Genomic DNA, 115,343 nt, shown 5'->3' with positions numbered 1-115,343 from the left:
CTCCAGCGTCAGCGACACCGCGCGGACCGTCTGCAGCAGCACCTTCTTCATCTGCGCCGTCGCCTGCAGGCGCTCGCGCTCGATGGCCTTGCGCTCGATGGCGTAAAGGATGGTGCGCCCGATCAATTGCGCGTCGCACGACCCCTTGATCAGGTAATCCTGGCAGCCATGCTTGACCGCCTTCATGCCGACCTCTTCATCGTTCAGGCCGGTATTGACGATCAGCGGAACGTCGGGGGCAGCGGCGCGCATCGAATCGACGGTCGCCATGCCGGTACCGTCGGGCAAGGACAGGTCCAGCAGTACGACATCGACGCCGTTTTCCGCCAGCCATGTCTTCGCCGACGCCAAGGAATTGCGCCAGGTAATGTCGAAGCCGCCATATTCGGCCAGCAGCGTTTCAATCAATCGGGCGTCGCCGGGATTGTCTTCTACCAGCAACAGCCTGATCGGGGGCGCGTGGGGGTCGCGCATGATGGTCGCCTACACCTAATAAGTTAATACTAAAGTGTAACACTTCAGCGCACAGGCAGGCAAATCTGATGCGGAAGGGCAGCCATGCGATCGGCGCAGGGGGTGTGTTATGCTGTCGGGGCAACTGGAAGGCCCGTTCGCCCGTGACCCCAAAGACACGCCTGCTGATCGGCGGATTGAGCGCCTGCGCCGTGGCCCTGGGGCTGGGGCGCTTCGCCTTCACCCCGATCCTGCCCTTGATGCAGGCCGCCCACGGGCTGGACACCCAGTCGGCCGGCTGGCTGGCGGCATCCAACAATCTGGGCTATCTGGCCGGTGCGGTATGGGCCGGGCTGATCGCCACCGACCGCGGACGCCATCTGGCCTTCACCGCCTGCCTGGTGGTGGTGGCGGCATCGCTGGCGGCCATGTCCCTGACCTCGGTCGAATGGGTGTGGAACCTGATCCGGCTGGTGGCCGGCATCGCCTCGGCCCTGGTGTTCGTGCTGGGTGCGGCGCTAGTGGTCCCGGCCTTGGCCGGCCTGGGGGCTGCCCGGCTGACCGGAGTGCATTTCTCGGGCGTCGGGCTGGGCATCATCTTGTCCGGTTCGGTGATCGCCTGGGCCGGCGGATGGGGCGGCGACAATGCCGCCTGGCTGACCGCAGCCGCCTTGTGCGGCGTGCTGTCGGCGGCCTCGGCCTGGGGCTTGCGCCATGTCCACGGCAGCGGCGCCGCCGGGGTCAGCCATCCGGCGCCGGCCCCTTTCTCGCTGGGGTGGTTGTCGGCGGCCTATTTCTGCGCCGGGCTGGCCTATATCGTGACCGGCACCTTCCTGGTGGTGGTGGTCCGCGCCACCCCGGGACTGGAACCCATCGCCAACCTGTCCTGGATCGTGGTCGGACTGGCGGCGATGCCGTCTTCCGCCGCCTGGGCGCTGTTCGCCGCCCGATTCGGCTTCCGCCTGGCCCTGATCTTCGCCCATCTGCTGATGGCGGCCGGGGCCGGCCTGCTGGCCATCACCGACAGCGCCATCGGCGCCATGGTCTCGGCCTTGTTGTATGGCGGCACCTTCTTGGGGATCGCCGGCATGGCCATGGCCTTCGGCCGGGCCATCGCGCCGGCGCACCCGGCCCGGGCGATGGGCATGCTGACGGCGGCTTTTTCGGTCGGACAGATGATCGGCCCGGTCGCCGCCGCCTTCCTGGCCGATTGGGGCGGCTGGATGCCGGCGCTGCTGATGGCCGCCCTGGTCACCCTGGCCGGCGTGCCGATGCTGATGGCGGGAAAGCGCTGACCCTTCCCGAACCGATATCGCTTGCGGTATATTCTTACCAGATGTCGATCGATGGAATGCCGGTCATGAGCAACCGCGATACCGCGACCTTGTCGTCCAAGTACCAGATTTCCATTCCCAAGGCGGTCCGCGTGGCGAAGCACTGGAATGCGGGTCAGCGATTCGCCTTCATTCCCAAGGGCGACGGCGTGCTGCTGGTGCCGGTCCCCGACCGCGACACTCTGGCCGGTCTGGCCGAGGGCGCCCGGGCGGAAGATTTCCGCGACCGGCAAGACCGCACCTGATGCGGCTGATCGACACGTCGGCGTGGATCGAGTGGCTGATCGGGTCGCCGACCGGTACCGAGGTGGCAGGCCTTCTGCCCGACAGCGCGTCGTGGCTGGTGCCGACCATCGTTCAACTGGAATTGATGAAGTGGCTGACTCGGGAAGTGGGCGAAGACAAGGCCGATCAGGTGATCGCCTTCACCCACACCTGCCAAGTCGCCGCCCTGGACACCGCCCTGGCCCTTGCCGCCGCCGAAATGGCCCGCACGCATAAGCTGGCGACCGCCGATGCGATCGTCTATGCCACGTCATTGGCCTTCGACGCCGAATTGGTGACCTGCGACCAGCATTTCGCCGGGCTGCCCGGCGTGACGCTGGTGCGAAAAAGGCCCTGATCAGCCCTTCTTCTGGCCGATCCTAGGTTCCTCGCCCTTCAGCAGGCGGCGGATATTGGCATGGTGGCGGATGAAGCCCAGCACCGCCAGACCGGCGGCCATGGCCGCATGTTCCGGCCCCGACAGGAAATACGCCATCACCGGCGCGGCGGCCAAGGCCACCAACGCCGACAGCGACGAAATCTTGAAGATGCGCGCGACCACCAGCCACACCAGACAGGCGCCCAACCCGGCGAACGGCGAGGCGGCGATCAAGGTGCCCAGCGTGGTCGCTACGCCCTTGCCGCCCTTGAAGCCCAGCCAGATCGGGAAATTGTGGCCCAGCACGGCCGCGAAGCCGGCCACCAGCAGGGCCTGCTCGCCGGCCAGATACAGGGCCGCCAGGGCGGCGATGGCGCCCTTGCCGCCGTCCAGCAGCAAGGTGGCCAGGGCCAGCCCCTTGCGGCCGGTGCGCAAGACGTTGGTGGCGCCGATATTGCCCGAGCCGATGGCGCGGATGTCGCCCAATCCGGCGGCCATGGTCAGCACCAGCCCGAACGGGATGGAACCCAGCAGATAGCCGCCCAGCGCGGCGAGGGCGAGATCAAACGTCACGGCGAAACACCGTGCGGCCATCGACGATGGTCCTGAGCACCAATCCCTGCACCGGACGGGCGTCGAACGGCGAGTTCTTCGATTTCGAGCGGAAGCGATCGGGTTCGATCTTCCAGCCGCGCGCGGGATCGAACAGCACCAGATCGGCGGCGGCGCCGACCTTCAGGCGGCCGCCGGCCAGCCCCAGGATGTCGGCCGGCCCCGAGGTCACCCGGCGCAAGGCGTCCAGCAGGCCCAGATGGCCGTCATGCACCAGTTCCAGGGTGATGGGCAGCAGGGTTTCCAGCCCGACGCCCCCGAACTCGGCCTGGGCGAAGGGCTGGCGCTTGGAATCGGCGTCCTGCGGCGCGTGGTCCGAGGCGATGGCGTCGATGGTGCCGTCCTTCAGGCCGTCGACCACGGCGCGGCGGTCTTCCTCGGCGCGCAAGGGCGGCGAAAGCTTGGCGAAGGTGCGGTAATCCTTCACCGCCAGCTCGTTCAGGGCGAAATAAGGCGGCGCGGTGTCGCAGGTCACCGGCAGGCCGGCCTGCTTGGCCTTGCGGATGATGGCGACGCCGTCGGCGGTCGAGACGTGGGCGGCGTGATAGCGCCCGCCGGTCATCGCCACCAGGCGCATGTCGCGTTCCAGCATGATCGCCTCGGCGGCGGCCGGGATGCCCGACAGGCCCATGCGGGTGGCCAGTTCGCCGGCATTCATCGCGCCGCCCGAGGCCAGCGACGGATCTTCCGGGTGCTGGACGATCAGGGCGCCGAAGGTCGCGGCATAGGACAGCGCCCGACGCATGGTCTGGGAATCGCCGATGGCCTTGACGCCGTCGGTGAAGGCCAGGGCGCCGGCTTCCATCAGGAAGCCCATCTCGGCCAGTTCCTTGCCTTCCAGCCCCTTGGTGGCGGCGGCATAGGGATAGACCTTGGCCAGGCCGATCTTGCGGGCGCGGCGCGCCACGAATTCCACCGTCGCCACCTCGTCGATGACCGGGTCGGTGTTGGGCAGGCACACCATGGCGGTCACGCCGCCGGCCACCGCCGCCTCGCCGGCCGAGCGCAGGGTTTCCTTGTGTTCCTCGCCGGGCTCGCGCAATTGCACCCGCATGTCGATCAGGCCGGGGGCCAGGCAATGGCCGGAGCAATCGACCACCTCGATACCCGACGGAACGCCGCCCTGGAACAGGCCGGGTCCGACGTCGGCGATGGTCTCGCCATTGGTCAGAAGGGCGCCGGGCCGGTCCAGGCCCGAGGCGGGATCAAGCAGGCGGGCGTTGACATAGGCCACCAGGCCGGCAGGCGCAGGCTTCGACATCACACGGCCACCTGATTGGGAATGTTGCGGGTCAACAGGTCGAGGCAGGCCATGCGCACCGCCACGCCCATTTCGACCTGCTCGCGGATCAGCGAGCGCTCGACATCGTCGGCGACGTCGGAATCGATCTCGACGCCGCGATTCATCGGGCCGGGATGCATGATCACCGCGTCGGGCTTGGCCATGGCCAGCTTCTCGCGGTCCAGACCGAAGAAGTGGAAATATTCGCGAATCGACGGAATGAAGTTGCCCTTCATCCGCTCGTTCTGGATGCGCAGCATCATCACCACATCGACGCCGTCCAGGCCCTTGCGCATGTCGTGATAGACATCGACACCCATGCGATCGACCGCTGTCGGCATCAGGGTCTTCGGCCCGATCAGACGGACCTGGGCGCCCATGGTGTTCAACAGATAGATGTTCGAACGCGCCACCCGCGAATGCACCACGTCGCCGCAGATGGCCACCGTCAGCCCGGCCAGCCGGCCCTTGTGGCGGCGGATGGTCAGCGCGTCCAGCAGCGCCTGGGTCGGGTGCTCGTGGCTGCCGTCGCCGCCGTTGATCACCGCGCAATTGACCTTTTCCGACAACAGCTTGACCGCGCCGGAATCAGGGTGACGGACCACCAGAGCGTCCAGGTGCATGGCGTTCAGGGTCATCGCCGTGTCGATCAGCGTCTCGCCCTTGGCGACCGAACTGGCCTGGGTCTGCATGTTGATGACGTCGGCCCCCAAGCGCTTGCCGGCCAGTTCGAAGCTGGTCCGCGTCCGGGTCGAGTTCTCGAAGAACAGGTTGACCAGGGTGCGGCCGCGCAACAGGCTCTTGCGCTTGTCGATGGACCGGTTCTGATCGACATAGCCGTCGGCCAGATCCAGGATGGCGGTGATCTCCTGCGGCCCCAAGCCCTGGATGCCGAGGAGATGGCGATGCGGAAAGCGTTGGTCGGTCATGGGGCCGAACTATAGGGCGGCTCGCGTGGGGCTGCAAGCGCACCCATCATATCTGCCATGGCTTTTGGTCTGGTGACGGGAGGTGTGCGCTTCGGGTATGTTTTGACGGAAATCAAGACTGGACGCCCCAAGATTGTCTCAATCCTTCGAGAATGTCCGACTGGTCCTGGCGGAGCCCAATCCCGACATCCGCATTGGCCTGCGTGCGGCGCTGACGGCTGCGGGGTTTCGTGCCATCACCGAAACCGCAAGCTATGTCAGGGTTCACGATCTGCTGGCCCATGACAGCGTCGATCTTCTGATCTCGGCCGCCGAACTGGAAGGTAACGACGTCGGCTTCCTGATCTCGGAAAACCGCAATCAGCGCCTTGGCCCCAATCCGTTCCCGCTAGCCATCACATTGCTGGGCAACCGAGGCCCCGCCCGCGTGCGCCAGGTCATCGATTCCGGCACCGACGACCTGCTGCTGACGCCGGTGGCCGCCGACCAGTTGCTGGGGCGCATTCGCCGGCTGTATCACCGCCGCAAGCCGTTCGTGGTCACCCACGATTATACCGGCCCCGACCGCCGCAACCAGGCCCGCGCCTTCGGGACCCACCAGGCCCCGATGATCGAGGTTCCCAACCCATTGCGCCTGCGCGCCGAGAACGGGATCGACGGCACGCGGATGGAATTGCTGATTCGCGAGCAGGCGACCTTGTTGAACCGCATCAAGATCGAGCGCCATGCGGTGCAGATCAACTGGCTGGCTGACCATGTCCACGCCACCATTCGCGACGGAATGTCCAGCCACGCGGTCAACCTGATGCCGTTCACCAACAAGTTGCTGTCGGTGGCCGAGGATCTGATCCGGCGCATGAAGAACACTCCGGCCGAGGCTCATGTCGCCCCGGTGGCCGAACTGCGCGAGCTGGCCCACCGCCTGGACGGCGCGCCCGATTCCATCCCCTATAGCGAGCTCGAGCGGCTGAACGGCCTGGCCAAGGCGATCGGCCGCAGCCTGGCAGCCGTCAGCCCGCCGGCTCAGGTTGCCTGACCGCTGCGGCGGGCAGCGTGAAGAGGAAAGTGCTGCCCTGACCGGGCGTCGATTCGATCCAGATCCTGCCGCCATGGTGCTGGACGATCTTGCGGCAGACCGCCAGCCCAATGCCGGTTCCCTCGACAGAGTCCTTTTGCACCAGACGCTGGAAGATCCCAAACGCCCGATCAAAGTCGTCGGCGGCGATGCCCGTGCCGTTATCGGCGACACTGACCTGCCAGAAGCCGTCCCCGACGTCTTGCCACGCCACATCGATGACCGGAGCCCGATCGGGTGAGCGATACTTGATGGCGTTGCCGATCAAATTCTGGAACAACCGCGTCAGCTCGATATGGTCGCCCGCCACTTCGGCAGGCCGATCGGGGATCGTGATCCGCGCCTGGCCTTCGTTGATGGCCGGCGCCAGATTTTCCATAGCGTCGGCCAAGGGCGCTGCCAGATCGATCGGCAACAGCGTGCCTTCGCCGCGACCGACGCGGGAATATTCCAACAGGCCCAGGATCAGCGCATCCATTCGCTTGGCGCCGCCGACGGCGAAATTCAGGAAATCCCTGATTTCGGCGGGCAGGTCGGGGCCCAACTTGCGTTCGACCAGGGCCAGATAGCTGCTGATCATCCGCAAGGGCTGGCGCAGGTCGTGGCTGGCGACATAGGCGAATTGTTCAAGCTCGGCATTGGACCGGGCCAGGTCGTCCATGGCCTTCTCGATGGCACGGACAGCCGAACGTTGTTCGGTGATATCGCGGGAAAACACCGCGACCTGGCGGACCTTGCCGTTATCGTCGGCGACCGGATGGATCCGATTGTCGAAGATTCTTCCCTGCCGCTCGTCAATGTCGTGCTGCGGCTGCCCGCTGGTCCACACCTGTTCCAGTAGCTGCCGTCGCGACTCCGCCAGGGATGGCGGCAACAGCGCGAAGAAGTTGGTTCCGACCAGGTCCTTTGGTTCCTTGCCGAATCTGGCGGCCAGGGATTCGTTGACCGCCAGCAGGTTGCCGTCACGGTCGAACAGCATGGCGGCGTCGATGGTGGCGTTCATCAGGGCCTTGGCCAGGGCCTCGCTTTCCTGCAAGGTCTGCTCGGCCCGCTTGCGCATGATAATGCCGGCCAGGGTGTCGGCGAACATCTCGAGGAAACGCTGTTCCTTGGCATCTTGGCGATGTCCGGGGGCGACATAGGTGTTCAACACCCCCAGCACCTCGCCTTCGGCGTGAATCGGCACGCAATAATGGCCGTGATCGCCCATGCCGTCGAAACCGAAGGTGTGCCGATGGTCGAGGTGATCGGCGAACACCACCGTTCCGGTCGCCGCCGTGCCGCACAGACATTGGCCGATGGCGACGCGTTGGCACCCTTGGCAGATTTGATCGGGCAGATTGCGTTGCGCGACCATCGTCAGCGAGGCGCCGTCACGGACGAACACCGCACCGCGCGCCTCAAGCGACAGCCAGGGCAAATCCAGCAGTTCGGCCAGCGCCGCGTCCAGCACCTGGGCCAAGGACTGTCCGCCCAGGGAATGGCGCAAGCAATTGGCCAACGCTTCGGTGGTGGCAAGGTTCCATTCCATCATCGCCTGGGCGGCGCGGCGTTCGCTGATGTCGCGGAAAATGTTGACCGCGCCGACGACTCGGCCCCGCTCGATCAACGGCGCAGTGGAATATTCGACGGGAAAATTGCTGCCGTCGGCGCGCCAATAGACCTCGTCCTCGACGCGCAGCACCAGACTGCCGCCCTTGTTGTCCATCACCTGTCGGATAGGACAGGTCTCGATCGGGTAAGGAGTGCCGTCGGCGTGGTGATGGTGGGTCTGCTCGTGCAGGACCTCGCCGATCCCGAAATCGTCGGCCCAGCCCAGCATCCGCCGGGCGCCGGCGTTGATGAAGGTCACCTTGCCGTCCAGATCGATCCCGCAAATGCCTTCGCCCACCGAGGCCAGCACCAGGTCGCTGCGACGCCGGGCTTGCTCGGCGTCGATGCGCAAACGCACCAGCTCCATCATGGTCCGATGGATGATCAGGCTGGCCCCCACCGACGCCACCAGGAAGACGAACGCCAGGCCAAACAGATAGTTGGCCTCGCGGTTCCAGCCCGCCAGATAATCCTTGGACGAAACGCCGACGACCAGGTGAAGCGGCCAATGGGCCACCTTGCGGTAGAAGAAAAGGCGCGTCAGGCCGTCGACCCCCGACACCGTCTCGTAATATTGCGGCCGGGCGTTGGTCGCGATCAGATCGCGCAGGGCCTGAGACGGCGTGTTGATCCCGCTGGTCGGCCCGCTCAGCGGCGAGTGCCGCGCCACCAGGGTCAGCCGGTCGTTCCACAGCCCGACGCTGCCATTTTCGCCGATGTCGATCGACGCGAACATCCGAGACAGCGATTCGACGGTCAAAGCCACGTGGACGGTGCCGGCGAACTTGCCGTTCACCGGCAGTCGTGGCGGGCCAGGATGATCATCGGCGCCGAGACCAGCCGCCCGACGATGGGCGACGAGATGTAAAGGCCTTGTTCCGGATGGTCGCGGGGGGTGATGAAATGCTCGCGGTCGGCGATGCTGACGCGGGCGCTGGAACCGGCATTGGTCACCGCATGGACGACGATGCCGTCGGCATCGATGACCCTCAGGCCCAAGGCCTCGGGCAGACGGGCATCGTGGCGGGCGAGAAAGAGGTCGAGCGTGGCACGGTCGATGCCACCGGCCACTTCCTGGCGGTGAATCTCGTCGATCACCGCCAGCAAGGTCAGATCGACCTTTTCGATGAAGCGGGCCATGTTCTCTTCGAGAACCCGGCCGTAATTGTCGGCAATCATGATCGCCTTGGCGCGTTCATGCTGATGGTTCCAGCTCAGAACCATGCCGACAAGGCCGAACACCAGCAGATTGAGCACCACGACGACGCCGAGAAGCCGGGCAAACCCCGGCAACACGCCGTTCCTGTCCATTGACACGACCATTCGCGCCCCTGTGAGCTAGGCTGGCCCCGACACCCTTTGGTATAATAGACCAAGGTATCGGGACCGACAAGGCACTGGGGCTAGGCCTTGGCGGACTTCTTGGCCGGGGCCTTCTTGGCGGCGGTCTTTTTCGCGGCTGCTTTCTTGGCCGGGGCTTTCTTGGCGGGGGAAGACGTCTCGGCCTTGGGTGCGGCGGCCTTGGCCTTGCGGCCCGTCTTCTTGGCCGGTGCCTTGGCAGCCTTGGCGGCGATCAGCGGCAGGGCCGCTTCCAGCGTCACCGTCAGCGGGTCGGTGCCCTTGGGCAGGGTGGCATGGATGCCGTCGCGGCTGACATAGGGGCCATAACGCCCCTCATGCACCGTCACCGGCTTGCCGTCATGCTCGCCCAGGGTGCGCAACGGGCCGGCGGCCTTGCCGCGCGCCTGGGACAGCAGTTCCATGGCGCGGTTCATGCCGATGGTCAGCACGTCGTCGTCCTTGGTCAACGACTTGTAGACGCCGTCATGCAGCAGATAGGGACCGAAACGGCCGACACCGGCGGCGATGTTCTTGCCGGTCTCGGGGTGGGTGCCGACCGGACGCGGCAGATCCAGAAGCTTCAGGCCGATCTCGAGGCCGACATCGGCCGGTTCCAGCCCCTTATACAGCGACACCCTCTTGGGCTTGGGGCCGTCGCCGCGCTGGACGTACCAGCCATAGGGCCCCTTGCGCAGGGAGATGAGCTCGCCGGTGGCCGGGTCGGTCCCCAGTTCGCGGGTGGTGTCGCCGCCCTCGGGCGCGCCGTCGCCGTCGGTGCCCACCGTCAGCGGCCGGGTGAAGCGGCATTCGGGATAGCTGGAACAGCCGATGAAGGCGCCGAACTTGCCCAGCTTCAACGACAGCCGGCCGGAATTGCAGCCCGGGCACAGGCGCGGGTCGTGACCGCCCGGCTGTTCGGGGAAGAAATGCGGCCCCAGTTCGCGGTCCAGCGTCTCGATGACTTCCGAGACGCGCAGTTCCTTGGTGCCCTCGACGGCCCCCAGGAAGTCGCGCCAGAACGCCTCGAGCACCTTGCGCCAGTCGATCTTGCCGTCGGACACCTCGTCCAACTGATTTTCCAGATCGGCGGTGAAATTATATTCGACGTAGCGGCCGAAATAGCTTTCCAGGAAGGCGGTGACCAGGCGGCCGCGATCTTCCGGGATGAACCGACGCTGGTCCAGACGGACGTAATTGCGTTCCTGCAGCACCGTCAGGATCGAGGCATAGGTCGAGGGCCGGCCGATGCCCAGCTCTTCCAGACGCTTGACCAGGCTGGCTTCGGAATAGCGCGGCGGCGGCTGGGTGAAATGCTGTTCGGGGGTGACCTTCTGGCGGCTCATCGCCTCGCCTTCGGTGACGTCGGGCAGCAGCCGTTCGGATTCGTCCTCGTCGGGGCTGGCCGGCGCGTCGTCGCGATCCTCGCGATAGACCTTCAAGAAACCCTCGAACACCACCACCGAGCCGGTGGCGCGAAGCACGGTCTTCTTGCCCTCGCCGGCGATGTCCACCGCCACCTGATCCAGCTCGGCCGCGGCCATCTGGCTGGCCACGGTGCGCTTCCAGATCAGCTCGTACAGGCGCAGCTGGTCACGATCGAGATACTTGGCCACCTGATCGGGCCGCCGGAACATGTCGGTCGGGCGGATACATTCGTGCGCTTCCTGGGCGTTCTTGGCCTTGGCCTTGTAAAGCCGGGGCGAGGCCGGCACATAGGCCTTGCCGAAATCCTTGCCGATCAGGTCGCGGGCCGCCGCGATCGCCTCGGCGGCCATCTGCACGCCATCGGTACGCATATAGGTGATCAGACCGACCGTCTCGCCGCCGATATCGACGCCTTCGTACAGGCGCTGGGCCAATTGCATGGTGCGGCTGGCGCCCAGATGCAGCTTGCGGCTGGCTTCCTGCTGCAGGGTCGAGGTGGTGAAGGGCGCATAGGGGTTGCGCTTGGCCTTCTTGCGCTCGACCTTGTCGATATGGAACCGGTCGGACTCGATGGCCAGCTTGGCCGACTGGGCCGCCGCCTCGTCGCCCAGCGAGAACTTGTCGAGCTTGATCCCATTCAGATGGGTCAGGTTGGCGGTCAGCGCCTGGCCCTTGGCGGTCAGGAAATCCACCGCCACCGACCAATATTCCTGGGTCTTGAAGCGCTCGATCTCGGTCTCGCGCTCGCAGATCAGCCTGAGCGCCACCGACTGCACGCGACCCGCAGAACGCGAGCCCGGCAGCTTGCGCCACAGAACCGGCGACAAGGTGAAACCGACCAGATAATCCAGGGCGCGGCGCGCCAGATAGGCATCGACCAGATCCTGATGGATGTCCCTGGGATTCTTCATGGCGTCCAGGACGGCACTCTTGGTGATCTCGTTGAACACCACGCGCTTGACGTCCTTGCCCTTCAGGGCGCCCTTTTCCTCGAGCACCTGGCGGACATGCCACGAAATCGCCTCGCCCTCGCGATCCGGATCGGTGGCCAGGAACAGTTTGTCGGCCTTCTTGACGGCGGCGGCGATTTCCTTGATCTGGCGTTCCGACTTGCCGTCGGCCACCCAATCCATGGCGAAGCCGTCATCGGGGCGCACGCTGCCGTCCTTGGCCGGCAGGTCACGGATATGGCCGTACGAGGCCAGGACCTGGAAATCAGGGCCAAGATACTTGTTGATGGTCTTGGCCTTGGCAGGCGATTCGACGACGACGACCTTCATCCGGCCCCGATCAGGTACGAGAAAATGCTTCAGATGCCAGCCAGCAGCGCCACCTGATTTCCAGGCAGCCGCTCCAGGCGACCGGCCAGCTCGAGCTCGAGCAGGACCAGGGACACCACGGAAGCAGACAATTGGCATTCGCGGATCAGCAAGTCAACCGTCACCGGAGCAGGACCCAAGCTTTCCAGCAAAAGAGTCCGGGCGTGCGCCAGCTCGGATTCATCGACAATCGCTTGGGGAGCGGCGGCGAACACAGCCTTGCGACCCTCGGCCAACGGCCGGCGCAGCATGTCGTTCAAGACCGCCAGGACGTCGGCGGTCCCTTCGGTCAGAGTGGCGCCATGGCGGATCAGGTCGTTGGGCCCCTGGGCGCGCGGGTCCATGGGATGCCCCGGAACGGCGAACACCTCGCGGCCCTGGTCGGCAGCCATGCGCGCCGTGATCAGCGACCCCGACTTCAACGAGGCCTCGACCACCACCACGCCTAAGGACAGGCCCGAGACGATGCGGTTGCGCCTGGGAAAATGGCTGGCTTGCGGCTGGGTGCCGGGCGGCATTTCCGACACCGCGCAGCCCATGGCGACGATGTCGTCGTAAAGCCGGGCGTTTTCCGGCGGATAGACCACGTCGATCCCGCCCGCCATCACCGCCACGGTGCCGCCCGACAGCGCACCTTCATGGGCGGCGGTGTCGATGCCGCGCGCCAGCCCCGACGCCACCACCAGCCCGTCGCCGGCCAGTTCGGCCGCCATGCGCCGGGTCAAGCTGCGGCCGTTGACCGAGGCGTTGCGCGCGCCGACCATCGCCACCATCGGCCGGGTCAGAAGCGAGGCGTTGCCCCGGGCATAAAGGATCGGCGGGCCATCGTCGATGGCGGCCAGATAGCGCGGATAGCCCGGCTCGCACGCCGCCAGCACGGTGCAGCCCAGATCCAGCGCCGCCGCCATTTCGCGTTCGGCGGTTTCCTTGGGGCAGATGACGATCGGCCTGGCCCGGCCGCCGCGCTTGGCCAGTTCGGGCAGGGCCGCCAGCGCGGCCGAAGCCGAGCCGAACCGTTCCAGCAGGCGAATGAAGGTGCGCGGCCCGACATTCTCGCTGCGGATCAGGCGCAGCCAGTCAAGACGCTCTTGCGGCGAAAGGGTTCGTGTCGCCTCGCTCATGGCGCGCAGAGTGGGCCATTGCATGCAAGGCGTCAATGGGAAGCAGCACGCCCCTACTCTACGGCCACGTTCCAGATCTCGCGGGCATATTCGGCCACCGTACGGTCCGACGAGAACTTGCCCATGCGGGCGACGTTCAAGATCGCCCGGCGGTTCCATTCGTCGGGATCGCGGTACAGTTGGTCGACCCGTTCCTGCGCCGCCAGATAAAGCGGGAAGTCGGCGGTCAGCAGGTAATGGTCGCCGTGGGTCAGCACATCGGCGATCCCCTGGAAGCGATCGGTCTGGTCGGGCGAGAAATAGCCGGTGGAAATCAGCTCGATCGCCTTCTTCAGGCATTCGTCGGAATTGATCGCCCGGGCCGGGTCATAGCCATCGACGCGAATGCGGGCCACTTCCTGGGCGGTCAGGCCGAACAGGAACATGTTTTCCTCGCCCACTTCCTCGCAGATCTCGACATTGGCACCGTCCCAGGTGCCGATGGTCAGGGCGCCGTTCATGCTCATTTTCATGTTGCCGGTGCCCGAGGCCTCGGTGCCGGCGGTCGAGATCTGCTCCGACAATTCCGCCGCCGGCATCACCAGTTCGGCGGTCGAGACGTTGTAGTTGGGGACGAACACCACCTTCAGCTTGTCGCCGACCAGGGGGTCGTTGTTGACCACGTCGGCGACGTCGTTGACCAGCTTGATGATCAGCTTGGCCAGCGCATAGCCCGGCGCCGCCTTGCCGCCGATGATGATGGTGCGCGGCACCAGATCGATCATCGGGTTCGAGCGGATGCGGTTGTAACGGCTGATGACGTGCAACAGGTTCAGCAATTGGCGCTTGTATTCATGGATACGCTTGATCTGCACGTCGAACAGCGAATCGGCGGTCAGGTCGATGCCCAGACGCTGGCCGATGACGTCGGTCAGATGTTCCTTGTTGGCGCGTTTGACGGCGGCGAATTCGGCCCTGAACCCCTTGTCGGCGGCGAAGGGTTCAAGCTTCTTCAACTCGTGCAGGTGGGTGACCCAGCTGTCGCCGATGGCGCCGCTGATCAGCTTGGCCAGGCCGGGATTGGCGCCCAAAAGCCAGCGCCTGGGGGTGACGCCGTTGGTCTTGTTGGTGATCTTGCCCGGGCTTAAATGGTCGAAATCGGAAAAGATCGTGCTTTTCATCAGGCCGGTATGGATGGCGGCGACGCCGTTGACCTTGTGGCTGCCGACCACCGCCAGATGGGCCATGCGGATGCGGCGCTCGTCGCCTTCGGCTACCACCGAGACCCGCCGCAGCAACTCGGAATCGCCCGGATGGCGATGGCGAACTTCCTGCAGGAACTCGTGGTTGATCTGATAGACGATTTCCAGGTGCCGGGGCAGGATGCGGCCGAACAGATCGACCGGCCAGGTCTCCAAGGCTTCCGACATGAGCGTGTGATTGGTATAGGCGCAGCAGCGCCGGGTCAGGCTCCAGGCGCGGTGCCAATCCAGCTGGTGCTCGTCCACCAGCACGCGCTGCAGTTCGGCCACCACCATGGCCGGATGGGTGTCGTTCAACTGGATGGCGACCCGCTCGGGCAGCATGTCCCAGTTGTCGTGCGACTTGCGGAAACGGGCCAGGATGTCCTGGATCGAGGCGGCGACGAAGAAATATTCCTGCTTGAAGCGCAGTTCCTTGCCCCGCTCGGTCATGTCGGACGGATAGAGCACCTTGGACAGGGTCTCGGACTCGTTCTTGTCGCGCACCGCCTCGATGTAATTGCCGGCATTGAAATATTTCAGATCGAATTCGCGGGTCGATTTGGCCGACCACAGGCGCAGATTGTTGACGGTCCGCCCACCATGGCCGGGGATCGGCACGTCATAGGCCATGGCCATGACCTCTTCGGCGTCCATCCACTGGGCGCGGGTGTGGCCCATCACGTCCTTGTAATGGATGACCCGGCCGCCGAAACGGACCGGATAGATCACGCCGGGCCGGGCGAATTCCCACGGATTGCCATAGCGCAGCCAGTTTTCCGGGCTTTCCACCTGCCAGCCATGTTCGACATGCTGGGTGAACATGCCGTAATCGTAGCGGATGCCATAGCCGAAGCCGGCGATGTTCAGGGCCGCCATGGAATCCAGCAGGCAGGCGGCCAGACGGCCCAGGCCGCCATTGCCCAGCGCCGCTTCCACTTCCCAGCCGACCACTTCGTCGAAATCCAGGCCCAATTGGCCGACCGCTTCCCGCACCTGATCGTAGATGCCCAGATTGATCATGGCGTTGGTCAGCGTGCGGCCGATCAGGAATTCCATGCTCATGTAATAGACGCGCTTCTGATCCTGCTCGTAATAGCGGTTCAGCGTCGGCATCCAGCGTTCGGTGACGCGGTCGCGCACGGCATAGGCGGCCGCCATGAACCAATCGCGCGCGGTGGCGTTGATCGGCTCTTTGCCCACCGAATAAAGCAGGTGGCTGGCAAGCGAGTACTTGATGCTCTCGACGTCGTCGTCGAGCAACTTGACGACCGGTGGCCCAACTCGGCGCATGACCTGCCCTTCCCGCCTGAAGCAATCCCAAAGAAATGGAGTGGCCTGCCCCTACCCTGCTGTCAAGGAACTTTCGGTGATGACCGCAAATTCCGTAGGGCTTTCATCCGGGCGTCACCGTCCAGCCCGGCGACGTCCAAAGCGAAGCGCCGGCGCCAGTTGGGATGCTGATCGACGGTCCCCGGCAGGTTCATCTGGCTGTCCTCGGCCAGGACGTCCTCGATCTGGACCATCATCAGGGCGGCGCTGGACCGGGCCAGATAGTGGTGGCCGGCGGCGGTCAGCGCCTGGCCCTGGGCGGCGTCCAACGGCCCGGAGGTGGGGAAGTCGGCCGGCAACAAACCTTCTGCCGCCAGGGCCTCGACCATCAGGCGGCGGTCGGTGGCGCGGGACTCTTGTTCCTCGGCCGCCATGCCGTCGCGGGGATAGAGGTTCAGGCGGGCGCGCGCCTTGATGTCGGCCTCGTTCCACCAGCCCAGGATGCTGGGCAGGTCGTGGGTGGCGAAGATCGCCAGGGCCTGGGGCGAGAATTCGTCGGGGCGCTTGAAGCGGCCGTCGGTCTTTTCGAACACCATCACCCGATAGGCGAACAAGGACGCGCAATCCATGCGCTCGCGGAAACCGTCGGGAACGGTGCCCAGATCCTCGCCGATCACCAGGCAGCGATTGCGCGCCGATTCCAGCGCCACCAGCCGGAACAGGTCATCGACCGGATAGCGGACATAGGCGCCCTGATCGGCGTCCACCCCCGGCGGCACCCAATAAAGCCGCTGGAGCAGCATGGCGTGATCCAGGCGCAGCGCGCCGGCATGGCGCATGTTGGCGGCCAGGATTTCGGTGAAGGGGCGATAGGCGGCTTCCCTCAGTGCCATGGGATTGAACGGCAGCAGCCCCCAATCCTGGCCCTTCAGCGCCAGCGGGTCCGGCGGCGCGCCGACCGACAGGCCCAACGCCAACAAATCCTGGTCGCCCCAGGAATCGGCGCCGTCGCCGGCGATGCCGACGCCCAGATCGCGGTAAAGCCCGATGGTCGCCCCGGAATCGCGCGCCGCCTGGTGGGCGGCGCCCAGCTGGCGGTCGGCCTCGAATTGCAGCCAGGCATAGAACTCGACGCGAAGCGCATTGTCGGCGGCGAAGCGCGCGACGGCGGGATTGGCGGGATGGCGGAATTCCTCGGGCCAGTGGCGCCACCAGCCGTTCCCGTCCTTCAGGAAGCGCTCGTGCAGGGCCTCGAAGGTGGCGAACTGGGCAAGGGCCGCGCCGCCTGTCCGCTGGAAGGCGCGAAAGGCCTGGGCACGCTCGTCGTTCTCGGCCAGGTGCTCCGAGCGGAACCAGGCGTAAAGTGCTTCGAGCACCGGGCGCTGGACCCGGGCGACCTCGGCGTAATCGACCAGCGGATAGCCCTTGACCCGGGCCAGCGTCGCCTGGAACCCCGGCGAGGCGAAAGTGCGCTTGGCCTCGCGGCAGTGCCTGAATTCCGGGATGGCCTCGATGTCGAGATAGGTGACGTTGAGAAAACGCCGCGAAGACGGCGCATAGGGGCTGTAGCGCTCGGCGCAATTGGGGAACAAGGCGTGCAACGGATTGACGCCGACGGTCTTGGCCCCCAGCCGGCCGGCCATCCGCCCCAGTTCGGCCAGGGCGCCGTAATGGCCGACACCCCAGTCGCTGCCGGTACGAAGCGCATAGATCTGCGTCGCCAGGCCCCAGGCCCGCGCGCCCCCGGCCACTTCCGGCGGCACGTGGCCCTTGGCCGGGGCGACGATCACCGTCATCTCGGCCGCTTCGGTGCCGATCTCGACCTTCAGGCGGTGATAGCCGGGCGGCGGCAATTCCGGCAGGCGCAGCTTCCAGCGCTTGACCAATTGGCCGTCGATCCAGCGTTCATCGATCCATTCCTGCGTGTCGATGGTGACGAAGGCCGAATGGCCGACGCCCATTTCCTCGGTCAGGGTCCAGCCCGCACTCACCTTGTCCAGGTCGGCCGGCACGGTCAGCGTCACGAACGGATCGGCCTGGCCTGCGGTGAACAGGGCCACAGGCTCCAGCCAGCGGCGCCACGGACGCTCCTCGAGTTGGGCCAGGGTGGCCGCCGCCTGGGATTCGTCGGCGGCGTCCAGCCCCATGGCGGCCAGGAAGGCCCGCTTGGTCGAAGCCGGAACCACCCGCCACTGGCCGTAGAAATCCCACCAGCCATCCTCGATCCCGGCGAATCTGGCCAGCCGGTCCAGCATTTCGGTCTCGCTCATGGCGTTCCCCCTTCCCGACGTCGCAGCACCGCCAGCGAATGCGGCTTGACCGGGAACCGGCTGCCGCCTTCGCACACTTCTTCCGGGCCCACCCGCCCGGGCCGTGCGGTGTCCATCAACACTTCCCAGCTGTCGCCCATCTGCGGCGGCAAGGTGTAGAACAGGATTTCGGTATAGGCGTTCATCAGCACCATGTAGGTCTCGTCTGCATCCAACCGGCCGGCCCGCGAATCGACGACGCAGGATTCGCCGCCCAGCACGAAGCCCAGCGAACGGGCGAACGGCGCCGTCCAGTCGGCATTGGTCATCTCGGTGCCTTCGGGGGTGACCCAGGTGATGTCCTTGAGCTTGCCGCCCGCCACCTGGTCACCCTTGAAGAAATGCGGCCGCCGGAACACCGGATGCTCGCGCCGAAGCTTCAACAACCCCTGGACATAGGCCAGCAAGTCCTCGTCGATCTTGCCCCAATCGACCCAGCCGACATCGTTGTCCTGGCAATAGGCATTGTTGTTGCCGCCCTGGCTGCGGCCGAACTCGTCGCCGGCCAGCAGCATCGGCACCCCTTGCGACAGCAGAAGCGTCGCCAGCATGTTGCGAATCTGGCGCGAGCGCAGCGAATTGATTGCCGGGCTGTCGGTCGGGCCCTCGGCGCCGCAATTCCAGGAATAGTTGGCGTCGGTGCCGTCGCGGTTATCCTCGCCGTTGGCGGCATTCTGCTTCTTTTCATAGGTCACCAGGTCGGCCATGGTGAAGCCGTCATGGCAGGTGACGAAATTCAGCGACGCCCACGGCCGGCGCCCGCCCCAGCCGAACATATCGGACGAGCCGGTCAGCCGTGACGCCATGTCGCCGATCACGCCGCCGTCGCCGCGCCAGAACCGGCGCACGGTATCGCGATAGCGGCCGTTCCATTCCGACCAGCCGGGCGGGAAGCCGCCCAGGCGATAGCCGTCGCCGCCGATGTCCCACGGCTCGGCGATCAGTTTGACCCGCGACAGCACCGGGTCCTGGCGCACCGCGTCCAGAAAGCCCGAGCCGCCGTCGAAGCCCGATTTCTCGCGCGCCAGCGAGGCGGCCAGGTCGAAGCGGAAGCCATCGACATGCATTTCCTCGACCCAATAGCGCAAGGAATCCATCACCATCTGCAGCACGCGCGGATGGGACAGCTGCAGGGTGTTGCCGCAGCCGGAATAATTCTCGTACCACCGCTCGGAGCCCGGCACCAACCGGTAATAGCTGGCATTGTCGATGCCCTTGTAGGACAGCGTCGGCCCCAGATGGTTGCCCTCGGCGGTGTGGTTGTAGACGACGTCCAGGATCACCTCGATGCCCGCCTCGTGCAGGCGGCCGATCATGGTCTTGAAGTCGCCGTGCGGGTTGGCGCCGTAATAGCGCGGCTCGGCGGCGAAATAGGTGATGGGGTTGTAGCCCCAGTAATTGCGCAGGCCCTTTTCCACCAGGTGGCGTTCATCGACGCCGGCCTGGACCGGCAGCAATTCCACCGCCGTCACCCCCAATTTCACCAGATGGTCGATCACCGCCGGGTGGGCCATCCCCAGGAAGGTGCCGCGCACCGCCGGCGGCACCTGCGGATGCTTCATGGTGAAGCCGCGGACATGCAGCTCGTAGATCACGCTGTCGGACCAGGCGGTGTCGGGTCGGCGGTCGGCGCCCCAGGTGAAGGCGGTATCGACCACCTTGCATTTGGGCATGAAACGCGCGTTGTCGCGCCGGTCCATGGCCAGGTCCAGCCTGCTCGAGCCCAGGCGGAAGGCGAAATGGGTGTCCGACCAGATCAGCGAGCCGGTCAGCGCCTTGGCGTAAGGGTCGATCAACAGCTTGTCGGCGTTGAAGCGGTGACCGCGATAGGGATCGTAGGGGCCATGCACCCGGTAGCCGTACAACAGGCCCGGCCGGGCGTCGGGCAGATAGCCGTGCCACACCTCGTCGGTATATTCGGGCAGGGTGATCCGCTCGACCTCGCGGCCATGCGAGTCGAACAGGCACAGTTCGACCTTGGTGGCGTTGGCCGAGAACAGCGCGAAATTGACGCCGTTGCCATCCCAGGTGGCTCCCAGCGGATAGGGCGATCCGGCCCAGATACGGCGGCGGTGGGGCATGAAGGTCGATATCCGTCGTTTCAGGCGGAACCAGGCGGCAAGGTGTCGCCATGGGCCAAGTCAGCAATGATGGCGGACAACTTTTCCACCAGATCCGGCAGGAAGAGCGTGGCGGTATCGTAAATGATCCTTGGATCGGCGCCATCGTAATTGTGGGCCAGGACATTGCGCATGCCGATAATTTCTCGCCATGGGATGGCAAGATAGGAGTTCCGGACATCCTCGGGAACGCGGCGCGCCGCTTCGCCCATAATCTCGATGGCGCGGGCAAGCGCGAAGATCGTCTTGATGTCGGCCTGAAACTCTTCCCACGTCATCGCACCGACAAAGGCCTGGGCCGTCTCGGCATGATCGCGCATATCGTCGAGAAAATCACGCCAGTCGCGGATCACACCGGTCTCACTTCCGCAAGGATGCGCTGGCCGATACGACGCTTCAGCGTCTTCTTGTTGGCGAGATCGACCGTCACGCCCAAGGCGTCGGAAAGCTCCAATTGCAGCCCGACATAATCGATCAAGGTGACACCGTCCCCCAACTCCACCAGCACGTCGAGATCGCTGTCGTCGCGCTGCTCCCCCCGCGCATACGAGCCGAACACGCCCATCTCGCGGATCGGATAGCGGCGCCTCAGATCAGGCTGCATCTCACGGAGCCTGCCGATGATGTCGTCGATCGTGCGCATAAGGACAACCTCTTCCTGATGGCGCGAGTATAGTGTTTCCGGGGCCAAGGCGCTAGAGACGACCAATCACCGTGCCCGTTTGAACACCGCCACCGCCAGCGGCGGCAGGGTCAGGGCCAGCGAATAGGGCTGGCCGTGCCAGGGCTGCGGCTCGGCCTGGCGGCCGCCGTCATTGTGAACGTCCGAGCCGCCATACCAGTGCGAATCGGAATTGAAGATCTCGTGCCAGAAGCCGTCGGCCGGCACGCCAATACGATAACCGTGGCGCACCTGGGGCGTCAGGTTGGCCACCACCAGGCAGATATCGTCGGAATCGATGCCCTTGCGGACAAAGGACAGAACCGAATTGTCGCGGTCGTTGCAATCGATCCAGGCGAAGCCGGCCGCCTCGCAATCCAGTTGGTGCAGGGCGGGCTCGACCCGGTACAGCCGGTTCAGGTCCTTGACCATGCGGCGCACGCCATCATGCTGGTGGTCGTCCAGCAGATGCCAGTCCAGCGAGCCCTCGCAATCCCATTCGCGTTCCTGGCCGAATTCCTGGCCCATGAACAGCAGCTTCTTGCCCGGATGGGTCCACATGAAGGCGTAATAGGCGCGCAGATTGGCGAATTTCTGCCAGCGATCGCCCGGCATGCGGGCCAGGATCGAGCCCTTGCCGTGCACCACCTCGTCATGGGACAGCGGCAGCACGAAATTTTCGTGGAAGGCGTATAGCAGGCCGAAGGTCAAATCGTCGTGATGATAGCGGCGGTGGATCGGGTCCTTCGAGAAATAGCGAAGGGTGTCGTGCATCCAGCCCATGTTCCACTTGAAGCCGAAGCCCAGACCGCCCAGCCAGGTCGGGCGCGACACCGCCGGCCAGGCGGTGGATTCTTCGGCGATGGTCATGGCGCCGGGATGTTCGGCATAGACCACCTCGTTCATGTGGCGCAGGAAGCCGATGGCTTCCAGATTCTCGTTGCCGCCATGTTCGTTGGCGATCCACTCGCCCGGCTGGCGCGAGTAATCCAGGTACAGCATCGAGGCCACCGCATCGACCCTGAGCCCATCGACATGGTACTGCTCCATCCAATAGAGCGCGTTCGAATACAGGAAGTTGCGGACCTCGGTGCGGCCGTAATTGTAGATATGGGTGTCCCAGTCCTTGTGCAGGCCCTTCCTGGGGTCCTCGTGCTCATAAAGATGGGTGCCGTCGAAGCGGTGCAGCCCGTGCGCGTCGCGCGGAAAATGGCCGGCCACCCAATCGACGATCACCCCGATGCCGGCCTGGTGCAGCGCCTCGATCAGGGCGCGGAAATCCTCGGGCGTCCCATAGCGCGACGAGGGCGCGAACAGGCCAACCGGCTGATAGCCCCACGAGCCGGAAAACGGATGTTCGTGCACCGGCAACAGCTCGACATGGGTGAAGCCCATGTCGCGGACGTAATCGACCAGTTGCTCGGCCATCTCGACATAGGTCAGCGGGCGGTTGCCGTCCTCGGGCACGCGGCGCCACGAGCCCAGATGGACTTCCAGGATGCTGATGGGGGCATGGCGGTCATTGCGCGCCGCCTGACCCTGCATCCAGGCGCCGTCGGACCATTCGCGCGGCGCCAGGTCCCACACCACCGAGGCGGTCTTGGGCGGCACCTCGGCGTAATGGCCGTACGGGTCGGCCTTCAAGGGCAGCAGGGCGCCGCCCGCATCGACCAGTTCGAACTTGTAAAGGGTGCCGGCGGCCAGGCCGGGGATGAACAGCTCCCACACCCCGGCGCCGTGGCGCAACCGCATGGGATGGCGCCTGCCGTCCCAATGATTGAAGTCGCCCACCACCGAAACCCGGCTGGCATTGGGCGCCCACAGGGCGAAATGCACGCCGTCGCTTCCCTCGTGACGAACCAGGTGCGCGCCCAGCTTCTCGAAGGTGCGCAGATGGCGTCCCTCGACCAGCAAATGGATGTCCAAATCGCCCAGAACCGGGCCGAAACGATAGGGGTCGTCGATGGTCTGCCCGCCGCCGTCGGGGAATTCCAGCCGCAGGCGATAGGCCGGCTTGTCGGCCGTGCCGATCCGGGCGGCGAATGCCCCGTCGGCATGGACCTTGTCCATCGCGGTCTCGGCGCCATCGACCACCACCCAGGCCTTGGCCGCCTGCGGCGCCAAGGCGCGGACCACCCAGCCCGACTTGGCGGGATGGGCTCCCAGGACCGCGAAGGGATCGCCATGCCGGCCGGCCAGCAAGGCCTGGACGTCGGAAGTTGGGAACAGGTCGGTACCAGCGCGAGCCATGGGGTGATCTCTTCCAATGCTTCGACGTTCTTGGTAGCAGGGTTTGCCCCGACCCGCTACCGGCAACGATTAGCCTTTCCGATTATCCCCAAATCTGGTAGAGGTTTGCGCCGAGGGGACCGGCTGATTCCTAAGCCGGTATTGTTGTCTTAAGGAGCGTGTCCAATGAGCGTCCTTCCCAAGGTTCTGGGTCTGGTTGTCGCCGGCGTCCTGGTGATTGCCCTTTATTTGGCGGTTCCGGTGCTGGGCGCCCTGCTGGGTCCGGCTAGCCCGACCGGCTATGCGATCTATCTGGGCCTGCTGCTCACCGCCGTTTTCACGTCGGGTGTGATGTATCTGGCCTCGACCGGCGGCGGCGAAGAGTAATTTTTCCCGCTTGTTCGGCAGACAAGGATTTCGCCCGGCCCCCGATCAGGGGCCGGGCGATGTCTTTTCAGGGTGTCTTATTCCTTGCGGAAATTGTCGTGGCAGCCCTTGCAGGTCTTGCCGACATCAGCCGCCGCCATCTTGGTGGCGTCGGCGTTGCCCGACGCGGCGGCGGCCTGCAGCTTGACGGCGGCCTCGCCCAACATGACCCAGCCCTTGGCGAAATCGGCCGAGCCGAAGGCTTCCGACTTGGTGTTGGCGCCCGACAGAGATTCGGTGCCCTTGGCCCAGGCCATCGGCGCCATCTTGGCGATGGCGGCGACGTTCTCGGCCTTGGCGGCGGCGTCGGCCGGCAGATCGCCCTTGCCCTGCAGCCATGCCCCGATGGGGCCGAAATTCATCCGCACCGCCTGCATCAGACCCTGACGCATCTTCAGGGCTTCTTCCGGCTTCTGCTGGGCCGAGGCCGGCTGGGCGGCGGCGATGGCCAGGGTGGCGATGATCACGCTCGAACCAATGAAATAACGCATGGAAACTCCTCCGTTCCGGGGTCGAATGAACCGTCTTTTATAAGGCCGGCTCGCAACTCGGATCGGTGATCATGTCACGGATCGCGCTGCGGTTGCCCCCTGATTCCCGATATCATATTGGGAGTTAGAAAAAATTTGTGAAGTCCCTGCCCGTTTCCCATCCCATCGAGTAGCTTTCCGGCTTGCGTTCCACGGCTCGTTTGCTATCGTCCCCGGCTGACCGGCCGCACCACAGAAAATGCGCCTCCAATCGGCGCGCCGGCCGGCGGACATCCATCGATTGGCAGCTACGGGAATCGAACCATGAGCGACGCGAAAATCATCTGGACCCAGGTCGACGAGGCCCCGGCGCTGGCCACCTATTCCCTGTTGCCGATCGTCCAGGCCTTCACCAAGGCCGCCGGCGTGGCGGTCGAGACCCGCGACATCTCGCTGGCCGGCCGCGTCATCGCCACCTTCCCCGAGGTCCTGAAGCCCGAACAGCGCATCGGCGACGAGCTGGCCGAACTGGGCGAACTGACGCTCAAGCCCGAAGCCAACATCATCAAGCTGCCCAACGTGTCGGCCTCGGTGCCGCAGTTGAAGGCGGTGATCAAGGAATTGCAGTCCCAGGGCTACGCCCTGCCCGATTTCCCCGAGGACCCCAAGACCGATTCCGAGAAGGACATCAAGGCCCGCTATGGCAAGGTGCTGGGCTCGGCGGTCAACCCGGTCCTGCGCGAGGGCAATTCGGATCGCCGCGCCGCCGGCGCCGTCAAGCAATATGCCCGCAACAACCCGCATAAGATGGGCGCCTGGGCCGCCTCGTCGCAGTCGCACGTCGCCCACATGCAGGCCGGCGATTTCTATGGCAGCGAGAAGTCGGTGACCGTGGCCGAGCCGACCAATGTGCGCATCGAACTGGTGGCCAAGGACGGCGCCGTCACCGTGCTGAAGGAAAAGACCGTGCTGAAGGCCGGCGAGGTGATCGATTCGGCGGTGATGAGCGTGAAGGCCCTGCGGTCCTTCTTCGCCGAGCAGATCGAGGACGCCAAGTCGCAGCCCGGCCTGCTGCTGTCCTTGCACCTCAAGGCGACCATGATGAAGGTGTCCGACCCCATCATGTTCGGCCATGCCGTCACCGTCTTCTTCAAGGACGTGTTCGAGAAGCATGCCGACGCCATCAAGGAAATCGGCGTCAACGTCAATAACGGCTTCGGCGACCTTTTGGCCAAGCTGGACAAGCTGCCGGCCGACAAGAAGGCCGCCATCGAGGCCGACATCCAGGCCGCCTACAAGGCCGGCCCGCCGCTGGCGATGGTCAATTCCGACAAGGGCATCACCAACCTGCATGTGCCTTCGGACGTCATCGTCGATGCCTCGATGCCGGCGATGATCCGCGATTCGGGCCGCATGTGGGGCACCGACGGCAAGCTGCACGACACCAAGGCGATGATCCCCGACCGCTGCTATGCCGGCATCTATCAGGTGGTGATCGACGATTGCAAGAAGCACGGCGCCTTCGATCCCAAGACCATGGGCAGCGTGCCGAATGTCGGCCTGATGGCCCAGAAGGCCGAGGAATACGGCAGCCACGACAAGACCTTCGAAGTCGCCGCCGATGGCGTGGTCCGCGTGGTCGATGGGGCCGGCAAGGTTTTGATGGAGCAGAAGGTCGAAAAGGGCGACATCTTCCGAGCCTGCCAGACCAAGGACGCGCCGATCCAGGATTGGGTCAAGCTGGCGGTCACCCGCTCGCGTCTGTCCAACACGCCGGCGGTGTTCTGGCTGGATGCCAAGCGCGCCCACGACGCCCAGATCATCGCCAAGGTCCAGAAGTACCTGGCCGATCACGACACCTCGGGTCTGGACATCCGCATCCTCAGCCCGGAAGAGGCCTGCCAGTTCTCGCTGGACCGCATCCGCAAGGGCCAGGACACCATTTCCGTCACCGGCAACGTGCTGCGCGACTATCTGACCGACCTGTTCCCGATCCTGGAGCTGGGCACCAGCGCCAAGATGCTGTCGATCGTGCCCTTGATGGCCGGCGGCGGCCTGTTCGAGACCGGTGCCGGCGGCTCGGCCCCCAAGCACGTCCAGCAGTTCCAGGAAGAAGGCTATCTGCGCTGGGACAGCTTGGGCGAGTTCCTGGCGCTGGCCGTCTCGCTGGAGCATCTGGCCCAGACCTTCAAGAACGCCAAGGCCCAGGTCCTGGCCGACACCCTGGATGCGGCCAACGGCAAGATCCTGGAAAACAACCGCTCGCCGGCCCGCAAGGTGGGCGAACTGGACAATCGCGGCAGCCACTTCTATCTGGCGCTCTACTGGGCCCAGGCCCTGGCCGCCCAGACCAAGGATGCCGAGCTGGCCGCCCGCTTCACCCCCCTGGCCCGGGCCTTGAGCGAGAACGAGGCGAAGATCAACGCCGAGTTGATCGCCGCCCAAGGCAAGCCGGTCGATATGGGCGGCTACTACCATCCCGATTTCGACAAGACGTCGAAGGCCATGCGCCCCAGCGCCACCCTGAACCAGGCGTTGGCGGCCATCTGACCCGAATGTGACGGCGGAAGCTTCGGCTTCCGCCACTTTTTTGAATAAGGATGCCAACAATGAACAAGATCAAGGTCGCCAATCCGGTCGTCGAACTCGATGGCGACGAAATGACTCGGATCATCTGGAAGTTCATCAAGGACAAGCTGATCCTGCCCTATCTCGACATCGACCTGAAGTACTACGACCTCGGCGTCGAGCACCGCGACGCCACCAACGACCAGGTCACCATCGATTCGGCCGAGGCGATCAAGAAGTACGGCGTCGGCGTCAAGTGCGCCACCATCACCCCGGACGAGGCGCGGGTGAAGGAGTTCAACCTCAAGAAGATGTGGAAGTCGCCCAACGGCACCATCCGCAACATTCTGGACGGCACCGTCTTCCGCGAGCCGATCATCTGCAAGAACGTGCCGCGCCTGGTGCCGGGCTGGACCAAGCCGATCGTCATCGGCCGCCACGCCTTCGGCGACCAGTACAAGGCCACCGACTTCAAGGTGCCGGGTGCCGGCAAGCTGACCATCAAGTTCGAGGGTGTCGACGGCCAGGTCATCGAGCACGAAGTGTTCGAGTTCCCCGGCGCCGGCGTCGCCATGGGCATGTACAACCTGGACGAATCCATCGCCGGCTTCGCCCGGGCCTGCTTCAATTACGGCCTGATGAAGAAGTGGCCGGTCTATCTGTCGACCAAGAACACGATCCTGAAGGCCTATGACGGGCGCTTCAAGGACATCTTCCAGGAAATCTACGACCGCGAGTTCAAGGCCGCCTTCGACAAGGAGGGCATGACCTACGAACACCGCCTGATCGACGACATGGTCGCTTCGGCGCTGAAGTGGTCGGGCGAATTCGTGTGGGCCTGTAAGAACTATGACGGCGACGTCCAGTCCGACACGGTGGCCCAGGGCTTCGGCTCGCTGGGTCTGATGACATCCGTGCTGATGAGCCCCGACGGCAAGACCGTCGAGGCCGAGGCCGCCCACGGCACGGTGACGCGCCATTACCGCGAGCACCAGAAGGGCAAGGAAACCTCGACCAATCCGATCGCCTCGATCTTCGCCTGGACGCGGGGTCTGTTCTACCGCGCCCAGTTCGACGGCACGCCGGCGGTGGCCGACTTCGCCCTGGCGCTGGAACAGGTCTGCGTCGAGACGGTGGAATCGGGCTTCATGACCAAGGACCTGGCCATCCTGATCGGCCCCGGCCAGTCGTGGCTGACGACCCAGCAATTCCTGGCCAAGTTGGACGAGAATTTGAAGATCAAGATGGGCATCGCCGCCTGATCGGTCTTCGAACCACGAAACCCCGCCGGAGCGATCCGGCGGGGTTTTGTTTTTGGTGTCACGTGATACCGGTACCGTGGTTTGGGTTAGGAAAGCGCGTTTCTAACCGAGAGCGAGTTGTAAAAGCATCTTGGGGCTGCGAAAATCTGCGCGCAATACCGCAATGAGGGTGCAATGGCGTTCGAGCGCAGCTCCTGTGACGAAACCATCGAAGTCGATCAGTTCCATAGTGATGGGCGTTCACATGCGATGCAGTCCAAGCTTGGGGTGGACATGGTCTGCGGCAAGACATATTTCGCGTATGTCGGCCTGGAGATCATGATCGGTGGCACCGACCACGAACTGATATTCTTTATCCAGGAATTGGATCATGCCACAGGAACGACACGTGATTATTGGTGTGGCCTTGATACCAAGCGGCTGTTTCCCAAACAAACCGACAGGGCTTGGATAGTGCGGGTCGCTTGCGAACTGACATGTCGCCTGCTTCAAATGACCAAGCCAGTGCGAGTATATCGGGTCACCCATGACGACTACCCGCCAGACAAGGCGTTAGACAAACATGAGCGTGTCACCGCCGTGTTCATCGACTGCGGCTATACCGTCACCCGATGCGACAGCTACGAACGCAAGCGCGTATGGTGGGCGGACAAAGGCGAAGATCGGTCATGACCGAATTGGTATTGCAAGCAACGTAACGACAGCGCTAGTTTAGTGAGAGTTAGGCCAGCCTAACTTTTTGCGTACGCACCGACGTGTACGACGAGGTGGATTTAAGGACGAATACGATGATGGACCGCGACCAGCAGATAGAGTTCATGAAGAACGCCGAGGCGCGTGCTCAGGGCTATCTCGACCGCTGGATGGCCAATCCTGAATACCGGGCGGCCTTGTTGCGCCATCTTCCACCGCAGCAGCCGCCGGCCAAGGCGGGCTCGTCCAACGGCTGACCCCAGGCCCCGCTTCGGCGGGGCTTTCGTTTTCTTGACCTGCTGCCACCGCCGACGCATCTTGGCGCTTTGCAACGCCGGGAACGCACGCTTATGACCACCATCTATGTCGCCGCCAGCAAGGCCAACCAGGAATGGGGGGCCGATGTCGGCTTGGGCAAGAACCTCTACAAGGTCGGCGTCACCGACGACGCGCCCGAGGCGGTGCTGGAAGGATTCGCCGGCCAGAGCGACTGGAAGGTGTTGACGTCAGCGCCGTGCGAGATATCTGAGGAAGAGGCCCTGGCCCAGTTGGGGCGCAAGGAAAAGGCGGTCGATCCGCTTTACTATCCCAAGCTGCGGGGCGCCACCGGCCTGTTCAAGGTCACCATCGCCAGCGTCGAGAATTCCATGCTGGTGGCCCTGGCCCTGGATGGCCGCGAGCCGCCGAAGAACTTCAAGGTCAAGCCGGCCGATATCGGCCAGTACCTGATCAATAACGCGGTCAAGTAGGAGGCTGCCCCATGAGCGAGACCTTCGATCTGATCATCCGCGGCGGTGCCATCGTCACCCCCAACGGCACCGCAGAGGCCGATATCGGCGTCGCTGGCGGGCGCATCACCGCCATCGGCGACCTTGCCCAGGCCGAGGCGGCCAACGCCTTCGACGCTTCCGGCCTGACCGTGCTGCCGGGCGTGATCGACACCCAGGTCCATTTCCGCGAGCCGGGGCTGGAACACAAAGAAGATTTGTCCACCGGCACCGCCGCCGCCGCCATGGGCGGCGTGGTGGCGATCTTCGAGATGCCCAACACCAAGCCCGGCACCACCACCGAGACCGAGTTGAAGGACAAGCTGGCCCGCGCCAAGGGCCGCGCCTGGACCGATCACGCCTTCTTCCTGGGGGCCGCCGGCGACAATGTCGATCATCTGGCCCAGTGGGAGCGCATTCCCGGCTGCGCCGGCATCAAGGTGTTCATGGGGTCAAGCACCGGCAACCTGCTGGTCGCCGACGATGCCACCTTGGCCCGCGTGCTGGCGCAAGGCACGCGGCGCGTCGCCGTCCATTGCGAGGACGAAGAACGCCTGATCGAACGGAAGGGCCTGGCCGAGGCGGCCGCCCATCCGCGCGCCCACCACATCTGGCGCGACGAGGAAACCGCCCTGAAGGCCACCACCCGGCTGATCCGCCTGGCCGAGGCGGCCCGGCGCCGCGTCCATGTCCTGCATGTCACTACCGCCGAGGAAATGGCCTATCTGGCCGGACACAAGGATCTGGCCACCGTCGAGACCACGCCGCAGCACCTGACCTTGGCCGCGCCGGAATGCTATGAGCAATTGGGCACCCTGGCCCAGATGAACCCGCCGATCCGCGAGGCCCGCCATCGCGACGCCCTGTGGGCGGCCATCAATGACGGCACCGTCGATGTGCTGGGGTCCGACCACGCGCCGCACACCCTGGAGGAGAAGGGCCAGCCCTATCCGAAAAGCCCGTCGGGCATGACCGGGGTGCAGACCCTGGTGCCGATCATGCTGGACCATGTCCATCATGGCCGGCTTAGCCTGCAGCGCTTTGTCGATCTGACCTCGGCGGGACCGTCGCGCATCTACAACCTGGCCGGCAAGGGCCGCATCGCGCTGGGCTACGACGCCGACTTCACCATCGTCGATCTGAAGGCCAAGCGCACCATCACCAACCGTTGGATCGTCAGCCGCTGCGGCTGGACCCCGTTCGACGGCAAGAAGGTCACCGGCTGGCCGCTGGCCACCATCATCCGCGGCCATATCGTCATGCGCGAAGACAGCCTGATCGGCGACCCGCTGGGTGCCCCGGTGCGTTTCCAGGAAGCCTATGCGGGATAAAGCCAGGCCGCCCCGCGCACGCCCGAGGAATCGCCGTGCCGGGGAGGAACCAGCCTCGTCGCCACGCTGTCGGAAAAGACATACGCGCCCCAGCGGGCCGGTACGCTGGAATAAAGCCGGGTCAGATTGCCAACCCCGCCGCCCAGCACGATGACGTGGGGGTCAAGGATGTTGATCACCACCGCCAAAGCCCGGGCCAGCCGATCTTCGTAGCGGGCCAGCGCTGCTGCGGCACCGGGATCACCCGCATCAGCCAGGACAGCGATCTCGGGCACCCGTAGATTTTGCCCGTGGTCGCGCTCGAGCCCCGGACCGGACAGGAAGGTTTCGACGCAGCCGGTCTTTCCGCAATAGCAGGCCGGCCCCGGCCGCTCGTCGTCACGCGGCCACGGCAGCGGGTTGTGGCCCCATTCGCCGGCCACCGCATTGGGACCGGCCACCAGCCGGCCATGCACCACCAGGCCACCGCCGACCCCGGTCCCTAAGATCACCCCGAACACCGTGTCGGCGCCGGTGCCGGCACCATCGGTCGCTTCCGACAAAGCGAAGCAATCGGCGTCGTTGGCCAGCCGCACCGGCCGGCCCAGCGCACTTTCCAGGTCGCGATCGAACGGCTGGCCGATCAGCCAGGTGGAATTGGCGTTCTTGACCAGACCGGTGGCCGGCGAAATGGTCCCGGGAATACCGATACCGACGGTTCCGGCGGCGCCCAAATCGGACTCGAGCCCCGCGACCAGATCGCGAATGGTGGTAATGGTGCCATCATACGAGCCCTGGGCGGTGGCGACACGGCGGCGCGCCAACTCGGCCCCGGTCGCGCGATCCAGCGCGATGGCTTCGGTCTTGGTGCCGCCCAAATCGATGCCGATGCGAAGCGTCTTCATGGCATCGGTCATGCCACAAACCACGCCGCTTGCACACCCGGAGCAAATCGGTAAGCATATGCCGGTTTATCGGAGGACCCATCGTGAGCCACGCCCCTCTGCACTTCCCCTTCCCCACCCCGCCCGAACCCGGCGCGGTCACGGAGGTCGCCCCGGGCATCTGGTGGATTCGCATGACGCTGCCCTTCGCCCTGGACCACATCAATCTGTGGGCGCTGGACGATGGCGATGGCTGGGTGCTGGTCGATACCGGGGTCGGCAATGACGAGACCTGGGAGTGCTGGCAGGCGCTGTTCGCCGGGCCGCTGGCCGCCAAGCCGGTGACCGGCCTGATCTGCACACACTTCCACCCCGACCATATGGGCTTGGCCGGACCGCTGGCGGCCCAATGGTCCGTGCGCATGCGGGCCACCGTCGGCGAATGGACCTTCGGCCGCATGCTGATGCTGGACCAGGGCGCCGACTATGTGGAAAATCAGGTCGAGCATTATCGCCGCTGCGCCTATGACGACGACATGCTGGCCGGCATCCGCGAGCGGGCCGGCACCTATCGTTCCCGCATCCGTCCGCTGCCTGCCGCCATCACCGCCATCCGCCACGGATCGGAACTGGTCATCGGCGGCCGGACCTGGGTCGTGCTGGAAGGCGGCGGCCATTCGCCCGAACATGCCTGCCTGTGGTGCGAGGAAGCCAACGTGCTGATCTCGGGCGACCAGATTCTGCCCAAGATCAGCCCAATCATCGGCGTGTGGCCGCAAGAGCCCGACGCCACGCCGCTGGGCGACTTCCTGGCCGCCCTTGAGCGCCTGAAGCAATTGCCGGCCGACGCCCTGGTGCTGCCGTCGCACAACCTGCCCTTCGTGGGCCTTCACGTCCGCGCCGACCAACTGCAGGCCCACCATGACGATCGCCTGGCCCTGACGCTGGAAGCCTGCTCGGCCCAGGGCGTCACCGCCCGCGATGTTTTGAAGGTGCTGTTCAAGCGGCCGCTGGACGCCCAGCAGACCAGCTTCGCCATCGGCGAAAGCCTGTCGCACCTGCACCATTTGATGGAGCAGGGCGCGATCAGGCGAGGCGACAGAGGCGATGGAGTGTGGATCTACGCCAAGGCGTGATCAGGCCGCAGCGCAGCCGCCGCCCACTTCCTTGGCGCAATAAAGACCATACAGGGTGTTGATCACCGCGCTGGCTTCGTGACCGGCCAGGGAATAATGGATGGTCTGGGCCTGGCGGCGGGTCTGCACCAGATTGTCGCGGCGCAGGCGGGCCAGATGCTGCGACAGGGCGGATTGCGACAGCCCGATCAGGCGCTCAAGCTCGCCCACCGACTTTTCCCCGTGCAGAAGCTGACACAGAATCATCAGCCGATGTTCGTTACTCATGGCCTTCAGCAACGTGCTCGCGCGTCGGGCACTATCCTGAAGCTTTTCTAATTCCATATCCACAGATTCGGCTCCGACTACAAAACCGGAATATACTATACCACTGATTCTCGATACTTCAAGATTGCATGACCAAAATTCCGGAGTTTCCATTGTCTATGCCTCCTGGAACAACGAAATTATCATGTTAATTAGTCTGGCACGTGTTGGTTTCTGCCAGGTAGTATATATTGCTTATTTATGATGTTCTAAATTAGGCAATCGCCGCACTGACCCGCTGCCCCAGCGCATCCAGCACCGTGGCCACGATCTGCGGAGCGTTCAGGCCGGCCTGGTCATACTGGGCCATCGGCGAATCATGCTCGATGAAGCGGTCGGGCAGCGCCATCGGCCGCACCTTCAAGCCCTTGTCCAGCGCACCCGACAGGGCCAACAGATTCAGCACATGGCTGCCGAAACCGCCGATCGAGCCTTCCTCGATGGTGATCAACACTTCGTGCTCGCGGGCCAGGCGCAGGATCAGCTCCTCGTCCAGCGGCTTCATGAAGCGGGCGTCGGCGACGGTGGTGGACAGTCCGCGCGCCGCCAGATCGTCGGCGGCGGCCAGCGCCTCGGCCAGGCGGGTGCCCAGCGACAGCAGCGCCACCCGGTTGCCCTGGCGCAACACCCGCCCCTTGCCGATGGGCAGCACCTGGCCGCGTTCAGGCAGGTCGATGCCGACCCCCTCGCCGCGCGGATAGCGGAAGAAGGACGGACGATCGTCGATGGCGGCGGCGGTGGCCACCGCATGCATCAGCTCGGCCTCGTCCGACGGGCACATGAAGACATGGTCGGGCAGGCAGCCCAGGAAGGCCAGATCGAACGAGCCGGCATGGGTCGCCCCATCGGCGCCGACCAATCCGGCGCGGTCGATGGCGAAACGCACCGGCAGGCCCTGCAGCACCACGTCGTGGACCACCTGATCATAGCCGCGCTGCAGGAACGACGAATAAAGCGCGCAGAACGGCTTGAAGCCCTCGCAGGCCAGACCGGCGGCGAAGGTCACCGCATGCTGTTCGGCGATGCCGACATCGAAGCAGCGTCCCGGATGCTTGTCCGCGAACTTGTCCAGTCCCGTCCCGGCCGGCATGGCGGCGGTGATGGCGACGATGCGGTCGTCGTGGGCGGCCTCGGCCAGCAGGCCGCGGGCGAACACCGAGGTATAGCTGGGCGCGTTGGCCTTGGGCTTGGCCAGCTTGCCGGTCACCACGTCGAAGCGGCCGACGCCATGATACTTGTCGGCGGCTTCCTCGGCCGGCGGATAGCCCCGGCCCTTCTTGGTCACCACATGGATCAAGACCGGCTTGGTCTCGGCCGAATCGCGGACGTTCTTCAAGACCGGCAGCAGGTGATCGAAATTATGGCCATCGATCGGGCCGACATAATAGAAGCCCAGTTCCTCGAACAAGGTGCCGCCGCCCGAGACCATGCCGCGGGCATATTCCTCGGCCCGGCGCGCCGCGCGCTCCAGCGGAGGCGGCAGCATGGCGGCGATGTCCTTGGCGAAGTGACGGATCGACAGATAAGGCCTGGACGACAACAGGCGCGAAAGATAGGCGCTCATGGCGCCCACCGGCGGGGCGATCGACATATCGTTGTCGTTCAGCACCACCACCAGGCGGCTGTCCATCGAGCCGGCATTGTTCATCGCCTCGTAGACCATGCCGGCGCTCATGGCGCCGTCGCCGATCACCGCGACGACGTTGAAATTCGCCCCCTTGAGGTCGCGGCCCACCGCCATGCCCAGCCCGGCCGAGATCGAGGTCGAGGAATGGCCGGCCCCGAAGGGGTCGTACTCGCTTTCGCTTCGCTTGGTGAATCCTGACAGGCCGCCGCCCTGGCGCAGCGTGCGCATGCGGTCGCGCCGACCGGTCAAAATCTTGTGCGGATAGGCCTGGTGGCCGACATCCCAGATCAATTTGTCGGCCGGGGTATCGAAAACGTGATGCAGCGCCACCGTCAGCTCCACCACGCCAAGGCCCGCTCCCAAATGGCCGCCGGTGATCGACACCGATTCGATCATTTCCTGGCGGACCTCGTCGGACAGTTGGCGCAGTTGCTCGACTGAAAAGTCGCGCATGTCGGCCGGAACGTGGACCTGGTCCAGCAGGCGGGTGGACGAGTTGGTCATAATGATCTTCCTTAGGTCCGCCGCTCGACGATATAGAGCGCAGTCGAGCGCAGAAGGTCGGCCTTGTCGCCGAAGGGTTCAAGGTGACGGCAGGCCTGGTCGGCCAACATCTTGGCCTGGGCGCGGGCCCGGTCGATGCCCAGAAGCGAAACAAAGGTGGCCTTGCCGGCCTCGGCATCCTTGCGCAGCGCCTTGCCGACCTGCTTCGCGTCGCCCTCGACATCCAAGATGTCGTCGGCGATCTGGAAGGCCAGACCGATCTCGCGCGCGTAATTCTTCAAGGCCAGCCGCAGGGACGAGGCCGCCTTGCCCAGGATCGCCCCGGCCTCGCAGCCGAAGCTGATCAGGCGGCCGGTCTTCATCTGCTGCAGGCGGGTGATGTCGTTGACGTCCATGGTCAGGCTCGCCGCCTGCAGATCGACCATCTGACCGCCGACCATGCCCTGCCCGCCGGCGGCGTGGGCCAACTCGCCCACCAGCTGGCAGCGGACCAATGGATCGCAATGGGTGGCCTCGCCGGCCAGCACCTCGAAGGCCCGGGTCAGCAGGCCGTCGCCGGCCAACAGCGCCGTGGCCTCGTCGAACTTCTTGTGACAGGTCGGGCGACCACGGCGCAAATCGTCGTCGTCCATGCACGGCAAATCGTCATGGACCAGCGAATAGCAATGGACCATCTCAAGGGCGGCCGCCACCCTGAGCGCCGACGAGGGCGACACGTTGAACAGCGACGCCGACTGAATCACCAGGAACGGCCGCAACCTTTTGCCGCCATCCAGGGTGGCGTAGCGCATGGCTTCATGGACACGCCGTTCCGGGCCCTCGCCGGCCTGCAGCAGCAGATCAAGCTCGGCGTTGACTTGGGCGGCGGCGGCGGCCAGCGCCTCGGACAAGCGGCGGGATTGCGGGGACATACGGGGCATGACGATCCCTATTCCACTGCCGCCGGGGCCACCGAGACCGCCCCATCCGGCCCCAGCACGATCCGTTCGACCCGGGCCTGGGCTTCCTTCAGGCGGGCCTCGCAATGGGCGCGCAGCTTGGCGCCGCGCTCGTAGGCGGCGATGGCATCGTCCAGGCGGGTCGCGCCGGTCTCCAGCCGTTTGACGATCCCTTCGAGTTCGGCCAAGGCCTCCTCGAAGCTGAGCGCGGCGATATCGGGCGGAAGATCGGCCATCGGCGTGAGAACTCGCGGTGGAATGTGAAGCGAAGGGCGGGAGTTTACGGATCGCGCCACCGGAAGGCAAGCCTCGCGCCATTCAGGGTGGGCACGCCCCACCCGCCGCATTTCACGCTCGACAGAAACCGCCCATTCGCCCCACTTTCGGGGAGTTTTTTCGCCACCCATGTAATTGAGCGGGCCACCCCGCCCGGGTGTTTCGGGTGGCTTTGGTCTTTGGCACTGTAGCGACAGTTGAACCCAAGCCTTTAGACATGGGCAGCAAGACCCAACCCGGACGAGGAAAAGAGACGATGGATCAGTCCAAGCGCTACTGCAATTTCGCCCTCAAGGAAGATGAACTGATCGCCGCAGACCGGCATGTGTTGTGCGCTTACCACATCAAGCCAAAGGCAGGGTACGAGCCCATCTTCGTTGCCGCCCATTTCGCCGCCGAATCCTCGACCGGCACCAACGTCGAGGTCTGCACCACCGACGACTTCACCAAGGGCGTCGATGCCCTGGTCTACGAAGTGACCGAGCGCCCCGACGGTGAGTACCTTATGAAAATCGCCTATCCCGTCGATCTGTTCGATCGCAACATGATCGATGGTCGCGCCATGATCGTGTCGTTCCTGACGCTGGCCATCGGCAACAATCAGGGCATGAGCGACGTCGAATACGCCAAGATGATCGATTTCTACATGCCGCGCTCGTTGCTGACGCTGTTCGACGGCCCGGCCATGAACATCACCGACATGTGGCGGGTGCTGGGCCGGCCGCAGGTCAACGGCGGCATGGTGGTCGGCACCATCATCAAGCCGAAGCTGGGCCTTCGCCCCAAGCCGTTCGCCGACGCTTGCTACATGTTCTGGATGGGCGGTGACTTCATCAAGAACGACGAACCGCAGGGCAACCAGGTGTTCGCTCCGACCCGCGAGATCATCCCGTTGGTGGCCGAAGCGATGGAGCGCGCCCAGCAGGAAACCGGCGAGGCGAAAATCTTCTCGGCCAATATCACCGCCGACGACCCCTTCGAGATGATCCGCCGCGGTGAGTTCATCCTGGAAGCCTTCGGCAAGAACGCCAGCCACGTCGCCTTCCTGGTCGATGGCTATGTCGGCGGCCCCTCGGCGGTCACCCTGTGCCGCCGCTACTTTCCCAACCAGTTCCTCCACTATCACCGCGCCGGCCACGGTGCCGTCACCTCAAACCAGTCCAAGCGCGGCTACACCGTGCTGACCCACATGAAAATGAGCCGCTTGCAGGGTGCCTCGGGCATCCATACCGGCACCATGGGCTACGGCAAGATGGAAGGTGACAAGAACGAAAAGATGGTCGCCTACATGATCGAACGCGATGAGGCCATGGGAGTTTACTACAACCAACCCTGGCACGGCATGAAGGCCACCACGCCCATCATCTCGGGCGGCATGAACGCGCTGCGCCTGCCCGGCTTCTTCGACAATCTGGGCCATTCCAACGTCATCCAGACCTCGGGCGGCGGCGCCTTCGGCCACAAGGACGGCGGCACGGTCGGCGCCAAGTCGCTGCGCCTGGCCCACGAAGCCTGGCAGCGCGGAGTCAATCTGGTTGACTTCGCCCTGGAACACCCCGAACTCAAGGGAGCTTTCGAAAGCTTCCAGGCCGACGCCGACAAGATCTATCCCGGCTGGCGCGAAAAGCTGAAGGTGCGCTGAACGTTTTCCAATAAAAACGATAACGCCGACCAAAGAGAGGCAGGCCGTGTCCAGGAAACACCCCATCATCGCCGTCACCGGCTCGTCCGGCGCCGGCACCAGCACCGTCAAGGAAGCCTTCGAGCATATGTTCCGGCGCGAAGGCATCAAGCCGGCCATCGTCGAGGGCGACAGCTTCCACCGCTACAATCGCGTCGACATGAAGAAGGCGATGGGCGAGGCTGAAAAGCAGGGCAACCGCCATTTCAGCCATTTCGGCGCCGACGCCAACCTGTTCGGCGACCTGGAGGAGCTGTTCCAGCGCTATGGGGAAACCGGACGCGGCCGCCGCCGCTTCTATATTCATAATGACGAGGAAGCCGCTCGCTTCGCCGACCTGGGCGTCAAGTCCGGCGAATTCACGCCCTGGGAAGAACTGAACGACGGGACCGACCTGTTGTTCTACGAGGGCCTGCACGGCTGCGTCGTCACCAAGGACTGCAATGTCGCCCAGCATGTCGATCTGAAGATCGGCGTGGTGCCGGTGCTGAACCTCGAATGGATCCAGAAGATCCATCGCGACACCAAGATGCGCGGCTATTCGGAAGAGGCGGTGATGGACACCATCCTGCGCCGCATGCACGACTACGTGCATTACATCGTGCCGCAATTCAAGCTGACCGACATCAACTTCCAGCGGGTGCCGATCGTCGACACCTCGGACCCGATCATCGCCCGCGACATCCCCACCGCCGATGAAAGCCTGGTGGTGATCCGCTTCAGAAAGCCCGACCGCTTCCGCGTCGACTTCCCGTTCCTTCTGCAGATGATCAAGGATTCGTGGATGAGCCGGCGCAACACCATCGTCGTGCCGGGTGGCAAGATGGGCTTGGCGATGGAACTGATTCTGACCCCGATCCTTCGTCGGATCATGGAAGACCGCAAGTCTCTCATGGGATGACGGGGGAGTCACACTAGGCCGGCATCCGTTCCGCGGATGCCGGCCCTTTCTTTGGTTGATTCCCTACTTCCTTTGCAGCAACGCACAGCCCCATCCTTTGTGCTATGATCCGCGTAGGTGTCCGAGGCGACCCGCCAAGAAGGCCGCAGCCGGTACACCGACCGGAGAGGCTGATATCCATTTACACGAACCGACGGGACCGGATGGAACGCGCTTGGCCGCCGCCAGGGAGACGAGTATTCGCTGATCAGCCTTAGCCGGTCTGCCACCGAACGGGCGCATTTCGCCCTCAGGGATGGGAGACATGCCAATGATGGGCTTCCTGCGTATCCAATCGATCATGGTCCGCCTGTTCGGACTGGTCGCTCTGGCCGCTGTCGGCTTGGTGGTCCTGGCCGCCTTCGCCGCCTTCCAGATTCGCGACCAGATGATGGAGGCGGCGATATCCAAGACCCGCATCCTGTCCGAGGCCACCCGCGACATCGCCAAGGCCTTCGATGCCCGCGCCAAGGCCGGCGAGTACGACCAAGCCACCGCGCAGAAACTGGCCAAGGACGCCATCCGCGCGTTGCGCTATGCCGGCGACGAATATTTCTTCGTCTACGATTATGACGGCATCAACGTGGTGCACGGCTCGAAGCCCGACCGCGAGGGCAAGAACTTCATCGATTCGAAGGACACCAACGGCTACGTCTATATTCCCGACATGATCAAGCTGGCCAAGGCCGGCGGCGGCCACCTGTTCTATTGGTTCCCCAAAGCCGGCAGCACCGAGCCCTCCCGCAAGGTTTCGTCGGTGGTGCCCTTCGCGCCCTGGAACTGGCTGGTCGGCACCGGGCTTTATCTCGATGATGTCGATGCCGCGTTCATGTCCGCCTTGAAGAAATTCAGCGTGATCGGGCTTTCCATCCTGGTGGCGGTGTCGGGCATCGCATTCTTGCTGTCGCGCTCGGTGGCGTCGCCGCTGGGGCTTCTGGCCGACGCGACCGAACACATTCGCGCCGGCGACTTCGCCACCGACGTCCCGGCTACCGCCCGCGCCGACGAGATCGGCACCCTGGCCCGGGCCATCCTGGCCTTGCGTGACGAGGCGGCCGAAGCCGAGAGGATGCGCCACCAGCAAGAGCAGGCCAAGCGCGAGGCCGAGCAGGATCGCCACCGCGCCATGCTGGCAATGGCCGATAATTTCGAAAACAGCGTCCAGGGGATGGTCGACCAGATGATCGGCGCCATCAACGGCAACGACAACGCCGCGCAGGAAATGAACGGCGCCGCCCTGGAAGCGCGCACCGACGCAACCCATGTCGCCACCGCCGCCGAGCAGGTCAATGCCAACATCCAGACCGTGGCCGCCGCCACCGAGGAATTGTCGGCCTCGATCCACGAGATCAGCGGGCAGGTCCAGAACTCGACCAGGATATCCCACCAGGCGGTGGATCTGGCCGCCGCCACCACCGGGACCATCAATGGTCTGAACCTTGCCGCCCAGCGAATCGGCGAGGTGGTCAAGCTGATCAATGCCATCGCCAGCCAGACCAATCTTCTGGCCCTGAACGCCACCATCGAGGCCGCGCGTGCGGGCGAAGCGGGCCGCGGCTTCGCGGTGGTGGCGGGCGAGGTGAAGAATCTGGCCAACCAGACCTCGCAGGCCACCGGCGACATCGGCGCCCAGATCGACGGCGTCCAGGCCGCCACCCGCGAGGCGGTGGAAGCGGTGAAGGAGATCACCCGGGTCATCGGCTCGATGAACGAGGTGACGGCCACCATCGCCGCGGCGGTCGAGGAACAGTCGGCGGCAACCAAGGAAATCAGCCGCAACATCAACGAGGCGGCCGGCGGCGCCCACCAGGTGGCGGAATATATCGAGAAGCTGGTCGAGGTCACCACCGGTGTCGGCGATTCGGCCAGCGTGGTGTCGCGATCGAGTTCAGAGCTCAGCGCCCAATCGCAGACCCTGCGAACGGAAATCGAAGGCTTCCTGTCCCGCGTGCGGGCGTGATCGGGCCCAAAATGTAAAAGGGGGACGCCGTTGGGGCGGCGTCCCCCTTCATATTCCGCCCCGGCATCTGGGGTTCGGGGATTGATCCCGCGGCGGAAAGCTACGAGGGAGAGCGTTTTGGGGACCACTCTCCCTCTGGACTGACCAGCGATGCTGGGGTTCGGGGACGTACCGCCGATCAGTCCATTCCTATTCGGTTGAACGAGAGGGACCCCGTTGGGGGACGAGATCCCTCTCTATCGACCCTTGCGCGGCACTGGGGTTCGGGGACGGCCGCGCCGGGGTCGATTCGAAGTCGAAAACTCACGCGGCCTGCGCGTCTCGTCCCTCCTGCTTGCACCGAACGGTCATCGGCAAGGTGAACAAGAAGGTGCTGCCTTCACCCGGGACCGATTCGACCCAGATGTGCCCGCCCAGGTGCTCGACGATCCGCCGCGCCGTTGCCAGGCCGATGCCGGTCCCGTCCTGACCGTCAAGGCCGCGCAGACGATGGAAAATCTCGAACAGACGGATGCGGGCCGATTCCTCGATACCGATGCCGTTGTCGCGCACCGCGAAGGTCGCGACCCGGCCGTCATCCTTGGCCGAGACCTCGATCATCGCCGGCCGACCGGGACAGCTGTAGCGCACCGCGTTGTCCAGCAATTGCGTGAAGATTTCCGTCAGGCTGCGTTCATCGGCGGCCACATCGGGCAGGCGGCCGACCTTGACCATGGCGGACTTTTCCCGCAACGGCTCGGCCAATCGCTCGGTGGCGGCGGTGACGGCGCTTCCGGCCGGCGTCAGGGCATCGACCTCAGGCAGATGGTCCACCGCGACATAGGCTTCCAGGTCACTGACCAGCTTGCGCATGCGTTGGGCGCCGGCGACCACTTGGGCGACATAGTCACGCCCTTCGGCGTCCAGGGCGTTCTCGGCGTGCTTGGCCAACAGCTGGGTGTAGGCGACCACGCGACGCAGCGGTTCTTGCAGATCGTGGGCGGCGACCTCGGCGATTCGCTCCAGATCGGCGACATAACGCTTCAGGCGTTCGCGACTGGCGACCAGTTCGGCCTTCTTGCTGGCAAGAGCGCGGGCGGTCAGTTCCTGGCGGTGCACCAGCCGGTAAAGGATCGCCAAAGCCGCCCCCATGGCGACGGTCAGCAACAATCCCGAAACGACGTCATCGAACAAGGTGTCGGCATGGGATGCCAAGACGTCGTCGATCGAGCGCCCCACCACCACCGCCATCGGCGCCTCTGTCAGCGTCCGGTAGCCGAGCAGACGCACCGTCTCACCCAGGAAGCCGGGGGCCCGGATCGATCCGACCCGGCTGTCGAAGATCTGCTCGATCAAGGCCTGATCGGCGACGCGACCGCCCATCTGCGGCTTGCCGGACGAGATGGCCGCCCGGATCACCCCGTCACGCCCAACCAGCGCCACCGCGCCATTGGGCCCGACATCGATCGAGCGATAGATTTCGGTCAGATAGGACGGGTCCAGCGACACCACCAACACCCCAGCCAGCCCGCCATCGGGACGGTCGAGACGCCGGGTCAGCTGGATCGACCACTTGCCCGAGGTCCGCCCCTGGACCGGCTTGCTGATGAACAGCGTTGAATTGGGCACCAGATGGACCTGGAAATGTTCGCGATCGGCCAGGTTGACCGGGGCAAATCCCGGTGTGGTCGAATCCTTGAGCGTGCCACGGGCGTCCACCAGCGATATCTGCAAGGCGATCCCACGGGCGGCGGTCGCGTAGCCGACGGCGGCATTCAGGCTGAATTTGTCGGGATCACGCTGGTACTCGGCCTTCAGCACCAAGAGCGTCTGGTCCAGGCCGGCAATGGTTCTTTGCAAATGGGCGTCCAGCACCTGCGCCAGATTGGACACCTCTGTCGCGGCATCGGCCAGAACCCTGGTCCGCTCGCGCCCGATATGCCAGGCGATACAGCCCCACAGCACCGCAATCACCGCCAAGCCGAAAACGATGACCGAACGGCCGGCGTCGAACCTGAACACGCTGTTCAGGTGAGGCCGCGATGACGGAGGCTGGGGCGCGATCACGGCAAAGGCCGATACGTGAAGGCCGCCGCCCGGTGCCGAGCCTTGTCGGCACGACACTGCGCCCATCCCAAAGCGGCGGCGGCCAACTCGGAAATATCGATCGACTGAGACACAACCGGTGAGAGGACCGAAGCGAACACTTGCAAACTCTCCTGTATTGGGATTGTTTATACTTCTTGGTGATCAATGGAGTTACGGCTCTAGGTGAAACTTCGACAAACCCACATTGAATGAATTGTAAACAGCTTGCGGGAGTTCCCTTATTGCCCGGTCCCAACAAAGCCCACATCCTGATCGTCGAGGACGAACCGGTCACCCGGACCAAGCTGGCCGCCCAATTGGTCGCCGAGGGGTTCCAGGTCTCGGAGGCGGCCGATGCCCGCGATATGCGCGCGATCGTGTCACGCACGGTTCCCGACGTGGTCTTGCTGGATATCAACCTGCCCGACGAAAGCGGCCTGATCCTGGCCCGCGACCTACGATCGAAATCGTCGGTGGGGATCATCCTGGTCACCGCGCGCCAGGATGAAACCGACCGTATCGTCGGCCTGGAACTGGGCGCCGACGACTACATCACCAAGCCGTTCAATCCGCGGGAATTGGCGGTCAGGGTGCGCAACCTGATCCGCCGGGTCGCGCCCAGCATGGCGGCCGAGCGCCAGGCCACCGGCATCTTCACCTTCGCCGGCTGGAAACTGGATTGCGACGCCCGGCAATTGCTGTCGCCGTCGGGCGAATCGGTCCGGCTGACCCGGGGCGAGTTCGACGTGCTGACCGCGCTGGCCCGCAATGCCGGCCGTGCCCTCAGCCGCGACCAATTGCTCGACCTGACCCAGCATGACGGCGAAGCGGTGATCGACCGCACCATCGACGTGCTGGTCGGACGGTTGCGGCGCAAGATCGAGGCCGACCCCAAGCGGCCGGCGATCATCGTCACCGTTCACGGAATCGGCTATCGCCTGATCAACGGATGATTTCGTCCAGCGCCTGCAGCGATCGCTCCCACAAGCGCGCCAGTTCCCCGACCTGATCCAGCACGCCGGCATCGTCTGCGCGGGCGGCATTTTCCAGGGCGCGGCATCGCTGCGCCAAAGCCGCCATGTGCAGACTCGAGGCGGCCGACGCCATCCGGTGGATCAACTGTCCGACCTGGGCCAACTCGCCCGCTTCGGCAAGGCGGGTGATTTCCGCCAGATCCTTGCCCGACGACGACCGGAACAGATCGACCAGCGACCGCATGCGGTCGGCGCCCAGATCCTTCTGGTCGGCCAGAAATTCGGGAAGATTGACCAAGGCGGTGGCGGCGCCGCGCTCGCCGGTCTGGCGGCGGTGCGTCGTCCCCTCGGCCAGCACGGCGGCGATCTCCTCGACCCGGAACGGCTTGGACAGGCAGCCATCGATACCGGCATCGCGCCACAGCCGGCTGTCTTGCTCTAGGGGATTGGCGGTCAACAGCCAGATCGGCACCTGCTGGCCGGCCTCGCCTTCCGCCCGTATGCCGCGCGCGGTCTCGAGTCCGTCCATCTCGGGCATGTGCATGTCCAGCAAGATCAGGTCCCAGGCGCCCCCCGCGAAGCCCTGGACCGCAGACCAGCCGTCGGGGAAGGCGGTCACGGTGTGGCCGTGGCGTTCCAGCAGCCCGACGGCGACCTCGCGGTTCACCGGATTGTCATCGACCAGCATGATGCGGCGCGGGTCGATCGACACCATCGCCACCTGCGAATTCCGACGATGGTGGTGTTCGTCGCCGGCCAGCTTCAACGGCACGGTGAACCAGAAGGTCGCCCCGGCGCCTTCGGCGCTGTCGAAGCCGATCTCGCCGCCCATCAGCGTGACCAGTTTCTTGCAGATGGCCAGCCCCAACCCGGCGCCGCCGAAGCGCCGGGTGTAGGAGCTGTCGGCCTGGGTGAATTCGACGAACAGGTCCGAATGGGCCGCCTGGGCGATGCCCATGCCGGTGTCGATGACCGACATCCTGAGCCATCGCAAGCCATCGGGCCGGGCCATTTCCGAGTTGACGGCGATGATGACGCTGCCCCGCTCGGTGAACTTGATGGCGTTGCCGACCAGATTGAGCAACACCTGTCGCAGCCGAAGCGGGTCGCCGACCAACAGCGGCGGCAGACCGGCCGGAATGCGACACCCCAAGGTCAACCCCTTCTCGGCCGCGCGCGGCGCCATCATCAGGCGCAATTCCTCGACCATGTCGGTAACGTCGAAGGGCAGTTCCTCGAGGGTCAACCCGTCGGCCTCGAGCCGCGAGAAATCCAGGATGTCGTTGACCAGGCCCAGCAGCAGTTCTGCCGAGGATTCGATGGTCTCGGCAAAGGTGCGCTGGCGCTGGTCGGCGACATTGTCCAACAGCAGCCGGGTCATCCCCAGGATGCCGTTCAGCGGCGTGCGGATCTCGTGACCGATGGTGGCCAGAAACAGCGACTTGGCCCTGACCGCCGCCTCGGCCTTGTCCAGCGCGTCCTTCAATGCCCGCTCGGTCGCCTTGCGCTCGATGGCGTAACGCACCACCCGGGTCAGGATGGCGCCGTCGCTGGTGCCCTTGACCAGATAATCCTGGGCGCCGTATTTCAGCGCCTCGATGGCCTGGCTGTCGTCGTCATTGCCGGTCAGCACCACCACCGGCAGGTCGGGCGCCGCCTGGGTCAGGGCGGTCAGCGTGCCCAGCCCGGCCGAATCGGGCAGCGACAAATCGGCCAGCACCACGACGATGCCGCCCTGGGCGATACGGCCCAGCGCGCCGGCCAGCCGGTCGGTCGTCTCGACCACGAAGGGCTCGCCCGGGGCCAGGCGCAGCATCCGTTCCACCAGGCGGGCATCGGCCGGATCGTCTTCGATCAGCAGCACCCGGATCTGGGTCATGACCCCACCGGTAATTGCGCGACGGTGAACCAGAAGGTTTCGATGGCGTGGATGGCGCGCGAGAATTCGTCGGCGTCCATCGGCTTGGTGACGAAGGTGTTGGCCCCCAGGGCATAGGCCTTCAGCACGTCGCGCTCGGCCTCGGATGTCGACAGCACCACCACCGGGATCGAGTGCAGGTCGTTATCGGCCTTGATCTCTTCCAGGATCTCGTGGCCCGAGCGCCCGGGCAGATTCAGATCCAGCAAGATCAGGTCGGGCCGGCGGGCATCTTCGAAGGCCGGCCCGATGCGGCGCAGGAACGCCATCGCCTCGACCGAATCCTTGACGTGGTGCAACTGGACGGTGAACGGCCCCCGCCGAAGGGCGATCCGAACCAGGCCGGCGTCGCCCAGATCGTCCTCGATCAACAAGATGTCATAGAGTGTTTTCGGTGTGCGCATGCCACCAGGGGATCATGGACCGGCCGGTCAGGGCAAGAGCTAATCGGCGTCCGTATCCTGCCGGCGCAGCTTGGACCAGGTGAAGCGAAACTCGGCACCTTGGCCTTCGACGTGGGCCGCCCAGATGCGACCGCCCTGGCGCTCGACGATCTTTCGGCAAATGGCCAGACCGATGCCGGTGCCCTCGTATTCGTGGCGGGCATGCAGCCGCTGGAAGATGCCGAAGATGCGTTCGGCATGTTCCTCGGGGATGCCGATTCCGTTGTCGCGGATGAAGAATTCCCATTCCCCGGGGCGCTCGGCGCAGCCGATCGTCACCATCGGCCGGCGATCGGCGGCACGGTACTTGACGGCGTTGCCCACCAGATTCTGGAACAAGCGGGTCATCTCGCCGGCCTCGCCGCTGACCACCGGCAAGCGGTCTGGAACCGAGACGACGGCGCCCGCCTCGTCGATTTGCGACTGAAGGTCCAGAAGGGCCAGATCGACGGCGCGGCCGGTATCGACCGGGCCATCCTTGCCGATCCGGCCGACGCGGGAATAGGCCAACAGATCGGTGATCAGCGAATCCATGCGCTTGACGCCGTCACGGATGAAATCCATGAACTCGCGGGTCTCGCCGTCCAGGCGGTCTTCCAGGCTTTCCTCGATCAGGCTGATATAGCTGCGCACCGTGCGCAGCGGCTGACGCAAATCGTGACTGGCGACATAGGCGAACTGTTCCAGTTCCTCGTTCGAGCGCTTCAACTCGCCGACCAGACCGTCCAGACGGCCCTCCAGCCGCTTGCGTTCCGAGATGTCCTGGATGGTGACGTCGATGCGCAACGGCACCCCGTCGGGGCCACGGGCCAATTCCGCGCGCAACTGGGCGATCCGCTCGACACCGTCGGGGCGGATCAGGCGGAAATCCTCGACCACCCGGCCGGTCTCGTCGCCCAAGGCCGCCACCAGGCGGTCGCGATCGTCGGGATGAACACGGGAAAAGAAGGCCGACCGGCACGCTTCCCTTTCGGCCGGATCAAGCCCCAGGACGGCGTAGAACTGATCCGACCACACCTGATGCTCGCCCTCGGGGGACCAGGTGGCGCTGCCGATCTGGGCGACGCGCTCGGTGTTGGACAACAGCGCGCGGCCGCGCGCTTCCATGTCGCGGTAGGCGCGATCCAGCCGTTCGACCGTTCCCGCAAAGGCCTTGCCCAGGCGGGCGATTTCGTCGTCGCCGCCGGTCTCGAATACCGAACGGTCGGTGCTGACGCTGCCGAAACCGGCGGCGGCATCGACCAGCCGGCTCAGGCGGCGGGTCAGCCGGCGGCCGACCACCATCGACAGCACAATCACCGCCAGCGGCGTCGCCCCCGCCAAGGCCAGGAAGAACGCCGTCAGGCGATCGAGCGGATCGCTCAGCAAGGCCGGTTCGGGCGCCAGTTCTAACACCAGGCCGACATCGGCGAACAGACCGGGCAGGGTCAGGCGTTCAGACACCACCATCGACCTGTCCTCGACCGCGCCGTGCTCGGCGATGCGGTAAAGACCCGCCTGGTCCGTCACCGTGACCCGAACCTTGTCGTCACGTTGTCCCAGACGGTCGACCAATCCTTGCAGAGGCAGCCGCAGCAGGACGCCCCAGCCGCCCCCCTCGCCCGGCATCACGGCGTCGAGTACCGGCCCGTCGGCATCGTCGCCCAGGCGGGTGGCGGGACGGTTGCGGGCAATGGCGTCGGCGACCCAGAGGGCCTGCACCGTCACCACCTGATGACGGGGCCCACGGCGCACCGCTCCGGTGCCATCGACCACCGCCAGCCTGGCCGGGATTCCGGCGATCTCGACGGTATTGGTCGCCAGTTCGGCACCACCTTGCGATCGCGCCTGAAGGATCAGCAGGTCCGACGCCGACATGGCCACCAGCGCCGCGCGTTCCTTGGCCAGACTCAACTGCCCCCGCAGCAGCACCGACACCTGCGACCGCAACAATTCGGTGGTGACCAGCCAAGCGCCGAAACCGACCAGCAACACGAAGAACAGAGCCATTCCCGACACGGCCAGGGCAATACGGGTGGCGAGACGATCGCTATAACCGGCCATGAACGATGCCTTGTTGGCGCCAGGAAGGAAGAACGGATCGGCGAACCATAGTGCGGTGCCCCATCACCGGCAAGCCCGGACATCTGTTACACTGCCCCGATGAGCCGAGAATACCCGACCCATCCCCTGCCCGCCGTCCTGGTCGCCCTGGTCCGCGACAACCGCCTATTGCTGGTTCAGCGGGCCAAGGAAGACATCCCGCGCAAATGGGGCTTGCCCGGCGGTCTGATCGAGCTGGGCGAGAGCCCGGCCCAAGCCGCCCAACGCGAATTGTTCGAGGAAACCGGGGTGACCGCCCGGGCCGGGCCGCTGATCGATCAGTTCGACGTGATCGAGGCCGATGACGAGGGCCGCATCCGCCTGCACTATCTGGCCCTGGTGGTCGCGTGCGAATGGGTCGAAGGGGACCCGGTGGCGGCCAGCGACGCCGCCGCCGCCGGCTGGTTCGACGCCGCCGAGATCGCCTCGCTGCACAGCCATCCGAACCTGGCGCGCCTGGCCGACCTGGTTCTGGGCACCCCTCTTGTCCCAAAGGGATGAGACCTACTCCGATTGCATCATTGCCGACGGAAATTAACCTGAGATAATCAGAGCGTTCGGGGAATAAGGACGCCGGCATGAGTGCTGCGACCAATGTCGTAATCGACCCTATGATTGAAGGTGCCTGGCGCGCGCTTCCCTGCGCGGTCTGCCTGTTGGCCCCTGACGACCACATCGTCTTTTGCAATGATCCGGCAAAGGCGATCCTGGCCGGCGCCGACGACTTTCACCACTTCCCGCCCACCCGGAACTGGCGGAGAATCGACGGCAGCCCCGGGCGGGTCGCCGACCCGATCGCCGCGGTCCGCGCCACGGGCGCCCCCCAGCCACCCAGAATCATGGAGTTCCTGCGCGGAGATGCCTCGCCGCAATGGCTGGAAATCACCGCCGCCCCCTTTGTCGCCGCGCCTGGCTGCGTGGTGCTGACCGTCACCGATGTCTCGGCCCTGATGTCGGTCCACGACCGCATGGTGGAACAGCAGCGGCGCTTCCGCGCCGTCTTCAACCAGACCTTCGAATTCATCGGCGTGCTGACCCCCGACGGTCGGCTGATCGAAGCCAACGCCACCGCGCTTCACTATGCCGACAAGACGATGGACGAGCTTTACGGCCTGCACTTCGCCGACACGCCGTGGTGGTCGCATTCGCCGGAAAGCCAGGACCGCCTGCGCCGGGCCATCGCCGATGCCGCCAGCGGCCACTTCGTCCGCTTCGAGACCACCCATGTCAATCCCGACGGCGAAGAGATCTTCATCGATTTCTCGCTGCGGCCGGCCTTCGACGAGGATGGCAACGTCATCTTCCTGATCCCCGAAGGCCGCGACATGACCGCCCGCAAGATCACCGAGTTGGCCTTGATCCAGGCCAAGGTCGAGGCGGAAGCGGCCAATCGGGCCAAGTCGCAGTTCCTGGCCACCATGAGCCACGAACTGCGGACACCCCTGAACGCGGTGATCGGCTTTTCCGACACCATCCAGAACGAAGTGTTCGGGCCGCTGGGCAATGCCCGTTACCGCGAATATGTCGGGATGATCCATTCGGCCGGCAGCCATCTGCTGGACCTGATCGAGGATATCTTGGACATTTCGCGCATCGACATGGGCAAGACCGAATTGTTCGAGGAGGAAATCACCCCCGGCCCGCTGCTGGATTCGGTGATCACCTTGTTGCGCCCAAAGGCCCAGGACGGGCGCATCACCCTCAAGACCACCATCGCCTCCGGCGACATGCCGAGATTGTGGGCGGATTCCCTTCGGCTGCGCCAGATCGCCTTCAACCTGGTGTCCAACGCCATCAAATACACCCCGACCGGCGGCAAAGTGACGTTGAACGCCAAATCCGACGAGGATGGCTTTCATCTGGTCGTCGCCGACAACGGCATCGGCATTCCCGCCGATCGCATGGAGCAGGTGTGGAACCCGTTCGGCCAGGCCGATCCGCTTTTGGCCCGCACCGTCGGCGGCACCGGGCTGGGCCTGCCGATCGTGCGCCATTACGTCCAGGCGCACGGCGGCACCATCACCTTGAAAAGCGAACCGGGCAAGGGGACCATCGCCCATGTGGTGCTGCCGCCGTCGCGGCTGCGCCCGGCGGCCAGCCTGCCCGGTGGACAAGCCGTCCTCGCCTAGGGCGTAAACTCATAAACCGCTTGGTGCTCTGCACGCCCCGCAAGGCCATATAATCCGCCGGGAAATGCAGGCGATAGCGGGGCTATCGCCAAATTTGACGGCGAGGGTTAGATGGCCTTGCGGGGCGTGCCCTTCGGGTTTGCCTAAGACGCTGTACTGCGACGTCATCTTCGCTTGGCTGTACCGTCAAGGTACAGCCATCGCTCATTTCCCTGCATTACAGTGTCTTAGGCAAACAGAGCACGAAGCGGTTTATGAGTTTACGCCCTAGTGTCCTGCCCCCGAAATTCGCATGGCGAATTACGGGGATAAGCAGGCCACCAACTTTTTGAATTGTGTGGTGATTCCGATGCCCGCATTCTGATGCGAACTTCGGAACCACCACACAAGGCCATCCTGGCCGCATGCAGCACGCGACCCAAACCGACATCGAAGCCTTCCTGGCCGACCCCGCCACCCATGGCGGCATCAAGCCGCGACGCTTCGACACCCACATCTCGACGATCTTCCTGGCCGGGACGTTGGCGTGGAAGATGAAGAAGGCGGTCAAGCTGCCGTTTCTGGATTTTTCGACCCTTGAAGCGCGACGGGCGGCCTGCGAAGCCGAGCAGGCGGTCAATTACCGCGCCGCGCCCGCCTTGTATCAGGGCGTGGTCGCCGTCACCCGTGATTCGGGCGGCAATCTGCGGCTGGGCGGCGACGGGCAACCGCTGGAGTGGCTGGTCAAGATGCGCCGCTTCGACCAGAAAGGCCTGTTCAGCCGCCAGGCCGCGACCGGCCGTCTGGACCGCGCCGCCATTCACGGCCTGACCGAGGCGGTGTGGGCCTTCCACCGCGAAGCACCCAAACGGCCCGACCATGGCGGGGCCAAGGGATTGGCCTGGACCATCGACACCAACGACACCTGCTTCGCCGGCCTGACGGCGGAACTGGAGCGCGCGCGCACCATCGCCCTGACCCGGGCCAGCCTTGATTGGCTGGCCCGGCTGACCCCCCGTCTCGAGGAGCGCCGCGCCGCCGGCCTGGTGCGGGCCTGCCACGGCGATTTGCATCTGGGCAACATCTGCCTGTTCGACGGACGCCCGACCTTGTTCGACGCCATCGAATTCTCGGATGACATCGCCAGCATCGACGTCTTTTACGATTTGGCCTTCCTGTTGATGGATCTGGAACGCCGGGCCGGCCGGACGCTGGCCAGCTACGCCCTGAACCATTATCTCGACCTGTCGGGCGATTATGGCGGGGTGGGATGTCTGCCGCTGCTGCTGTCGCTTCGCGCCGCCATCCGCGCCCATGTCAGCGCCACCATCGCGCGCGGCCACCGCAATCCCAAGCGCCGCGGCCTGGTGGCCGAGGCCAACGCCTATCTCGACCAGGCCTTGGCCTATCTGTCGCCCATGCCACCCCGCCTGCTGGCGGTCGGCGGCCTGTCGGGCAGCGGCAAGTCCCGCATGGGACGCGAACTGGCGCCGTTCCTGGCGGTGCCGGGCGCGGCGGTGGTGCGCTCGGACAGCCTGCGCAAGCAGATCATGGGGGTCGGCCTGCTCGACCGCCTGGGACCCGAGGGCTATGGCCCCGAGATGACCGAACGCACCTACCAGGCGCTTTACGACACCTGCGCCGCCATCTTGAAGGATGGCCACGCGGTGGTGGCCGACGCGGTGTTCGCCAAGCCCGAACAGCGCGAGCGCATTGAAGCGGTGGCCCGGGCCGCCGGGGTGCGCTTCGACGGCTTGTGGCTGCAAGCCGACCCCGAGGTGACGGTCGAACGCATCGCCACCCGCAAGGCCAATGTTTCCGACGCCACGCCAGAAGTTTTTCAACGTCAGCGCGATTACGACCTGGGCGACATTCGCTGGCAGGTCATCGATACCTCGGGCTCCAAGGAAGCGGCTCTTGCGGCAGGTCTAAAGTGCGTTTTGGCGGGTTGAATTCCTGCCAAATTGGAGGATGATGGCTTTGCCCCCCCGAATCGAGGATGATGGGTGCCGTGAGCTTCCGCATTCTTCTTGTTGAGGATTCAGCGTTTTTCGCCGCAGCGGTGCGTCGCCAGCTCGAGACCATCGAGGGGGTGACGGTCGATCAGGCCGGCACGCTGGCCGAGACCAAGGCGCTGATCGAGGCCAATCCCGGCCGCTACTCGCTGGCGGTGCTTGACGTCATCTTGCCCGATTCCACCGACGCCGAGGCGGTGGAACTGTGCGCCAAGCTGAAAATCCCCTCGCTGGTCTTCACCAGCATCGTGTCCGAGGATTTTCGCGAGCGGCTGATGTCGATGAACGTCATCGACTACATCATCAAGGACAACCCGGCCAGCCTGTCGATCCTGGCCCAGGTCATCGGCCGCATCCTCAAGAACCGCAACACCAAGGCGATGATCGTCGATGATTCCTCGACGGCGCGCCATTATGTCGGCGACCTGTTGGCCCACTACCAGTTCCAGGTCTTCAAGGCGGCCGGCGGCAAGGAAGCGTTGGAAACCCTGAGCGAGCATCCCGACATCCGCCTGGTGGTCACCGATTTCCACATGCCCAACATGAACGGCGTCGAGATGATCCGCGCCATCCGCCAGAACCACCCGCGCGAGGAATTGTCGATCGTCGGCATCTCGTCGGGCGGCGGCAGCGCCACGGCGGCGATGTTCATCAAGCACGGTGCCAACGACTACATCACCAAGCCGTTCCTGCGCGAGGAATTCTTCTTCCGCATCAACCAGAACATGGACACGCTGGACCTGCTGGGGGCCTATAAGAAGGCGGCCAACCACGACTTCCTGACCGGGCTTTACAACCGCCGCCATCTGACCGAGATCGGCAACAAGCTGTATGCCAGCCAACGGCGCGGCAAGCTGACCCTGGCGTCGATCCTTCTGGACCTCGATTTCTTCAAGGCGGTCAACGACGAGTACGGCCACGACCTGGGCGACGCCGTTCTGGTGGCGGTAGCCGACAAGCTGCGCCAGACCACCCGCGAGACCGACATCGTCGCCCGCATGGGCGGCGAGGAGTTCGGCATCCTGGCGGTCAACCTGGCGCCCGACCACGAGGAAGCCTATTTCGATCGCCTGCGCCAGGCGGTGGCCGAGCTGGCCATCCCGGCCGACGGCAAGATCATCACCATCACCGCCAGTCTAGGCGTGTGCACCAAGCCGTTCGACGCCCTGAAGGACATGCTGCACGCCGCCGACAAGGCGCTTTACCAAGCCAAGGCGCGCGGGCGCAACTGCGTCGTCCGCGCCGATTGAACCCGCCAATCCGAGGAGGAAGCCATGACCGCCTTCAAGACCATTCTGGTCCCCTTGGACGAGCCGTCATCCGCACCGGCTCCGCTGGAAGCGGCGTTCCTGTTGGCCACCCGCTTCAACGCCCACGTCACCGCGCTGCACGTCCGCCCCGACCCCACCTTGATGGTCCCCCTGGTCGGCGAGGGCATGTCGGGCGCGATGGTCGAGGAGATGCTGGGCATGGCCGAGCGTCAGGCCGGCGAGCGGGCCGGCGAGGTTCGCGCCATCTACGATTCGGTCCGCCTGGGCCACCCGCTGCCCGAGGCCACCCGGCCGCCGACCGACGCCGCCTCGTGCGGGTGGCGTGAAATGACCGGGCGCGAGGACGACATCGTCACCCGCCAGGCCAGACTGCACGATCTGATCGTCATGGCCCGCCCGATCGACCACGATTCGGCGGCCGGCAATTCGCTCAACACCGTGCTGCTGGATAGCGGCAAGCCGATCTTGCTGGTGCCGTCGGACAAGCGCACCGACATCGCCAGCCACATTGCCATTGCCTGGAACGGCAGCACCGAGGCGGCCCGCGCCGTCGCCTACGCCCTGCCATTGCTGGCGGTCGCCGCCAAGGTGACCATCCTGACGGCTGCGGAAAAGGGGGGCGAGGCGAGCGCCGGCCAGGAACTGGCGGACCAGTTGGCCTGGCACGGCCTGACGGCCAATGTCCACACCGTCGATGCCGCCCACCATGCCGGGCCGGCCCTGCTGGACAGTGCGCACGCCGTGGGGGCGGACATGCTGATCATGGGCGCCTACACCCACTCGCGCCTGCGCCAACTGATCCTGGGCGGCGTCACCCGCCACGTCATCGGCCACGCCACATTGCCGGTGCTGTTGTGCCATTGACGGCAACGCGATGAAAAAAGGCCGTCCCGGGAAACCGAGACGGCCTTATTTCTTCGGCTTTTGAAACGTCAGGCGGTGGCCGGATTGCCTTCCTCGCCCTCGGGCGCGCCTTCAGCGTCGGACTCGGACTCGCCCTCGCCTTCGCCGTCACCCTCGCCCTGCTGGCCCTCGCCGTTCTCGTCGTCCTCGCCGGTCATTTCCTGCTGGTCGCCCGCCGGGGTCGGCAGGTTCTGCGGGCGGCGCTGGCCGTTGCTCTGGTTGTAGGCGTTGATCAGCCGGAAATAATGCTCGGCATGCTGATAGAAATTCTCGGCGGCGACGCGGTCGCCCTGCGACGAGGCGTCACGCGCCAGCGCCAGGTACTTTTCCATCACCTGATGGGCGTTGCCGCGGATACGGCCCTCGGGACCGTTGGAATCGAAAACCTGGGTGCGGACGTTGATGTGCCGGGGCGCGCCGCCCGAATGGCCGCCGCCACCGGTATGGGTACGATTGGGATTGCCGCCATTGCCGCGGCCGCGGGAGCGTTGCTTGGGATTCACGTGTCCTGCCTTTTCAAATTCAACGTCATGATCTTGCTCATGCGACCACCCCAGCGGACGTCATCGTCCGGAAGGGTCGACAATCCTCGATTTACCGATCGGGAACGTCTGGATCGGCGAAGGCGGAGCGGTAAGCTCGACGCCTGCGGCCTTCAACCGCAGGCACCCTAGCGGGAGTAGGGCTTCTTTCCAATCATTTTTTTACGCAACCGCAATAACGCAGCGGCCGATCCCGGCAAGGTCGGCGACCACATTCGCTCCGCACAGGCCGGCCTGTTCCATCAAAAGGGCGACGGCGCCATCCTGACCCTGGCCGACCTCGAAGGCGACGATGCCGCCGGGGACCACCAAAGCCGCCGTTTGCGGCGCCAGCAGGCGGTAGCAATCCAATCCGTCGGCACCTCCGGCCAAGGCGCCGCGCGGTTCAAAGCGGGCCACTTCCGGTTCCAGCCCGTCGATATCGCCATCGGGGATATAGGGCGGATTCGAGACGATGACGTCGAACGGCCCGACCAGGCCTTCGGTCCAGTTGCCCAGTTGGAAACTGGCGCGGCGGTCAAGATCGTTGGCGCGGGCGTTGGCGGTCGCCACCGCCAGCGCGCCGGCCGAACGGTCGATTCCTAAGCCGGTGGCGTTGAGCAGCTCGCTGAGCAGCGCCAGCAGGATGCAGCCGGTGCCGGTGCCAAGATCCAGCAGTCGCAGCGGCGCCGTGCGATCGTCGATGCGGGCCAGCACCGCCTCGACCAGGGTTTCGGTGTCCGGGCGCGGCGCCAGCGTATCCTTGGTGACCGCCAAATCCAGGGTCCAGAAGCCGCGATGACCCAGCACATGGCTCATCGGTTCGCGCGCCTCGCGCCGGGCGGCCAGTTCCTCCAGCCGGACGGCCTGGACAGGGCTTACCACGGTTTCGGGAAAGGCGGTCAGCCGGCCGGGGGTGACGCCCAGCACTTCGGCCACCAGCAAGCGGGCGTCGAAGCGGGGATCGGATATGCCGGCGGCGGCGAAGCGCTCGGCCAGGGCAGCGACCCAGGCGCCGGCCTGGATCAATCGCCCATCTCCGCCATCCGCTCGGCCTGGTCGGCGGCGATCAGGGCCTCGACCACCTCGTCGAGGGCGGTGCCGTTCATCACCTCGTCGATCTTGTAAAGCGTCAGGTTGATGCGATGGTCGGTGACACGGCCTTGCGGGAAATTATAGGTGCGGATGCGTTCCGAGCGGTCACCCGACCCGACCTGGCTCTTGCGGTTGGCGGCGCGTTCGGCGTCCTTGGCCTCGCGCTCCATCTCGTAAAGGCGGGACCGGAGCAGCTTCAAGGCGGTGGCCTTGTTCTTGTGCTGGCTTTTTTCCTGCTGGCAGGCCACCGCCAGGCCGGTGGGAATGTGGGTGACGCGCACCGCCGAATCGGTGGTGTTGACCGACTGCCCGCCCGAGCCCTGGGACCGGTAGACGTCGAAGCGCAGGTCTTTTTCGTCCAACTGGATATCGACATCCTCGGCTTCCGGCAGCACCGCCACGGTGGCGGCCGAGGTGTGGATGCGCCCGCCCGATTCGGTGGCCGGCACGCGCTGGACCCGGTGGACGCCGGATTCGAACTTCAACCGGGCGAACACGCCGCGCCCGGTGATGGTGGCGGTGGCTTCCTTCATGCCGCCGATACCGGTGTCGTTGGAATCCATCACCTCGAAACGCCACCCCCGGCCCGAGGCATAGCGCTCGTACATGCGAAACAGCTCGGCGGCGAACAGGGCCGCTTCCTCGCCGCCGGTTCCGGCGCGGACTTCCAGGATGGCGTTCTTTTCGTCGGCCTCGTCCTTGGGCAGCAGCATCAGCTGCACCTCGCGCTCGAGCCCGGGCAGGCTTTCCTTCAGGGCGTAATATTCCTCGGCGGCCAACTCCTTCATGTCGGGATCGGCCATCATCTGCTCGGCCTCGGCCATGTCGGCCCGAGCCTTCTTGAGCGCACGCACCGCGTTCGCCACCGGTTCCAGATCCGACAATTCCTTCGACAGCTTGGCGAACGAGGCGCCGTCGCCGGCCGCCAGCATGGCGTGCAGTTCGTCGTGGCGGTAAAGGACCTTGTCCAGTTGGGCTTCCAGGTTCATCTCGTCTCAATCCAATCGGAACAGGGCTTTCAGCGTCTTTTCCATCGCCTTCCACTCGGCGCCTTCGGCCGCCGCCCCCTTCATCGCCTCGGTGGGCGCATGCAGCAGGCGGTTGACCAGCAGGCGGGTGGCGAGCGCAGCATCGGTGCCGGCCTCGGCCAGCACCGCCTCGCGGCTTTCCTCGAAGCGCTGGCGCAGGGCCACGATGGCCGGCACCGCGGCGCGGCCGGCCCGGCCCTTCAGGAAGCCGTTGATTTCATTGTCCAGCACGGTGCGCGCCGCGCGCGCCGCCTGCTCGCGGCCCGAGCGGCCCTCGAGCGCCACCCGTTCCAGGTCGGACAGATCGTACAGGAAGGCGCCGTCCAGGCGGTTGACCGCCGGTTCGATGTCGCCGGGAATGCCGGCATCGACCAGGAAGACCGGCTTGCGACGGCGCTTCTTCAGAGCGGCGCCGATCATGTCGGTGGTCAGTTGGACGGTGCGCCCGCCCATGGAACAGACGACGATGTCGGCCTCGGCCAGCGCCTCGCGCAAGGATTCGAACGGCATGACGTGGGCGTTCAGCGTTTCGGCCAGCGACTCGGCCCGGCTGGCCCGGGGGGCGGTGACCGCCAGCCACGACAAGCCGGCCGCCAACAGGCTTTCCGCCACCAGTTCGCCCATGTCGCCGGCCCCGACCAGCAATCCCTTGGCCCGGCCCAGTTCGCCATGGACTTCGCGCGCCATCTGCACGGCGGCCGCGGCGATCGACACCGGTCCTTCGCCGATGCGGGTCTCGCTGCGCACGATCTTGGCGGCGCCATAGGCGGCCTGCAGCACGGTTTCCAGTTCCGGGCCGACGGTGCCGGCATCGCGGGCCAGGCGGTGGGCGGTCTTGACCTGTCCCAGCACGTGGGGTTCGCCGATCACCAGCGAATCCAGCGAGGCGGTGACGGTGAAGACATGGCGGACCGCGTCGGGACCGGCCCAATCGTAAAGCTGGCCGGACAGCGCCGCCGGGGGCAGCCCGGTGCGGGCGCCGAAGGCCTCGGCCACCAGGCGGGCGCACAGATCGTCGTCGTGATGCGACGCCCACACCTCGACCCGGTCGCAGGTGGACAGCACCAGCGCCTCGTGCAGGCCAGCCGCCTTCAGCCCCCCCAGGAAGGCGCCCACCATGGCATCGTCGATGAACATCTGGTCGCGCAACGACAGTGACGCCGACCGATGGTTGGCGCCCACGACAAGCAGACGGGGGGCGTGGGCCTCGCTCATCGGGCCTGCAGATGCTCCGTCAGACGGTCCAGCGCCACCTCGGTCTGGCTGCCGCTGTCCAGGTCGCGCACGGTGGCGGCGCCGCGCGCCATCTCGTCCTCGCCCAGAATCACCACGGCCCTGGCGCCGGCCTTGTCGGCGCGGGCCATGCGCTTCTTCATATTGCCGGAAAAGCCCAGTTCGACACTGATTCCCGCCGCGCGCAGGCGGTCGGCCAGCACCATCGCCTGGGGCGCGTTGCCCATGGGAACGATGGCCACCGGACGGTCGGTGGCGGCGATGTCGCCCCCCAGCATCGACAGGCGCTCGACGCCCGCGGCCCAACCGATCCCCGGGGTGGCCGGGCCGCCCATCTGGCCGATCAAGCCGTCATAGCGGCCGCCCGCCAGCACGGTTCCTTGGGCGCCCAGCGCGGTGGTGGTGAACTCGAAGGCGGTGTGACAGTAATAATCCAGACCGCGCACCAGCCGGGGATTGACGGTGAACGGCACGCCGATGTCGGTCAGACCCTGGCACAATTGATCGAAATAATCCTTGGCCGACGGCGTCAGGCAATCGGTCATCAAGGGGGCGGCGGCGACGATTTTCTTGTCGCCCTCATCCTTGGAATCCAGAACCCGAAGCGGGTTCTTGTCCAGCCGGTTGCGGCTTTCCTCGGACAGGCCCGAGCGAAACGGGTCCAGATAGGCGATCAGGGCGTTGCGATAGGCCTCGCGGCTTTCCTGGTCGCCCAGGGTGTTCAGTTCCAGCGTCACCTTGTCGCCCAGCCCCAGCGCTTCCAGGAAGCGGAAGCCCATCGACACCGTCTCGATGTCGGCCAGGGGGTCGGCGACGCCCAGGAACTCGACGCCGACCTGATGGAACTGGCGCTGGCGGCCCTTTTGCGGGCGCTCGTGGCGGAACATCGGGCCGCGATAGAACAGCTTCAGCGGCAGCGACTGGGCCAACCCGTTCGAGATGAAGGCCCGGGCCACGCCGGCGGTGCCCTCGGGCCGAAGCGTGATGGATTCGCCCTCCTTCATCGAGAAGGTGTACATCTCCTTGGTGACGACGTCCGAGGTTTCCCCCAGGGTGCGGGCGAAGACTTCGGTGAATTCGAAGATGGGGGTGACGATCTCGCCATAGCCGTAACGGCGGACCAGCTGAAAGGCGGTGTCCTCGACGTGGCGGTGGCGCCGGGAATCGTCGGGCAGCAGGTCGTGGGTTCCGCGAACGGGTTGCAGGCCAGCCAAGATGTCACCCCTTTTGTTTCGCCGCGTCCAGGGACGCCGCCTTACGTTCCACCAATTCGACGATGTGGTCCAGCATCGCCGGACTGTCGATCTTATGATCGGGCGTACCGGCGACATAGACCATGTGGGCCTCGCCGCCGCCGCCGGTCAGGCCGATATCGGTCTCGCGCGCCTCGCCGGGGCCGTTGACGACGCAACCGATGATCGACAGCGTCACCGGGGCGGTGACGTGGGCCAGGCGCTTTTCCAGCGCCTCGACCGTCGAGACCACGTCGAAGCCCTGGCGCGCGCAGGACGGACACGAGACGATGCGCACGCCCCTGGCCCTGATGCCTAAGCTTTTCAGGATTTCATAGCCGACCTTGACCTCTTCCTCGACCGGGGCCGACAGCGACACCCGGATGGTGTCGCCGATGCCGGCCCACAGCAGGTTGCCGATGCCGATGGCCGACTTGACGGTGCCGCCGATCAGGCCGCCGGCCTCGGTGATGCCCAGGTGCAGCGGATAGTCGCAGGCCGCCGCCAGACCCTGATAGGCCGCCACCGCCAGGAACACATCCGACGCCTTGACCGAGATCTTGAACTCGAAGAAATCGTTGTCTTCCAGGATGCGGGCATGTTCCAGCGCGCTTTCCACCAGCGCTTCCGGGCAGGGCTCGCCGAATTTCTCCAACAGATGCTTTTCCAGCGAACCGGCATTGACGCCGATGCGCATCGAACAGCCATGATCCTTGGCCGCGCTGACCACCTCGCGCACCCGGTCGGCGCTGCCGATATTGCCGGGATTGATGCGCAGGCAGGCCGCCCCGGCCTGGGCCGCCTCGATGGCGCGGCGATAATGGAAATGGATGTCGGCCACCACCGGCACATGGACCTGGCGGATGATGTCGGCCAGGGCCTTGGTGGAATCCTCGTCCGGGCACGAGACGCGGACGATATCGACGCCGGCCGCTTCCGCCCGATGGATCTGGGCGACGGTGCCGGCGACGTCGGTGGTCAGCGTGTTGGTCATGGTCTGGACGGTGATGGGCGAATCGCCGCCCACCGGCACCGAGCCGACATGGATCAGACGTGATTTGCGACGGGCGATATGGCGATAGGGACGGGCGGACATCTTGTTCGGGCACCAGGGGTTAGACCGGGCGCCTGATATACCGCATTTGCCCCTGGAAAGTCACCCCGCCGCTGGCAGGTCGAAGGTGAAGCGGCTGCCTTGGCCCACTTCGCTCTCCACCGTGATGGCGCCGCCATGGCGTTCGACGATGCGCTTGACGATGGCCAGGCCGACACCGGTCCCGGAATAGACCTCGCCGTCGCAGGCGCGCTGGAAGATCACGAAGATGCGCTGATGGTTGTCAGGCGCGATGCCGATGCCGTTGTCGGCCACGCTATAGGTGCAGCGGCCGTCGTCCTGATGGCCCGAGATCACCACCCGGGCCGGCTGCCCCGGCTGGCGATATTTCAGGGCGTTGCCGACCAGATTCTGCATCAGTCGGATCAACTGGCCGCGATCGCCGATGGCCGGCGGCAGCGTCCCTTCGATGCTGACCTGCGCGCATTCCTCCTCGATCGCCAAGGACAGCACCACCAAGACTTCGGCGACCAGTTCGTTCATATCGACCGGGGCGAACTCGCCGCCCCTGGTCTCGACACGGGACAAATCCACCAGATCGGAAATCATCCGGCTCATGCGCTGGGCGCCATCGACGGCAAAGCTCATGAAATCCACCCCGTCCTTGTCCAGACGGTCGGAATAACGCCGTTTGATCAGGCCGAGATAGGCGCTGACCATGCGCAACGGTTCTTGCAGGTCATGGGACACCACATAGGCGAAGTCCTGCAGATCGCGGTTCGAGCGGGTCAGGCGTTCCATCAATTCCCCGGTCAGACGCTCGCTTTCCAGCCGTTCCGAAATGTCGTCGAACACCACCACCGCACCAAGGATCTCGCCATCCTCGACGACCGGGGTGGTGCGCAGGCTGACCGCCAATTCGCGACCGTCGGCGCACAGCAGCCGCTCGGTCGAGGTCTGGCGGGCCTTGCCGGAATGAATGGTGGCGCACCCCTTGCCGTCGCCGGGACAGAAATGGCCCCCCCCGTCGCCGCAAAACAGCAACTTGGTCAGCCTTTGGCCGCGCACCTGGTCGGCCGACCAGCCCAGCAGACGCTCGGCGGCGGGATTGAAGAACGTGATGACGCAATTGGGATCGATGCCGACGATGCCCTCGCCGACCGATTGCAGGATCAACTCGTTGTGATGCGACAGGCGCCGGAACTGGCGGTCTTCCTCGACCTCGTCCTGCAGGCGGCGGCGGGTGCGGCGGGCTGCAAACGCGATCCCGACCACCCCCACCACCCAGATGGCCCCATGGGTGGTGAATTGGGCGCGCTCGGCCTTCGCCTGGATGGCGTAGAACCCGTCCAACGGCAGATTGACGCCGATGCCGCCCCTGATATCGCCGGTCTGATAGCCTTGGTCGGCATGGCACTTCAGGCAACCGGGCTCGGTCACCATCGCCCGCATCAGCCGCAATTGCGGCTGGCCGTCGATGGTGACCAACTCGAACACCTCGTCGGTCTCGGAACGCGCGAATTTCTCGAGCGCGGCCTGTTCCCACGGATCGGGCGCATTGTTGGGGTTCAAGGGCTTCAAGCTGGTGATGCGGCCGCGCACGCCATAGGCGTCCGAGAACTCGTCCATCATCTGGCGGACCATATAGGCCGGATTCATCAAGGTCAGCATCCGCCCGGACGGCAAGCTCACCTCGCGGTCGGGCATGTCGGGCAGGTACGGATTGGGGGGCGTGCGTTCGTCGATGGGCACATAGACGCCGCCATGGCGCGTGCCCCAGCGGCGGAAGGAATAATCCTTGTTGAAATGGACACGGGCCTCGCGGGTGGCCAGATCCAGGGTCTGACGCGCCTCGTTGTGCAGGTTCCACGCCAACGAACCGCCAACCAGCGCCGACCACCCGGCCAACAGGCTGAAGATCAGCGCCCGCAAGCGCCGCAGCCCAGGCCCTCCCTGCCGTTCATCGAGCGAAGCCATCGCGCCCCCCTGCTACGCCCCCCATTTCAGTCAGATTACGCCTTTTGTATGCGTTTAGAAAGGGGCATCGACCCTAGACGGCGACAGCAAGCGCAGCCATTACAGCGGCCAACAATCAACCGACAATAATAATATTGATGAGAAATTGGATAAAATTTTATATTATTGTCTTTTTAAATAAAGCTTCGTTGCGTATTAATTCGTACATTACTTATTCATTTATATTTTTGTTGCAACACATTTACCAATGCCATATTTTCAATATCACGGTAGTCATGAGTACAGGGAATTACCCAAGTTATTCACGACGCACCACCGGGGGATGGGCCTCAATTCCGAGCCCTCCGTAGAAAAGGAGAAAAGCCATGTTCATGTTCCGCAAGATCCAGAAGGACGAGTCGGGCGCCACCGCCATCGAGTACGGCCTGATCGCCGCCCTGATCAGCGTTGTCATCGTCACTGCCGTCACGGCCGTCGGCGGCGGATTGAACACCGCTTTCACCGCCATCCAGACCGCCTTGGGCGGCTGATGGCCGGGACGGGCGAAGCCGGCGGCGCGATACCCCGCGCCGCCGCCGCCCGCGAGTAGGACAGACCCTTCTGATCCTCAACTCCCCGGCCTTGGGCTTGCTCGGGGAGTTTTCTTTTTGTGAGATGGAAGCTTAGGGATGGGCGATCTCCTCACAATCGGCGCGGAAGGCGCCTTCGTGGCCATGATGCTGGCCGCGGCGTTCATCGACGGATGCAGCTTCCGGCTGCCCAATCCGCTGACCGCCGGGGTGGCGCTGGCCTTCCTGCCGTGGGCGCTGGGCCGCTTCGACGACCCGTGGCTGCTGCTGGCGCACCTGGCCGCCGGTCTGGTGATCATGGCGGTGGCCGCCCTGGCGTTCGCCCGCAACATCCTGGGCGGCGGCGACGCCAAATTGCTGGCTGCCTGCGCCCTGTGGACCGGTTTCGACGAATTGAGCCGGTTCCTGGTCACCACCAGCCTGGCCGGGGGCGTTCTTGCCCTGGCCGTCTTGTGCCTGCGCCCGGCCGGAGAATCCCGCCGGCTGCCCTACGGCATCGCCATTGCGGCGGGCGGGCTTGATTTCTGGCTGCGCAACAGCGCGGTCCTGTAGCGGGAGGAAGCCATGCGCCCCGTCACCTTGTTCCTGGTCGTCTTCGCCCTGGCGGTGGCCGGCCTGACCGCCTTCCTGGCCAAGCGCTTCCTGGACCAGAACAACCGCCCGGTCGCCGCCGAACGGGTGCTTGAGCCGGCCAAGTCGGTTCTGGTCGCCGCCCGCGACATCGCCGCCGGCACAGCCTTGGCCTCGGCCGACGTGAAATGGCAATCCTGGCCGGTCGACAGCGACGCGTCGCGCTTCCTGGTCAAGGCCGAAGGCTCGGCCGACCCGCTGGCCGCCGCCATCGGCCAGCATGTCCGCCGGCCGCTGGCCGCGGGCGAGCCGATCCGCCGCGAGTTGCTGTTCAAGCCCGGCCAGGCCGGGGTGATGGCCGGCATGCTGACGCCCGGAGCCCGCGCCGTCGCCATCTCGATCGGCGCCAACAACGCCGCGTCCGGCTTCATCTTGCCGGGCGACCGCGTCGATGTGGTGCTGACCGCCGACTTGTCGCGCCTGACCGGGGCCACCCAGCCGCAGCCCGGCATCGCCGCCAAGTTCGCCGCCGAGACCATCCTGACCGACATCCGCGTCCTGGCCATCGACCAGGCGGTCAAGCCCGGCCAGGCCACCGACACCGCCCTGGTCGGCAAGATCGCCCTGCTGGAAGTCACCCCGGATCAGGCCGAGCAACTGGCCACCGCCGGCATGATGGGCGCGCTGAGCCTGTCGCTGCGCAGCCTGGCGGTCGCCCAGGAATCCGCTCCGGCGACGGGGCGCCATTACACCTCGGACACCAGCCTTTCCAAGGCGCTTTCCGCCTATGCCGGCGGCCGCCCGCAACAATCGGGTGGCGGCAGTGGAATCCGCGTCAATCGCGGCGGCAAGCTTTCGGTCGAAGGGAACTGACCATGACCCGCACGCTTCCCCTGATGGCGTTGGCCCTGCTTCTGAGCCTGCCGGCTTCGGCCTCGGAACAGCCGCCCGCCCCCCTTGCCGCGCCCCGCCCCCAGGTCCATCAGGCGCCCTTGTCGGTCATCGCCCTGAAGCCCGGCCAAAAGACACCCAGCGGCCCGGCCCGCCAGGCCCCGGAAGTGATCGGCGTCGCGCTGAACAAGACCACCCAGATCGACCTGCCGGCCGCCGTGCGCGACATCGTCGTCGGCAATCCCGAAGTGGCCGAGGTGCTGGTCCGCTCGAACACCCAATTGTTCCTGCAAGGGCGCAAGATCGGCGACACCAACCTGTTCGTGATGGATTCCGCCGGCCACCTGATCCGCCGGATCGAGGTCAACGTCCATCCCGACACCGACGCCGTCAAGGACGCCCTGGCCCGCCTGCTGCCCGACGACCGCCTGGACGTGGCGGGCACCGGCGACACCCTGGTCCTGTCGGGCTCGGTGCGGTCGGACGGCGTCGCCGCCCAGGCCCGCGCCATCGCCCGGCGCTTCGTGTCGGCCGACGACAAGGTGATCAGCATGATCAAGGTCGCCGCAGACCAGCAAGTGCTGCTGCAGGTCCGCGTCGCCGAGATGCAGAAATCGGTGCTGAAGGAACTGGGCATGACCAACACGCTGACCTCGACCGGTCTGGGCGGCGGCTTGGCCGGCTCCTTGGCGCTGTCGACCACCCCCGTCGGCCTGGGTACCGAGATCGCCGGCGTGGTCACCGCCTCGGCCCTGAACAACCTGACCAACTCGTTGCGCATGCTGGAAAAGCAGGGCCTGGTCAAGAATCTGGCCGAGCCCAACCTGATGGCGGTGTCGGGCGAATCGGCCTCGATGCTGGCCGGCGGCGAATATCCGATCCCGGTCCCCGACAAGGACACCATCAAGATCGAGTACAAGCCGTTCGGCGTGTCGCTGTCCTTCCTGCCGGTGGTGCTGGATTCCGGCGCCATCTCGCTGAAGATCGCCACCGAGGTCTCGGCCCTGTCCTCGACCAACTCGGTCCAGGTGCCGTTCAGCACCGGCACCATCACCATCAAGGCCTTCACCGTGCGCCGGGCCAATTCCACCGTGGAATTGCCGTCGGGCGGCAGCGTGATGATCGCCGGCATGCTGCAAAACGACATCGTCAGCGGCCTGAACGGCATGCCGGGCGCCATGGACATCCCGATCATCGGCTCGCTGCTCCGGTCGTCCAGCTTCCAGCGCGCCGAGACCGAGCTGGTGGTGATGGTGTCGGCCATGCTGGCCAAGCCGGTCGATCCCAAGCAGATCGCCTTGCCCACCGACGGCTTCGCGCCGGCGTCCGACATGGATCAGATATTCCTCGGCAAACTGCACGAGGTCTACGTCAAGCGTCCGCTCGACACCCGCGGCGGCAATCCGCTGCAGGGTCCGGTCGGCTATATCGTGGAGTGACCGTCATGAAGCGCTTCCTTGTCCCGCTCGCCGCCCTGACGCTCGCCGCCTGCGCCCAGCCGGTCGATCTGGCCGATTTCGACACCCGCCTGGCCCACCCGACCAGCGTCCACCGCACCGAGGCCCGCCTGGTGGTCCAGACCCCGCTGCCGGTCGATGATGCCCGCCGCCTGTCGGCCTTTGCCGCCGATTACCTGCGCCGCGGCGCCGGCCCCTTGGAACTGGCGGTGGTGGCGACCGGCGAAGACGATGCCCAGGCCCGCGACAACGCCGAAAAGCTGGCCCAGGAGCTGATGGCGCGCGGCGTGCGCCCCGCCGAGATCAAGGCCCGGCTGGTGTGGGATTCCAAGCCCGGTGATACCGGCATGGCGGTGCTGTCCTATCCGCACCATGTGGCCAAGGCGCCCGAATGCGGCAATTGGACGAATCCGTTGAACTGGAACAACGGCAACCGCAACACCGACAATTTCGGCTGCGCCGTCCAGCGCAACATCGCCCTGATGGCCGCCGACCCGCGCGACCTGGAAACGGCCCGGCCGGTCTCGGGCCGCGACGGCGAGCGCGCCGCCGACATCCTGGGCAAGTACCAGAAGGGCCAGACCATCGCCGCGCCCAAGGAAGTGGGGTCCTACACCACCACCACCACCCAGACCGGCAACACCACCAGCGGCAAGTGACGAGGTTCGCCATGATCCCCAAGCTCACCCTTGACGCCTTCGCCCTTTCGCCCGCGACATCGGCCGCGCTGGAACATTTGCCGGGCGACCGCGCCTTCCTGCGCACCACCCTGGCGATCCAGACCGGCGGCATCCGGGCCGCCACCGCCCATTACGGCCGCCACCCCTCGCCCGATATCCTGGTGGTCGAATCGGATTCCGATGCCGAGGGCTTGATGGCCGAGCTCGAGGCCTTGGCCGAAATGGTCGAGCCCGGCCTGAAGGTCGTGGTCATCGGCACCGTCAACGACATCGCCATCTATCGCCGCCTGATCGGCCAAGGCGTCGCCGACTACCTGCTGGCCCCGATCGACGGCCCCACCCTGGCCGCCAGCGTCAAGGCGCTGTTCCGCGATCCCGCCGCCGCCCCGCGCGGCCGCCTGATCGCCACCATCGGCGCGCGCGGCGGCGCGGGCGCCAGCACCGTCGCCCACAACGTCGCCTGGGCTCTGGCCGATGGCGCCGGCCAGGACGTCGTGCTGGTCGATCTGGACCTGGCTTTCGGCACGGCGGCGCTCGCCTTCAACCTGGAACCGCGCCAGTCGGTGGCCGAGGCCCTGACCCAACCCGACCGCCTGGACGGCGTGCTGCTGGACCGCTTCATGGTCGAACGCGGCGACCATCTGAAGGTGCTGTCGACCGCCGGCAACCTGCGCGACTTCCCCGTAGTGACGGTGGACGCGGTGGAAAAGCTGGTGGACCTGGCGCGCCAGTCGGCGCCCATGGTGGTGCTGGACCTGCCGCATCTGTGGACCGACTGGACCGTCGCCCTGCTGGCCCAGGCCGACGAGGTGCTGGTGGTGGCCCGCCCCGACCTGGCATCCTTGCGCGATTGCCGCAACCTGTTGGACCAATTATCCACCCGGCGCGGCGGCGAGACCGGCCTGCGCCTGGTGCTGAACCAGCGCGACGCCGCCCGCAAGGTCCAGTTGACCGCCGCCGATTTCCAGGACACCTTGAAGATCAAGCCGACCGCCTGCCTGGCCTATGAGCCGCAGGCCGTGGGCGAGGCGGCCAATGCCGGCCAGATGATCGCCGAAAGCTGCGGGCGCAACCACCGCTTAAGCCAGGCCTTCAGCGATCTGGCCGCCACGATCGCCGGCCGCCCCCTGCCGGCCCGAGCCGCCAAGGGCCTGTCGGCCGACCGTCTGAACGAATTGTTTCGCCGCCTGATCCCGTCCAAGGCCACCGCCTGATCGAAGGATTTCATCGATGTTCGGCCGCCGCGCCAGCCCCGCTCCCTCCCGACCCGCCGCGCCGGTGCGCGACGACAAGGTCGTGGCGGCGGCGCCGGCTGCGGTGACGGCCGAGCCCGACCAGCGCCTGCAGGCCCTGAAGGCGACCATCTTCGCCGACCTGATCGACGCGGTCGATGTCGCCGAGCTGGCCCGGCTGGATCGCGGTTCAGTGCGCGAGGAAATCGGCGACATCATCGCCGAGATCATCACCATGCGCCAACTGACGCTGTCGGCGGCCGAGCAGCACAGTGTGGTGGCGGAAATCTGCGACGACGTGCTGGGCCTGGGGCCGCTGGAGCCGCTGCTGGCCCGCGACGACATCGCCGACATCATGGTGAACGGCCATGACAAGGTCTATATCGAGACCGACGGCCAGATCCAGCTGACCGACATCAAGTTCCGCGACAATGCCCAATTGATGAATATCTGCCAGCGCATCGTCTCGGCGGTCGGCCGGCGCGTCGATGAATCCAGCCCGATCTGCGACGCCCGCCTGGCCGACGGCTCGCGCGTCAACGTCATCGCGCCGCCCTTGGCCATCGACGGCCCGACGCTGACCATCCGCAAGTTCAAGCGCGACAAGCTGACCTTGGAAAAGCTGGTCGGCTTCGGCTCGATCAATCCGGCCGGGGCCAGGCTTTTGCAGATCATCGGGGCGTGCCGCATCAACACCATCGTCTCGGGCGGCACCGGCTCGGGCAAGACCACGCTGCTCAACTGCCTGACCCGCTATATCGACGAGGGCGAGCGCATCGTCACCTGCGAGGACGCCGCCGAGCTGCAATTGCAACAGCCCCACGTGGTGCGGCTGGAAACCCGGCCGCCCAACCTGGAAGGGGTCGGCCAGATCACCATGCGCGACCTGGTCAAGAACTGCCTGCGCATGCGGCCCGAACGCATCATCGTGGGCGAGGTGCGCGGCCCCGAGGCGTTCGACCTGTTGCAGGCGATGAATACCGGCCATGACGGGTCCATGGGCACCATCCACGCCAACAACCCGCGCGAGGCCATCAGCCGCATCGAAAACATGATCGCCATGGGCGGCTATAACCTGCCGGCCAAGACGGTGCGCGAACACATCGCCGGCGCCGTGCAGGTGATCGTCCAGGCCGCCCGCCTGCGCGACGGCTCGCGCCGCATCACCCACATCACCGAGGTCATGGGGATGGAAGGCGAGGTGGTGACGCTGCAGGACCTGATGGTGTTCGAAATCACCGGCGAGGACGCGCAAGGGCGCATCCTGGGCCGGCACCGTTTCACCGGCCTGCGTCCCGGCTTCTGGGAACGGGCCCGCTATTTCGGCCGCGAGCGCGAACTGGCCGAAGCGTTGGAGGACAGCCATGCCTGACCGCCAAGCCCAAGTGGTGATGGACAGCCTGATCGAGGTGCTGAGCCTGGTGCCGACCTCGGTGCTGATGCTGGTGCTGGTCCTGCTGGCGGCGCTGATCGCGGCCGGGGCGCTGATGGTCCAACACCTGACCGGGCCGCGCGCACGCCTGAAGCGGCGCATCGGCGCCATCACCGGCCAGGGCGACAAGGCCCGCCCGCTGGCCGCCGGCCCCCGGAAGCGCAACGTCGCCGCCAAGCTGAAGGCGGTCGAGGAAACCCGCCAATCCACCAGCCGCACCGGCCGTCTGCGCCAGGCGCTGATCCATGCCGGCCTGACCATCACGCCGGCCCGCTTCGTGGTGATGTCCATCGCCGCCGGCTTGGCCCTGACCGCGCTGTGGTGGCTGGCCCGCCTGCCGGCCCTGGGCCTGCCGCTGATCCTGGTCACCGGACTGCTGGGCCTGCCGAAACTGACCTTGAGCATCCTGATCAACCGCCGCCGCGCCAGCTTCAACGCCTTGTTCGCCGATGGGCTGGACATCATCATTCGCGGCGTGCGTTCGGGCCTGCCGCTGGGCGAGTGCCTGATCATCGTCGGCCGCGAGATGCCGGACCCGGTCGGCGAGGAATTCCGCCTGATCACCGAGGGCGTGCGGCTGGGCCTGACGCTGGACGAATGCCTGGCCCGCACCGTCGATCGCATGCCGACGCCGGAATTCCGGTTCTTTTCCATCGTGCTGTCGATCCAGCAGACCACCGGCGGCAATCTGGCCGAGACCTTGTCCAAGCTGGCCGACGTCCTGCGCAGCCGCAAGAAGATGCGCGACAAGGCCCAGGCGATGTCGAGCGAGGCCAAGGCCTCGGCCGGCATCATCGGCTCGTTGCCCATCGCGGTGGGCTCGCTGCTGGCGGTGATCGCGCCGCAATATATCGGCCTTTTGTTCACCACCAATGCCGGCAACCTGATGCTGGCCATCGGCGGCCTGATGATGGTCATGGGCGGACTGGTGATGCGCCGCATGATCCATTTCGACATGTAGGAGGCGGCGATGTCCCTGACCCTGCCCGACCTGATCACCGCCTTGTCCTTCCTGGCGGCCTTTTCCTCGGTGCTGGCGGTGGGCCTGCCGCTGCTGATCCGTAGCCAGCGCGGCTCGCGCCTGAAGGCGGTGGCCGCCCAACGCGAGACCTTGTCGCAATCCCGGCTGGCCGGCTTCAACACCCGCGCCCGCCTGCAGCCCCATCGCCATGAAGGCCTGGTCAAGGCCTTGCTGGCCAAGTTGAAGCTGTCGGCCTGGCTGGACGACCGCAATCTTCGCCGCCGCCTGGCCCAGGCCGGTTGGCGCGGTCCATCGACCATGCTGAACTTCCTGTTCGCCCGCCTGGCCTGCCCGGTCGGCTTCCTGGCCCTGTCGCTGCTTTATGTCTCGGGGGTGTTCGCCGACAAGCCGAGCATCATGAAGCTGGCGATGGTGGCGGGGGCGACCTGGTTCGGCGCGGTGCTGCCGGCGATCTTGCTGACCAACGCCATCCAGAAGCGCCAGCAGGTGCTGACCCGGGCCTTCCCCGACGCGCTGGACCTGATGGTGATCTGCGTCGAGGCCGGCCTGTCCATCGAGGCCGCCTTCGCCCGGGTCACCGCCGAAATGGCCGACAGCAGCCCGGAAATGTCGGAAGAGATCGGTCTGACCGGGGCGGAACTGGCCTTCCTGTCCGACCGCCGCCAGGCCTTCGAGAATTTCGCCGACCGCACCGGCCTGGCTGCGGTGAAAAGCCTGACCACCACATTGCTGCAGGCCGAGAAATACGGCACGCCGGTTTCGGTGGGTCTCAGGGTCTTAAGCCAGGAAAACCGCGACGCCCGCCTGACCGCGGCCGAGAAGAAGGCCGCCGCGCTGCCGGCCAAGCTGACGGTGCCGATGATCCTGTTCTTCCTGCCGGTCCTGTTCCTGGTCATCGCCGGCCCGGCCGGCATCCAGGTGGCCGGAATGATGAAATAGGCCCCGATCCCGCGCGTGCGGGAAAACTCCGCCAGACGGTCGGGCCGCCGCCCGAGTCTAGCCCGCCAGGGCGCGCACCTCGTCCAGGCGTTCTGATGGGACCGCCGCGGTTCGCGCCCAGGCCTCGAAACGCTCCCGGCAGGCATCGAGTCCGCCGGCATCGTCGATGATCCGGGCCATCAGGGTCGGTTCGCCGGCCAGCAGCGACACGCCCTCGGCAAACGACACCAGCAGCCAGTCGCCTTCTGGGCCGAACGCCGCCATCGGCCGGCCGGCCAGTTCCTCGATCTCCAGGGCGGCAGCCCGGGCCGGGGCGCACCAGAAATCGTCGCCGTCCAAGGCCGCCATCCCGACATCCCAACGGTCATCGCCGGTCAGGATGAACAGCCATGAATTGTATTCCTCCAGGACCGGGGGGGCGCCGTCGCGGATGACCTCGTCCTTGGCCCCGTCGGTGGCCAAATGGCCGCGCAGGGGAAGCGTCGTCCAATTGGGCACCACGCCGGCCAGGGGGTGCGTCCGGTCCGGGACAAGGCGATCAAGCAGCGGAATCCAGCGCTGCCGCATTTCGTCCTCGTCCGGCCGGCGCTTGAAGTATTCGCCTTGATTGGGATAGGGAGCCGGAACCCAGCCACAGGTCCGATAGACGACCTCACGGAAGGCGGGCGGCCACGGCGCCATCTCGTCGCCCCAGCGCTGGCCCAGATCGAATTGATGCAATCGGCGGCGCAGGAAGTCCTCGCCGCCGGCATGGTGCAGATAGGCGTCGATGAACGTCGGCTCACCTCCGACGAAACTGATGAGCCCGGGCAAGCAGCACAGCACGCCCCAATCGGCATGGCGGTCGAACAAAAAGAAATCAACGATATACTTGTATAGTTCCGGCCCGACAATTTCGAGAGCGGCCAAATCCGGTGCTACCAGCCAAGATTCATCCACGAGGTTTACGCAAAAGACGTCGCGACCGAGGGAGCGCAACGTCTTGAGCAACGGCGCCTCATCGTATTCGGTCGCCCGGCCGTCATGATGATAGGGAAAACGGGGGGTACGACCATAGGATACATAATTCAGTAGTGGCAGAAACCGCCATCCCGGGTGAAGCGACGTTTCTCCCTTTTCCCACGCCACAACTCGGCTCCAGCCCTCCCCGAATACCCGGTTCCGGAAGGGCTCCCATGTCTCCGCATACTCGTCTGGCCGCAGGGACCGAACCAAATCCATTTAGTGCCGCCTTTTGATGTGGAACTTGTCCTTTCCGCTTTCGACTACGGCATCAACGGTGGGGCGCCTTTCCGCTGACGATTCTGGGCGGAAAGTATACTTGATTCCGGTTTTGGGGTCGGTAAACGTCTTCATGCCGTCCCCAACGTCTCTCACAGCCGTTGCCGGGACTCCGGCTTGAGTTCGCGCCTCGTCGAACTCCTTCATCGCCCCGGCAATTCCGCCGCGCCCGGCATCGACAACCACGCCTTCGTCACCGAAGGCGGTGGTTTTGCCGGTCTTGATCATCTCATTTTCGATCTTTGCGCGCAACTCCGGGTCCTTGACCACCCGGTCCAGGCCGCCGCGGGTCTTGTCGTGAAGCGGCGCGCCGTTGGTATGGTCCAGTTGCTGGTGCGGTTCCAGCGTCTTTAGCTCCATCGGCTCCGGCTTCCTCGGCGGCTCGGCCGGGCGACCTTCCAGGTCGGGGACCTTCGGCGGCTGGGCCGGACTGGGCGGCAGCGGCGGGACCGGCTGGGGCGGCACCGAGGGCGGCGTACCGGGCTGGGCCTGCGGTTGCGACGGGTCAGGGCCTTTGAGGATTTGCGGCTTGCCGGCCTCGGGATCGACAACGATGGTCTGGTTGGACGATGGTCCGGCGGCGCCCTGGTTTTCGCGTTGCTTCTTGACCGCTTCCTCGTACCACATCAGCGCTCCGGCGGCGCCGGGCACTGCCGCGCCGCCGCGCCCCAGCCCGCGCAGGATTTGGGCAGCCTGAGCCGTCTGCACGGGCGGTTCTTGACCGCTTGTCGGAGGTGCCTCGCCCGCCGGCGGCGATGCCGTCTCGGCTGGCGACACCGCGTCCGGCTCGGCATCGCTCATCGTCTTGCTATCGGCCATGGCCGTCTGCACCGGCTCGGGATTCTTGAACAAAGGCGCCTTGTCATCGTCGGGCAGTTGGTCGGCCAGCACCCCCAGAGGGCGCGGAGATGGCGGGTCGCCGCCCAGCAGGGCCTTGGCGTGGTCACCGGGCAGTTGCTTGACGATGTCGTGCAAGATGGCGTCGGCGCGGTCGCGGCCCGAGGTGGCGTTGATCTGTTCGGCCAGATCGTAAACGGTGGGATGGGCATCCGGCCCGGCCTCTTTGACGTAATTGGCGTAGATGCGGCCAAGATCGCCATTGGTATTGGTCCGGGTCAGAACATCGGCGCTGTCGGCGTTGAAGGCCTGGCTTTGCTCGTCCAGTTCCAACGGCTGGCCCGGCTTGGGCAGCGACAGCCGCGCCGGGCGCAGGTTCAGCAGGCCGGGCTCGCCCATTCTCAGCCGGTCGTGATGGTCGTCCACCTGAGACGGCGTCGGCGGGGTGGCGTCGCCCATCAGGCCGCCGGTGGTCCGCTGCAGACTGCCGATGGTCGGGCCATTGGGCTTCAGCAGCCCATCGACCTTCAGGCCCTGGTCGGACTGGTAATCCTTCACCGCCTTCTCCGGCCGCTCGCCCCACAAGCCCAACGGGCCGTCGGTCTTGGTCAGGTCGAGATGGCCGCTATTGCCCAACAGCGTCTCGACCTTGATCACATCCTCGCGGCGGTTGGGCTGATCCGGTCCCACCGGGGCGCCCAGGGAAAAGTAATCATTGTCGAAGGCCTGGCGTCCGCCGGAGAAAAAGTTCATCATTTGTTCCCTTCAAGGCCAAAAGAAAACGGCCGCAGGGCCGCCTAAAACTATAGGACCGTATGCCAGATTTGCCGGCCCGCGTCAAGGAACAATGTCCTTTCGCCACCCCCCTTCCCTATTCCCGCGCCATCCCCGCCGGCGGGAAGCGGTCGCGGATGTGGCGCCATAATTCGTCGCGGACCTGGCGATAGGCATCCAGTCGCATCTCGCGGCTGCCTTCCACCGCCGTCGGGTCGAAGGTCGGCCAATATTCCACCTCGCAGGCGAAATGGCGGACCAGATCGACCGCCTTGTGCTGGGCCTCTGGGCTCAGCGACACCACCACGTCGAAGCTGGAATCTTCCAACTCGTCGAAGGTCCGGGGCTTGTGGCGCGAGACGTCGATGCCGATCTCGTCCATCACCGCCACCACGAAGGGGTCCAGCTCGCCATGCTTGACGCCGACCGAATCGACGAAGACCCGCTTGCCGTGCAGGCGCTTCATGATGCCTTCGGCCATCGGCGACCGCACGGCGTTGAAGGTGCAACAAAAGAGAACGGCGCCCGGAAGATCCCCCGCCACCGCCGCTACCCTCGGATATGCAGGACGCAGATCAGGGTGAACAGCCGGCGCGCGGTGTCGAAATCGACGTCGATCCGCCCGGCCAGCCGGTCGCGCAGCAATTCCGAGCCCTCGTTGTGCAGGCCGCGCCGCCCCATGTCGATGGCCTCGATCTGCGACGGCAGCGCCGTCTTGATGGCGCTGTAATAGCTTTCGCAGACCAGGAAATAATCCTTCACGATGGACTGGAACTGCTTCAGCGGCAGCGGCACCTGGGTCAGCGGCTGGTCGTCGGGCTGGCGGACGTCGAAGATCAGCCGGTTGTCCTCGAGCCGAAGATGCAGATGATAGGGACCCGTGAAGTCGCCGCCCTGGGGAGCGAAATAATTCTCCTCCAACAGGTCGTAGATGGCGATGTTGCGCTCGTGCTCGACCTCGGGCTTTCTGCGCACCATGGTCTTTTCGTCGAGCTGGATGTGACCCAGCCGTTGCCGATGCGGCATCTTGGGTCAGCTCCTGGGAATGTTCAGGCGCAGCGCCACCGACAGGCCGTGGGCGCCCAAGCCCTCGGCCGCCGCCAGCGCCACCGCCGCCGGGCCGATGGCCCGCAATGATTGGGCGTCGCAGCCCAGCAGCGTGGTCCGCTTCATGAAATCATGCACCCCCAGCCCCGACGAGAACCGGGCCGAGCGCGCCGTCGGCAGCACATGGTTGGGGCCGCCGATATAATCACCGACCGCTTCCGGGGTATAGCGCCCCAGGAAGATGGCGCCGGCATTGGTGACTCGGGCGGCCAGGGCATCGGGGTCGGCCACCGCCAGTTCCAGATGCTCGGGCGCGATGCGGTCGATCAGGGCCACCGCCTGGTCGAGGTGGGAAACGGTGACGATGGCGCCGTGGGCGTTCCAGCTTTCCCGCGCGATGGCGGCGCGCGGCAAGGTCGCCAGATGGGTCTCGATTGCGGCGGCGACGCGGTCGCCGAACGCGGCATCGTCGGTGATCAGGATGCTTTGGGCGGCGGTGTCGTGCTCGGCCTGGGAGAGCAGATCGGCGGCGATCCAGGCCGGGTCGTTGGCGCCGTCGGCCACCACCAGGATTTCCGAGGGGCCGGCGATCATGTCGATGCCGACCGCGCCGAACACCTGGCGCTTGGCGGCGGCGACATAGGCGTTGCCGGGACCGACGATCTTATCGACCGGGCGGATGGTCGCGGTGCCATAGGCCAGGGCGGCCACCGCCTGGGCGCCGCCGATGCGGTAGATCTCGTCGATGCCGGCCAGCCGGGCAGCGGCCAACACCAGCGGGTTCAACTGGCCGTCGGGGGTCGGCACCACCATCACCAGGCGGCCGACGCCCGCCACCTTGGCCGGGATGGCGTTCATCAGCACCGACGACGGATAGGCGGCGGTACCGCCGGGAACATACAGGCCGGCGGCCTGGACGGCGGTCCAGCGGCAGCCCAGCCGCACGCCGGCCGCGTCGGTGTACTGATAGCCCTCGGGCAATTGGCGGCGATGGAAGTCGCGAATCCGCTCGGCCGCCAGTTCCAGCGCGGCCATCAGCTCGGCCGGCACACGGGCCAGGGCGGCATCGACCTCGGCGGCGGGGATGGCCAGGCCCGAGGGCGTCAGGCCGGGCAGCCGGTCGAAGCGGGCGGTATAATCGATCAGCGCCTGATCGCCCCGGGCGCGGACGTCGGCGATGATGGCGGCGACGGCGTCATTGACGTCGGCGGCGGTCTCGCGCTTGTCGTCCAGCAGGGCGGCGAAGGCCTGCTCGAAGCCGGAGGCCTCCGCGTCAAGCCGCTGCATCGCGGCCCTCGCAGGCATTGCGGAAGGAATCGATCCAGCCGGTCATCTCGGCCGGACGGGTCTTCAGGGCGGCGCGGTTGACGATCAGCCGGCTGGTCACCTGGGCGATCACCTCGACCTCTTTCAGACCGTTGGCTTTCAAGGTCGAACCGGTCGAGACCAGATCGACGATGCGCGAGCACAGACCCAGCGACGGCGCCAGCTCCATCGCGCCGTTCAGCTTGACGCACTCGGCCTGGACGCCATGTTCGGCGAAATAGCGCCGGGTCACTTCCGGGTACTTGGTGGCGATGCGGACATGGCTCCAGCGGCGGGGATCGTCGGTCAGGGCCAGATCGACCGGCTCGGCCACCGACAGGCGGCAGGCGCCGATGCCCAGGTCCAGCGGAGCGTAGATTTCCGGATAGTCGAATTCCATCAGCACGTCGTTGCCGGCGATTCCCAGATGAGCGGCGCCGAAGGCGACGAAGGTGGCGACGTCGAACGAGCGCACGCGGATGATGTCGATATGGGGATGGTTGGTGGCGAACCGCAACAGGCGGGTCTTGGGATTGTCGAACTCGGCCTCGGGCTCGATTCCGGCGGCACGCACCAGGGGCATCGCTTCGTCGAGGATGCGTCCCTTGGGCAGGGCAATCACCAGCTTGTCGTCCATCACCACGGTCACCTGACTCCAAAAAGGGGAGGTATTCTTACCTTTAATCCCGCCGCTATACCAGTCCCGCGAGGCGTTCGGCCAGCCAGCGGCCGATCTTGGCCGCCCCTTGCGGAGTATTGTGCAGGCGGTCGTAGAAGTCGCCTGGCTCGAACACCACCTCGCGGGCGAGGTCCAGGCACAGAAGGCCTTCGTCGTGGCACACCTGCAAGGTGGCGCGGTTCATCTCGGCCAGCAGGCGGTAATGATCGATCCCGTTCAGACCGTCGGCGGCGGCCAGACCCTGGACCTTGCCGCCGACCACCCGGTAATCGCCGCGCGGCTGGGTGACGAAGACCGGCACCGCCCCCATGGCGTGGATGCGCTCGGCCAGCAAGGTCAGGCGCTGGCGGTAGGATTCGGGGTGCGAGGCGGTCTGATCCGACCGCCAATCGGGTTTGTTGGGTACCTCGGTCCATTGCGCCTTGGCCCAATCGACCGGCTCGTGGGTCAGGCGCGCCCGTTTGGCGGCGACCAGCCCGGTCAATCGGTCGATCAGGCCCAGCACGGCGCTTTGCTGGCGGATGATCTTGACCAGCGATTGCTGCTTCAGGTCATCGACCCACGCCCCGGTGATGTGGATGTCGTTGATGCCGGCATAGACGATGACGAAGCGCGGCTTCAGGCCCGGCACATGGGGCAGCCAATTCTCCATGGCCTTGAGGTGGCCGATGGTACTTTGGCCATCGATGCCGGCATTGGCCACCACCACGCCGTCGCGGCCCAGTTCGGCCAGGCGCCGTTCCATCACCGCCTGCCAGGTCTGATCTTCCGCCAGATAAAGCTGGTTGGTGGTGCTGCCGCCGATGGTGACGATGGCCACCTGGGTCGGATCGACCTCGCCGCGAAAGCCCCAGCGGTCGCGGCGGAACCGATGGGTGCCGCCGCCGGCATAAAGGCTGGAGGCATCGATTGTGGTGGCGATCCCGCGCGGCAGGCCCAGCTTGTCCAGCGGGTCCGAGGACAGCCACGTCCCGAACCACAGCTCGGCCGCCACCACCAGGGCCAGCAGCACCAGCAGGTTGATGGCGACGATCTTGAGTATCTTGGCGGCCTTGGCGAACATGGGCGGGTTATACCGCCGATGGGGGGCTGGGGCAATCGGGCTGGGCGGGCGCCCTATTTCTCGATCAGTTCGAGATTGGCTTCGAAATTCAGCGTCACCGGGCAGGGCGAGCGTTCCTCGCCGCCGACCTTGCAGATGGCCGGCCAGGCCCCGGCATTGGCGACGTCCAGTTTCAGATATTGCGCCAGCTTGCACGAATAGATCCGCTCGATCGACTGGCCGGGGGCCACCTCGGCGGTCGGGATCAGCCACGAATTCAGCGGCACCTTATGACTGTCGAAGGTGTGGACCATCAGGAACAGGCCGACCTTCTCGGTGCCGGTATTGAAGGCGCGGGCCAACAGGCGACACGCGCTGCGCTCGGGCACGCCGGGATAGCTGACCTGGGTGATGGCGACGCGAAAGCCGCCGATCGGATCAAGCACGGTCGGGGCCGGCTTCAGCACCCGCTTCTGGATGGCGATCGAGGGCGGCGCCGGCTTGTCCGCTCCACCGCCACCGCCACCACCGCCCGAGGCCCAACCCGGAATCGGCAGCAGGCTCGCCACCAGGACCGCGATCCAGGCGGCGGCCCTGCGCATCAGCGCTCGTCCTCGTCGGCTTCGGGACCGGCCTCGACATCGATGGGGATGCCCGGCTGATGCTTGGAATTGCGGATGGCCAGGCTGCTCTTGACGTGGCTGATGTTGGGAGCCGCCGTCAGCTTGGTGGTCAGGAAACGCTGATAATCGTCCCAGTCATGGGCGACGATCTTCAGCAAAAAGTCGGTCTCGCCGGCCAGCATGTGGCACTCGCGCACCTCGGGCCAGGCCAGCACCAGCTCCTCGAATGCCTTGAGATCGGCCTCGGCCTGGCTGTTCAGGCCGACATGGGCGAAAACGGTGACGTTGAAGCCCAGGGCGTGCGGCTCGATCTCGGCGTGGTAGCCGCGGATATAGCCCGCCTCTTCCAAGGCGCGGACACGGCGAAGGCAGGGCGGTGCGGAAATGCCGGCACGCCGCGCCAATTCGACGTTGGTCATCCGACCGTCGGCTTGCAGATCCGCCAGGATTCGGCGGTCGATCCGGTCGAGCTTGACCCGTTGCATTCAAGGGACTCCAAAAGGACGGTGTTTCACGAAATTATATTACCAAGCCTTCGCGCATCCGCCAAGCCCGCGATTCCGCCGACGCGAACTATTCCAACATGGCCAGGGAAAGGTTGCTTCGGCGGAAAGGTTTACCCAATCAGGGGATGGGAGCCACTTTACAATCATTCTATCTTGTGCAACCGCCGCGACCCGGCTAGATTGTCGTCTCTGAATTCGCTTAACCCCATTTTGCATATGGAGACCGAAGGATGTCCGACGCCGTCAATCCGCTGAGCCTGGTGACCAAGGCCGCCCCCGACTTCACCGCGCCCGCCGTCATGCCCGACAATTCGATCGAGCAGGCGTTCAACCTGAAGTCCTATCTGGCCGGCTCGTATGGCCTGGTGTTCTTCTACCCGCTGGACTTCACCTTCGTCTGCCCGTCGGAAATCCTGGCCCACGACCACCGCGTCAAGGCCCTGGCCGACAAGAACTGCAAGGTTGTCGCGGTGTCGGTCGATTCCCACTTCACCCACCTGGCCTGGAAGAACACCGCCGTCGAGAAGGGCGGCCTGGGCAACGTCCAGTTCCCGATGGTCGCCGACCTGACCAAGTCGATCGCCAAGTCCTATGGCGTGCTGATCAACGACGCCGTGGCGCTTCGCGGTTCGTTCCTGATCGACAAGGACGGCAACGTCCAGGTCGCCCATGTCAACAACCTGCCGCTGGGCCGCAATGTCGACGAGATGCTGCGCCTGGTCGATGCCCTGCAGTTCCATGAAGAGCATGGCGAGGTCTGCCCCGCCGGCTGGCAGAAGGGCAAGGCCGGCATGAAGGCCAACCCGGCCGGCGTCGCCGAATACCTGGCCAAGCACGCCGGCGAGCTGTAATCCCCTTTTCCATAAGGGTCGATCCGGAAAGGGCGCGAGTCACTCGCGCCCTTTTTCGGTTGTGCGCCGGCTTGCACGGACGCCGCCCCCGACTTATTCTCAGGCGATAAATCAAAGGGAATATCCATGGCTACCCATCGCACCAAGGTCCTGATTCTCGGTTCCGGTCCGGCCGGCTGCACCGCGGCGATCTACGCCGCGCGCGCCAATCTGGAGCCCATCCTGGTCGCCGGCCTGCAGCCGGGCGGTCAGTTGACCATCACCACCGATGTCGAGAATTTCCCCGGCTTCGCCGAAGCGGTCCAGGGCCCCTGGCTGATGGAGCAGATGCAGGCCCAGGCCGAACATGTCGGCGCCCAGTTCCTGTACGACACCATCGTCGAGGTCGATCTGTCCAAGCGCCCGTTCGTGGCCAAGGGCGATTCCGGCGACGAATATATCGGCGACACCGTGATCGTCTGCACCGGCGCCACCGCCCGCTGGCTGGGCATCCCGTCGGAAAAGACCTATCAGGGCTTCGGCGTGTCGGCCTGCGCCACCTGCGACGGCTTCTTCTTCCGCAACAAGGAAGTGGTGGTGGTCGGCGGCGGCAACTCGGCGGTCGAGGAAGCCATCTACCTGTCGGGCATCGCCTCGAAGGTGACCTTGATCCATCGCCGCGATTCGCTCCGCGCCGAAAAGATCGCCCAGGACCGCTTGTTCGCCAACCCCAAGGTGGCCGTGGTGTGGGACAGCGTGGTCGACGAAATCCTGGGCTCGGGCACGCCGCCGGTGGTCACCTCGGTCCGCCTGAAGAACGTCAAGACCAACGCCACCAGCGAATTGTCGTGCGACGGCGTGTTCGTCGCCATCGGCCATTCGCCCAACACCGAATTGTTCAAGGGCGTGGTGACCATCGACGACGAGGGCTACATCGTCACCACCCCCGGCTCGACCGCCACCAACCTGCCCGGCCTGTTCGCCGCCGGCGACGTTCAGGACAAGGTGTTCCGCCAGGCGGTCACCGCCGCCGGCACCGGCTGCATGGCCGCGCTCGAGGCGGAACGCTTCCTCGCCGCGCATGGACACGGGTCTTAAGTTCCGGCACAGTGTTTCCCTCACCGGCCGGCCCCAACCATGGGACCGGCCGGCAATAACGACAAGACAGGCCGGGGGGCCTTCCAGGGATCATGGATTGGGATAAACTCAGGGTCTTCCACGCCGTGGCCGAAGCGGGCAGCTTCACCCACGCCGGAGAGGTCCTGAACCTCAGCCAGTCGGCGGTCAGCCGCCAGATCAGCGCGCTGGAAGAAAGCCTGAACCTGCCGCTGTTCCATCGCCATGCCCGCGGCCTGATCCTGACCGAGCAGGGCGAACTGCTGTACAAGACCGCCCGCGAAATCTTTTCCAAGCTGGCCATGACCGAGGCCCTGCTGACCGAAAGCCGCGAGCGGCCGCAAGGCCCGTTGAAGGTCACCACCACCGTCGCCTTCGGCAGCCTGTGGCTGACGCCACGCATCAAGGATTTCCTGGACCTTTATCCCGACATCGCCCTGACCATGGTGCTGTATGACGGCGAACTGGACCTGGCGATGCGCGAGGCCGACGTCGCCATCCGCATGATGCCGCCGCGTCAGCCCGACCTGATCCAGCGCCATCTGCTGACCATGAATTACAACGTCTACGCCTCGCCGGAATACCTGAAGAAGCACGGCGTTCCAACCACGCCCGAGGATTTGGACAACCACCACATCATCGTCTATGGCGACGATGCGCGCGTGTCGCCGCCGGTATCCAACGTCAACTGGCTGCTGGAAGCCGGCGCCCAGCCGTCCAGGCCGCGCCACCCGGTGCTTGAGGTCAATAACATCTACGGCATCTACCGTGCGGTGAAGTCGGGCCTGGGCATCGCCGCGATGCCCGACTACCTGTCGACCGAGGCCGACGCCCTGGTCAATATCCTGCCCGAACTGAAGGGCCCCAAGGTCGACGTTTATTTCGTCTACCCGGAAGAACTGCGCCATTCCAAGCGCATCACCGTCTTCCGCGACTTCCTGCTGCACAAGATTCAGGAATCCCTTTAATTCCCCCTGCCGCCAGTGCGCCCCGACCATTGGTATGCGTCAAACGCATGGCATGGCTGAATTTATTTGCATAGCAACAATATGCGTTATCCCGTACATATCAGGTCACAGGTTGCTGCGGCGCAGCACCTCGCAAGTTTAGGCGGATTTTGTACCCTCCCGCCGAGTTTCCCAGGCCGTTTGCCTGGGTTTCCAGGGCCTTCGGGTCCTACGTCTCCTAGACGTGAAGCCTCCCTGTTAGACTTTACCCCCCGGTGCATAACCGGGGGGTTTCTTTTTGTGCGCCTACAGACCAAAGAATCGCCCCAGTTCGCCCCCTTGACGATTGACACGGTTTTCGGAAGCTCACTTACTGTCCGACTGCTTTGCAACATGCCGGTTCGGGGTTGGTGATGGCGCGCTTCTTCTCTCGTCCGATCGTCGTGATCGCCTTGGTTCTGGCCGCGACCCTGGCGGCGGGGATCTATTTCGCCTCGCGCCAGACCTCGCCCGCCTCCGCTCGTGGCGCCCCCCAGGCCGGCGGCCCCGGCGGCGCGCCGCCGGTGACGGTGTCGGCCCCGGTCAAGCGCTCGGTCACCGAATGGCTGGAATTCACCGGCCAGTTCGCCGCCATCGATCATGTCGAGCTGCGCGCCCGGGTCGGCGGCTATCTGACCGACATCCACTTCGCCGACGGCCAGATGGTGCAAAAGGGCGACTTGTTGTTCACCATCGATCCCCGGCCTTATGAAATCGCCCTGGCCCAGGCCCGGGCCAAGCTGGAACAGGCCGGCGCCAGCCGCGACTTCGCCGGCCGCCAATTGTCGCGCGTCGACGAACTGCAGCGGCGCGACTACGCCCCCCAAACCCTGCTGGACCAGCGCCAGACCGAATCCAAGGGCGCCGGCGCCGCCGCCGAGGCCGCCCGCGCCGCCGTGCGCGAGGCAGAGTTGAACCTGCAATTCACCCGCATCACCGCCCCGGTTTCGGGCCGGGTGGGGGCGCGCCAGATCAGCATCGGCAATCTGGTGTCGGCCACCACCACCCCGACCTTGCTGACCACCATCGTCTCGCAGGACCCGCTTTACTTCACCTTCGACATGAGCGAGGCCGACCTGCTGGCCTTCCAGCGCGTGCATGGCGCGGTCTCCGCCCAGGGCCAACTGGACGTGCCGGTCGAACTGCGCCTGATGGACGAGAAGAGCTGGGGCCGCCAGGGGCGCCTGACCTTCATCGACAACCAGCTGGACAAGGCCAGCGGCACCATTCGGGCGCGGGCCACCCTTGCCAATACCGACAATTTCATCGCGCCCGGCGCCTTCGGCCGCATCCGCATGCCGGCCACCGCCCCCTTCGAGGCGCTGCTGCTGCCTGATGCCGCGGTGGTCACCGACCAGAACCGCAAGATCGTGATGATTGTCACCCCCGACGGCACCGTGGCGCCGCGCCCGGTCGAGATCGGCGGCCTGATCGATGGGTTGCGCATCATCCGCTCAGGGCTTGGCGCCGAGGATCAGGTGGTGATCAACGGACTGCTGCGGGCCAGACCCGGTTCGAAGGTGACGGCCCAGCCCGGCACCATCAAGTAGGGGGCGCCCGCCATGCGCCTTTCCCACTTCTTCATCGACCGCCCGATCTTCGCGACCGTGGTGTCGGCGCTGATCACCATCATCGGCGCCATCGCCTATTTCACCCTGCCGGTCGCGCAATACCCGGAAATCGCGCCGCCGACCATCATCGTCTCGGCGTCCTATCCCGGCGCCTCGGCCCGGGTGGTGTCGGAAACGGTGGCGACGCCCCTGGAACAGCAGATCAACGGCGTCGAGAACATGCTGTACATGAGCAGCCAGGCCACCGGCGACGGCAACCTGCGGCTCACCATCACCTTCGCGCTGGGCACCAATCTCGACACCGCCCAGGTGCTGGTGCAAAACCGCGTCGCCATCGCCCAGGCCCGCCTGCCCGACGAGGTCAAGCGCATCGGCGTCACCGTGGCGAAGAACTCGCCCGACATGCTGATGGTGATCCATATCTCGTCGCCCGATGAATCGCGCGATCAGATCTATCTGTCCAATTATGCCACCTTGCAGATCATGGACGTGCTGGCCCGCCTGGACGGGGTCGGCGATGTCCGCGTGTTCGGCGCCCGCGATTATGCCATGCGGGTGTGGCTGGACCCCGACAAGGCGGCGGCCCGCAACCTGACCGGCGGCGAGGTGGTGCGCGCGCTGCAATCGCAGAACGTCCAGGTCGCCGCCGGCATGCTGAACGCGCCGCCGATGCCCGACCAGGGCGCCTTCCAGTTCAGCGTGCAGACGCAAGGCCGCCTGACCGATCCCGCCCAATTCGGCAATGTCATCGTCAAGACCGATGCCGAAGGCCGCGTCACCCGCCTGAAGGACATCGCCCGCATCGAGCTGGGCGCCCAGGATTACAGCCTGAACGGCTATCTCGACCGCCGCCCGGCTGTTCCGGTGGCGGTGTTCCAGCGCCCCGGTTCCAACGCGCTGGCCACCGCCGAGCGCCTGTTGAAGAAGATGGAGGAGCTGTCGAAGGCCTTCCCGCCCGGGGTGCGCTATGACGTGCCCTACAACCCGACCCAGTTCATCGCCCAGTCGGTGTCGGCGGTCAACACCACCATCTTCGAGGCCATGGCCCTGGTGGTGGTGGTGGTGGTGCTGTTCCTGCAGACCTGGCGGGCCTCGGTGGTGCCGGTGGTGGCGATCCCGGTCTCGCTGGTCGGCACCTTCGCGGTACTGTCGGCGCTGGGCTATTCGCTCAACAACCTGTCGCTGTTCGGGCTGGTGCTGGCGGTCGGCATCGTCGTCGATGACGCCATCGTCGTGGTCGAAAACGTCGAGCGCAACATCCGCGAGGGCATGAGCCCCCGAAACGCCGCCCATGTCACCATGGACGAGGTGGGATCGGCCCTGATCTCGATCGCCCTGGTCTTATGCGCGGTGTTCATCCCGGCCGCCTTCATCCCCGGCATCTCGGGCGCCTTCTTCAAGCAATTCGCCGTGACCATCTCGGCCTCGACCATCATCTCGCTGATCGTATCACTGACCTTATCCCCAGCCCTGTGCGCATTGCTGTTCCGGGCCCACCACGCTGAACCCAAGCTGTCGGGGCCGGCCTGGACCCACCCTGTGCATAATTTCTTCGCCGCCTTTAACAAGGGCTTCGACCGCCTGGCCGGCGGCTATGGCAGCCTGACCCGCAAGGTCCTGCGGATGAGCGTCTTGATGCTGGTTCTCTATGGCGGCCTGATCGGTGTGGCCGGCTGGCAGTTCGCCACCACGCCCAAGGGCTTCATCCCCGACCAGGACCAGGGCTATCTGATCAACATCGTGCAATTGCCGGCCGGATCCTCGTTGGCCCGCACCGACAAGGTCGTCCGCCAGGCGGTCGAGATCATGCTGGCCACCCCGGGAGTCGCCCATGCGGTGCCGTTCGCCGGCCTGGATGCCTCGACCTTCACCAATGCCTCGAACGCGGCGGCGATCTTCGTGCCGCTGAAAAGCTTCGAGGAGCGCGCCGCGCTTGGGCTGCATTCGTCGGTCATCGCCGCCGACCTGAAAAAGCGCATGGGCGCGATCCAAGAAGCGATGATCATCACCGTGCAGCCGCCGCCGGTGCGCGGCATCGGCAGTGCCGGCGGCTTCAAGATGATCTTGCAGGACAAGGCCGGGCGCGGATCGAAGGCGCTGGAAGAGGTTGCCATCGACATGATGATGGCGGCCAACAAGGTGCCGGGCCTGATGAACGTCTTCACCCTTTACAACACCCGCACGCCGAACGTCTTCGCCGACCTGGACCGGGTTCGCGCCCAGATGCTGGGCGTGCCGGCCGACCGCGTCAACGAGGCGCTGCAGGTCTATCTGGGCTCGGTGTTCGTCAACGAATTCAACTTCCTGGGTCGCACCTACCGGGTCACCGCCCAGGCCGATTCCCAATTCCGCGACGACATCCGCGACATCGCCACTCTGAAGGTCAGGAACGACAAGGGCCAGATGGTGCCGATCGGCTCGGTGGCGTCGTTCAATTACGACACCGGCCCCTACCGCGTGCCGCGCTACAATCTGTATCCCGCCGCCGAGCTGCAAGGTGCTGCGATGCCCGGCTATTCGTCGGGCTACGCGCTGGATGCCATGCGCACTCTGGCCAATGAACGGCTGCCGGAAGGGTTCGGCTTCGAATGGACCGAGTTGGCCTTGCAGGAAATCCTGGCCGGCAATAACGGTCTTTTGGTGTTCGCCGCCTCGGTGCTGTTCGTGTTCCTGCTGCTGGCCGCCCAGTATGAAAGCTGGTCGCTGCCGCTGGCGGTGGTGCTGATCGTGCCGATGTGCCTGCTGGCCGGCATTTCCGGCCTGTTGGTGCGCGGCCTGCCCATCAACATCCTGGCCCAGATCGGCTTCATCGTGCTGATCGGACTGGCGGCCAAGAACGCCATCCTGATCGTCGAGTTCGCCCGTCAGGCCGAGAGCGTCGATGGCATGAACCGGATCGACGCCGCCGTGCATGCCGCCCGCACCCGCCTCAGGCCGATCCTGATGACCTCGCTGGCCTTCGTGCTGGGCGTGGCACCGCTGGTGTGGGGCATAGGCGCCGGCGCCGAAATGCGCCAGTCGCTGGGGACCGCGGTGTTCTCGGGAATGCTGGGCGTCACCGTGTTCGGCCTGATCTTCACGCCGATCTTCTATGTGGTGATCCGCGCGATGGTCGCCCGCTGGTACGGCCGCGAGCATCCTCACTAACGTCACACCCCATTCATGGTCGGTTCGCCTGCGCGCGATAGGCTATTCATACTTCCGGGTTATAAAGGCATAGTGGTGTTTGGCCTCGCGAGCCGGAAAGACGGGGATGCGGACAAGATATCGGGCAACAGCGACCTTCGCCCTGACCGGACTGACGATGTTGCTGGTGGCGTTCTTCGCCACCATGACCATCAGCCTGCGCATGGCCTTGAACGGCATCGAGACCTCGTCGGTCGCCGCCAACCATTCGTTGTCGCACAGTTTCCTTAACCTGACCTGGCCGCTGGTCCGCCCGTTGCTGCCGCCCCCCGGCAACCGCACGCCCGCTATCTTACGCGAATGGCCCGACAACGACTATATCGACGAGCTGATGCGGCGGTTCGCCCGGCGTTCGGACATCGTCAAGGTGGTAATTTACGATCCCACCGGCATCACCCTTTATTCCACCAACCGCGAGCAGATCGGCACCGACCGCTCGAACTATCCTGGCTTCGCGAAGGCCCGCTCGGGCCAGATGTCGGCCGAAATGTCGTTCAGGAAAAGCTTCCAGGCCGCCGAAGGCGAGCTGACCAACCGTCATGTCGTCGGCAGCTATGTCCCGGTGCTGACCGATCAAGGCGAGGTCGAGGCGATCGTCGAGATCTATTCCGACCGCACCAATTCGGTCGAGGCTGCCAAGGCCGAGCAGCAATCGCTGGGTTTCGGCCTGGCCGGCATTTTCCTGACGGTCTATGGCCTGCTGGTAATCGTGGTGTGGCGCCTGGACCGGGCGCAGTTACAAAAGACTCTGCAATTGACCCAGCTGGCCGACGAGAACGCCGCCGCGCGCGCCGCCGCCGAAAGCGCCACCCGGGCAAAATCCGAGTTCCTGGCCACCATGAGCCACGAGATCAGGACGCCGATGAACGGGGTGATCGGCATGACCGGCTTGTTGCTCGACACGCCATTGACGGCCGAGCAGCGCCATTTCGCCGAAACCATCCGCGAATCGGGCGAATCGCTGCTGACGGTGATCAACGACATCCTGGATTTCTCGAAGATGGAGGCCGGCAAGTTCGACATCGACGATACCGAGTTCGAACTGGTGCCGCTGATCGAAAGCGTGGTCGATATCTTGTCGCCGCGCGCCCACGCCAAGGGCATCGACATCACGTGCCAACTGGACACAGCGGTCAGCCTGATCGTCCAGGGCGACCCCAGCCGCCTGCGCCAGATCCTGATGAACCTGGCCGGCAATGCGGTAAAGTTCACCCAGGCCGGCGCGGTGCGCATCGAAGCGGCCATCGAGATTGCCGACGAAAACCGCCCGACCTTCCGCTTTGCCGTCCACGACACCGGCATCGGCATTCCCGCCGAGGCCCAGGCCCGCCTGTTTTCGATGTTCACCCAGGTCGATTCATCGACGGCGCGCCGCTTCGGCGGCACCGGACTGGGCTTGGCCATCTCGAAGCGACTGACCGAGCTGATGGGCGGCACCATCGGCCTGACCAGCGAGGAGGGGAGCGGCAGCACCTTCTGGATCCACCTGCCCTTGATCAAGAAGGGCGAAGTGGCCCCCGCCACCGCCGAGCTGGCCGGAAAGAGGGTCCTGGTGGTCGATGACAACCCGGCCAATTGCGAAATTCTGGTCCGGCAATTGCGGTCGGCCGGCGTGACGGCCGAGGCCAAGGCCACCGGCAACGAGGCCTTCGCCACCTTGGTCATGTCGGCGATGACGGCAACGCCGTGGGACGCGGCCCTGATCGACCTGCAGATGCCCGACATCACCGGGCCCGACCTGATCCGTTTGATCCGCTCGGAACCGACCATTCGCGACGTGCGCCTGATCCTGACCTCGTCGCAGGGCGGATTGCGCGACGACAAGGTGGCGGCAATGATTGACGGTTTCCTGCACAAGCCGCTGCACCAGGGCGCGGTCATCCACGCGCTGGAAAGCGTCCTGTCGGGCCGAGGCGGCCACGATCCGGCCATCATGGCCGCTCCGGCGGCGGGGCCGGCGGCGGCCGAGTGCGCGCTTCGCATCCTGGTCGCCGAGGACAATCCGGTCAATCAGCAGGTCGCCACCGGCTTGCTGCGCAAGCTGGGCCATTTCGTCGATGTCGCCAGCGATGGCCAGGAAGCGGTCGAGGCGGCGCGGTCGTTCCCCTATGACCTGATCCTGATGGACGTGCAGATGCCGGAGATGGACGGCCTGGAAGCCACCCGCGTCATTCGCGGCCTGCCTTTGCCGGCGGCGGCCATCCCGATCGTCGCCATGACCGCCAACGCCATGCAGGGCGACGACCAGATCTGCCTGGCCGCCGGCATGAACGGCTATATCAGCAAGCCGATCGACCGGACCAAGCTGATCGAGCTTCTGGCCCGCTACGCCCAACTGCCGCCCAGCCTGTGCCGGCCGGCCGAGACCAATGGCCCCGCCGCCTCGGAGCGGGTCGATTTCGCAGCACTTGCCGCGCTGGCCGAGGACCTCGACGCCGACACCGTGGCCGGATTGCTGGTCGGCCTGCGCGCCGACGCCATCCGCCGGGCCGAGGAAATCGTGCAAGCTCGCCAAGCCGGCGATTGCGACACCGTGCGCCGCCAGGCCCACACCATCAAGGGCGCCGCGTCGAACCTGGGCCTGATCGCTCTGACCGAGGCGGCGCGCGAAGCCGAGGATTGTGCCCGCGACGGCCGGATCGATACCGAGGCGCTGGACCGGCTGGCGGCGGCCGTCGCCGCCATCGATTCCGACCTGGCCGGAACGCCCTTCGCCCTGCCCGCCCAGGCTTAAGGTTGCACCTGAAAGGACCGGGTGCTAACGTCCCGACCGTTTCACCGCACCTTTTAAAGTTTGCCGGAGTATCCCCTCGCATGTCGCTGGACAAAGGCACCGTGCGCGCCATCGCTGAATTGGCCCGCATCGACGTCCCCGAAGACGAACTGGATCATCTGGCCGGCGAATTGTCCGGCATCCTGACCTTCGTCGAGCATCTGTCGGAAGTGAACACAGAAGGCGTCGCCCCGATGAACTCGGTGGCCGACCTTGGCCTGCCGATGCGCGCCGACATCGTCACCGACGGCAACCAGGCCGAGGCCGTGCTGGCCAACGCCCCCGATGCCATGGACGGCTTCTTCACCGTGCCGAAGGTGGTGGAATGATGGAGCGTAGCGACTGGGCCCCGCCGGCTTCGCCGGCATTCATCGGATGCGTGCTTCGCACGCAGGCCCCGCGAGCCAATGCGAGCGTAAGCCCAGCGCGCGGATGCGCGCGCCCGGCATTTGAGGGCCACACGAAATGACCAACCTCACCAAGCTCACCATCGCCGGCGCGCTGAATGGCCTGTCCAAGGGCGAGTTCACCGCCGTCGAACTGACCGAGGCCCACATCAAGGCCACCGAGGCCAAGCGTGCCTTGAACGCCTTCATCACCGAAACGCCGGACATGGCGCGTGAGCAGGCCAAGGAATCCGACGCCCGGCGCACGGCCGGCAAGGCCGGCGCGCTGGACGGCATCCCGCTGGGCATCAAGGACCTGTTCTGCACCAAGGGCGTGCCGACCACCGCTGCCAGCCACATCCTGGACGGCTTCACCCCCCAGTACGAATCCACCGTCACCGCCAATCTGAAGGCGGCCGGTGCGGTATCCCTGGGCAAGCTGAACCTGGACGAGTTCGCCATGGGCTCGTCCAACCTGACCAGCTATTACGGCGGCGCCGTCAATCCCTGGACCAAGACGTCCGATCCATCGGCCAAACTGGTGCCCGGCGGCTCGTCGGGCGGTTCCGCGGCAGCCGTGGCTGCGCGCATGGTCATGGGCGCCACCGGCACCGATACCGGCGGCTCGATCCGTCAGCCCGCCGCCTTCTGCGGCATCACCGGCATCAAGCCGACCTATGGCCGCTGCTCGCGTTGGGGCGTCGTCGCCTTCGCCAGCTCGCTGGACCAGCCCGGCCCGATGGCCCGCACGGTGGAAGATTGCGCCCTGCTGCTGGGCGCCATGGCCGGCCACGACCCCAAGGATTCCACCTCGGCCCCGGTCGCGGTGCCCGACTTCGCCGCCGCGCTGACCGGCGACATTCGCGGCCTGAAGGTCGGCATTCCGCTGGAATACCGCCCCGATGGCCTGAACGCTGAAGTGTCCAAGGCGTGGGAGCTGGGAATCCAGTGGCTGAAGGATGCCGGCGCCACCCCGGTCGAGATCAGCCTGCCCCACACCAAGTACGCCCTGCCGGTCTATTACATCGTCGCCCCGGCCGAGGCCTCGTCGAACCTGGCCCGCTATGACGGCGTGCGCTTCGGGCTGCGGGTGCCCGGCAGCTCGCTGGACGACATGTACAAGAAGACCCGCGCCGCCGGGTTCGGTAAGGAAGTGCGTCGGCGCATCATGATCGGCACCTACGTCCTGTCGGCCGGCTATTACGACGCCTATTACGCCAAGGCCCAGAAGGTGCGCCGCCTGATCGCCCGGGATTTCACCAAGGCCTTCCAGACCGTCGACGTCATCTTGACCCCGACCGCGCCGTCGGCCGCCTTCGGCATGACCGAAACCACCGACGATCCGGTGACCATGTGGCTGAACGACGTGTTCACCATCCCGACCAGCCTGGCCGGTCTGCCCGGCCTGTCCTTGCCGGTCGGCCTGAACTCGGACGGGCTGCCGCTGGGCCTGCAATTGATCGGGCGCCCGTTCGACGAGGAAACTTTGTTCAAGGTCGCAGGCGTGATGGAGAAAGCCGCGTCCTTTACCGCCGTGCCGGAGGGTGTGTGAGATGGCTTACGTGATCCAGGGCGAGACCGGCGATTGGGAACTGGTCATCGGGCTTGAGGTGCACGCGCAAGTCATCTCGAAGGCCAAGCTGTTTTCCGGCGCCGCCACCGAGTTCGGCGCCGAGCCCAACAGCCAGGTCAGCTTCGTCGATGCCGGCTTCCCCGGCATGCTGCCGGTGATCAACGAGCTTTGCGTCGAGCAGGCGGTGCGCACCGGCCTGGGCCTGAAGGCCCAGATCAACCTGACGAGCGTGTTCGCCCGCAAGAACTATTTCTATGCCGACCTGCCGCAGGGCTATCAGATCAGCCAGTATGAACTGCCGATCGTCGGCGAGGGCACGCTGCTGATCGACCTGCCCGACGGCACGACCAAGGCGGTGGGTATCGAACGCCTGCATCTGGAACAAGATGCCGGCAAGTCGATGCACGACCAGCACCCGACCAAGTCGTTCATCGACCTGAACCGTTCGGGCGTGGCCTTGATGGAAATCGTCTCGAAGCCCGACATGCGCAGCCCGGAAGAAGCCGGCGCCTATCTGACCAAGCTGCGCACCATCCTGCGCTATCTGGAAACCTGCGACGGCAACATGCAGGAAGGCAGCATGCGCTGCGACGCCAACGTCTCGGTCAGGAAGGTCGGCGAGCAGGGCCTGCGCACCCGCTGCGAGATCAAGAACGTCAATTCGATCCGCTTCGTTCAGCAGGCCATCGAATACGAGGCCCGACGCCATATCGACGTCTATGAATCGGGCGGCGACATCCGCCAGGAAACCCGGCTGTTCGATTCCGGCAAGGGCGAGACCCGCTCGATGCGGTCGAAGGAACACGCCCACGATTACCGCTATTTCCCCGATCCCGACCTGCTGCCGCTGGTGATCGGCCAGGATTTCGTCGACGGCATCAAGGCCACCCTGCCCGAGCTGCCCGACGACAAGAAGGCCCGCTTCATGGCTGATTTCGGCCTGAACGCCTATGATGCCGGCGTGCTGGTGGCCGAACGTGCCTCGGCCGACTTCTTCGAGGAGGTGGCCAAGGGCCGCGATTCCAAGATGGCCGCCAACTGGATCATGGGCGACTTCTTCGCCGCCATGAATTCCGGCGATTATTCGTGGGAAAAGCCGCCGGTCACCGCCGCCAACCTGGGTGGCATGATCGACCTGATCAAGGACGGCACCATCTCGACCCGCCTGGCCAAGGACGTCTTCATCTTCATGGTGGAATCCGGCAAGAGCCCGGCCGCCATCGTCGAGGAAAAGGGCCTGAAGCAGGTCACCGATACCGGCGCCATCGAGAAGGCCATCGACGAGGTGTTCGCCGCCAACCCCGACAAGGTGGCCGAGGTCAAGGGCGGCAAGGACAAGCTGATGGGCTGGTTCGTCGGCCAGGTGATGAAGGCGACCCAGGGCAAGGCCAACCCCGCCATGCTGAACGAACTGATCGCCAAAAAGTTCAAGGAGTAGCATTGTAGGGAGGGGCGCGAAGTTTCTTGACTCGGGTCATAAAACTGTCACAAACGCCCTTCCCTTTCTCCAGTCCCCGGCGGTCCCTCGTTGCCAGCCCACAGCCAAGGAATCCAGTTCGCCGCGCTTCCTTACAAGGTTGAGGACGGCAAGGCGTTGGTCATGCTGGTCACCTCGCGCGAGACCAAGCGGTGGATCCTGCCCAAGGGCCAGCCGGAAAAGGACCTGAAGCCGCACGAGGTCGCCAAGGCCGAAGCCTATGAAGAGGCCGGCCTGAAGGGCAGCATCGCCAAGAAGGCCTTCGCCTCCTTCGCCAGCACCAAGCGGCTGAAAAGCGGCACCGAGCGCCCAGTCCTGGTCAAGGTCTACCTGCTGCGCGTCGAGGCCGAGCGCGGCACCTGGCCCGAACAGGGCCAGCGCGAGCGCCGCTGGTTCACCCCCGCCGAGGCCGCCACCATCGTCGGCGAGCCTGAACTGGTGCCGATCTTGCTGGATTTCGGCTCGCGCTGGGCCTGACGCGCTGCATCGCGGGAAGACGAATGCCGACCAATGTGATATGACGATTTTGTGACACCATCACGGGGACAGCCATGTTTCTTCGCCTGCTTCGCAAGCTCATGCCGAAGGAAGAGCAATTCGTCGATAATTTCGCCGCCCATGCCGCCTGCATGGTGTCGGGCGCCCAGGCGCTGACGGCGATGATGCAGGCGTCTGGCCCCGACCGCGACGCCAAGTTCAAGGAAGTCTGCACCATCGAGGGCCAGGCCGACGCCATCGCCCGCGACACCTTGATCTCGCTGCACAAGGCCTTCATCACCCCGTTCGACCGGTCCGACATCCACGCGCTTTCGACCGCGCTGGACGACGCCATCGACCTGATCGAGGAAGTGGCCCAGCGGGCCGCTCTGTACCGGCTGGAAACCTTCAGCCCGCGCATGCTGGAACTGGCGGCGATGATCGAGAAGTCGGCCGTGTTGCTGACCCAGGCCATCCCGCTGCTGCACGACGTCAACCGCAACGTCGCCACCATCAACGGCCTGTGCGAGCAGGTCGGCAAGATCGAAAGCGATGCCGACCGGCTGCTGCGCACCGCACTGTCGGAACTGATCGCCAATGGGCCGTCCTCGATCGAGTTCCTGGGCCGCAAAGAGGTCTATGAACTGCTGGAGACGGTCACCGACCGTTGCGACGACGTCGCCGACCTGATCGAAGGCATCCTTCTGGATCACGTGTGATCCCATGGACGCGGTCACACTCAGCCTGCCGGCCCTGATCGCCATCATCGTGGTGGCGCTGGCCTTCGACTTCATCAACGGCCTGCACGACGCCGCCAATTCGATCGCCACCGTGGTCTCGACCCGGGTGCTGCCGCCGAAATACGCCGTCGCCTGGGCCGCCTTCTTCAACTTCATCGCCTTCCTGTTCTTCGGCCTGCATGTGGCCAAGACCGTCGGCACCGGCATCGTCCAACCCAGCGTGGTCGATCCGTTCATCATCCTGGCCGCCCTGGTCGGCGCCATCTTCTGGAATCTGTTCACCTGGTGGCTGGGCTTCCCGTCATCGTCGTCGCACGCCTTGATCGGCGGGCTGGCCGGTGCCGCGATCGCCAAGGCCGGCCTGTCCGGCCTGGCCACCGCCGGCTTCACCAAGACCGCGCTGGCCATCGTCGGCTCACCCTTATCGGGCTTCATACTGGCGGTGATGCTGATGATCCTGGTCAACTGGGTCCTGCGCCGGGCGACGCCGTTCCTGGTCGATAAGGGCTTCCGCCATTTGCAATTGGTGTCGGCGGCGCTGTATTCGCTGGGTCACGGCGGCAACGACGCCCAGAAGACCATGGGCATCATCGCCGTGCTGCTGTTTTCCCAAGGCTATCTGGGCGACACCTTCTATGTGCCGTTCTGGGTGGTGATGGCGGCGCAGGTGGCCATGGGCCTGGGCACGCTGATGGGCGGCTGGCGCATCGTCAAGACCATGGGCTCGAAGATCACCGACTTGAAGCCGTTCCAGGGCTTCTGCGCCGAAACCGCCGGGGCCATGACCCTGTTCGGCGCCACCTGGCTGGGCATCCCGGTCTCGACCACCCACACCATCACCGGGGCCATCGTCGGCGTCGGCTCGATCAGGCGGGCCAGCGCGGTGCGCTGGGGCCTGGCCGCCAATATCGTGGTGGCCTGGGTCTGCACCATCCCGGCCGCCGGACTGGTGGCGGCGGGATTCTATTGGCTGGTGACGACAGTGCACTGACGCCCGAGTCAGGGCGCCGGGCGATGGTCGCCCGGCGCCCGCTCAGATGCTCAATTCGGCCTATTGGGGTAAAGTCCCTGCCCGACGATGCAGTAGGTCAAACCCATTTGCGGCGGAATGATCGACATCGGCACCGTCGGCGTATTGCCCGCAGGAGCAAGCGTGACGGTGCCGCCGGTAATGCCGCCGCCGCCGCCGCTGACGATGATCCCGCCAAGATTGCCGAACGTCGCCGGCGTGCCGGTGGCGTAAGGGCCGCTCAGAGTCACCGGATCGGGATTCTGGTTGGCGATGGCACTACCCGACAGATAGACGGTCTGGCCCGCACTGGCGGTCGAGGCATTGCCGGTCCCGGTCCCCGCCGAGATCGTCACCGCCAAAGGCGAGCCGACTCCTCCGCCGGTTCCGGTAAAGCTTGCCGTGTGGTCGTGGGGAACCAGAGGCACCGCATTGATGGAAAGGAGCTGATATTCCTGGCCGGCCTTGGCGCCCAACTGGACCAGACTCGTGCCGGGTCCCTGACCGGTGGAGACGACATTGCGGCCGCGCATGTCGGGCACGCCGAAGTTTTGAGAATTCCCGCCATAGATATTTTGGACCAGCGAGTACAAGGCCGCGTATTCGTTCACGGCCAGTTGCTGGCCGCTTGCCGAAACATAACCTTCTGGACACCACCTGAAGGCGAACACACAGACCTCGCCGATGGTGGGATCGACCCCGCAGGCCTGGGCCGGCGATGCATCGGCGACGATCAGGCCGGCCGACAACGCCAGTACGGCAGCCCCCGACGATAGAAGCGCTTTCGAATATGCGATCATGGATTTGCTCCGTCCATCAGGGGCGGGTCGGGTAGATGCCGTTGACCGCGATGCAGACCGTTTGACCGATCTGCGGAGGAAGGGTCGGAACCGCGGTGGTCGCGGCCTGCCCGGCGGGGCCGACGGTGACGGTGCCGCCGGTGATGCCGCCGCCACCACCCGTGGCGGAGATGCCGCCCAGATTGGCGGTCGAAGTCGGCTTGGAGGTGGTGTAAGGGCCGCTCAGGGTCACCGGATCGGGGTTCTGGTTGTTGATGGCGGCGCCCGACAGGTAAACCGTCTGGCCGCTGGTAACGGTCGAGGCGGTGCCGGTGCCGGTTCCCACCGGGACCGTGACCGTAGTCGGCGTCGAACTGCCGCCGCCGGTACCGACAAAGGTGGCCTGATGGGTATGGGCAACCAGCGGGACCTGGGACGAGGTCAAGAGCACCGATTCCTGGCCGCGCTTAAAGCCGATCTGAATCGGCGACAGACCGGTGCCCTGGCCGGTCCCGATCACGCTGCGGCCGCGCAGGTCGGGTAGATTGAAGGCGGTCCCCGGCGAGGTCGGGCCATAGGTGTTCCCGATCAGCGAGTAAAGCGCCTGATAGGCGTTGACCTGCAGGCTCCGTCCATCGGCAGGCAGGAAGCCGTCGGGACACCAATTGAAGGCATAGACGCACACCTCGCCGATAACGGGATCGGCACTGCACGCATGGGCGGGGTTGGTATCGGCGATCATCAGGCCGGCAGCCAGGATCACGGCGGCGCTTCCGGATAGAAACAGGGATTTCGACGAACCGAGCATGGGCACACCTCCAAGTTTTGGTTGAAACGCCAAGGGCATGACAAACCTTTCGGCCGCCCTTGGATGGAACGATCAGCAAACAAACGCAGGGGCGAGACGAGGGCTCGGCAGGACACCTGTCTTGCGGTTCTCCATCGAAGCGAGCGTGCCGGTCATCTCAGGGATTCCGCCTCGTATCGCCGGCGGCAAGCCACAAGCGGAAAAGTTATCAGGTCGAGGCAAAAACCTTCTATGCGCGTTATACCAGCACATAACGTCCCCCCAAGGCTGCCTAAACACCCTATCAATTCCTTTATAAAATGCAATTAGTCTTTTTCTGTTCTATGTATACGGGAGTTTACTCCCACCATGAGCCGACTAGTCTGTGCGCATCCTCTCGCCATTCAGCCCCGCACCAACGGCGCGAACAGACCAGCGCAGTCGCCCATGGGAAGCCAGACACCCCGCCTTGGCTGGGAATGGACTGGACTTTTCCATGTTTCGAATTTATCCGGGCGCCGTCACATATCATTACTTGAATTTGCGATCAGTTATGCTCCACAATGCAAAGCAACTTTTAGAACACGCTGAAGGGCCTCCCATTTCCTTGACATTGCCGAAAGCAACCAATTCCCCCACGACCGGCCGCAGCCCATTCCCGGGCCATTGTGTGGCCTTGATGCGCTTTCCCTGACTGGATCCGCCATGACCCATCTCGACCGCCCGTCCCGCAACCGCCCCGCTTCGCGGACGCCAATGATTCTTGCGCTGGAACAACGCTTCATGTTCGACGGCGCGGCGGTGGCCGAGGCCGCCCTGCAGGTCCAGCACGATCAGACCGTCGAGGCCCCGGAACCGGCTGCGCGCAAGGAGGTGGCATTCATCGACACCGGAATCGCCGATTGGCAGGACCTGGCGTCCGCCATGCGTTCCGACATCGAGGTGGTGACGATTGCGGCCGGCCAAAGCGGCCTTGACCAGATGGCCGAGTGGGCGGCCAGTCATTCCGGATACGACGCCATCCATGTCTTAAGTCACGGTTCGGAAGGCACCCTGCATCTGGGTGCCGATACCCTGACGGCCGCCAATCTGGCCGATGCCGGCGTTCAAGCCGACCTGTCCGCCCTGGGCGGCGCCTTGAAGGCCGACGGCGATCTGCTGGTCTATGGCTGTTCCGTGGCCGCCAATTCCGGCGGGCTGGATTTGATCACCGGCCTGGCGGCGGCGACCGGTGCCGACGTGGCGGCATCCGACGACCCGACCGGAAACAACGACAAGGGTGGCGACTGGGATTTGGAAAAGTCGGCGGGCTGGGTGGACAATCCGGGCGCCATCGAGAATGGCGATGCCTATGGCGGCATTCTGGGGCTGCCCAGTAACAGCACAAGTTTCTCGAACATCACCGCCACCACCTTCCAGAACACCGCCGCTGGCAACGGTGCGCCGGTGACGCAATCCGTCACCGACCTGGCCAGCACCGGGTGGGATATCTATTCCACCGTGCCGACCAACAGCGGCGGCACCATCCAAATCCGCGGATTCACCACGGTCGGCAGCACCGACAGCACCTCGGTCCGCGTCACCGGCGACAACGCGGAAATCGACTTCCGGCCCAACAGCACCTGCACGTTCGATTTCACCAGTCTGTCCATCCGCACCTCGGGCACCGGAACGGTGCGCATCACCGCGCTGGATTCGTCGTTCAACACCACAGCAAACACCATCGACACGACGATCAATTCGTCCGGGACGTTCGTCACCACCACCAGCGCCTCGGGTAATGCCGGCTTCAACGACATCTACGGCATCCGCATCTCGTTCGTGTCGGCGTCACAGGCGAACATGGCGCCCTATATCGACAATCTCGAGGTCACCGACATCAGGGTCCCGGATTCCACCCCGCCCACCTTCGACGTCGCCCCCGCCACCTCGTCGGTAGCCGACACCAGCCTGACCTTTTCGGGCAGCATCGACGAGGCCGGCACCGTCTATTATGTCGCGGTGGCCGACGGTGCTGGCGCCCCTTCGGTGGCCCAGGTCATGGCCGGCCAGGACAGCTCCGGCGCGGCGGCCACCAAAAGCGGCAATTCGGCGGTGGGCTCGGCGCCCTATACCGCCAGCTTCTCGGTGACCGGCCTGACCGCCGGCACCGGCTACGATTTCTACATGGTGGCCAAGGACAGCGCCAACAACCAGATGGCGGCGGTGACCAAGGTCGATGTCACCACCCTGCCGGCGGCCCCTGGCACGCCCGACCTGCAGGCCGGCAGCGACACCGGCAACTCGTCCACCGACAACATCACCAGCGCCACCACGCCCACCTTCGACATCACCGGCACCTTGACCGGTTCCACCGTCACCTTGTTCGACGACGTCAATTCCAATGGCGCGGTGGATGGGGGCGAATCGCTGGGCACCACCACCGGTTCCAGCGGCAACACCGTCTCGATCACCGCCGGTTCGGCGCTGTCGGCCGGTGCCCACAACATCAAGGCGATCCAGTCCAGCGGCGCCGGCACCTCGTCGGCCTCGTCGGCCTTGTCGGTGACGGTCGATACCAGCGGCCCCACGATCAATTCGGTGTCGGCACCAGCCAACGGCACCTATGTCGCCACCCAGAACATGGACTTCCTCGTCAACTTCAACGAGGCCGTCACCGTCAACACCGGCGGCGGCACGCCCCGCCTGGCAATCGACATCGGCGGCACCACAAAATACGCCACCTACAATTCCGGCAGCGGCACCACCCAGATCCGCTTCCGTTATACGGTGGAAAGCGGCCTGGCCGACACCGACGGCATCTCGGTGGGGACGCTGTCGGCCAATGGCGGCACCCTGCGCGACGCCGCCGGCAACGACGCCACCGTGACGCTGAACAACGTCGCCGGTACTACATCTGTGCTGGTGGATTCGGCCGGCCCGACGGTGGGATCGGTGTCGGTGCCGTCCAACGCCACCTATGGGACCAGCCAGAATCTGGACTTCACGGTCAATTTCAACGAGGCCGTCACCGTCAATACCGGCGGCGGCACGCCGCGCCTGGCGCTGGACATCGGCGGCACCACCAAATACGCCACCTACCAGTCAGGCACCGGCACCACCGCCCTGGTGTTCCGCTATACGGTGGAAAGCGGTCTGACCGACACCGACGGCATCACCGTCTCGGCCCTGCAGACCAATGGCGGCACGCTGAAGGACGCGGCGGCCAACGACGCCACCGTGACGCTGAACAGCGTCGGCGCCACCACCGCCGTCCTGGTGGATGCGGTCGGCCCGACGGTGGGATCGGTGTCGGTGCCGTCCAACGCCACCTATGCAACCAGCCAGAATCTGGACTTCACGGTCAATTTCAACGAGGCCGTCACCGTCAGCACCACCGGCGGCACGCCGCGCCTGGCCCTGGATATCGGCGGCACCACCAAGTACGCCACCTACCAGTCCGGCACCGGCACCACCGCCCTGGTGTTCCGCTACACCGTGGAATCAGGCCTGAGCGACACCGACGGCATCACCGTTTCGGCCCTGCAGGCCAATGGCGGCACGCTGAAGGACGCGGCGACCAACGACGCCACCGTGACGCTGAACAGCGTCGGTGCCACCACCGCCGTCCTGGTGGATTCGGTCGGACCGACGGTGGGATCGGTGTCGGTGCCGTCCAACGCCACCTACACCACCAATCAGAATCTGGACTTTACGGTCAATTTCAACGAGGCGGTCACCGTCAGCACCACCGGCGGCACGCCGCGCCTGGCCCTGGATATCGGCGGCACCACCAAGTACGCCACCTACCAATCCGGCACCGGCACCACCGCCCTGGTGTTCCGCTATACCGTGGAAACCGGTCTGAGCGACACCAACGGCATCACCGTCTCGGCCCTGCAGGCCAATGGCGGCACGCTGAAGGACGCCCAAAGCAACGACGCCACCGTGACGCTGAACAGCGTCGGCGCCACCACCTCGGTCCTGGTGGATTCGGCGGCGCCGACGCTGTCCTCGTCCACGCCGGCCGACAACGCCACCGGGGTATCGCCCACCGCCAACATCGTGCTGAACTTCAACGAGAACGTCGCCAAGGGCACCGGCAACATCCTCATCAAGAAGACCAGCGACAATTCGATCATCGAGACCATCGACGTCACCAGCGGTCTGGTCACGGTGTCCAATGCCCAGGTGACCATCAACCCGAATTCCACCTTGGCCGATTCCACCGAATATTATGTCCAGGTGGCATCGACCGCCTTCGTCGATGCTTCGGGCAACGCCTATGCCGGCATCGCCGATACCACCAGCCTGTCATTCAGCACCCCCGACACCACGGCCCCGACGCTGTCGTCGTCAAGCCCGGCCGACAACGCCACCGGCATTTCGCGAACCGCCAACATCGTCCTGACCTTCAACGAGAACGTCGCCAAGGGCACCGGCAACATCGTCATCAAGAAGACCAGCGACAATTCGACGGTGGAAACCGTCGATGTGACCTCGGGCCTGGTGACGGTGAGCACCAATCAGGTGACCATCAATCCGTCGGGCGATCTGGTGTTCGGCACAGAATACTACGTCCAGGTCGATGCCGGGGCGATCAAGGACACCTCGAACAACAATTATGCCGGCATCGCCAGCACCACCGCGCTCAGTTTCACCACCGGCGGGCCGGCGGTGACCGGGGTCACCGGCGTCAATGGCAGCTACAAGGCCGGCCAGACCGTCGATATCACCGTGGCCTTCGAAAGCGCGGTCGATGTCACCGGCACGCCGACCCTGACGCTGTCCAATGGCGCCACCGCCAGTTACCTGTCCGGCACCGGCTCCGCCAACCTGGTGTTCCGCTATACCGTGGGGGCGGGCGAGACGGCGGCCGACCTGGATTATTCCAGCACCAGCGCGCTGTCCCTGGCCGGCGGCACCATCGTCAACAACGGCGGCGCGACGGCGGCGGTGCTGACCCTGGCCAGCCCGGGCGCGGCCAACAGCCTGGGGGCCAACCAGGCCATCGTCATCGACACCACGGCGCCGCGTGTCACCTCGATCGACCGGCAGAGTCCGGCGGGGGCGACCACCAACGCCAATTCGCTGGTCTGGCGGGTCACCTTCGACGGCGCCGTCACCAACGTCGATACCACCGATTTCACCGTCAGCGGCACCACGGCGACGGTGACAAACGTCGCCTCGGCCGGCGGCAACGCCTATGACGTCACCGTGTCGGGCGGCGATCTGGCCAACCTGAACGGAACGGTGACGCTGGCCTTCGCCGGCGGCACCAACATCGCCGACGCCGCCACCAACGCGGTCAACACCACCCCGACCGGCACCAACAACACCACCTACACGGTGGACAACACGGCGCCGACCGTAACGTCGATCACCCGCCAAACGCCATCGACCTCGCCGACCAAGGACGATTCGGTGACCTGGCGGGTGACCTTCGTCGAGACGGTGGCCAACCTGGACACCACCGATTTCACCGTGTCGGGCACCACGGCGACGGTGACCAACGTCGCCTCGGCCGGCGGCAACGCCTATGACGTCACCGTGTCGGGCGGCGATCTGGCCAGCAAGAACGGCACCGTCACCTTGGCGTTCGCCGGCGGCCAGAACGTGACCGATTCGGCTGGAAACAGCCTGACCGCCACGGCGCCGACCGGGACCAACGTTGCCACCTTCGTCCTCGACAACACCGCGCCCAACGTCCCGACACTGACCGCCACCGGCGGGACCTCGACCTCGGTGCCGGTGACCGGCACCGCCGAGGCCAACGCCACGGTCAAGATCTATGACGGCGCGACCCTGCTGGGCACCGTCACCGCCGACGGTGCTGGTGCCTGGACCTTCTCCGCCAACCTGGCGGTCGGCTCCCACAGCCTGAAGGCCACCGCCACCGATACGGCCGGCAATGTCTCGGGCGATTCCAACCTGGCTTCGGTGACGATCACCGCGCCGCCGCCGCCACCGCCGCCGCCGCCGCCGCCACCGCCGCCGCCGCCGCCGCCGCCGCCGCCGCCGCTGCCGTCCGACCCGCCGCCGGCACCCAAGCCCGCCCCGCCGCCGGCTCCGCCTGCGCCGCCGCCGACGGCCGCGGTCCCGGCGCAGCCGGCCGGTGGCCTGACCGCCGCCGCCCCGAACGCCTTCCAGGTGGTGGTCGCCGCCAAGGCGGCTGGGGCCGCCGATTCGTTGGTCGCCGTCAAACCGGTGGTGCCGGTGGCGCTGGGCACCGACGGCCGGGTCAACTTCACCTTGCCGACCGACACCTTCGCCCACACAAGGGCCGACGCCACGGTGCAACTGAGCGCCGCCCAGGTCAACGGCCAGGCCCTGCCGGGCTGGCTGGCCTTCAACCCCAAGACCGGCAGTTTCGTCGGTCAGCCGCCGCCCGGGGTGACCGGCGAGGTAGTGGTCCGCGTCATCGCCCGCGACCAGCAGGGCCGCGAGGCGGTGGCGGTGGTGCGTATCAACGTCGCCGTTGGCGGCGGTGCGGCGCAGCCGGGTCAGGGCCAAGGCCAAGGCCAAGGCCAGCCGGGTGGCGGCGAGGGTCAGGGCCAACAGCCCGGCGGCGAAGGCCAGGGCCTGCAGCCCGGCGGCGAAGGACAGCCGAATGGCGGTCCGGGCCGAACGGGTGAATTGGCTCCGGGCGCCGATATCGTGCCGATCCGCCTGGGCAAGGCCGGCTTCAGCGAACAATTGCGCCTAGCCGGGCGTTCCACCTTGGCCGGACGCCACGCGGCATTGCTGGCGGCCGCCCAGCAGATCACACGTCTGTCTTCTTAAGCATGATGAAGGTTCAGGGGGTATTGGGTTTCATGACGAATTCGACCGGTTCCGCTTCCCGCGCCGCCCGCCTGTTGGCCGCGGCCTCGACCCTGGTGCTGCTGTCGGCCTGCGCGGTAACGCCCGAGCCCTTCACGCCGTCGGACTTCCAGGCGGCGGCTTCGGCCGACCGCAAGGCGATGTTCGAGGGACAGCCGGCGCTGACCAAGCCGCTGACCCTGGAAGACGCGCTGGCCCGGGTGCTGAAGTACAATCTGGACAAGCGCGCCAAGATGATGGAGGAAACGCTGGCCCTGGGGCAGCTGGATCTGTCGCGCTTCGACCTGTTGCCCAAGATCGCCGCCAATGCCGGCTATACCGGCCGCTCGGAAGCCAACGCGACGCGCTCACGCGATTATTACACCCAGACCACCAGCAGCAGCTCGAACCCGACCTATTCGGCCGACCGCGACGCCATCACCGCCGATCTGGGCCTGACCTGGAACATCCTGGATTTCGGCGCCAGCTATTATTCGGCCAAGCAGAACGCCGACCGTGCCCTGATCGCCGCCGAGCGTCGCCGCAAGGCGGTGGCCAACCTGGCCCAGGAAGTGCGCTTCTCGTTCTGGCGGGCGGCCGCCGCCCAGGCGCTGAAGGACAAGGTGGTCAGCGTGATCACCCTGGCCGAAAACGCCCTGAACGACGCCGAGAAGGTCGAGAACGAGCGGCTGCGCAACCCGACCGAAAGCTTGCGCATCCAAAAGACCCTGCTGGAAAGCATCCGCCAGCTCGAAGCCATCGACCAGGAGCTGACCAGCGCCAAGGCCGAGCTGGCCGCCCTGATCAACATGGCCCCCGGCAGCGATTTCCGCCTGGCGGTGCCCGCCACCACCGCCATGCCGATCCCGGAATGGTCGGCCTCGCTGGAAACCATGGAAGAGCAGGCGCTGGCCAACAACCCCGATGTGCGCGAGCAGGATTATCAGGGCCGCATCACCGCCGACGAGACCCGCAAGGAAATCCTGAAGCTGCTGCCCGGCATCAATTTCAGCCTGTCGCGCCAGTACGACCACAATTCCTTCCTGATGGAAAACCGCTGGTACGAAGCCGGCGCCAAGCTGAGCTGGAACCTGTTGAACCTTTTGTCGGCGCCCGACCGGCTGGACCATGCCGACAAGACCGAGCAGGTGGCCACCGCCAAGCGGCTGGCGTTGCGCATGGCGGTGCTGGCCCAGGTGCATGTGGTGTCGCACCAGTTCAAGTCGGCGGCGCGCCAGTTCGACCGCGCCGACAAGCTGTGGAAGATCGAGACCCGGCTGGCGGCGGCATCCGACAACCAAAGCCGCGGCGGCACCGCCAACGAGATCGAGCGCGTCACCACCGAGACCTCGGCCATCGCCGCCGAGTTGCGCCGCTACCAGACCTATGCCCAGATGCAATCGGCCTTCGGCAAGCTGCAGGCCACCATCGGCATCGACCCGCTGCCCGCCGAGGTGGCCGGCCACGATCTGGACTCCTTGAGCGAAAGCCTGGCCGCCGTTCCGGCCGAACCGGCAGCCGCGCCCCTTCCGGCGGCCTCGTCCGAGCCGGCGGAGCTGGCCGAACCGGCGTCGACGGCTGACCGACTGAAGGGTCTGATCGAGTCCATCGGCGAATGGCTGTCGGTCAAGCCCGAGCCCCAGGAACAGGCGATGCGCGACCACATCCAAACCCTGGTGGCCGAGTCGAACCCATGAGGTACCGGGGCGCCGTGATGGCGCTTTGCCTGCTGGCCGCCACCCCGGCCGGCGGGCAGGAGGCGGTCATCCCGGTCCAACTGGTCGCGGTTCAATACACCACCTTGTCGTCGGAGCTGGCGGCCAAGATCGACCGCATCGCCGTCAAGGAAGGCGAGCGTTTCCGCGAGGGCCAGGTGCTGGTGGCGCTGGATTGCACCATCCAGCGCGCCCAGTTCGAAGAGGCCCAGGCCGTCCTGGCGGCGGCCGAGCGATCGAAGATTGTGCACAAGCGCCTGCTGGAACTGAACTCGGCCGGCCAACTGGAAACCGAAAAGGCGGCATCGGAAGCCGCCGTCGCTCAGGCCAAGGCGCAATCGGCTCGGGCGATCTTGTCCAAATGCGCCATTCACGCCCCCTTCTCGGGTCGCGTGGTCGAGCAGAAGGCCAGGCCCCACCAATATGTCCAGGCCGGCCAGCCGGTGCTGGAGATCATCGACGATTCCACCATCGAGGCCGAGTTCATCGTGCCGTCGGCGTGGGTCAGAAGCGTCAAGCCGGGGGCGATCATCCAGGTGGCGGTCGAGGAAACCAAGAAAAGCTATGCCGCCAAGGTGGTGCGCATCGGCGCCAAGGTCGATGCCGTCAGCCACTCGGTCAAGGTGGTGGCCGAGATCAAGGCCGACAGCACCGAATTGATGGCCGGGATGACCGGGCGGGTGACCGGGGCACCCGGCGCGCCGTGAGCGCCGAGCTATCGCCACTGGCCGCCCTGCTGGCGCTGGAACAACAGATTCGCACCGCCGAGAATGCGGCCGCCCTGCACTTCGTCATCGTCAACGACATCCGTATGCTGGTCGAGTACCGCCAGGCGGCGCTGTTTTCCGCCGACGGCGCCTTGCTGGCGGTGTCGGGCGTCGATGCGGTCGAGCGGTCGTCGCCCTTCGCCCAATGGGTCGAGCGGGCGTGCCGGCATCTGGCCGCCGACCGACCGCTGGTGGCCGGGGCCACGGCCCTGAACAGCCAGGATGGTGCCGAATGGGGCGACTGGCTGCCGGCCTGTGCCTTGTGGCTGCCGCTGACCGGGCCGGACGGGCGCAAATTCGGCACCTTGCTGCTGGCCCGCGAGGCACCTTGGACCGAGGCCGACCTGACCCTGACCGAGCGGGCGGCATTGATGGCCGCCTTCGCCCTGGCCGCCCGCGACCGGCCGGCGCCGTGGCAGACCTGGGTGCGGCGCATCCGCCACACCCCGCGCCTGCGCCTGGCGGCGGCGGCGGCCTTGCTGCTGGCCCTGATCTTTCCGGTGCGGTTGTCGGTACTGGCGCCGGCCGAGATCGTCGCCAGCCGGCCGGCGGTGATTCGCGCGCCGATGGACGGCACCATCGAGGCCATCCTGGTCACCCCCAACCAGGAGGTGGCGGCCGGCACTTTGCTGGCCAGCCTGGACCGCACCACCCTGGAAGGCCGCGCCGAAGTGGCGCGCAAGGCGGTGGCCACCGCCCAGGCCGAACTGGACCAGGTGACCCAGCAATCCTTCTTCGACCCCAAGGCCAAGGCCCAGGTGGCGGTGATCAAGGCCCGCATCGAGGAACGCAGCGCCGAGTTGGCGCAATTGGCCGACCAGTTGGACCGCAGCCGGATCAAGGCCCCGCGCGCCGGCACCGCCATCTTGGACGATCCGGCCGAATGGCAGGGCCGGCCGGTGGCGGTGGGCGAGCGCATCCTGGCCATCGCCGACCCGGACGAGGTCGAGGTCGAAGCCTGGCTGGCCCCGGCCGACCTGATCCTTCTGGAAGCCGGTGGGCCGGTGACGGTGTTCCTGAATTCCGACCCGCTGTCGGCGCTGTCGGCGTCGCTGCTCTATGTCACCTACGAGTCCATCGCCCGCCCCGACGGCCAGATGGCCCACCGGGTCAGGGCCAGGCTTGCCCCCGACAGCCATGCCCGGCTGGGCCGCAAGGGAACGGCCCGCCTGGATGGACGGCGGGTACCGCTGATCTATTGGCTGGCCCGGCGACCGCTGGGGATCATCCGGTCCAGCCTGGGATTCTAACGATGCAGGCGGCGGTCCTCGAGAAAGCGCGATCCCTGGCCCCAATCATTGTTGATCAACATCAGGTCGATGGTGGCAGCGCGCATCCGGTCGGGCTGTCTGGCCCGGGAATCCTCGGCCAGCATCATTTCGGCCTCGCGCAAGGGCTCGAGCCCGACATTCTTGTCAAAACGCTCAAGCGTCACCGCGATCTGACGGTTCGAAGAGCCCACCTCGCCGGCCCATGCCGGCCAAGCCGCCACCAGGGCGGCGATCACAGCCAGGCGCCACATCGTCGTCACTCCGTGTCGCGACCATCGCATCGAGGTCGCCCATGATGACTGATATGGTGATGCTTCCGCCCCTTCGCGAGGAGCTGTCGTTGCATTCCGGACCGGCGGCGCATGACGGCTCGCCCACCTGGACCATCCGCGACCCGGTGCGCAACCGCTTCTACCGCATCGGCTGGCCCGCCTTCGAGATGCTGAGCCGCTGGCATCTGGGCGACGCCCGGGCGGTGGCGCAGGATTTGCGCGACCACACCACCTTGCAGGTCGATATCGAGGACGTCGGCCAGATGGCCCAGTTCCTGGCCGGCCACCTGTTGACCCGGCCGATGGGGCCACGCGACACCGCGCGGCTGATCGAGCGGGCGGCGGCGCAGAAACATTCGTGGTGGAACTGGCTGTTGCACCATTACCTGTTCTTCCGCATTCCGCTGGTCCGCCCCGACCGCTGGCTGGGGGCCAGCGTGCACCATGTGCGTTGGCTGGGCGGCCGGGGCTTCATGGTCGCCACCGCCTTGGCCCTGCTGGCCGGGCTGGTGCTGGTGGGGCGTCGCTGGGACGAATTCGCCGCCACCTTGGTCGATACCTTCTCGCCGTCCGGCCTGGCCGCCTATGGGCTGGCGCTGACCGTGGTCAAGGTAGCGCACGAACTGGCCCACGCCTATACCGCGCGGCATTACGGCTGTCGGGTGCCGACCATGGGGCTGGCCTTCCTGGTGATGTGGCCGGTGCTCTATACCGACGTCAACGAGGCGTGGATGCTGGCGTCGCGCCGCCAGCGCCTGCGGGTCGGCGCCGCCGGCATCATGGCCGAGTTGGCCATCGCCGCCTGGGCCACCCTGGCCTGGGCCTTCCTGCCCGACGGGCCGGCCCGGCAGGCGGCCTTCGTGCTGGCGGCGCTGTCGTGGGTGTCGTCGCTGATCATCAACCTGTCGCCGTTCATGCGGTTCGACGGCTATTTCCTGCTGATGGACGGGCTGGAACTGCCCAACCTGCATCCCCGGTCCTTCGCCATGGCGCGCTGGTGGCTGCGCGAGGTCTTGTTCGACCTGGGCGAGCCGGCGCCCGAGCCGATGGCGCCGGCCCAGCGCGCCGCCATGATCGCCTTTGCCGTCCTGGTGTGGATCTATCGGCTGACCTTGTTCCTGGGCATCGCCGTGCTGGTCTACCATTTCTTCATCAAGGCGGTCGGCATCATGCTGTTCGCGGTGGAAATCGGCTGGTTCGTGCTGATGCCGCTGGTCAGCGAAATCCGCGAATGGATCAAGCGTCGCCCGCTGATCGAGAAACGGCAACGCTGGCGCCTGACCGGGGGGCTGCTGGCCGCCTTGCTGGTGGCTCTGGCCCTGCCGTGGCCGACCCGCATCGAGGCCCCGGCCATCGTGCGCGCCCATCCGGTCACCATTCTTTACCTGCCCGGCCCGGCCCGGCTGGCCGAGCGACAGGTCGGCCCCGGCCAGATGGTGCGGGCCGGCCAGATGATCTATCGCTTCGATTCACCCGACCTGGAGCGGCGCCTGGCCATCGTCGATGCCCGACTGGCCGGTCGCCAGGGCGAGTTGGAAACCGCGCGGCTGGATATGGCCTATCGCGAGCGTTTGTCGGTCCTGACCGAGGACATCGCCCGCCTGCAGGCGGAACATGCCGCCCTGGTCGCCGAGCGTGAGCGCCTGAACATCACCGCCCCCCATGACGGTCGCCTGCTCGATCTGCCGCCGGCCCTGGATGTCGGCGACTGGGTGTCTGTGCACCTGCCGCTGGGTTTGGTCCAAGGACATGCCGGAGCGGTCGCCATCGCCTATGTCGCCGAACATGATCTGGGTCGCATCGGCGCCGGTGCCGCGGTGACGGTGGTGCCGACCAGCCTGGACCATGACCGCCTGAGCGGGACGGTCGCCACCATCGAGCCGGCGCCGGTCAAGCTGCTGGCCGACACCAGCCTGGCCAGCCAGCAGGGCGGCCCGATCGCCACCTTCGCCAGCCAGGCCGGCCCGATCCCGGAAAGCCCGTGGACCCGGGTGACCATCACCTTGGATCAGGCGCCGCCGGCTCACGAATTGCCGGCCACCGCTTTGATCGAGGCCGAACCGGCCAGCCCGTTGGGCCGGCTGGCCCGCTCGGTGCTGATCATCCTGGTGCGCGAATGGGGGGCTTGATCCGCCTCAAGGTCCGGGCCGGCCGTCCGGGCTAGGCTTGGCCCGACCTTCAAACAATTCCGGTTCGCGCCATGCCCACACCTGACGACATCACCCAATTGCTGCGGGCGGTCATCGACCCCGATGTCGGCATCAACATCGTTGATCTGGGCTTGGTGGAAAAGGTCGCCGTCGGGGATGGATTGGTGCGGGTCGATCTGATCATGACCAGTCCGGCCTGCCCGCAGACCGGCCACCTGCAAGACGAAGCCGCCCGGGTGATCGCCAAGGCCGGTTTCGAAGCACGGGTCACGGTGCTGGAGACCACTCTGTGGCAACCATCCCGGATGACCGAACTGGCCCGCAAAAGCCTGGGATGGGACGCATGAACCCGCCGCGCCTGCCGCTCTTGCTGATGGGGGCGATCTGCCTGCTGACCGGCATGGTGGCCGGACTGGGCCGCCTGGGCTTCGACATCCCGACTTCCATCGGCATCCACCTGCACGGCCCCTTGATGGTGTGCGGCTTCTTCGGCACCGTCATCGGTCTGGAACGCGCGGTCGCCCTGCAAAGGCCCTGGACCTTCGCCGCCCCCTTCGCCACCGGCGGCGGCGGCCTGCTGATGCTGGCCGGCCAGGAAGCACCCGGCGCGGTGATGCTGACCCTGGGGTCGTGGGTGTTTCTGGCCGGCGCGGTCAGCGTGGTCCGCCGCCAGCCCGAGCCCTTTACCCGTCTGATGGCCCTGGCCGCCCTGCTGTGGGGCGTCGGCAATCTGTTGTGGCTGGCAGGCAGCCCGGTGGCCGAGATCGTTCCGCTGTGGGCGTCGTTCCTGGTGCTGACCATCGCCGGCGAGCGGCTGGAATTGTCGCGCTTCCTGCCGCCGTCCCGCCTGCGTCTGCCGACCATGGTGGTGCCGGTGGCGCTGATCGGGGTGGCGGCGGCGGCGGCGGCCATGGGCTGGGGGCAGGCCTGGCTGCTGTTCGGGCTGGGGCTGGTGGCGCTGGTGGTCTGGTCGGCCATCAACGACGTCATCCGCCGCACCATCCGCCAGACCGGCCTGACCCGCTATGTCGCCATCTGCCTGGCCTCGGGCTATGGCTGGCTGGCGGTGGCGGGGATGGCGTTCCCCGCCCTGGCCGACGGGCTGGCGACACCTTTCTATGATTCCGCCCTGCATGCCCTGTTCGTCGGCTTCGTGTTCGCCATGGTGTTCGGCCACGCCCCGGTGATCCTGCCGGCGGTGTTGAAGGTGCGGCTGCCGTTCAAGCCCTATTTCTATGCTCCGTTGGCCCTGTTGCACGGATCGCTGCTGGCCCGTCTGGCCGGCGACTTCACCGCCAACGAGACCCTGCGCATGGCCGGAGGCTTGGCGAACGTGGCCGCCATTCTCATCTTCATGGTGACGGTGGTGTCCACCGTCCTGCGGGCGCGGAACCAGTAATCGATTCACTCGATTTCTATAAGAAATATTACGAGTTTCATCAATGAGATGAATTTCGATAGGGTCTCTCCATCAGCCGATCCCAAGGAGAGACCCCATGGCCGACAACAACACCTCGCCCACCATCAAGAACCTGGAAGCGGCCTTCGCCGGCGAATCCATGGCGAACCGCAAGTACCTCTATTTCGCCCGCCGGGCCCGCGAGCTGGGCGCCGTCGAGGTCGCCGAAGTGTTCGAGCGCACCGCCGAGCAGGAAACCGCGCACGCCTTCGGCCACCTGGAACTGCTCTATCCCAGTGACCAGCTGACGGTCGCCAAGATGCTGCAGCTGGCCATCGACGGCGAAACCTACGAGTACACCGAGATGTATCCGTCGTTCCGCCACATGGCCGTCCAGGAAGGCAACCAGGCCGCCGTGGCCGAGATCGACGAGCAGATCGCCGAATCGAAGGAACATGCCGAACGCTTCGCCAAGATCCTCGCCACCGCCTCCAAGCGCTTCGCCGCCCTGGCCAAGGTCGAGGAAAAGCACGCCAACCACTATCGCGAAACCCTGGCCGCCTTCGGCGCCAAGTAATCAGGAGGAACCCGCCATGAAGAAGTACGTCTGCATCGTCTGCAACTTCGTCTACGACCCCGCTTTGGGCATGCCCGAGGACGGCATCGCCCCGGGAACCGCCTTCGAGGACATCCCCGCCGACTGGTGCTGCCCGGAATGCGGCGTCTCGAAGGACGATTTCGAACCTCTGGAGGGATAGATCATGAACGCCGCCAATGCCAACAATGTGGTCGTGGTCGGCAGCGGGCTGGGGGGATACACCCTGGCCCGCGAGCTGAGAAAGAAGGACCCCGCAGTGTCGATCACCATCGTCACCGGCGACGGCGGCGAATCCTACGGCAAGCCGATGCTGTCCAACGCCTTGGCCCAAGGCAAGGACATCTTGGCCCTGGTCCAGAAATCGGCCGCCCAGATGGCGGCCGACCTGGGGGCCACATTGCTGACCCGCAGCTTCGTCCAGGCCATCGATCGCCAGGACAAGAAGATCACCGTCACCGGCCCCGACGGCCAGCCCCGCTTGCTGGCCTATGGCCGGCTGGTGCTGGCCATCGGCGCCGACCCCCGCCCCTATGCGGTCCCGGGCTCGGAAAATGTCCGCATCCACACCGTCAACGACCTTGACGATTACGCCGCCTGGCGCGACGGGCTGCGGCCCGGCCAGCGGATCTTGCTGGTGGGCGCGGGCCTGATCGGAGCCGAATTCGCCAATGACCTGGCCTTGGCCGGCATGGCGCCGACTATGGTGGATCCGTCACCATGGCCCTTGGGCCGGCTGCTGCCGCAGGAACTGGGGGCGGAAGTGGCGAAGGCGCTGGAAGGTGCCGGCATCACCTTGCGCCTGGGCCGCACCATCGCCCGCATCGAACCGGGTCTGGCCCATCTGGATGACGGCACCACCATCGCCTTCGACCGCGCGCTGTCGGCGATCGGCCTGGTTCCGCGCACCAATCTGGCCAGCGCCGCCGGACTTGCCATCGATAAGGGCATCGTCGTCGACCGCCGGATGGCCACCAGCGACCCGTCGATCTTCGCCATCGGCGATTGCGCCCAGACCGAAGCCGGCCCGCTGCCCTTCGTGCTGCCTTTGATGGCCCAGGCCCGCGCCCTGGCCGCCACCCTGGCCGGCACGCCCACCGATCTGACCCTGCCGGCCCTGCCGGTGGCGGTGAAGATTCCCGCCTTGCCGACGGTGGTGTGCCCGCCGCCCCCGGGAGTGTCAGGCGAGTGGCGGATCACCGGAACCGGCCCCGACCGCAAGGCGTTGTTCGTCGCCGCCGACGGACAGGCGGTCGGCTTCGCCCTGACCGGCAGCCATACCAGCGAACGCCAAGCCATGGCTCGGGACATGCCGGCCATCCTGGCGTAATCCATTGACGGGAAGATGGGGTCGACCGGGGTTCCGCAAGGGAACCCCGGTCGAGGCCAGCACCCCTATGGGGGGGGGAGGGGGGAGGAGCGCCGGCCGGTAGAAATGTCGTCTCGGCGTCATAAACGCCGGTCAAACCTAACTAGCATGGCGGATGCTGCATTGCAAACATGATGCGCACATCCATTTCGCTACATTAGCGAATATTCATATTGCTTGCAACCGCGGAATTCTGCGCCGATTGCGAGAGATCCATGTCAGCGTTGCAACAATGCGCAGGTGGAATGCGAAGACCGCATACCAACTTCCGCGTCATTCCGCCGAAATACACACTCCGTTTATGGTTAATCCACCCTCGCCGGCCGACACCCGCACGGTCTCGCCGTCTGCGACCTTGCCTTCCAGGATCAGGCTGGCCAACGGGTTCTGCAGCGAGCGCTGGATGACCCGCTTCAACGGTCGGGCGCCATAGACCGGATCATAGCCGGCCTCGGCCAGCCAATGCTCGGCCGCCGCGTCCAGTTCCAGGCTGATCTTGCGATCGGCCAGCAGCTTCCTGAGGCGGGCCGACTGGATCTTGACGATGCCGGTCATGTCGGCGCGCCCCAGGCGGTGGAACAGCAGCACCTCGTCCAGGCGGTTCAGGAATTCCGGCCGGAAGGCCTGGCGCACCACCTCCATCACCTCGGAGCGCACGGCGCCGGAATCCTCGCCTTCCGGCTGGTTGGCCAGGATGTCGGCGCCCAGGTTCGAGGTCAGCACGATCAAGGTGTTGCGGAAATCGACGGTGCGGCCCTGCCCGTCGGTCAGGCGGCCGTCGTCCAGGACCTGCAGCAGCACGTTGAAGACGTCGGGATGGGCCTTTTCCACCTCGTCGAACAAGATCACCTGATAGGGGCGCCGCCGCACCGCCTCGGTCAGCGCGCCGCCTTCCTCGTAGCCGACATAGCCGGGCGGCGCGCCGATCAGGCGGGCCACCGAATGCTTTTCCATGTATTCCGACATGTCCATGCGGACCATGGCGCTTTCGTCGTCGAACAGGAACTCGGCCAGGGCCTTGGTCAGCTCGGTCTTGCCGACGCCGGTCGGCCCCAGGAACAGGAACGAGCCGATCGGCCGATGGGGGTCCTGCAGGCCGGCGCGCGCGCGGCGCACCGCGTTGGACACCGCCACCAAGGCTTCCGACTGGCCGACCACCCGGGCCTTCAGCCGGGTTTCCATGCCCAACAGCTTCTCGCGTTCGCCGGCCAGCATCTTTTCCACCGGGATGCCGGTCCAGCGCGACACCACGCCGGCGATATGTTCCTCGGTCACCGCCTCGTTCAGCAGCTTGCCCTTGGCGCCGTCGGCCGCCGCCAACTGGCGTTCCAGCTCGGGGATCTCGCCGTACAGCAACTGGCCGGCCTTTTCGTAGCGGCCCTCGCGCTGGGCCTTTTCGGCTTCCAGGCGCTTTTGATCCAACACCTCCTTGATCTTGGTGGACGAGGCCAGCTGGTCCTTTTCCGCCCGCCAATCGCGGGTCATCTGGGCGCTTTCCTCTTCGATCCCGGCCAGTTCGATTTCCAGCTTTTCCAGGCGATCGCGACTGCCGGCATCGGATTCGCGCTTCAAGGCCTCACGCTCGATCTTCAGCTGGATGATGCGCCGGTCCAGTTCGTCCAGTTCCTCGGGCTTGGAATCGACCTCCATGCGCAGGCGGCTGGCCGATTCGTCCATCAGGTCGATGGCCTTGTCGGGAAGGAACCGGTCGGTGATATAGCGGTGGGACAGGGTCGCCGCCGCCACCAGGGCCGAATCGGTGATGCGCACGCCGTGATGCAACTCGTACTTTTCCTTGATGCCGCGCAGGATCGAGATGGTGTCCTCGACGGTCGGTTCCGACACGAAGACCGGCTGGAACCGGCGGGCCAGGGCCTGGTCC

General features: G+C 65.7%; 96 protein-coding genes (2 of these 96 cut by a window edge). 52 read left to right on the top strand and 44 right to left on the bottom strand.

From position 1 onward, the window contains the following. On the bottom strand, positions 1 to 474 hold the start of the coding sequence (locus tag MTBLM5_RS16085) for an HD domain-containing phosphohydrolase (RefSeq protein ID WP_173977071.1). Its footprint begins 561 nt before the window's first position; only the first 474 of its 1,035 coding nucleotides appear in the window; the start codon lies at positions 472 to 474; the stop codon falls past the left edge of the window. 143 nt (positions 475 to 617) lie between these two features. Between MTBLM5_RS16085 and MTBLM5_RS16080 the strand changes: the two genes are divergently transcribed. From MTBLM5_RS16080 to MTBLM5_RS16070, 3 genes are all read left to right on the top strand, one after another. Further along, complete coding sequence (locus tag MTBLM5_RS16080) at positions 618 to 1,748, top strand: YbfB/YjiJ family MFS transporter (RefSeq protein ID WP_173977070.1); 1,131 nt, start codon at positions 618 to 620, stop codon at positions 1,746 to 1,748. 65 nt (positions 1,749 to 1,813) lie between these two features. Then, positions 1,814 to 2,032 (top strand): AbrB/MazE/SpoVT family DNA-binding domain-containing protein, encoded by a 219-nt coding sequence (locus MTBLM5_RS16075; RefSeq protein ID WP_173977069.1) that lies wholly within the window; start codon positions 1,814 to 1,816, stop codon positions 2,030 to 2,032. Next, positions 2,032 to 2,409 (top strand): type II toxin-antitoxin system VapC family toxin, encoded by a 378-nt coding sequence (locus tag MTBLM5_RS16070; RefSeq protein ID WP_173977068.1) that lies wholly within the window; start codon positions 2,032 to 2,034, stop codon positions 2,407 to 2,409. Before MTBLM5_RS16075 ends, MTBLM5_RS16070 begins: the two co-directional genes overlap by 1 nt. Here MTBLM5_RS16070 and plsY read toward each other — a convergent pair whose 3' ends face one another. From plsY to MTBLM5_RS16055, 3 genes are read right to left on the bottom strand one after another with little or no spacing between them, the layout of a single operon-like run. Then, the gene (plsY, locus tag MTBLM5_RS16065; protein ID WP_173977067.1) at positions 2,410 to 3,024 is read right to left on the bottom strand and encodes a glycerol-3-phosphate 1-O-acyltransferase PlsY; all 615 of its coding nucleotides are present in this window, start codon (positions 3,022 to 3,024) and stop codon (positions 2,410 to 2,412) included. After that, positions 2,993 to 4,303 (bottom strand): dihydroorotase family protein, encoded by a 1,311-nt coding sequence (locus MTBLM5_RS16060; RefSeq protein WP_173977066.1) that lies wholly within the window; start codon positions 4,301 to 4,303, stop codon positions 2,993 to 2,995. Before MTBLM5_RS16060 ends, plsY begins: the two co-directional genes overlap by 32 nt. After that, positions 4,303 to 5,253: an aspartate carbamoyltransferase catalytic subunit gene (locus MTBLM5_RS16055; RefSeq protein WP_173977065.1), complete on the bottom strand. Its 951-nt coding sequence runs from the start codon at positions 5,251 to 5,253 to the stop codon at positions 4,303 to 4,305. The genes MTBLM5_RS16060 and MTBLM5_RS16055 overlap by 1 nt, the downstream gene beginning before the upstream one ends. Before the next feature lie 133 nt (positions 5,254 to 5,386). Between MTBLM5_RS16055 and MTBLM5_RS16050 the strand changes: the two genes are divergently transcribed. Continuing rightward, the gene (locus tag MTBLM5_RS16050) at positions 5,387 to 6,289 is read left to right on the top strand and encodes a hypothetical protein (RefSeq protein WP_173977064.1); all 903 of its coding nucleotides are present in this window, start codon (positions 5,387 to 5,389) and stop codon (positions 6,287 to 6,289) included. Here the strand turns inward: MTBLM5_RS16050 and MTBLM5_RS16045 are convergent. The 10 genes from MTBLM5_RS16045 to glgB all read right to left on the bottom strand — a co-directional run bounded on the left by MTBLM5_RS16045 (position 6,264) and on the right by glgB (position 22,959). Beyond that, positions 6,264 to 8,717, bottom strand: coding sequence for a PAS domain-containing protein (locus MTBLM5_RS16045; protein WP_173977063.1), 2,454 nt, complete (start codon positions 8,715 to 8,717; stop codon positions 6,264 to 6,266). The two genes, MTBLM5_RS16050 and MTBLM5_RS16045, sit on opposite strands and share 26 nt — an antisense overlap. Continuing rightward, entirely contained in the window at positions 8,714 to 9,232 is a 519-nt protein-coding gene (locus tag MTBLM5_RS16040) for a hypothetical protein (protein WP_173977062.1), read from the bottom strand. Before MTBLM5_RS16040 ends, MTBLM5_RS16045 begins: the two co-directional genes overlap by 4 nt. Positions 9,233 to 9,324: 92 nt before the next feature. Continuing rightward, positions 9,325 to 11,967, bottom strand: coding sequence for a type I DNA topoisomerase (gene topA, locus MTBLM5_RS16035; protein ID WP_173977061.1), 2,643 nt, complete (start codon positions 11,965 to 11,967; stop codon positions 9,325 to 9,327). Between the two features lie 29 nt (positions 11,968 to 11,996). Further along, positions 11,997 to 13,151: a DNA-processing protein DprA gene (dprA, locus tag MTBLM5_RS16030; protein ID WP_254431093.1), complete on the bottom strand. Its 1,155-nt coding sequence runs from the start codon at positions 13,149 to 13,151 to the stop codon at positions 11,997 to 11,999. A gap of 29 nt (positions 13,152 to 13,180) precedes the next feature. Then, positions 13,181 to 15,640, bottom strand: coding sequence for a glycogen/starch/alpha-glucan phosphorylase (locus MTBLM5_RS16025; RefSeq protein WP_173977060.1), 2,460 nt, complete (start codon positions 15,638 to 15,640; stop codon positions 13,181 to 13,183). 62 nt (positions 15,641 to 15,702) lie between these two features. Further along, entirely contained in the window at positions 15,703 to 17,889 is a 2,187-nt protein-coding gene (gene malQ, locus MTBLM5_RS16020; protein ID WP_173977059.1) for a 4-alpha-glucanotransferase, read from the bottom strand. After that, positions 17,886 to 20,009, bottom strand: coding sequence for a glycogen debranching protein GlgX (gene glgX, locus MTBLM5_RS16015; protein WP_173977058.1), 2,124 nt, complete (start codon positions 20,007 to 20,009; stop codon positions 17,886 to 17,888). Before glgX ends, malQ begins: the two co-directional genes overlap by 4 nt. A gap of 20 nt (positions 20,010 to 20,029) precedes the next feature. Further along, complete coding sequence (locus MTBLM5_RS16010) at positions 20,030 to 20,401, bottom strand: DUF86 domain-containing protein (RefSeq protein ID WP_173977057.1); 372 nt, start codon at positions 20,399 to 20,401, stop codon at positions 20,030 to 20,032. Continuing rightward, on the bottom strand, positions 20,398 to 20,691 hold the full coding sequence (locus MTBLM5_RS16005) for a nucleotidyltransferase family protein (RefSeq protein ID WP_173977056.1): 294 nt from the start codon (positions 20,689 to 20,691) through the stop codon (positions 20,398 to 20,400). Before MTBLM5_RS16005 ends, MTBLM5_RS16010 begins: the two co-directional genes overlap by 4 nt. Before the next feature lie 66 nt (positions 20,692 to 20,757). Continuing rightward, positions 20,758 to 22,959 carry a 1,4-alpha-glucan branching protein GlgB gene (glgB, locus tag MTBLM5_RS16000; RefSeq protein WP_173977055.1) on the bottom strand — a complete coding sequence of 734 codons (2,202 nt, stop codon included), beginning with the start codon at positions 22,957 to 22,959 and terminating at the stop codon, positions 20,758 to 20,760. A gap of 165 nt (positions 22,960 to 23,124) precedes the next feature. Between glgB and MTBLM5_RS15995 the strand changes: the two genes are divergently transcribed. Beyond that, a complete protein-coding gene (locus MTBLM5_RS15995; RefSeq protein WP_068501918.1) occupies positions 23,125 to 23,325 on the top strand; it encodes a hypothetical protein in 201 nt (66 codons plus the stop codon). A 77-nt stretch (positions 23,326 to 23,402) separates the two neighbouring features. Here the strand turns inward: MTBLM5_RS15995 and MTBLM5_RS15990 are convergent, their stop codons facing one another. Beyond that, the gene (locus MTBLM5_RS15990; protein WP_173977054.1) at positions 23,403 to 23,855 is read right to left on the bottom strand and encodes a cytochrome c; all 453 of its coding nucleotides are present in this window, start codon (positions 23,853 to 23,855) and stop codon (positions 23,403 to 23,405) included. A 303-nt stretch (positions 23,856 to 24,158) separates the two neighbouring features. Between MTBLM5_RS15990 and MTBLM5_RS15985 the strand changes: the two genes are divergently transcribed. The 6 genes from MTBLM5_RS15985 (at position 24,159) to MTBLM5_RS15960 (ending at position 30,455) form a co-directional block, all read left to right on the top strand. Further along, positions 24,159 to 26,384, top strand: coding sequence for an NADP-dependent isocitrate dehydrogenase (locus tag MTBLM5_RS15985; protein WP_173977053.1), 2,226 nt, complete (start codon positions 24,159 to 24,161; stop codon positions 26,382 to 26,384). 59 nt (positions 26,385 to 26,443) lie between these two features. Continuing rightward, positions 26,444 to 27,664: an NADP-dependent isocitrate dehydrogenase gene (locus tag MTBLM5_RS15980; protein ID WP_173977052.1), complete on the top strand. Its 1,221-nt coding sequence runs from the start codon at positions 26,444 to 26,446 to the stop codon at positions 27,662 to 27,664. Between the two features lie 174 nt (positions 27,665 to 27,838). Next, positions 27,839 to 28,336 carry a hypothetical protein gene (locus tag MTBLM5_RS15975; protein ID WP_173977051.1) on the top strand — a complete coding sequence of 166 codons (498 nt, stop codon included), beginning with the start codon at positions 27,839 to 27,841 and terminating at the stop codon, positions 28,334 to 28,336. Between the two features lie 116 nt (positions 28,337 to 28,452). Further along, complete coding sequence (locus MTBLM5_RS15970; RefSeq protein WP_173976941.1) at positions 28,453 to 28,614, top strand: hypothetical protein; 162 nt, start codon at positions 28,453 to 28,455, stop codon at positions 28,612 to 28,614. 93 nt (positions 28,615 to 28,707) lie between these two features. Beyond that, positions 28,708 to 29,106, top strand: a complete 399-nt coding sequence (locus tag MTBLM5_RS15965) for a hypothetical protein (protein ID WP_173977050.1) — start codon at positions 28,708 to 28,710, stop codon at positions 29,104 to 29,106. Positions 29,107 to 29,117: 11 nt separating this feature from the next. Next, the gene (locus MTBLM5_RS15960) at positions 29,118 to 30,455 is read left to right on the top strand and encodes a dihydroorotase (protein ID WP_173977049.1); all 1,338 of its coding nucleotides are present in this window, start codon (positions 29,118 to 29,120) and stop codon (positions 30,453 to 30,455) included. Here the strand turns inward: MTBLM5_RS15960 and MTBLM5_RS15955 are convergent. Then, positions 30,443 to 31,351 (bottom strand): ROK family protein, encoded by a 909-nt coding sequence (locus MTBLM5_RS15955; protein ID WP_173977048.1) that lies wholly within the window; start codon positions 31,349 to 31,351, stop codon positions 30,443 to 30,445. The genes MTBLM5_RS15960 and MTBLM5_RS15955 overlap by 13 nt on opposite strands. 71 nt (positions 31,352 to 31,422) lie before the next feature. On the opposite strand from MTBLM5_RS15955, the gene MTBLM5_RS15950 reads away from it, so the two are divergent. Continuing rightward, the gene (locus MTBLM5_RS15950) at positions 31,423 to 32,454 is read left to right on the top strand and encodes an MBL fold metallo-hydrolase (RefSeq protein WP_254431092.1); all 1,032 of its coding nucleotides are present in this window, start codon (positions 31,423 to 31,425) and stop codon (positions 32,452 to 32,454) included. On the opposite strand, the gene MTBLM5_RS15945 is transcribed toward MTBLM5_RS15950, so the two are convergent. The 4 genes from MTBLM5_RS15945 to MTBLM5_RS15930 all read right to left on the bottom strand — a co-directional run bounded on the left by MTBLM5_RS15945 (position 32,455) and on the right by MTBLM5_RS15930 (position 36,065). Beyond that, positions 32,455 to 32,778, bottom strand: coding sequence for a helix-turn-helix transcriptional regulator (locus MTBLM5_RS15945; RefSeq protein ID WP_068501940.1), 324 nt, complete (start codon positions 32,776 to 32,778; stop codon positions 32,455 to 32,457). 196 nt (positions 32,779 to 32,974) lie between these two features. Next, the gene (gene dxs / locus MTBLM5_RS15940) at positions 32,975 to 34,891 is read right to left on the bottom strand and encodes a 1-deoxy-D-xylulose-5-phosphate synthase (RefSeq protein WP_173977047.1); all 1,917 of its coding nucleotides are present in this window, start codon (positions 34,889 to 34,891) and stop codon (positions 32,975 to 32,977) included. An 11-nt stretch (positions 34,892 to 34,902) separates the two neighbouring features. Continuing rightward, the gene (locus MTBLM5_RS15935) at positions 34,903 to 35,811 is read right to left on the bottom strand and encodes a polyprenyl synthetase family protein (RefSeq protein WP_371814026.1); all 909 of its coding nucleotides are present in this window, start codon (positions 35,809 to 35,811) and stop codon (positions 34,903 to 34,905) included. Positions 35,812 to 35,819: 8 nt separating this feature from the next. Further along, positions 35,820 to 36,065, bottom strand: coding sequence for an exodeoxyribonuclease VII small subunit (locus tag MTBLM5_RS15930; RefSeq protein ID WP_068501950.1), 246 nt, complete (start codon positions 36,063 to 36,065; stop codon positions 35,820 to 35,822). 296 nt (positions 36,066 to 36,361) lie between these two features. Between MTBLM5_RS15930 and MTBLM5_RS15925 the strand changes: the two genes are divergently transcribed. The 3 genes from MTBLM5_RS15925 to MTBLM5_RS15915 all read left to right on the top strand — a co-directional run bounded on the left by MTBLM5_RS15925 (position 36,362) and on the right by MTBLM5_RS15915 (position 40,686). Further along, entirely contained in the window at positions 36,362 to 37,747 is a 1,386-nt protein-coding gene (locus MTBLM5_RS15925) for a ribulose-bisphosphate carboxylase (protein ID WP_173977046.1), read from the top strand. A gap of 46 nt (positions 37,748 to 37,793) precedes the next feature. After that, positions 37,794 to 38,687 (top strand): phosphoribulokinase, encoded by an 894-nt coding sequence (locus MTBLM5_RS15920; RefSeq protein ID WP_173977045.1) that lies wholly within the window; start codon positions 37,794 to 37,796, stop codon positions 38,685 to 38,687. A 304-nt stretch (positions 38,688 to 38,991) separates the two neighbouring features. Further along, positions 38,992 to 40,686 carry a methyl-accepting chemotaxis protein gene (locus MTBLM5_RS15915; protein ID WP_173977044.1) on the top strand — a complete coding sequence of 565 codons (1,695 nt, stop codon included), beginning with the start codon at positions 38,992 to 38,994 and terminating at the stop codon, positions 40,684 to 40,686. A gap of 303 nt (positions 40,687 to 40,989) precedes the next feature. On the opposite strand, the gene MTBLM5_RS15910 is transcribed toward MTBLM5_RS15915, so the two are convergent. Beyond that, positions 40,990 to 42,687, bottom strand: a complete 1,698-nt coding sequence (locus MTBLM5_RS15910; protein WP_173977043.1) for an ATP-binding protein — start codon at positions 42,685 to 42,687, stop codon at positions 40,990 to 40,992. A gap of 308 nt (positions 42,688 to 42,995) precedes the next feature. Here MTBLM5_RS15910 and MTBLM5_RS15905 point away from each other — a divergent pair, with 308 nt between their 5' ends. Next, positions 42,996 to 43,706, top strand: coding sequence for a response regulator (locus MTBLM5_RS15905; RefSeq protein WP_254431091.1), 711 nt, complete (start codon positions 42,996 to 42,998; stop codon positions 43,704 to 43,706). Here the strand turns inward: MTBLM5_RS15905 and MTBLM5_RS15900 are convergent. The 3 genes from MTBLM5_RS15900 to MTBLM5_RS15890 are packed head-to-tail and all read right to left on the bottom strand — an operon-like array spanning position 43,696 to position 48,131. Beyond that, entirely contained in the window at positions 43,696 to 45,606 is a 1,911-nt protein-coding gene (locus MTBLM5_RS15900) for a response regulator (protein WP_173977041.1), read from the bottom strand. The two genes, MTBLM5_RS15905 and MTBLM5_RS15900, sit on opposite strands and share 11 nt — an antisense overlap. After that, complete coding sequence (locus MTBLM5_RS15895; protein WP_173977040.1) at positions 45,603 to 46,049, bottom strand: response regulator; 447 nt, start codon at positions 46,047 to 46,049, stop codon at positions 45,603 to 45,605. The genes MTBLM5_RS15900 and MTBLM5_RS15895 overlap by 4 nt, the downstream gene beginning before the upstream one ends. A 39-nt stretch (positions 46,050 to 46,088) precedes the next feature. Further along, positions 46,089 to 48,131: an ATP-binding protein gene (locus tag MTBLM5_RS15890; RefSeq protein WP_173977039.1), complete on the bottom strand. Its 2,043-nt coding sequence runs from the start codon at positions 48,129 to 48,131 to the stop codon at positions 46,089 to 46,091. A gap of 99 nt (positions 48,132 to 48,230) precedes the next feature. Between MTBLM5_RS15890 and MTBLM5_RS15885 the strand changes: the two genes are divergently transcribed. From MTBLM5_RS15885 to MTBLM5_RS15865, 5 genes are all read left to right on the top strand, one after another. Beyond that, entirely contained in the window at positions 48,231 to 48,671 is a 441-nt protein-coding gene (locus tag MTBLM5_RS15885; RefSeq protein ID WP_173977038.1) for an NUDIX hydrolase, read from the top strand. A gap of 77 nt (positions 48,672 to 48,748) precedes the next feature. Further along, the gene (locus MTBLM5_RS15880) at positions 48,749 to 50,299 is read left to right on the top strand and encodes a PAS domain-containing sensor histidine kinase (protein ID WP_173977037.1); all 1,551 of its coding nucleotides are present in this window, start codon (positions 48,749 to 48,751) and stop codon (positions 50,297 to 50,299) included. A gap of 404 nt (positions 50,300 to 50,703) precedes the next feature. Beyond that, complete coding sequence (locus MTBLM5_RS15875) at positions 50,704 to 52,230, top strand: bifunctional aminoglycoside phosphotransferase/ATP-binding protein (RefSeq protein ID WP_173977036.1); 1,527 nt, start codon at positions 50,704 to 50,706, stop codon at positions 52,228 to 52,230. Positions 52,231 to 52,289: 59 nt separating this feature from the next. After that, positions 52,290 to 53,543 carry a diguanylate cyclase gene (locus MTBLM5_RS15870; protein ID WP_173977035.1) on the top strand — a complete coding sequence of 418 codons (1,254 nt, stop codon included), beginning with the start codon at positions 52,290 to 52,292 and terminating at the stop codon, positions 53,541 to 53,543. A gap of 24 nt (positions 53,544 to 53,567) precedes the next feature. After that, positions 53,568 to 54,428 carry a universal stress protein gene (locus MTBLM5_RS15865; RefSeq protein ID WP_173977034.1) on the top strand — a complete coding sequence of 287 codons (861 nt, stop codon included), beginning with the start codon at positions 53,568 to 53,570 and terminating at the stop codon, positions 54,426 to 54,428. 68 nt (positions 54,429 to 54,496) lie between these two features. On the opposite strand, the gene MTBLM5_RS15860 is transcribed toward MTBLM5_RS15865, so the two are convergent. The 7 genes from MTBLM5_RS15860 to MTBLM5_RS15830 form a co-directional block, all read right to left on the bottom strand. Further along, positions 54,497 to 54,970, bottom strand: a complete 474-nt coding sequence (locus tag MTBLM5_RS15860; RefSeq protein ID WP_173977033.1) for a DUF4167 domain-containing protein — start codon at positions 54,968 to 54,970, stop codon at positions 54,497 to 54,499. Positions 54,971 to 55,171: 201 nt separating this feature from the next. Continuing rightward, entirely contained in the window at positions 55,172 to 56,017 is an 846-nt protein-coding gene (prmC, locus tag MTBLM5_RS15855) for a peptide chain release factor N(5)-glutamine methyltransferase (protein ID WP_173977032.1), read from the bottom strand. Beyond that, a complete protein-coding gene (prfA, locus tag MTBLM5_RS15850; protein ID WP_173977031.1) occupies positions 56,014 to 57,072 on the bottom strand; it encodes a peptide chain release factor 1 in 1,059 nt (352 codons plus the stop codon). The genes prmC and prfA overlap by 4 nt, the downstream gene beginning before the upstream one ends. A gap of 6 nt (positions 57,073 to 57,078) precedes the next feature. After that, entirely contained in the window at positions 57,079 to 58,326 is a 1,248-nt protein-coding gene (gene hemA, locus MTBLM5_RS15845; RefSeq protein ID WP_173977030.1) for a glutamyl-tRNA reductase, read from the bottom strand. Then, positions 58,323 to 59,558, bottom strand: coding sequence for a histidine--tRNA ligase (hisS, locus tag MTBLM5_RS15840; protein ID WP_173977029.1), 1,236 nt, complete (start codon positions 59,556 to 59,558; stop codon positions 58,323 to 58,325). The genes hemA and hisS overlap by 4 nt, the downstream gene beginning before the upstream one ends. A gap of 4 nt (positions 59,559 to 59,562) precedes the next feature. After that, positions 59,563 to 60,672, bottom strand: coding sequence for a flavodoxin-dependent (E)-4-hydroxy-3-methylbut-2-enyl-diphosphate synthase (gene ispG / locus MTBLM5_RS15835; RefSeq protein WP_173977028.1), 1,110 nt, complete (start codon positions 60,670 to 60,672; stop codon positions 59,563 to 59,565). A gap of 60 nt (positions 60,673 to 60,732) precedes the next feature. Then, entirely contained in the window at positions 60,733 to 62,607 is a 1,875-nt protein-coding gene (locus MTBLM5_RS15830) for an ATP-binding protein (protein ID WP_173977027.1), read from the bottom strand. Positions 62,608 to 62,972: 365 nt separating this feature from the next. On the opposite strand from MTBLM5_RS15830, the gene MTBLM5_RS15825 reads away from it, so the two are divergent. From MTBLM5_RS15825 to MTBLM5_RS15785, 9 genes are all read left to right on the top strand, one after another. After that, a complete protein-coding gene (locus MTBLM5_RS15825) occupies positions 62,973 to 63,137 on the top strand; it encodes a Flp family type IVb pilin (RefSeq protein WP_068502005.1) in 165 nt (54 codons plus the stop codon). A gap of 138 nt (positions 63,138 to 63,275) precedes the next feature. Beyond that, positions 63,276 to 63,728, top strand: a complete 453-nt coding sequence (locus MTBLM5_RS15820; RefSeq protein ID WP_173977026.1) for a prepilin peptidase — start codon at positions 63,276 to 63,278, stop codon at positions 63,726 to 63,728. Positions 63,729 to 63,740: 12 nt separating this feature from the next. Further along, positions 63,741 to 64,619: a Flp pilus assembly protein CpaB gene (gene cpaB / locus MTBLM5_RS15815; protein ID WP_173977025.1), complete on the top strand. Its 879-nt coding sequence runs from the start codon at positions 63,741 to 63,743 to the stop codon at positions 64,617 to 64,619. 2 nt (positions 64,620 to 64,621) lie between these two features. After that, entirely contained in the window at positions 64,622 to 66,076 is a 1,455-nt protein-coding gene (locus MTBLM5_RS15810) for a type II and III secretion system protein family protein (RefSeq protein WP_173977024.1), read from the top strand. Positions 66,077 to 66,081: 5 nt separating this feature from the next. Then, positions 66,082 to 66,753: a CpaD family pilus assembly lipoprotein gene (locus MTBLM5_RS15805; RefSeq protein WP_173977023.1), complete on the top strand. Its 672-nt coding sequence runs from the start codon at positions 66,082 to 66,084 to the stop codon at positions 66,751 to 66,753. Between the two features lie 11 nt (positions 66,754 to 66,764). Further along, complete coding sequence (locus MTBLM5_RS15800; protein ID WP_173977022.1) at positions 66,765 to 67,988, top strand: AAA family ATPase; 1,224 nt, start codon at positions 66,765 to 66,767, stop codon at positions 67,986 to 67,988. A gap of 16 nt (positions 67,989 to 68,004) precedes the next feature. Then, positions 68,005 to 69,378 (top strand): CpaF family protein, encoded by a 1,374-nt coding sequence (locus tag MTBLM5_RS15795; protein WP_173977021.1) that lies wholly within the window; start codon positions 68,005 to 68,007, stop codon positions 69,376 to 69,378. Continuing rightward, the gene (locus MTBLM5_RS15790; RefSeq protein ID WP_254431090.1) at positions 69,371 to 70,399 is read left to right on the top strand and encodes a type II secretion system F family protein; all 1,029 of its coding nucleotides are present in this window, start codon (positions 69,371 to 69,373) and stop codon (positions 70,397 to 70,399) included. Before MTBLM5_RS15795 ends, MTBLM5_RS15790 begins: the two co-directional genes overlap by 8 nt. A gap of 9 nt (positions 70,400 to 70,408) precedes the next feature. Next, positions 70,409 to 71,359: a type II secretion system F family protein gene (locus MTBLM5_RS15785; protein WP_173977020.1), complete on the top strand. Its 951-nt coding sequence runs from the start codon at positions 70,409 to 70,411 to the stop codon at positions 71,357 to 71,359. A gap of 57 nt (positions 71,360 to 71,416) precedes the next feature. On the opposite strand, the gene MTBLM5_RS15780 is transcribed toward MTBLM5_RS15785, so the two are convergent. The 9 genes from MTBLM5_RS15780 to MTBLM5_RS15740 form a co-directional block, all read right to left on the bottom strand. Next, a complete protein-coding gene (locus tag MTBLM5_RS15780; protein ID WP_173977019.1) occupies positions 71,417 to 72,211 on the bottom strand; it encodes a hypothetical protein in 795 nt (264 codons plus the stop codon). A 369-nt stretch (positions 72,212 to 72,580) separates the two neighbouring features. Next, a complete protein-coding gene (locus MTBLM5_RS15775; RefSeq protein ID WP_217425046.1) occupies positions 72,581 to 74,230 on the bottom strand; it encodes a peptidoglycan-binding protein in 1,650 nt (549 codons plus the stop codon). Positions 74,231 to 74,348: 118 nt separating this feature from the next. After that, positions 74,349 to 74,795 (bottom strand): arsenate reductase ArsC, encoded by a 447-nt coding sequence (locus tag MTBLM5_RS15770; protein ID WP_173977017.1) that lies wholly within the window; start codon positions 74,793 to 74,795, stop codon positions 74,349 to 74,351. Between the two features lie 5 nt (positions 74,796 to 74,800). Next, positions 74,801 to 75,277, bottom strand: coding sequence for a UPF0262 family protein (locus tag MTBLM5_RS15765; RefSeq protein ID WP_173977016.1), 477 nt, complete (start codon positions 75,275 to 75,277; stop codon positions 74,801 to 74,803). A gap of 6 nt (positions 75,278 to 75,283) precedes the next feature. After that, positions 75,284 to 76,585 (bottom strand): histidinol dehydrogenase, encoded by a 1,302-nt coding sequence (gene hisD, locus MTBLM5_RS15760; RefSeq protein ID WP_173977015.1) that lies wholly within the window; start codon positions 76,583 to 76,585, stop codon positions 75,284 to 75,286. Beyond that, positions 76,572 to 77,246 carry an ATP phosphoribosyltransferase gene (hisG, locus tag MTBLM5_RS15755; protein WP_156521058.1) on the bottom strand — a complete coding sequence of 225 codons (675 nt, stop codon included), beginning with the start codon at positions 77,244 to 77,246 and terminating at the stop codon, positions 76,572 to 76,574. Before hisG ends, hisD begins: the two co-directional genes overlap by 14 nt. A gap of 49 nt (positions 77,247 to 77,295) precedes the next feature. Beyond that, a complete protein-coding gene (locus tag MTBLM5_RS15750) occupies positions 77,296 to 78,345 on the bottom strand; it encodes an SGNH/GDSL hydrolase family protein (protein ID WP_173977014.1) in 1,050 nt (349 codons plus the stop codon). Between the two features lie 53 nt (positions 78,346 to 78,398). Next, positions 78,399 to 78,926, bottom strand: a complete 528-nt coding sequence (locus MTBLM5_RS15745) for a hypothetical protein (protein ID WP_173977013.1) — start codon at positions 78,924 to 78,926, stop codon at positions 78,399 to 78,401. Next, positions 78,926 to 79,432: an Lrp/AsnC family transcriptional regulator gene (locus MTBLM5_RS15740; protein WP_173977012.1), complete on the bottom strand. Its 507-nt coding sequence runs from the start codon at positions 79,430 to 79,432 to the stop codon at positions 78,926 to 78,928. Before MTBLM5_RS15740 ends, MTBLM5_RS15745 begins: the two co-directional genes overlap by 1 nt. Before the next feature lie 251 nt (positions 79,433 to 79,683). Here MTBLM5_RS15740 and MTBLM5_RS15735 point away from each other — a divergent pair, with 251 nt between their 5' ends. The 12 genes from MTBLM5_RS15735 (at position 79,684) to MTBLM5_RS15680 (ending at position 95,559) form a co-directional block, all read left to right on the top strand. After that, entirely contained in the window at positions 79,684 to 80,304 is a 621-nt protein-coding gene (locus tag MTBLM5_RS15735) for a peroxiredoxin (RefSeq protein ID WP_173977011.1), read from the top strand. A 126-nt stretch (positions 80,305 to 80,430) separates the two neighbouring features. Further along, positions 80,431 to 81,381 (top strand): thioredoxin-disulfide reductase, encoded by a 951-nt coding sequence (gene trxB / locus MTBLM5_RS15730; protein WP_173977010.1) that lies wholly within the window; start codon positions 80,431 to 80,433, stop codon positions 81,379 to 81,381. A gap of 92 nt (positions 81,382 to 81,473) precedes the next feature. Next, positions 81,474 to 82,367, top strand: a complete 894-nt coding sequence (locus MTBLM5_RS15725) for a LysR family transcriptional regulator (RefSeq protein WP_173977009.1) — start codon at positions 81,474 to 81,476, stop codon at positions 82,365 to 82,367. 392 nt (positions 82,368 to 82,759) lie between these two features. Next, positions 82,760 to 83,935, top strand: coding sequence for an efflux RND transporter periplasmic adaptor subunit (locus MTBLM5_RS15720; protein WP_173977008.1), 1,176 nt, complete (start codon positions 82,760 to 82,762; stop codon positions 83,933 to 83,935). A gap of 12 nt (positions 83,936 to 83,947) precedes the next feature. Then, positions 83,948 to 87,103 (top strand): efflux RND transporter permease subunit, encoded by a 3,156-nt coding sequence (locus MTBLM5_RS15715; RefSeq protein WP_173977007.1) that lies wholly within the window; start codon positions 83,948 to 83,950, stop codon positions 87,101 to 87,103. A 106-nt stretch (positions 87,104 to 87,209) separates the two neighbouring features. Beyond that, positions 87,210 to 89,876, top strand: coding sequence for a hybrid sensor histidine kinase/response regulator (locus MTBLM5_RS15710; protein WP_173977006.1), 2,667 nt, complete (start codon positions 87,210 to 87,212; stop codon positions 89,874 to 89,876). Between the two features lie 80 nt (positions 89,877 to 89,956). Next, on the top strand, positions 89,957 to 90,244 hold the full coding sequence (gene gatC, locus MTBLM5_RS15705) for an Asp-tRNA(Asn)/Glu-tRNA(Gln) amidotransferase subunit GatC (protein WP_173977005.1): 288 nt from the start codon (positions 89,957 to 89,959) through the stop codon (positions 90,242 to 90,244). 136 nt (positions 90,245 to 90,380) lie between these two features. Further along, on the top strand, positions 90,381 to 91,853 hold the full coding sequence (gene gatA / locus MTBLM5_RS15700) for an Asp-tRNA(Asn)/Glu-tRNA(Gln) amidotransferase subunit GatA (protein WP_173977004.1): 1,473 nt from the start codon (positions 90,381 to 90,383) through the stop codon (positions 91,851 to 91,853). 1 nt (position 91,854) lies between these two features. Further along, complete coding sequence (gene gatB, locus MTBLM5_RS15695; RefSeq protein ID WP_173977003.1) at positions 91,855 to 93,312, top strand: Asp-tRNA(Asn)/Glu-tRNA(Gln) amidotransferase subunit GatB; 1,458 nt, start codon at positions 91,855 to 91,857, stop codon at positions 93,310 to 93,312. Positions 93,313 to 93,402: 90 nt separating this feature from the next. Then, on the top strand, positions 93,403 to 93,828 hold the full coding sequence (locus MTBLM5_RS15690) for an NUDIX hydrolase (protein WP_254431088.1): 426 nt from the start codon (positions 93,403 to 93,405) through the stop codon (positions 93,826 to 93,828). 74 nt (positions 93,829 to 93,902) lie between these two features. Then, on the top strand, positions 93,903 to 94,547 hold the full coding sequence (locus MTBLM5_RS15685) for a DUF47 domain-containing protein (RefSeq protein ID WP_173977002.1): 645 nt from the start codon (positions 93,903 to 93,905) through the stop codon (positions 94,545 to 94,547). Between the two features lie 4 nt (positions 94,548 to 94,551). Continuing rightward, positions 94,552 to 95,559, top strand: a complete 1,008-nt coding sequence (locus MTBLM5_RS15680; protein WP_173977001.1) for an inorganic phosphate transporter — start codon at positions 94,552 to 94,554, stop codon at positions 95,557 to 95,559. A 50-nt stretch (positions 95,560 to 95,609) separates the two neighbouring features. On the opposite strand, the gene MTBLM5_RS15675 is transcribed toward MTBLM5_RS15680, so the two are convergent. Together MTBLM5_RS15675 and MTBLM5_RS15670 are read right to left on the bottom strand one after the other, a co-directional pair. Continuing rightward, positions 95,610 to 96,377, bottom strand: coding sequence for a phage tail protein (locus tag MTBLM5_RS15675; RefSeq protein ID WP_173977000.1), 768 nt, complete (start codon positions 96,375 to 96,377; stop codon positions 95,610 to 95,612). Positions 96,378 to 96,393: 16 nt separating this feature from the next. Then, the gene (locus MTBLM5_RS15670; RefSeq protein ID WP_173976999.1) at positions 96,394 to 97,164 is read right to left on the bottom strand and encodes a phage tail protein; all 771 of its coding nucleotides are present in this window, start codon (positions 97,162 to 97,164) and stop codon (positions 96,394 to 96,396) included. A 684-nt stretch (positions 97,165 to 97,848) separates the two neighbouring features. Here MTBLM5_RS15670 and MTBLM5_RS15665 point away from each other — a divergent pair. The 4 genes from MTBLM5_RS15665 to MTBLM5_RS15650 are packed head-to-tail and all read left to right on the top strand — an operon-like array spanning position 97,849 to position 107,655. Continuing rightward, the gene (locus MTBLM5_RS15665; RefSeq protein ID WP_173976998.1) at positions 97,849 to 103,905 is read left to right on the top strand and encodes a DUF4347 domain-containing protein; all 6,057 of its coding nucleotides are present in this window, start codon (positions 97,849 to 97,851) and stop codon (positions 103,903 to 103,905) included. Positions 103,906 to 103,937: 32 nt separating this feature from the next. Further along, entirely contained in the window at positions 103,938 to 105,620 is a 1,683-nt protein-coding gene (locus tag MTBLM5_RS15660; protein ID WP_173976997.1) for a TolC family protein, read from the top strand. Then, the gene (locus MTBLM5_RS15655; RefSeq protein WP_173976996.1) at positions 105,617 to 106,345 is read left to right on the top strand and encodes an efflux RND transporter periplasmic adaptor subunit; all 729 of its coding nucleotides are present in this window, start codon (positions 105,617 to 105,619) and stop codon (positions 106,343 to 106,345) included. Before MTBLM5_RS15660 ends, MTBLM5_RS15655 begins: the two co-directional genes overlap by 4 nt. After that, positions 106,342 to 107,655 (top strand): efflux RND transporter periplasmic adaptor subunit, encoded by a 1,314-nt coding sequence (locus MTBLM5_RS15650; protein WP_173976995.1) that lies wholly within the window; start codon positions 106,342 to 106,344, stop codon positions 107,653 to 107,655. Before MTBLM5_RS15655 ends, MTBLM5_RS15650 begins: the two co-directional genes overlap by 4 nt. On the opposite strand, the gene MTBLM5_RS15645 is transcribed toward MTBLM5_RS15650, so the two are convergent. After that, on the bottom strand, positions 107,652 to 107,927 hold the full coding sequence (locus MTBLM5_RS15645; RefSeq protein ID WP_173976994.1) for a hypothetical protein: 276 nt from the start codon (positions 107,925 to 107,927) through the stop codon (positions 107,652 to 107,654). The genes MTBLM5_RS15650 and MTBLM5_RS15645 overlap by 4 nt on opposite strands. Before the next feature lie 59 nt (positions 107,928 to 107,986). Here MTBLM5_RS15645 and MTBLM5_RS15640 point away from each other — a divergent pair, with 59 nt between their 5' ends. From MTBLM5_RS15640 to MTBLM5_RS15615, 6 genes are all read left to right on the top strand, one after another. Continuing rightward, on the top strand, positions 107,987 to 110,077 hold the full coding sequence (locus tag MTBLM5_RS15640) for an HlyD family efflux transporter periplasmic adaptor subunit (RefSeq protein WP_254431087.1): 2,091 nt from the start codon (positions 107,987 to 107,989) through the stop codon (positions 110,075 to 110,077). A 71-nt stretch (positions 110,078 to 110,148) separates the two neighbouring features. Next, entirely contained in the window at positions 110,149 to 110,445 is a 297-nt protein-coding gene (locus MTBLM5_RS15635; protein ID WP_173976992.1) for a metal-sulfur cluster assembly factor, read from the top strand. After that, complete coding sequence (locus MTBLM5_RS15630; RefSeq protein WP_173976991.1) at positions 110,442 to 111,497, top strand: hypothetical protein; 1,056 nt, start codon at positions 110,442 to 110,444, stop codon at positions 111,495 to 111,497. The genes MTBLM5_RS15635 and MTBLM5_RS15630 overlap by 4 nt, the downstream gene beginning before the upstream one ends. 97 nt (positions 111,498 to 111,594) lie before the next feature. Beyond that, entirely contained in the window at positions 111,595 to 112,074 is a 480-nt protein-coding gene (locus tag MTBLM5_RS15625) for a rubrerythrin family protein (RefSeq protein ID WP_173976990.1), read from the top strand. 16 nt (positions 112,075 to 112,090) lie between these two features. Beyond that, positions 112,091 to 112,255, top strand: a complete 165-nt coding sequence (rd, locus tag MTBLM5_RS15620; protein ID WP_068502128.1) for a rubredoxin — start codon at positions 112,091 to 112,093, stop codon at positions 112,253 to 112,255. A gap of 3 nt (positions 112,256 to 112,258) precedes the next feature. Further along, the gene (locus MTBLM5_RS15615; RefSeq protein WP_254431086.1) at positions 112,259 to 113,422 is read left to right on the top strand and encodes an NAD(P)/FAD-dependent oxidoreductase; all 1,164 of its coding nucleotides are present in this window, start codon (positions 112,259 to 112,261) and stop codon (positions 113,420 to 113,422) included. A gap of 312 nt (positions 113,423 to 113,734) precedes the next feature. On the opposite strand, the gene clpB is transcribed toward MTBLM5_RS15615, so the two are convergent. Then, on the bottom strand, positions 113,735 to 115,343 hold the 3' portion of the coding sequence (gene clpB / locus MTBLM5_RS15610) for an ATP-dependent chaperone ClpB (RefSeq protein WP_173976989.1). 980 nt of this gene lie beyond the right edge of the window; only the last 1,609 of its 2,589 coding nucleotides appear in the window; its start codon lies beyond the right edge, outside the window; the stop codon is at positions 113,735 to 113,737.

Source organism: Magnetospirillum sp. LM-5 (assembly GCF_902729445.1).
GTDB lineage: Bacteria > Pseudomonadota > Alphaproteobacteria > Rhodospirillales > Magnetospirillaceae > Magnetospirillum.
This window is presented reverse-complemented; position numbering and strand designations above follow the sequence as displayed.

Bases quoted from the DNA above. Each gene is read 5' to 3' on its own strand.
- cpaB (WP_173977025.1), top strand. From the start codon at position 63,741: ATGCGCCCCGTCACCTTGTTCCTGGTCGTCTTCGCCCTGGCGGTGGCC.
- MTBLM5_RS15630 (WP_173976991.1), top strand. From the start codon at position 110,442: ATGAACCCGCCGCGCCTGCCGCTCTTGCTGATGGGGGCGATCTGCCTG.
- MTBLM5_RS15900 (WP_173977041.1), bottom strand. From the start codon at position 45,606: ATGACCCAGATCCGGGTGCTGCTGATCGAAGACGATCCGGCCGATGCC.
- MTBLM5_RS16070 (WP_173977068.1), top strand. From the start codon at position 2,032: ATGCGGCTGATCGACACGTCGGCGTGGATCGAGTGGCTGATCGGGTCG.
- MTBLM5_RS16055 (WP_173977065.1), bottom strand. From the start codon at position 5,253: ATGACCGACCAACGCTTTCCGCATCGCCATCTCCTCGGCATCCAGGGC.
- topA (WP_173977061.1), bottom strand. From the start codon at position 11,967: ATGAAGGTCGTCGTCGTCGAATCGCCTGCCAAGGCCAAGACCATCAAC.
- MTBLM5_RS15960 (WP_173977049.1), top strand. From the start codon at position 29,118: ATGAGCGAGACCTTCGATCTGATCATCCGCGGCGGTGCCATCGTCACC.
- MTBLM5_RS15985 (WP_173977053.1), top strand. From the start codon at position 24,159: ATGAGCGACGCGAAAATCATCTGGACCCAGGTCGACGAGGCCCCGGCG.
- MTBLM5_RS15990 (WP_173977054.1), bottom strand. From the start codon at position 23,855: ATGCGTTATTTCATTGGTTCGAGCGTGATCATCGCCACCCTGGCCATC.
- MTBLM5_RS15670 (WP_173976999.1), bottom strand. From the start codon at position 97,164: ATGCTCGGTTCGTCGAAATCCCTGTTTCTATCCGGAAGCGCCGCCGTG.
- plsY (WP_173977067.1), bottom strand. From the start codon at position 3,024: ATGGCCGCACGGTGTTTCGCCGTGACGTTTGATCTCGCCCTCGCCGCG.
- MTBLM5_RS15930 (WP_068501950.1), bottom strand. From the start codon at position 36,065: ATGGCCGATCTTCCGCCCGATATCGCCGCGCTCAGCTTCGAGGAGGCC.
- dxs (WP_173977047.1), bottom strand. From the start codon at position 34,891: ATGACCAACTCGTCCACCCGCCTGCTGGACCAGGTCCACGTTCCGGCC.
- MTBLM5_RS15970 (WP_173976941.1), top strand. From the start codon at position 28,453: ATGATGGACCGCGACCAGCAGATAGAGTTCATGAAGAACGCCGAGGCG.
- MTBLM5_RS15965 (WP_173977050.1), top strand. From the start codon at position 28,708: ATGACCACCATCTATGTCGCCGCCAGCAAGGCCAACCAGGAATGGGGG.
- MTBLM5_RS15885 (WP_173977038.1), top strand. From the start codon at position 48,231: ATGAGCCGAGAATACCCGACCCATCCCCTGCCCGCCGTCCTGGTCGCC.
- MTBLM5_RS15820 (WP_173977026.1), top strand. From the start codon at position 63,276: ATGGGCGATCTCCTCACAATCGGCGCGGAAGGCGCCTTCGTGGCCATG.
- malQ (WP_173977059.1), bottom strand. From the start codon at position 17,889: ATGAGCGAGACCGAAATGCTGGACCGGCTGGCCAGATTCGCCGGGATC.
- MTBLM5_RS15895 (WP_173977040.1), bottom strand. From the start codon at position 46,049: ATGCGCACACCGAAAACACTCTATGACATCTTGTTGATCGAGGACGAT.
- hisD (WP_173977015.1), bottom strand. From the start codon at position 76,585: ATGCAGCGGCTTGACGCGGAGGCCTCCGGCTTCGAGCAGGCCTTCGCC.
- MTBLM5_RS15945 (WP_068501940.1), bottom strand. From the start codon at position 32,778: ATGGAATTAGAAAAGCTTCAGGATAGTGCCCGACGCGCGAGCACGTTG.
- gatA (WP_173977004.1), top strand. From the start codon at position 90,381: ATGACCAACCTCACCAAGCTCACCATCGCCGGCGCGCTGAATGGCCTG.
- MTBLM5_RS15765 (WP_173977016.1), bottom strand. From the start codon at position 75,277: ATGCCGCATCGGCAACGGCTGGGTCACATCCAGCTCGACGAAAAGACC.
- MTBLM5_RS15725 (WP_173977009.1), top strand. From the start codon at position 81,474: ATGGATTGGGATAAACTCAGGGTCTTCCACGCCGTGGCCGAAGCGGGC.
- MTBLM5_RS15680 (WP_173977001.1), top strand. From the start codon at position 94,552: ATGGACGCGGTCACACTCAGCCTGCCGGCCCTGATCGCCATCATCGTG.
- MTBLM5_RS15635 (WP_173976992.1), top strand. From the start codon at position 110,149: ATGCCCACACCTGACGACATCACCCAATTGCTGCGGGCGGTCATCGAC.
- MTBLM5_RS15750 (WP_173977014.1), bottom strand. From the start codon at position 78,345: ATGTTCGCCAAGGCCGCCAAGATACTCAAGATCGTCGCCATCAACCTG.
- MTBLM5_RS15740 (WP_173977012.1), bottom strand. From the start codon at position 79,432: ATGCAACGGGTCAAGCTCGACCGGATCGACCGCCGAATCCTGGCGGAT.
- MTBLM5_RS16060 (WP_173977066.1), bottom strand. From the start codon at position 4,303: ATGTCGAAGCCTGCGCCTGCCGGCCTGGTGGCCTATGTCAACGCCCGC.
- MTBLM5_RS15830 (WP_173977027.1), bottom strand. From the start codon at position 62,607: ATGGCTTCGCTCGATGAACGGCAGGGAGGGCCTGGGCTGCGGCGCTTG.
- MTBLM5_RS15710 (WP_173977006.1), top strand. From the start codon at position 87,210: ATGCGGACAAGATATCGGGCAACAGCGACCTTCGCCCTGACCGGACTG.
- MTBLM5_RS15925 (WP_173977046.1), top strand. From the start codon at position 36,362: ATGGATCAGTCCAAGCGCTACTGCAATTTCGCCCTCAAGGAAGATGAA.
- trxB (WP_173977010.1), top strand. From the start codon at position 80,431: ATGGCTACCCATCGCACCAAGGTCCTGATTCTCGGTTCCGGTCCGGCC.
- MTBLM5_RS16025 (WP_173977060.1), bottom strand. From the start codon at position 15,640: ATGCGCCGAGTTGGGCCACCGGTCGTCAAGTTGCTCGACGACGACGTC.
- MTBLM5_RS15980 (WP_173977052.1), top strand. From the start codon at position 26,444: ATGAACAAGATCAAGGTCGCCAATCCGGTCGTCGAACTCGATGGCGAC.
- MTBLM5_RS16040 (WP_173977062.1), bottom strand. From the start codon at position 9,232: ATGGACAGGAACGGCGTGTTGCCGGGGTTTGCCCGGCTTCTCGGCGTC.
- MTBLM5_RS15685 (WP_173977002.1), top strand. From the start codon at position 93,903: ATGTTTCTTCGCCTGCTTCGCAAGCTCATGCCGAAGGAAGAGCAATTC.
- gatC (WP_173977005.1), top strand. From the start codon at position 89,957: ATGTCGCTGGACAAAGGCACCGTGCGCGCCATCGCTGAATTGGCCCGC.
- dprA (WP_254431093.1), bottom strand. From the start codon at position 13,151: ATGCAATGGCCCACTCTGCGCGCCATGAGCGAGGCGACACGAACCCTT.
- MTBLM5_RS15675 (WP_173977000.1), bottom strand. From the start codon at position 96,377: ATGATCGCATATTCGAAAGCGCTTCTATCGTCGGGGGCTGCCGTACTG.
- MTBLM5_RS15735 (WP_173977011.1), top strand. From the start codon at position 79,684: ATGTCCGACGCCGTCAATCCGCTGAGCCTGGTGACCAAGGCCGCCCCC.
- MTBLM5_RS15805 (WP_173977023.1), top strand. From the start codon at position 66,082: ATGAAGCGCTTCCTTGTCCCGCTCGCCGCCCTGACGCTCGCCGCCTGC.
- MTBLM5_RS15785 (WP_173977020.1), top strand. From the start codon at position 70,409: ATGTCCCTGACCCTGCCCGACCTGATCACCGCCTTGTCCTTCCTGGCG.
- rd (WP_068502128.1), top strand. From the start codon at position 112,091: ATGAAGAAGTACGTCTGCATCGTCTGCAACTTCGTCTACGACCCCGCT.
- MTBLM5_RS15795 (WP_173977021.1), top strand. From the start codon at position 68,005: ATGTTCGGCCGCCGCGCCAGCCCCGCTCCCTCCCGACCCGCCGCGCCG.
- ispG (WP_173977028.1), bottom strand. From the start codon at position 60,672: ATGTCCGCCCGTCCCTATCGCCATATCGCCCGTCGCAAATCACGTCTG.
- prfA (WP_173977031.1), bottom strand. From the start codon at position 57,072: ATGAACCTGGAAGCCCAACTGGACAAGGTCCTTTACCGCCACGACGAA.
- MTBLM5_RS15995 (WP_068501918.1), top strand. From the start codon at position 23,125: ATGAGCGTCCTTCCCAAGGTTCTGGGTCTGGTTGTCGCCGGCGTCCTG.
- gatB (WP_173977003.1), top strand. From the start codon at position 91,855: ATGGCTTACGTGATCCAGGGCGAGACCGGCGATTGGGAACTGGTCATC.
- MTBLM5_RS15865 (WP_173977034.1), top strand. From the start codon at position 53,568: ATGACCGCCTTCAAGACCATTCTGGTCCCCTTGGACGAGCCGTCATCC.
- glgX (WP_173977058.1), bottom strand. From the start codon at position 20,009: ATGCCCCACCGCCGCCGTATCTGGGCCGGATCGCCCTATCCGCTGGGA.
- MTBLM5_RS15810 (WP_173977024.1), top strand. From the start codon at position 64,622: ATGACCCGCACGCTTCCCCTGATGGCGTTGGCCCTGCTTCTGAGCCTG.
- MTBLM5_RS15875 (WP_173977036.1), top strand. From the start codon at position 50,704: ATGCAGCACGCGACCCAAACCGACATCGAAGCCTTCCTGGCCGACCCC.
- MTBLM5_RS15790 (WP_254431090.1), top strand. From the start codon at position 69,371: ATGCCTGACCGCCAAGCCCAAGTGGTGATGGACAGCCTGATCGAGGTG.
- MTBLM5_RS15640 (WP_254431087.1), top strand. From the start codon at position 107,987: ATGCTTCCGCCCCTTCGCGAGGAGCTGTCGTTGCATTCCGGACCGGCG.
- MTBLM5_RS15975 (WP_173977051.1), top strand. From the start codon at position 27,839: ATGGCGTTCGAGCGCAGCTCCTGTGACGAAACCATCGAAGTCGATCAG.
- MTBLM5_RS15715 (WP_173977007.1), top strand. From the start codon at position 83,948: ATGCGCCTTTCCCACTTCTTCATCGACCGCCCGATCTTCGCGACCGTG.
- MTBLM5_RS15745 (WP_173977013.1), bottom strand. From the start codon at position 78,926: ATGCGCAGGGCCGCCGCCTGGATCGCGGTCCTGGTGGCGAGCCTGCTG.
- MTBLM5_RS15825 (WP_068502005.1), top strand. From the start codon at position 62,973: ATGTTCATGTTCCGCAAGATCCAGAAGGACGAGTCGGGCGCCACCGCC.
- MTBLM5_RS15645 (WP_173976994.1), bottom strand. From the start codon at position 107,927: ATGTGGCGCCTGGCTGTGATCGCCGCCCTGGTGGCGGCTTGGCCGGCA.
- MTBLM5_RS15935 (WP_371814026.1), bottom strand. From the start codon at position 35,811: ATGCCCCGTATGTCCCCGCAATCCCGCCGCTTGTCCGAGGCGCTGGCC.
- hemA (WP_173977030.1), bottom strand. From the start codon at position 58,326: ATGAGCGAGGCCCACGCCCCCCGTCTGCTTGTCGTGGGCGCCAACCAT.
- MTBLM5_RS16075 (WP_173977069.1), top strand. From the start codon at position 1,814: ATGAGCAACCGCGATACCGCGACCTTGTCGTCCAAGTACCAGATTTCC.
- MTBLM5_RS15625 (WP_173976990.1), top strand. From the start codon at position 111,595: ATGGCCGACAACAACACCTCGCCCACCATCAAGAACCTGGAAGCGGCC.
- MTBLM5_RS15615 (WP_254431086.1), top strand. From the start codon at position 112,259: ATGAACGCCGCCAATGCCAACAATGTGGTCGTGGTCGGCAGCGGGCTG.
- MTBLM5_RS15775 (WP_217425046.1), bottom strand. From the start codon at position 74,230: ATGAACTTTTTCTCCGGCGGACGCCAGGCCTTCGACAATGATTACTTT.
- MTBLM5_RS15890 (WP_173977039.1), bottom strand. From the start codon at position 48,131: ATGGCCGGTTATAGCGATCGTCTCGCCACCCGTATTGCCCTGGCCGTG.
- MTBLM5_RS15665 (WP_173976998.1), top strand. From the start codon at position 97,849: ATGACCCATCTCGACCGCCCGTCCCGCAACCGCCCCGCTTCGCGGACG.
- MTBLM5_RS16005 (WP_173977056.1), bottom strand. From the start codon at position 20,691: ATGCGCACGATCGACGACATCATCGGCAGGCTCCGTGAGATGCAGCCT.
- MTBLM5_RS15800 (WP_173977022.1), top strand. From the start codon at position 66,765: ATGATCCCCAAGCTCACCCTTGACGCCTTCGCCCTTTCGCCCGCGACA.
- MTBLM5_RS15955 (WP_173977048.1), bottom strand. From the start codon at position 31,351: ATGACCGATGCCATGAAGACGCTTCGCATCGGCATCGATTTGGGCGGC.
- MTBLM5_RS15880 (WP_173977037.1), top strand. From the start codon at position 48,749: ATGAGTGCTGCGACCAATGTCGTAATCGACCCTATGATTGAAGGTGCC.
- MTBLM5_RS15720 (WP_173977008.1), top strand. From the start codon at position 82,760: ATGGCGCGCTTCTTCTCTCGTCCGATCGTCGTGATCGCCTTGGTTCTG.
- MTBLM5_RS15915 (WP_173977044.1), top strand. From the start codon at position 38,992: ATGCCAATGATGGGCTTCCTGCGTATCCAATCGATCATGGTCCGCCTG.
- glgB (WP_173977055.1), bottom strand. From the start codon at position 22,959: ATGGCTCGCGCTGGTACCGACCTGTTCCCAACTTCCGACGTCCAGGCC.
- MTBLM5_RS15655 (WP_173976996.1), top strand. From the start codon at position 105,617: ATGAGGTACCGGGGCGCCGTGATGGCGCTTTGCCTGCTGGCCGCCACC.
- MTBLM5_RS15660 (WP_173976997.1), top strand. From the start codon at position 103,938: ATGACGAATTCGACCGGTTCCGCTTCCCGCGCCGCCCGCCTGTTGGCC.